The sequence below is a fragment of the Acidobacteriota bacterium genome, from assembly GCA_003225175.1.
Lineage (GTDB): Bacteria > Acidobacteriota > Terriglobia > Terriglobales > Acidobacteriaceae > Gp1-AA112.
In genome coordinates this window covers 1-87,789 of record QIBA01000056.1, presented here as the reverse complement: position 1 = coordinate 87,789, position 87,789 = coordinate 1, and the positions used below count along the sequence as shown (strand labels likewise).

Here is an 87,789-nt window from a genome sequence, read left to right as displayed (position 1 = left end):
TGGTGGATGTACTATCTTGGAACTGCGTCCGACAAGCGCGACTACATGGGATTGGCATTCTCCGGGGATCTGCTTCATTGGAGCGATGCGACAGCGCAGCCGGTGCTGCCTCGCCGAGCCGGTGCATTCGATTCGAGAGTTATGGAACCTGGTCCGCCGCCGATCGTCACCGATGCTGGAATCCTACTTATCTACAACGCTGCTGACGATAAGCTGGTGTACACCACGGCGTGGGCTCTGTTCGACAAGACTGATCCGAGCAAGCTGATCGCGCGAGCAGAAACGCCGTTCCTGCGCCCGCAAACCGACTGGCAGCGCGTAGGTCAGGTTCCTAATGTGGTATTCACGGAAGGCATGGTGAAAGACAAAAGCAAAGACGAGTGGTGGATCTACTATGGCGGCGCCGACAAGTACATTGGAGCCTCGCGAATTCGAATCTCGATCACACATTAGTCCTGACGCAAGACCACGTCGATTCGGGTGCTCCCCCGCCCGGATTCGAGTTTGTGCTATTTGCGCGCAACGTCCAACATGGATTCAAGATTGTGGAAGCATTCCTGAATCACTTCCTCTACGGACTTTCCATTGGTATCGATCGACGCATCGGCTCTTCTGTACAGCTCGTCGCGCTCCGCGAGAATGCGTTCTAAATCCGACATTGCTTCGGCACTCTGCGCCATGGGCCGTATGTCGCCTTGCGCAATCACACGGGACATGTGGTCCTGCGGCGTAGCCCGAAGCCAGATCGTGTAGCAGCTCGTGAGCAGCAGGTCATATGTAGAGGGTTCCGACACCAGACTGCCGCCGGTTGCGACGATAAATCTCTGCTGCGTGCTCAGCAGGTTGTCCAGGCAGCGTCGTTCGAATCGTCGAAATCCGCTCTGTCCGTAGAGGTCGAAGATCATGCTTAGGGAGATGCCGCTGGTCTGTTCAATCAGCCCATCGAGCTCGAAGAAAGGCAGCTCCAATTTCCTGCTAAGGAGCTTGCCGATAGTAGATTTTCCGGCGCCGCGAAGACCAATGAGCGCGATGCGATGACGGCGATCATTCTCACTCCTCTTTTTGCCGAATCGCTGGAATAGAAGCTCTTGTGCCTCGCGCAACTCAAGCGGCTCCAGTCGCTGCAGAAGACTCAGAGCGCGTTCCATTTCGACAGAATGTTCGTGTGCGCCGGGCAGCATAGCCTCAAGCGACAGATTGAGCGCCTGCGAAATCTGCCGTAGGATCAGCACCGAAGCGTTCCCGGTTCCGCTCTCGAGTTGCGCGAGAAATCGCTCCGAGACGCTGGAGTCGGTGGCCAGCATCTTTCGCGTCATCCCGCGGCGCGCACGGGCTGCGCGAACATTCTCGCCCAATAAACGCAAGTATTCGGAGTCGCTCTGCTCTGGCGGTTTAGTCTCCGGTCGACCGGTTGGTTGCACCAGCTCCGTTCCGTAGTGGGACACTCTACTCATTGCAACAGCTCAAAATGGACGTCGGCAATAACGTCGCGTAAGGGAATTCTTTTCGCTTCAGCAAGACTTGAGATCGCGGCTAAAGCATTCCATCCTGATCCACACGACAGTATTTTGACGTCCTCAAACGGATATTGATCCTCGACAACAACAAATTGTGCAGCCTGCAGCTCTTTCAACAGCGCATACATGGATTCAACATCCAGGCCTGTGGATTCGTACAGCTCAGGAAGGTAAGCAACATCGGTCCTCCGATCCTGCCCGCGTCCGTGGTATGCCATCTCTGCGATGTGCACGAGAAGCTTGCGAGCACGTTCTGAAATGGAACGAAGCCGTGCCGCGAAGTTGCGCAGATCGTCCAAATGAATGGAGCACTCTGACGTCGTCGTGGCTGACAGTACGTGGTCAGTATTGAGACTGTTCTGTGTCATCGTTATCAAGATCTGTAGTCCGGAGTACCGAGCGCTCTCGCCCGACGAACTGTGAAAATCTGTTGTGACTCGCGCGTTGTACAGCAACTTGCATCTCGTACGCCGGCGAGGGCTGCTAGCAGCGAGAAGCCAGTAGCGACTCGCTAGTTAAACCTCACATACTCGAAGTCAATTGGTTTGCCGTTGATTCCGCGAGCGGGTGGGGCGATCCAGTTGGCGAACTTGCCCGGTTCGACCACCTGCCCCATAAGCGATTGGATGTATTGATGGTCGCTCTCCGAGGGCATCCAGTTGTCGCGCTGTCGATTCCAGTCAGCTTCGGGGATTACCTGACCGTCTGGACTGATAAATTGTCCAGCGAAGTTCCCAATCTTACGGTGAAAGCCCATGTGCGGCAGCTTGAACCGAAATGGGATTCCCAACTGTTCGGGAATGCGGTTCCACCGATTGAGCCCGCCCTGAATCTCATCTATATAGTCGTCACGCAAACGAGCGTTGAGCGCGGTCAGCGCGGGAACCCGCTTCTCGATGATTTGGCCCTTCTCCATGTCGAGCACCTTGTAGTCATCGGAAGCAAGCCGGTGGTCGTCGCTGCGCTTGCCTTCCTCATAGCGGCCTTTCAAGCCGGTGGTGTAATAGGTAGCGGCGTTTGAAGAAATGTCCGAGCCGAACAGATCGAGCGTCACGCTGTAGTGGAAGTTCACAAACTTCTGCAGCGTGTACAGATCGATTACTCCGAACTGGCGTCCCTCGTTGGGATCACTGAGGCCATGTTGCTTCATTAACTCACAGGTGCGTTGCACCGTGCGAGCGACTCCCGACTCGCCGACAAACATGTGGTGCGCCTCTTCGGTCAGCATGAAGCGGCAGGTGCGCGAGAGCGGATCGAATGCTGACTCCGCGAGCGACGACAGTTGGAACTTACCGTCGCGATCGGTGAAGAAAGCAAACATGAAGAATGCGAGCCAGTGACGGGTCTGCTCGTTAAAGGCCGTGAGAATACGCGGATTATTCGTATCGCCCGAGCGGCGCTCGAGCAAGTACTCGGCTTCTTCGCGCCCATCTTTCCCGAAATAGCGATGGAGAAGGTAGACCATCGCCCATAGATGTCGTCCCTCTTCGACATTCACTTGGAAAAGATTGCGCATGTCGTAGAGCGAAGGTGCAGTTTTTCCGAGCAGGCGCTGTTGCTCTACCGATGCCGGTTCGGTGTCACCTTGCGTAACAATGATGCGGCGCAATGTCGAGCGATATTCGCCGGGAACGTCTTGCCATGCGGCCTCGCCTTGATGATCGCCAAAATGGATCTTGCGATTGTCATCGCGGGGAACCAGAAATATGCCCCAGCGATACTCGGGCATGCGTACGTAGCCGAAGTTAGCCCAACCGTCTTTTTCCACGCTGATGGCGGTGCGCAAATAGACCTGAAGATCCGAAGTGCTGGCCGGGCCAGTGTCGTTCCACCAGCCAAGGAATGCCGGCTGCCAGCGCTCCAGCGCGCGCTGCAACGTGCGGTCGCTGGCGAGGTTGACGTTGTTGGGGATCAGTTGTGCGTAATCGATGTTCATTGCGACATCTCCGACATGGATCCGCCCGGATCCACGTTACACCCGCTCCCAGTTGAACTTTGCTTTGTTCCCACTTCCGTACACCTTCAACGCTCCGGTCTGTCCAACTGCGTTCGGACGGATAAAAATCCAGTTCTGCCATGCCGAGAGGCGACCGAAGATTCGCGTGAGCATCGATTCGGGCTGAGCGAAGCGAAGATTGGCTTCGAGACCGGTGAGTGCATCGGGTGAGAGCGCCACGCGAGATTCGATCGCCAGGCGAAGCTCGGCGGGCCAATCCAGATCGTCGGGAGCGGCGGTTATTAAACCTGCTTCAGCGGCTTCCTCCGCAGAAACCTTCTTGCCGATCAGAGCACGCAGAGCTTCGATCTTCTTCTGGTCACCATAGAACCGCGAGATCAGTCGCGGTACTCCACTGACTGATTCCAACAGGCAGCATCGGGAGACGTCCGCCGCGGCGGACTGCGTCTCTACATCCCGGCATAAGTCGAAATTAATCTCCGACAGCGCGATGAACGTGCCTTCAGGATTATCGGAATTGTTCAGCATGTAGCTGCGATCGGCGGCTAAAGCCAGCTCGAACAACGTTCCGGCAAAGCAGGAGCCCTCTTCAATGACGGCATACATCGATCGGGAAGCGACATCGAGCCGCGCGAGAGTGCGACGCAGCATACTGATCACCTCCCGGACGAACCAGTTACCGCGATGTTTAATCAGTTGACGATCGATCTCGAGCACCGCGTCCGCATTGCCGCTGGTTTTTAAAATCCACAGACCAAGTCCAAGTTCATTAGTGCGCAGGCTCAGAATGGCATCGTCGAGCTCACGGGCCATCTGCAGCGGCCACCAGCTCGCGCCTGCTTGCTTGATTTCAGAAAGGGATTTCGCGGTAACCGATTGCGGAGCACGAACCGCAATCGTCGCGCTGCGTCCCTCAGGATCGAAAGTCACATCGACGTGCTCATAGTGATAGCCGTGGTCGTCGACGCTGCGCTTGAGCGGCGTGAGTTCCACTCCGCTCTCGTTTTGCGGACGGTCGCTGTGCGCGGCCAGTTCCTGGGCGCGCTTCTGGATATGGTCATTCCACTGCGCCGGTTTCACGACCTCATCAACCAGCCGCCAGTCTTTTGCTCGCTGGCCTTGAATGCCTTCCGGCACCGTACAAAAAATGTCTGCAAGATCGCGGCGGACTTTGCGCTTATCGGTTACACGCGTCAGCCCTCCCGTTCCGGGAAGGACGCCCAGCAGCGGAACCTCAGGCAGGCTCACGGCTGAAGAACGATCATCGATCAGAATGATCTCGTCGCAGGCAAGGGCCAGCTCGTAGCCTCCGCCTGCGGTGGTTCCGTTGCATGCCGCCAAGAACTTGATGCTGGAGTTGCGGCTGGCATCTTCAATCCCGTTGCGCGTCTCATTGGTGAATTTGCAGAAGTTCACTTTCGACGCGTGAGATGAACTGCCGAGCATATAAATGTTTGCGCCAGAGCAGAAGACGCGTTGCTTGGCGCTGGTGAGGACCACAGCGCGAACCTCAGGATGTTCGAAGCGGATGCGCTGCAAAGCATCGTGCAACTCGATGTCAACGCCTAGATCGTAGGAGTTCAGTTTAAGCTTGTATCCAGGACGGATGCCCCCTTCCTCTTTCGTGTCCATTATTAAGCTGGCAATCGGTCCGGCGAACTTAAGCTGCCAATGCTGGTAGCGGGAAGCATGCGTCTGAAAATCGACGAATTGTGTCTGCTTGTCTGGATCAACGGCGAGCGCGGTATCCATTGAGAACTCCTAGACTTCTAAAATAGAGATGCATTATAAAGCATGTCAAGCGCAAGAATTGAAAATGCGTGTGCAGTATTATGCAGCGATGCGCTTACCGGGACCGTACCCCTCCGCCCTCCCCGAACGCCGTTTCGTAAGTACATTCGATTAACACGTTATAAGATTTTCGGCCATACTTCTCCGTTCTAAAACGCAAGATCTTGCGGTTCGCCAAACCGGAAGCTTGCGGTTTTGACTCTTCAGTCACCGGCTTCGACTGAAACGGGTCGCGTCTGAGTTGCACAATAGTTCCTGCGTCGCGGGATTTGTTGCGGAGTCGGAGCCCACTGCATCCTTGTGCTTGTCGCCTCCAAAGTCGAACTCTATTTGGTACTCCGAAAACGAGAGCCATTGCAAGATTTGTCGGTTGTTCTCGGTTGCTCTAACGAAATTGGAGTCGTCGTTGAGGAAAACAAAATTTGCCGACCCTCATCTCTCAACTTATGCCCATTCAGGCGGCAGGAACGAAACCAAAGTTGATCGACGAATATATTGGCCTCGTGAACAGCAAGACGGGCTGCCAGTGTGGCGCATATGCGCAGTCCGGTAGGATGGGAAGAACCGGGGCAGCGTCCCCAGTTTGATGAATTTACGATCGTGCTCAAAGGAACAGTGCGCGTGCAGCAACAGGACGGAACCCTCGATGTTCAAGCGGGACAGGCAGTAATCGCGCATCGCAGAGAGTGGATTCAGTATTCAACTCCGAACGCAGCCAGTCTGCCTGCCGGCATTTTCTCCGGACAAGGTACATCGGGACCAATAAAACACTGACCCAAGTTCCCGGCCGCAGTGAACCCATACTTCAGTCTTGACAAGAGGCACCCACTTCGACCAGTATGCTCGCCGCCGATTTGCGGAATACGATACATTGTACCGTAATGCGGTATAGCACGACGCTGGAGTCTTCTGCGGCTTAGCTGCGATCAGACATGAACTAGCGCAGCGAGCGTTGCTGCAATCACCAAGCTGAACCCGCGTCTCTGCTCTTTACAAAACGAGAGGGTGAAATGTCAGCGATCGATTTGAAATCCAGAACGCTGCGTGGCGTTCTTGCGTGTGTGTTGGCAGGTGCTGCGTGGATGGCGGTAGTACGCTCCGTGGCCGCGCAAATGACCATCACCGGCCGCTTCTCCGGAACGGTAGTGGATACTTCCGGTGCGGCCATTCCCGGAGTAACAGTCGCCGTGGTCAATTTGGGAACTGGGCTCACGCGCACCGTTACAACGGATGCCAGAGGCTTTTATGTAGTAACCGACCTCCCGGTTGGAAATTACAGTCTGGCCGCAGAGCAAAAGAGCTTCGGCAGAGAAATAAGGACTGGCTATCACATCGATCCCGATGCACGCGTGACCGTGGACTTCACCCTGAAGCCGGGCGCCGTCACCGAAACCGTTGAAGTGACGGGAACAGGCGAGACCGTGAACACAACTTCGGGTGAGATCTCGCGGGTTGTGGACGCGCAGCAGGTGGAAACCCTGCCGCTCAATGGCCGCAACTACGGGCAATTGGTCACGCTGATGCCGGGTGCCGCGGTCACGGATGAGGACGAGATGGCGGTTACTACTGGTCTTACAGCGAGCCCATTTTCGGTCAACGGCATCCGCAGCGATCAAAACCTGCATACCGTGGACGGCGGCTTCAATCTGGATTCAGGTTCCAATGGCAGTTTGATCAACAACGTTGGCCTCGATTTCGTCCAGGAGGTAAGCGTAAAAACCTCCAATTTTTCCGCCGAGTACGGACGCTCCGCCGGCGCCGCCGTTAACGTAGTGACAAAGAGTGGAAGCAACCGTCTTCACGGCGGTATTTCCGAATATTTTCGCAACGATTATCTGGATGCAGTGAACTACTTCTCCCGGGATCAAGTCAGCGGAGCGGCGATCAAGCCGCCGCTGCGCTTCAACAACCCCACCTGGCAGTTAGGTGGTCCCATTAAGCGCGACAAGCTCTTCTTCTACGTCGGCGAGCAGTGGAAGTACTTGCGCTCCTCGACGGCTCCGGTCAAGGTGACGATGCCTACGACGGCCGAGCTCTCTGGCGACTTCCGCGATTGGAAGTACAACACCTTAAAGCTGACCAAGCCCGCAAGTGCTCCCGCCGGCTGCACAATTACGAATAACGTACTCAGCCCGCAATGCATCACCGCAGATGGAGCAGCAATCGCAAAGCTTTATGGCGCGATGGAACAGCAGGCAGCCTCGTTCACTAACACCGGCACGGGGAGCAACACAATCTATCAGAACGCTCAACCGTTCGACTCCCGAGAGGACTTCGCGCGCGTCGATCTCTCGCTGACGCAGAAGCACAACATTTATCTGCGCTACATTCATGACGAGTTCAGCATCCTGCTGCCCAGCGGGTTTTCCTGCGCTACCGACGTACCAAGCTGCCCTGAAGACCGCAGGCGTCCGGGCACGAGCTACCAAGTAGCGCACACCTGGACGATCACGCCGACGCTGGTGAACGAAGCCAAGATCAATGCTTCCTGGAATGGGCAACGCCTGAATCCGGTAGGTGACTCGTGGAAGCGCAGCACCTACGGTTTCGTATTTCCGCAGTTGTTCCCCAACGGTGGGGGACGCTTTCGCAACAGCATTCCCGACATCATGATGTCCACCTTTCAGACTCTCAAGGGCCAGTCACACGCGTTGCTCTCTCCGACAACCGACATAGCGCCGGGGGACAACCTCACTTGGAGCCACGGGGCACACACGCTGAAGACCGGAGTGCTGGTCATTCGGAATCGCAAAGATCAGAACGCGCGTTCGCTGTATGCAGGGGCGATCACCTTTACCGGGACCGGCTCCAATTCATCCGGCAATTCGCTCGCCGATGCTTTGATGGGTAACTTCAATAAATATGAAGAAGCCTCCGACGATCCCGTCGGGCACTTCCGTTTTACGCAATATCACGCTTACGTGACTGACAACTGGAAGGTGCTGCGCAATCTCAGCCTGGAGGTGGGAGTCCGTTATCAGTACTTCGTCCCATGGTACACGCAGGCAAATAACCTGACGAACTTCGATCCTGCGCTCTACGATCCATCAAAGGCGGTGACACTCAAGCTTGACGGCACCATCGATACGACGAAGGGCGGCAATCCCTTCAATGGCCTCATCCGAGCCGGCAGCGGTGGCGCACCCAGTGCAATTCCGGATGGCGCAACGCGCGGGCTCTATCAAGGTCAGAGCACGTGGGCGCCGCGTTTTGGTTTTGCTCTCCAACCCTTCAACGACAACAAGACTTCAGTTCGCGGCGGTATCGGCCTTTTCTATGACACACCCGAAGGCAACATGATCTTCGATGAGGTCGGCAATCCGCCATTCTCAAGCAGTGCGGTCTTCAATACAGCAAGTCTTTCCAATCCCGCCGGTGGAGCGGCGCCAAAGGCAGGCGGATTGAGCATTTCGGCCATCGATCCAAATCTGAAGCAGGCCTACAGCATGACTTATAGCCTGAGTGTGCAGCGTGAATTGCCGTCTGATGTTTTTCTTGAAGTCGCATATGTTGGCAATCAGGCGCGACACTTGATGCGCAAACCCGACATCAACATGCCAAGCATCGCAACCATGCTAGCCAATCAGACGCTGCCATCAACACAAAAGGCTACGGCTCTGGATGCGCTCAGGGCATATAAGGGCTACTCCACCATCAACATGTTCCTGAGCGATGCCATCTCCAACTACAACGCTTTGCAGATCTATGCGACGAAGCGTAAAGGAGACCTCACGCTGACTGGCAGTTACACCTGGTCGAAAAATCTCACCGACAGCGGGGGCGGCAATGAAGACGTTCGCAACAGCGGTGCCAGCGACAATATCGAAGATGCCACCATGCGCTTTTTGAACTATGGTCCGGCTCTCTTCGATCACCGCCACATTTTCGTTACTACGTTCAATTATCGCTTGCCGTCCTTCCGCAGTGAGAGCGGTTTTCTAGGAGAGACGCTGGGAGGCTGGGAACTTGGCGGTTTGACCCAGCTACAGACTGGCGGGCCCTTCACCGTGACCGGCAATAGCACATTTGCTGGTTTGACCCTGCCCTCGTCCTCGCGGCGCCGTGCTGATTACCTTGGTGGGCCAGTTCAGATCGACGGGCCCAACGCGACGCAATGGTTTAATAGCGCTGCATTTGCTCCGGCTCCTGACGGCCGCTTGGGCAACAGCGGCGCTGGTCTGGTGCGCGGACCGGGTCTGTACAAATGGGATTTCTCTCTGCGCAAGGAATTTGGACTCGGCAGAGAGGATCTGAAGCTGCAATTTCGCGCAGACGTCGTAAACGCTTTCAATCACACGAATTTCCGGTTTAGTTCGCAAACCTCGGAGCTAGTGAATAACACCAACATCTCCAGTGGTGACTACGGACATCCGACTACGGCGGGACCACCGCGGCAGATCCAGCTTGGGATGCGGCTGACGTTCTAGGCATTGCTGTCCTGTCTCGTGCCCGGTCCCCCTATACGGACCGGGCTTTCGTTTTGGCACTCAGTCCTGGTCTCGTCCATAACGCCAAACAGGTCGTATACTTCGTGCCACCCTTTGCACAGATTGATGTGAGACGAATCTCTTCGGCTCACGTCAATTGCTAAGGAGGATCAGGAGGTACACGTGTCTCCTATCGCCCTCAACGTGAATGGCAAGACGCAAGACGTCGATGCCGATCCTCAGACTCCTCTTCTCTGGGTTCTTCGCGATAACCTGAATCTTACGGGCACTAAGTTTGGATGTGGCCGCGGGCTTTGTGCGGCGTGCACCGTCCACCTGAACGGACGCGCGACGCGCTCGTGCATTACTCCGCTCTCGACGGTGCAAGGCAAACGTGTTACGACGATCGAAGGCTTGTCTCCGGATCGTAACCATCTTTCCGCAGTACAGCAGGCCTGGATCGCCGAGCAGGTCCCGCAATGCGGCTACTGCCAGTCGGGATTCATCATGGCGGCTGCCGAACTGCTCGCGCGCAAGCCACAGCCCACTGACGACGATATCAACGAGGCGCTCTCGGGCAATCTGTGCCGATGTGGAACCTACGTTCGCATCCGCCGAGCGGTTCATCGTGCTGCCGAAATCACAAGGGCCGAACTGACGCGTGCTGCGAAAGGAGAACTCGCATGAGCGCCAACGTTGTAACTCGTCGCGACTTCATCCGCGGTGGCGCTGCGCTGGTCATTGGATTTTCGCTGCCCTTGGATGTAGCGTGCCAGAAAGAGGCCAAGCCTATGGCGAATCCGCTAAACGCATGGTTGAAGATCGCTCCAGACAACAGCGTCACGCTCATGCTTGCCAAGTGCGAGATTGGTCAGGGGATCATGACCACACTGCCCATGATCCTCGCGGACGAAGCCGACGTGGACTGGAATCTCGTGCGGGTTATCCATGCCGACACAAATCCGGACACTTATGACATGAGTACGGGCGGGAGCGGCAGCACGATAGGTCAATTTACTCCCATGCGCCAGGCGGGAGCGGCTGCCCGACAGATGCTCATCTCCGCAGCCGCGCAACACTGGAACGTCTCGCGCGAAAGCTGCCGTACAGCGAAAGGCATTGTGTATTCCGGATCGCAGAAGGCAACTTACGGCCAGCTGGCTGAGGCTGCATCCAAGCTGCCGATTCCCGATTTGAAATCAGTTCCGCTGAAGGATCCGAAAGAGTTCATTTACATCGGCAAGCCCGTGCCTCGGGTTGAGATTCCATCCAAGTGCGATGGTTCTGCTCAATTTGGACTCGATGTCCACGTGGCTGGGATGGTGAGGGCGGTCATTGCTCGTTGTCCCTATTACGGAGGCAAGCTCAAGAACTTCGATGCCGCCAAAGCAAAGGCCGTTCCAGGCGTCATCGATGTGATTTCGATTCCTGAAGTCTCGAATGCCCATACGCGGGCGGGAGTCGCTGTTGTGGCAGAGAATACCTGGGCAGCGATAAGAGGACGAGATGCATTGGTCGTGAACTGGGACGGCGCTAAACCCGAAGACACAAGCGATGCGCTGCGCCAGCGCATGGTCGCGTTGGCGAATAATCCAGGAAAAGTGCTGCGCAATGAAGGAAACGCTACGGATGTGATCGCGAAGTCCGCGAAGAAGGTCGAGGCAGACTACGAGATGCCGTTTCTCGCGCATGCAACGATGGAGCCGATGAATTGTACGGTGCACGTGCGCTCCGATGGAGCCGAGGTCTGGGCGCCAACACAGTCTCCGGAGTGGATTGCAGGCGCCGTGGCCCAGGCGACGGGGCTTTCATCCAAGTCGATCGTCGGGCACACAGTGTTGAGCGGCGGTGGGTTCGGTCGGCGTTATCAGCTCGATTTTGCTGTTGAAGCGGCGCTAGTTTCGAAGGCGATCGGCAAAGCTGTGCAGGTGGTCTGGACGCGCGAGGACGATATGCGCTTCGACTTCTATCGTCCGGCGAACTATCACAAGATGGCTGGAGCGCTCGATGAAAACAATCGCCTCATCGCCTGGCACCACCGGATTGTCTCTACATCTATCCGCGATTTCTGGGGCGGCAAATCAGAGGGGCAGGAGATCGAAGGCGCGATCGATCTGCCCTATGCGATTCCCAATATCCAGCTGGAGTACGCTGCCGCGGCAACCAGCGTTCCACGCGCCTGGTGGCGCTCCGTAGCGAACTCCTTCAATGGATTCGTAGTGCAGAGCTTCGTCGACGAACTCGCGCATGCCGCCAAACAAGATCCGGTGCAGTTCCGACTGGCGCTGCTCCCGGATCGGGAAGTGAATCCCAACAGCAAGGAACCGGAGTTCGATCCGCATCGCATGCGCGCCGTGATTCAGGAGGCAGCTACACGTGGCGACTGGGGCAAGCCGGCGCCCAAAGGCGGCGCTCGCGGATTTGCGGCGCACTATTCATTCGATACCTACGTCGCGCAACTTGCGGAAGTGTCAGTGAATAACGGAAATCTCCAGGTACATCGCGTTACTTGTGTGGTGGACTGCGGACGTGCCGTGAATCCTGATGGAGTGAAAGCTCAAATGGAAGGGGGGATTGTCTTCGGTCTTGCTGCCGCTCTGTATGGAGAGATCACTGTGAAGGACGGGGCGGTAGAGCAGGGAAATTTTGACGATTACCCTATCGCGCGCATATTCGAATCGCCTGAAACCGAGGTATTCGTTCTAACCAACGACAATCGACCCACGGGCTGTGGAGAACCAGGAGTGCCTCCGATCGCTCCGGCGGTGACCAACGCCATCTTCGCGGCGACAGGACAGCGCGTTAGAAAGCTGCCGATTCGCTTGACCTAGGCAGCGACCAAGGCAAACGTTTGTAGATGTGCGCGAATAAAATCACTTGATGTTTGCCTCGGTCACGCAGCTTCGGGTCCGATCACTCTGGTTTCTCCGGTTGTTCTTTTGGAGGAATTATCTTGCCCAACGCCAAGTAGTACGGGCGCCGGGATTTCTTGGCGGACGATTGTTAGTGGATGCTCGCCGCACGTTCTGGCTCTCAGTGCTTGGGAGAGTGAAAAGGCGATGAAAACCTTCCGCAGATCTGGCGCGCACGCTTCTGTCATGCCTCGGCTTCCGAAGTGGTGTGATGAAGCTTCTTATGCACATTGGAATCCGGAGAGCTCCGAAGTTCCGAGTTGGCAGGACGCTTATGACCACCTGGTCCGGGAAGGACGTCTCTCTCGGGTCGAGTGTCCATCCCCGGACCACCAGGCGCAATGGTTCCGGCCTCCTCGTCGGTTAAACCCGCTGATCGGACACAACCTTGTGCCGGTCCGTCGTTCTTGACCCGCTGACAGTCACATCAGCTCCCGACTCGGAACGGAGATCCAAACGTCGCGCACAGTCGAGCAGCATTTCGCTTTCCCATTTCGGCCGAAGCGGATTTTTTGGATGCGCCCGGTCAGACGGAATCCTGCCCATCAAGTGCAGAAAGACTGCTGCAGAATGCTTGTAGGCGGGAACCGGGTCGCGAAAGGCGATGTTGCCCAGATGCTGCAGAGCGTCCGAGAGGGCGTAATATGCTGGTGCCCCAGCCTCCCAAAGGCGGTCGCGTTCGGCGAACTTCTCCGGAGCGAATGTTGCAAGTCCAAGCAGGTAGTCTGAGCCGTATTCGATTATGTTGATGCCCAGATCGTTGCCGGTGTAGATCGCGAAGTCCGGACGTCTCTCGTCGCGCAACGCCAAACGGCTGAATTCCCGAATGCGATCGAGGGAGGAGTGCTTCATCCCTTTCATTTCGGGAATATCCAGCAATCCCTTTACCGTCTCATCGTCGAAGATCTCCCCGTTTGGCGCGAATATGTTACCGAGTTCAAACGCCAAAACACTCTCGTATCCTTTGCACAAAGCCGCATAAACCGCGATCTTTTCGCGCGCCGATTTGCCCTGCAGCCGGGCCGTCTGAAATAGAATCGGAGTGCCGCCGAAGTTGATGATCCGATCCATCGCGCGCCGATAAAGCGCGACTATATCGCCAGCTTCTCCTTCTATATATGCCCCGGCTACAAAAGTGTCTTTGCCCAGAGCCTCTCGCGTCCATCGCAGGACATCCTGCTTTTCTGAAGCACTGAGATAGTTCACGTAGCCGGTGTCCATATTCACAGCATTCATCAGGCCCGCGCGCTGCGTTGACACAAGATGTTGCTGAAAGGCTTCGACCGCAATCATGCCTTCCGATGAATATGGAAGCAACGCGGCCGCGATGCCGGTGACCTTGCGCCGCAGCTTCTGCCGGTCGCGGATGGAATCAATTGTCATTTCCTGCTTCCTGGATGGAGGTTAAAGCTTCCGATGCGACATCGAGATTTGGTCGAGTTGCGGGATTGGATTTCGTCTTGGCGTTTCTCAAGAGTTCTCCCAATTCGGAATCTTTATAGTAGGGATCCAGTGGATAGCAACCTGAAGGTAAGCCATTCCGCGGAGCCGTGGTGCAATCGCTGAAAGTGCGGCAAATTCGCTTGCGCTGCATGGGTTGACCTTGTAACGCGTCCCACAGAATCTCGGGGTACGAGAGTACGACTCTGCCGAGACCAATGAAATCGATCCAATCCTCACGAACTGCTGCCTGAGCCACTGCCGGAAGAAAATCCTGTAGATAACTGTAGCCGGAGCCCACAAATATGATTTCGGGGAAATGCGCTTTCAGATCCCGTGCAATGGTCAATTGTCGAGCGACGCCGGCCAGCGGATCTTCAGGCGGCAAGTACCCGTCGGAAGGCGGATACAATGCAGGCCTCTGAACATGTGGGTTGTAATAAGGACTTCCCGCCGTGAGATTCACAAGCCGAATGTCCAGTTCCTTGAGTAACGAGAGAAACTCGATGGGCTCGCGCAAGTCTGGTTCAATCGGCAGCTGCTGGTTTACTCCAAAGCCGAATCTGTAGGGAAGCAGTTGGCCGTAGTCTTCGGGAATGCCGGGTCCCGGCTTTCCCGACGACGATAGCTCTGGATCCGGCTTGAAGGGCACAACGTCAAAAGCTGAGAGTCGCACTCCGACCTGCAAGCCCGGCGCCGACGCGCGAATGCCTTCTACCACCTCGTGCAAGAATCTCGTGCGATTCCCGAAGCTGCCGCCGTACTTTCCCTCCCGGGTGTGGGCGCTCAGAAACTCGTGTCCGAGGTATCCATGGCAGTGCTTCACATCGACAAAGTCGAAGCCGAGCTCCCATGCAATACTCGCGGCGCGATGGAACTCGCCAATGATTTGCTCAATGTCGAAATCGCTGAGGATGGGATAATCGTTGGGCAGTCCCGTCCGCCGATCCAAAATAGGATGCCGATAGAGGATTCGCGGCTCAGCACGCTCCTTCAGGTTAGGACGACTGAAACGTCCGGAATGCGTGAGCTGCAGGCCGACCAGCAATCCATCGTCGGAGCCGGTGGTCTGCCGATGTTCGGCAAGTAGCGCGGAGCGCAGGCGTTCCAGTCCCTTGCGCGAGTGTTCAGCGGCCACAAGTTGATTCGGACTAGCACGGCCGGCGTGCGAAACCGCGACCGCCTCTCCGCCCCAGACCAGTTTTGCGCCGCTGCGCCCAAACCTTTGCCAGCGGCGTAGTGTCTGCTCCGTGGGATTGCCATCGGCGGCACCGTCCCACCCTTCCATGGGCTGGACTGCGATGCGATTCGCGATGCGGATTCCTCCACTTTCAAGAGGCCTGGCCAGCGGTGAATCGGAACCGCTGAGCACTTCACGATCGCATGGGATCTCTACACCTAAAGACCTCAAGTGGGTTTCAAAGCGTTCCACCGTGTGCATGCTCCCGATTCGTGCGATCGCATTCGTGTTCATGCTTTGGCTTTCTTCGGCAACATCATCGCAATGCCGGCGCCCAGCAGCGCTATGGCCACCAGCAGACTAAATCCTGCGGTGTAGCTGCCAGAGATATCGCGCAAATCTCCCACAACCCATGGAGAAACAGCTTCAGCAACTCCGTCTGCTGTGAGTATCACTCCCAGCAGCGTGCCCAAAATCTGCAAGCCGAAAATCTCCGCGGTCATCAGGGGAATGATCATGTAATCTCCGCCGAGCCCAATGCCAAATAGTATGGCGAATGCATACATCGGTACCGTAGCAGGAGCAAGAAATAGAAATGGAATTGCACTTGCCACTAGCGTGTAAATCAAAAGCATTACGTACTTAACCGAAAAATGATCGGCTAACCATCCCATTAAGAGCCGTCCAACCATGCTGAACGTGAGCACAAGAGAAAGGATGCGAGTCGCGGCCTCCTGAGAATAGTGCTGATCGAGGCTCAAGAACAATTTGAGATTTTGCTGCGTTCCGCTGACCGCGGCGATCGAGCACATGCTGGCTGCGATAAGCAGATACAGCGCTGTTCTCTTAAATGCCGCCCGAACTCCGGAATGCGAAGTTGTGGTCGGTGAAATCGAGCGCTGCGCGGGCACATCTCGCACTGAGAGGGCCAGGGGAAATGCGAGAACCACGATCAAAACGCCCAGCAGCTTCAACGCGGCTTGCCATCCGAATCGCTGCACCAGCAGATGCGAGATCCACGGTGACACGGCACCACCCAGTCCAATTCCCAGATAGGCGATTCCCATCGCCTTGCCCCTGGATCTCTCGAAGCAGCGGGAGAGCAGTACCTGGTTCGGCAGCGGCCCGGCGCAGACGTATCCCAGGGCATTGAACACGTAAAAAACGTAGAACATTCCTAAACTGGAAATGCCACCCAGTCCCACCAGCGCCGATCCGGCGAGCAGAATCCCTACCATCATCAGCTGACGCGGGCCGAAACGATCGACCATCCATCCCGCAAAGAATCCGAATGCAGGGCCCACGATCAGTTTACTGATGGCATTTCCCGAGGTGACCTGTGCGCGCGTCCATCCAAACTGCCGCACCATAAAGTCATAAAAGAACGGCAGTCCCCAGAGCGATAGTCCAACGATGCAGAAGAGCGCAATGAAGGCCGTCACGAGCACCTGGAGAGCGCCCCGATAGGCGCTCACGTCTCGGTCGATCGTAGTGGAGATAGAGTTCACCGCAGTCCGAAAGCCGTTACACGACAAACGACTTCATAGAAACCAGCTATTTGTATTGTCCGCCATAGATGCAGGTTCTCTTCGGGAAATCATTGCGTAAAACCGCAATCGCAAGAGATATCCGGTCAGTCTCCATTAAGGCACTTCCGCTTATCTCCTCTATGCGGAATCATGGCTTAATCTGATGGGAGGAAAGCAATGAACATGGCAGATTACGGAAGCCGGAGGCAGATGAGCGTTGGAGGTTTGTCACGTGTGCTGGTGACGGCTTTGATTCTCGTGCTCCTCTTCTTTATGGGAGCATGCGCGATTACGAAGGTAGACACCGGAAATGTCGGTGTGCTGACCAAGTTTGGCCGAGTCACAGGCGATGTTTTGCCGGAAGGCATTCACCTGGTCGATCCACTTAAATCTTCCAACCAACTGTCAGTCAGGACTCAGGAACAAAAGGAGACCGCATCGGTTCCGTCCAGCGAAGGATTGATAATGACATTAGAGGCCTCGCTGCTCTTTCATCTCGACAAAGACAAGGCGGCCGATGTTTACCAGCATCTAGGAGCTGACTATCAAATCAAGATTGTGGAGCCCACGATGCGCTCCGCGATTCGCGAGGCAACTTCATCCCACGGAGCAAACGCGCTCTACACTGGGGAAAGAGAACTAGTCGCAAAAGAAATCGAATCGAACCTGGCGTCGCAACTCTCCGCCAGAGGAATTGTTGTTGAGAAGATCCTGCTGCGAGACATCCAGCTTCCTGAATCGCTGAAGCGTTCTATCGAATTGAAGCAGGCATCCGAACAAGAGTCTCTCGCCATGCAATTCAAACTGCAAAAAGAGAAACAGGAAGCTGACCGCAAGCGCATCGAGGCACAGGGCATTAAAGACTTCCAGACAATCGTGGCGCAAGGAATCACGCCAGGACTGCTTGAGTGGAAGGGGATCGAAGCCACTGAGAAGTTCGCAGCCTCGCCGAATGCAAAAGTGGTGATCGTCGGCAATCAAAAGAACGGGTTGCCGTTGGTGCTAGGCGGAAGCTAGCGGTGATTCCGTTGGAAGTCTCAGATTTAGGTTCGTATGGGGGGGCACGGCTCCGCTTCGCCCAAGCCGTGCCGTACGAATCCATGCCAGGCGAAATAATGCTGGCTGTCAACGCGCTCCAAGTAAAAGGTCGATCGTAAGCTGATCGAGGCGCTCATACTGGAGTCCTTTTTTGGAAAGCGTTGCGCGATCGAAAGACTTGCTCAACAAAGACTTCGCATTCTGGCTCGAGTATTTTCCTACATGACCTGATGGAGTACCGTTTACCTCAGCCAGAATCTCGCGAATTTCCTTATCGGCATTCCAGCGACTGGCCTTCTCTCTAAGAATGAGGTAGGTGCGCATGCATCCGCGCGCGAAGTCCTTCACGCCCGAGATATCTTCAGTACGATACGCATGAGCGTCAAAGTGTCGAGGACCCTCGTAGCCTACGTCTTCGAGAAACTTCACGAGCCAGAACATAGCTTTGGGTGTCGCTGATCCAAAGCGCAGATCCTGATCATAGCGCCCGGGATATTGATCGTTCAGATCGATGTGAAAGAGCTTTCCCGCTTCCCACGCTTGGGCGACGGCGTGGACGAAATTAAGACCAGCCATGTGCTCGTGTGCCACTTCGGGATTTACCCCGACCATCTCAGGATGATCGAGCGAGGTAATTAGTCCCAGGTATGCCCCTGTAGTCGGCATATAGATGTCGCCTCGCGGCTCGTTCGGCTTGGCTTCGAGCGCAAACTTGTATGCATACTTCTTATCGATGTTGTACTCGCAAAGATAGTTGATGGACTCGCGCAGGTTCTTAACCGCGTGGTCAGGACGGCGGCATGCATCTGTTTCCGTGCCTTCACGTCCGCCCCAGAGCACAAAGATCTTCGCTCCGAGTTCCGCGCCGAGGTCCATGGCGCGCATAGTTTTTTGCACAGCATAAGCGCGGACCTCGGGATCATTAGCTGTGAACGCGCCGTCACGAAATACAGGGTCGTAAAAAAGGCTCACGGTGGCCATCGGCACGACGACGCCATGGCGCTCGCACGCTTTTTTAAACTCGCGCACAATGCGGTCGTGCTCCGACGGACTGGCATCGATTGGAACGAGGTCATTGTCGTGAAGATTCACGCCCCATGCTCCTACTTCAGCCAGCAGAGCAACAATGTCGTTCGGCGGGATCGTCGGGCGCACAGCCTCGCCAAAAGGATCGCGTCCGCGATTCCCAATCGTCCACAATCCGAAAGAGAATTTGTGCTCGGGCTTGGGTTGATAATCATTACTGGGCATGAAGTCTCCTTGCGAATCGCTAGGCTGTTTGACTCGAATATGAATCGCGGATGTGTCGCAGTGCTGGATAAATTCGGCGATACGTTGCGTATTGCCGCTGCATAATCTGGGCTGCCTCCCGATTTGGGCCAACTACGCTCTTAACCCGGACAGCACTGCGGCAGGCTTCATCCACTGTATTCCATACTTTGGCGCCGGCGCCCGCCAGAAGCGCGGCGCCGTATGCGGCTCCCTCTTCCGCCTCCACAATTTCCACATTGTGAGAATAGACGTCAGCCTGGATCTGCCGCCACAGGGGCGAACGTGCTCCTCCGCCTCCGAGACGAATGTTTGTAACTGGTACTTGCAGCTCTTCGAAGATCGAGAACGAGTCGCGCAGACTGAAAGCCACTCCCTCCATGATGGCTCGCACGACGTGAGCACGGCGATGATTCGCAGAGAGGCCCACCAGCGCCGCGCGAGCCTCGGGATCAAGATGAGGTGTGCGCTCGCCCATCAAGTAAGGAGCCCAGAGAACGCCGTCTGATCCTGGACCTACAGAGGAGGCTTCCTCAGCGAGGACATCGTATGGATCGCGATTGCCAGATGACGTCGGCACGAAGTGATCCCGGAACCAGCGCAGAGACAGGCCAGCGGCCTGAGTTACGCCCATCACGTGCCAGCGACCTGGAACAGCATGGCAGAAGGTGTGCAGACGGCCATGTGGATCCATTTTGGGACTCGATGTAGATGCGAATACAACTCCTGACGTCCCGATGGTTGCGTGTACCGCCCCGGGGGCGACAACGCCCAGTCCCACTGCTCCCGCCGCCTGGTCCCCAGCGCCAGCCACAACCGGAGTGCCAGCGGCAAGACCAGTCGCCTCAGCTCCATGCTTCGAAACCGTGCCACAAACCTCCGGCGATTCGACGAGCTTTGGCAGCGCTGCCATGTTGATCCCGGTTGCGCTCGCTACCTCGGCAGACCAACGGCGATTGGCTACGTCCAGCAATAGCGTGCCTGAAGCGTCGGCCATATCCATGGCGTACTCGCCTGTGAGCCGAAGGCGGACGTAGTCTTTGGGAAGCTGCAACATCCGGAACCTCTCGAAGATGTGGGGCTCACGTTTGCGCACCCAAAGAAGCTTAGTCAGAGTGAAGTTGGTCAGCGCCGGATTGCAAGTCAACTGAATGAGCCGTTCAGCGCCGATGCGCTGCGTAATTTCGGCGGCTTCTTCCGTACTTCGTTGATCACACCAGATCAATGAAGGACGCAAAGGATGGCCGTCGGCATCAAGCAGCACAGCTCCGTGCATCTGGCCGGAGAAACCAACCGCCGAGATCTTTGAAGCTGTGATTCTAGATTGAGAAATGACTTGTCGGACCGCCTGACAGCAGGCGCGCCACCAATCTTCTGGCTCCTGCTCAGCCCATCCTGTTTGAGGTGATGCAAAAGGACGATGGTCCGCCGTGGCTGAAGCCATGACTCGCCCAGTTTCCTCGATCAGTAGAGCGCGAGTCCCGCCAGTTCCCACGTCGATGCCAAGAAGGTTCAAAGACACTGTGTCCTCGCGCGCGCCTTCTTCGTCCGAGCATGGCCCAGGGTTACCGCAATGACAAGAATGGCGCTCTTTCCGGTCTCCTGAATGCAATTCTTCATGTTCCTGGCGAACTTCCAATTCCCGAGCCTCGCCATAAAGCAGCGCGCCAATACTCGCCGCGAAAAACGGTCTCGAAGAGTGAGGCCCGGCAATTATTACCAGAACGCCTAACAAAAGAGAAGTGCAATTCGTGTACGTTAACGGTATAACTATCCCGCTTCGGAGTTGTAGAGAGTGTCGTCGGGAGAGAGACCGGAATGAATCGTCGGAGAGACTTTTGGATAGTAATTGTCTGCGTGCTTTTCTTGTCTGCTCTCGGTGCCCAGCAAACAATGCCGTCCTACAAAAATTCGGCCTTGCCGATCGAGACGCGCGTCACTGACCTGCTAAGCCGCATGACTCTGGAAGAGAAAGTTGCGCAACTCGAATCGACCTGGCAAAACCATTCGCAGGATCTTCTTCCTGAAGAATTCTTCGTTGATGAGAAAGGCGAGTTTAACGAGGCCAAAGCCCGGCAGCTGCTAAGAAATGGTTTAGGACAAGTTACTCGACCGAGCGAGAATCGCGGGCCGCGTGAAATGGCGGACTTCACGAATCGGCTGCAGCGGATCGCCGTTGAGAGCACGCGATTAGGAATTCCGCTGATGTTTCATGAAGAGTGCCTGCACGGCCTTGTGGCGGCCGACGCGACTTCGTATCCCCAGGCGATTGGGCTCGCTGCCAGCTGGGATGACGCACTCGTGCGCCGCATCTTTGATGCCACTGCTCGGGAGGCGCGGTCTCGAGGTGCCCATGAGTGCCTGATGCCCGTTGTGGATCTGGCGCGGGATCCACGTTGGGGACGCACTGAGGAGACCTACGGCGAAGACCCATATCTTGCCGGCCGAATGGGAGTCGCTGCGGTCAAGGGTTTGCAGGGCGACGGTCCGACGGTAGATGCCAATCATGTCTTTGCCACACTGAAGCATTTCGCGGTGCACAGTCAGCCTGAGGCCGGAGCGAATGTGGCTCCCGCGAATTATTCCGAGCGCACGGTGCGCGAATATTTTCTCCCTCCATTTGAAGCCGGAATTGCCAAGGGCAATGCACGCGCGATCATGCCGTCTTACAACGAGCTTGACGGCATTCCCAATCACAGCAACACCTGGCTGCTGCGCAACGTCTTGCGGGGCGAGTTTGGTTTTAAGAATCTGGTGGTCTCTGATTATTTCGCCATTGAGCAGTTGATAACCGTCCATCATGTCGCCGCAAACTGCGAGCAGGCTGCGAAACTGGCGATCACTGCAGGAGTCGACATTGAACTCCCGTTTTTGCGTTGCTACAAGACATTGCCATCCCTCGTGCGCAGCGGCCAGATTCCTGAGTCACTCATCAACGAATCGGTGGCACGAGTCCTGCGAGCAAAATTCGAATTGGGCTTGTTCGAAAAACCGTACGCAGACTCGCAGATGGCGGTGCTGTCCGCTTCGCCTGCACAGGCTCGGGAACTCGCTCTGCAGGCGGCGCGCGAGGCCATCACTCTGCTCAAGAACGATAACCAGCTTCTTCCGCTTGATCTGGCAAAGTTCAAACGCATCGCTGTGATCGGCCCAAACGCGGGTGAGCCTCACCTTGGTGGTTACAGCGGAACGCCGCGTCACGATGTCAGCATCCTCGAAGGAATCAAGAACAGAGTAGGCGGCAGAGCCGAGGTACTGTATGCGGAAGGGTGCCGAATCACGGAGAGCAAACCGGTTTGGGAAGAAGACAAAGTAGTGCCGGCCGTTCCTAAGCTGGATGAAAAACGTATCAGCGACGCCGTCGAAGTGCTGTCAGAAGCCGATATCGGAATTGTGGTTGTCGGAGAGAACGAACAAACCTCGCGGGAGGGATGGTCGAATAACCATCTGGGCGATCGCGACAACCTGGATCTCTTCGGACGACAAGACGAGCTGGTCTCCCGCCTCCTCGCTCTAGGCGTATTGCCATGGCCGAGATTCTATTCGGCGATTACAATCCTGCCGGCAGGCTCCCCATTACGGTCCCGCGCTCCGTTGGTCAACTGCCTGACTACTATTATCAGAAGCCATCGGCGCGCCGTCCTTATTTATTTACGGACAACTCTCCACTCTTTCCGTTCGGCTATGGACTCAGCTACACAAAGTTCAATTACAGCAATGTGCGAGTCGAGCCCAGCTCGATTTCTGTAAACGGAACGGCGAAGGTATCGGTTGACGTGACAAATGCAGGCAGCCGTGCCGGCGATGAGGTCGTGCAGTTGTATATCCGCGATGAAGTTAGCTCGGTTACACGTCCGATCAAAGAGCTAAAAGGATTCGAGCGCGTCTCAATCAAGGCAGGCGAGACTCGCACGGTGACGTTCCAGATTGGGCCGGAAGAGCTGCCTTTCTACAATCGTGAGATGAAGCGCATAGTTGAGCCAGGGACCTTCAAGATCATGGTTGGTCCCAACTCCGCTGACCTGACCTCGGTCCCCCTGGAAGTGAAGTAGCAGATGAGGAAGGCGAGAAAGCAGAGCGGCATTCCGCTGATTGCCAAATTGGCGGAGGTCTCGATTGGCACCGTGGACCGTGCGCTGCACGGCCGCCCCGGCATAAGTCCGCAAACCCTTAAACGGATTCTGAAAATTGCCCGGCAAATCGGGTACAAGGCCAACCCTGCTGCACGGGCACTTTCCACCGGCAGACACGTTCGCATCGGCATATGTGTTCCCAGAGAGATCGCGTATTTCTACGACGAACTATGGGATGGAATTCGCGACGAGGCCGATCGTTATGCTGGCCGTGGGGTCGAGTTCCTTCCGCTTGCGGTTCCGGAATTAGGACGTGGCGAACAGTCTGCATTCAACAAGCTGCTCAGGTCGGCAGTAAACGGCATCGTCGTTACACCGGGAAATCCTGAGGCGATGACGTCCCTAATCGATATCGCAGAGCAGCGCGGGACGCGCGTCGTTTGTGTCTCCACCGATGCTCCCGTGAGTCGCCGCTCGTCAGTGGTTTGCATTGAGCCACGGCTGAACGGCTTGATCGCCGGCGAGCTTATGGCAAATTTCGTCGGAGCGGGGGCCAAGGTGGCGATCGTGACAGGAATGCTGAAGACGGTGGATCACAGTCAGAAGACTGAAGGGTTCATCGCAAGCTTTCGCGAGCGTTCTTCCGGCGGCGAGATCGTCGCAGTGATTGAGGCGCACGAACATCCGGACGAGAGTTTTCGCAAGACTATGCACCTGGTCGAAAGCGAACGTGATCTCGCCGGGATTTATGTGAACACCGTAAATTGTTTGCCGGTTTGTCGCGCACTCAGCGCCGCGAAGTGTGGGGACCGGGTACGGCTCATTGCTACCGATCTCTTCCGCAAGATGATTCCTTACTTCGAGCGAGGCGCAATCGCAGCATCCATTCATCAGCAGCCATACGTCCAAGGACAACTTGCTATTCGCAGCCTGGTGGAACATCTTCTGCACGGTGCAGAGCTAGCGCGTTCGCAATATTTGAATCCTTCCATTATCCTGCGTTCCAACCTTCATCTCTTCCGAGAGGCGAACGGCGTCCGGTCAGGTTGACTTCCAGCTCTCCTGAATGGTATTTACATTGACCCGAATTAGTTCGGGGGCAAAAACAATTATCTAAAGCGATTTAGATAAGTCTTTCGACGACCCATCAAGCTTGCCGTTCCCTTTTGTCCAAACAGCCATAGCCGAGCCACGCTGCGCTTGCGGTGAATTCCGCCGTGCTGTGACCGCCGAACCATAAGCTGATGAACGCCGTTCTTTCATACAGCATTAGCGACAATTGCGATACACAACTAGCGCCTGTCGTGAGCGTCAGCAGCAATCAGTTCAGTAACGGAACTGGCGATGGCAACACCGCGACAGATTGCGTAATTCAGGATGCACATAATGTCTTGCTACGCTCCGAGAGAACCGGCAACTCGAGCAATGATCGTGCATATATTCTCACTGTGACCGTGACAGATTCGGCGGGCTCGAAGACTAGCTCGTCGGTAAATGTCACGGTTCCGCATGATGCGGGGCAGTGAACGGCGGGAAGGAGCGAACACTAATGTCACGAAGGATAAAGGAAGAATAAAGGCGGAGGGCACGAAGGCAACTGTGTAGCCTCTTGCTTCAGTTTTGGTTTACTTTGTGACAGCGAAGGATTTGAGTGAAGCACCTGCTATTTGTAACATTTGTCATTCTCGCTCTGCCGGCTCTGTTGCCTGCCGAGAGTGGCGAAGATGCGTGGCTTCGATACTCGCGCCTGGAACAACGAGTTGCGCAGCAGTACCAGACAATCCCAAGTGCCGTAGTAGCTCTAGGGAATTCTCCAGCGCTTCTGAATGCGCAGCAAGAAGTGATTCGAGGGGCCAGCGGAATGCTCGATCGACCCTTTCGCGCTGCAGCAGAGCTCTCATCCGAACCTGCGATCATTTTGGGAACGACGGCCGCGCTTCACTCGGCAGCATCCGATGTCCAGCCCCCGCAGATCCAAGGCGATGGTTTCTGGCTGACAAAGCGGCAAGTACGCGGCGTGGATTCCATCCTGGTTGTAGGTTTAACGGAGCGAGGCGTTTTGTATGGAGCCTTCGCGCTTCTTCGTCGGATCGCGCTCGGCGAAAGCATCGAATATCTGGATGAGGTTCAGCAGCCGTATGCGCCGCTGCGCTGGATCGATCAATGGGACAATCTCGATGGACGCATCGAGCGCGGCTACGCCGGTCCATCAGTCTTCTTTGAGAACGGAAGCGTGCGCGGCGATCTCACCCGGGCCGCGGAATATGCGCGTTTGCTGGCTTCGGTCGGCATCAATGGATGCACCGTCAACAACGTCAACGCCGATCCGCGAGTGCTCACTCCCGAATTCCTTCCTCAGCTCGCGCGCATTGCGGACGTCTTTCGTCCGTGGGGTGTGACGCTCTCACTGTCGGTGGACTTCAGCAGTCCGAAGGTGATCGGAGGTCTGGATACTTTTGATCCGGTCGATTCTCGAGTACAGGCTTGGTGGAGCGGCAAAGTTGATGAGATCTATCGTCTGATTCCAGACTTTGGCGGATTCGTCGTGAAGGCCGATTCCGAGGGACGCCTCGGACCCGCGACTTACGGTCGCACACCGGCCGATGCGGCGAACGTGATTGCGCGAGCTCTCAAGCCTCACCACGGGATCGTCTTCTACCGTGCATTCGTCTATAACCACCATCTCGATTGGACGAATCTGAAGAACGATCGCGCGAAGGCGGCCTACGACAACTTCCATCCGCTCGACGGCAAGTTTGACGACAACGTAATTATTCAGATCAAACACGGTCCCATCGATTTTCAGGTGAGAGAGCCTGTCTCTCCGCTGTTCAGCGGACTCGAAAAGACGAACGAGGCCATCGAGCTTCAGATCACGCAGGAGTATCTAGGGCAGCAGCGGCATCTCTGTTTCCTGCCGCCGATGTGGAAGCAGGTCCTCGACTTCGATCTGCATGCGAATCATAAGAGTTCGTTCACGAAGGAAATTGTCGCCGGAAAAACCTACCGCCATCCAATGGGTGGCTTCGTCGGCGTTGCCAATGTGGGAATGGAACCGAACTGGCTCGGTCATCCTCTGGCCATGGCAAACCTCTACGGCTTCGCCCGGCTCGCCTGGAATCCTGATCTGGGCGTTCGGCGAATCGTGGAGGAGTGGACACGGCTCACATTCGGCAGCGATCCGCTCGTAGTGAACACGATCGTGAATATGCAGCTTGCATCGTGGAATGTCTATGAGAGCTACACGGGGCCACTCGGCATCGGAACGCTGACGAACATCGTGGGAACTCACTACGGGCCCGGCGTCGAGTCTTCCGAGCGAAACGGTTGGGGACAGTGGCATCGCGCAGATCACGATGGAGTAGGCATGGACAGGACTGTAGCGACAGGTACAGGCTACACGGCGCAGTACAGCCCTGAAGTGGGAAAGATATATGAATCACTGAAGAGCACGCCCGATGAGCTGCTGCTGTTCTTTCATCACGTGGCCTACACGCATCGATTGTCCTCTGGCAAGACGGTCATCCAGCACATCTACGACTCTCATTACGACGGGGCAGAGCGGGCGCATCAGTTCGTGCGCGACTGGGAGCGGCTCAAGGGGCGGGTTGACGGCGAACGCTACCAGGCTGTTCTGGATCGCCTTGAATACCAAAGCGGGCATGCCATTGTTTGGCGAGATGCGGTTACGAATTGGTTCCTGCGCCTCTCAGGCATTCCCGATGTCGCCGGAAGAGTCGGGCACTATCGCGAGCGTGTCGAAGCCGACGCGATGCAATTGAATGCATACACTCCGCTCGATATCTCTCCGCCCGAGACGGCGTCGAAAGGAAAAGCCGTCGAGTGCACAAGTAATACGAAATCATGTGCCGCGGAATTCACGTTCAATGGTAGTGCTGGATCGTATGACATAGATGTGCAGTACTTCGATATGCCCAGCGGTGAGGCGAAGTACAGACTACTCGCTGACGGCAACGTGCTTAGCGAGTGGACTGCGAATGATCGCTTCCCAGCCCGACAGCTCGATGGGGATGCATCAACTCGCCGGCAACTCCGCCTCGTTCTGCACACAGGCGAAAAAATTCGCATCGAGGGCTTACCTGACGGTGGCGATCCGGCGGCGCTCGATTATGTCGAGATTCACCCGTCCGCTGCAAAACTAGCGAGCCTGCCCGAGCCGGTGCACCTCACCTCAGATCAAGATCATCAGCGATTGCTGGATTTGTTGCACATAACTTCGCTGCGTCCTGGGCCCAGCGGGAATCCTGCAGCGCCAAATGCAGCGAATACCGACGAGTCGAAGGTTCCGCCATATCGGCTGCCCAATCCGCTCACGCTCAAAAATGGGAAGAAGGTTACAACAGCAGATGCGTGGTGGAAGAGGCGGCGCCCGGAAATCGTCGAAGGCTTTGACCGCGAGATCTACGGACGCCTTCCGCACAGTATTCCTAAACTGAACTGGGAGCTCGCCAACATCTCCCAGGAGATGAATGGCGACGTGCCGGTAATCACAAAGAAACTCAATGGGCACGTGGACAACTCGGCTTATCCGTTCATCGGAGTCGATATTCAGCTAACGCTGAGCACTCCGGCGAATGCGACAGGCCCCGTGCCGGTGATCATGGAGTTTGGATTCACTCCGGAATTCCTCGCTGCGATGGCGCGACGTTTTCCCGCGGCCAATCCTGCTAATGGCTCTACATGGCGGCAGCAGGTTTTGGCAAAAGGATGGGGATACGCCGTCGTGATTCCTACGACGATTCAGGCTGATAGCGGTGAAGGCCTCACCCAGGGCATCATCGGTCTGGTGAATAAGGGGCAGCCACGCGGCCTCGACGATTGGGGCGCACTGCGCGCCTGGGCCTGGGGCGCCAGCCGCGCGCTCGACTACTTCCAGACCGACAATTCTGTCGACGCCAGGCGAGTAGGCATTGAAGGCCTATCCCGGTATGGGAAGGCTGCGCTCGTGACTATGGCATATGACCGTCGTTTCGCGATCGGGTTCATTGGCTCTTCGGGCGAGGGTGGCGCGAAGATCATGCGCAGAAGGTTCGGCGAGCAGGTCGAGAACATAGCTTCTGCGAGCGAGTATCACTGGATGGCGGGCAACTTCCTGAAGTATGCCGGACCTCTCACGCCCAACGATCTTCCGGTCGATGCCCACGAACTGATCGCGCTCTGCGCTCCGCGCCCAGTATTTATCAGCACCGGTGCGCCGACAGTTGAAGGCGGCTGGGTAGATGCGAAGGGGATGTTCCTCGGCGCAGTGGACGCCGGCCCGGTTTACCGGTTGCTAGGCAAAAAGGATCTCGGAGCAACAGAATTCCCTCCGCTCGAGACGGCTGTCATCGATGGTGACATCGCGTTTCGTTCCCATAGCGGCGGACACACCACCGGCCCTAACTGGCCAACATTCCTCAGCTTCGCCGAGCGTTATTTCAAACTGAACAACGAGGCTGGAATCGCCTCTGCCATCGCGCGATAGCCCGCAGGCGAGGGATGAAGGTGATCGCCGGAGTCGAATGCCGGCAGCAAGCGCTCCGGGTGCGCTGGATCGCGCGTTACCTTGTCCAGATCAACCACCGCGTCAAAGTGCCCCCGAGTGCGGATCCAGCGATTCACCGCTTGGCGGTCTTGCTCGGTCCTCGGGCCAGGATGGTAATAACCACCTCCAACGAACGGCAGAAGCGTTGCTCCGATGACCTTAATGCCATGCGTATGCGCGCGCGCAATCAACTGCTCGTATGCGGCAATCATGCGGCGGACGAGTATCTCGTGTTCCGTATCGGGAGCGTCAGCGTCGCGCGTAAGCACACCGATGTCGTTGATTCCTTCGAGAATGATCAGGTAGCGCACGCCGGCCTGCGCGAGAACGTCATGGTCGAACCGCGCCAGCGCATTCGGTCCTAAGCCATCGTTCAGCAGGCGGTTTCCTCCAATGCCATGGTTCAGCACCGCCAGCTTCTTCTTGTTAGACGCTTCAACGAGCTTGGCCAGCACATCGGGCCAGCGATCGTTGCCGTTCGTGGTCGCGCCGTGCCCATCGGTGATGGAATCGCCTAGAGTCACGATCGACCCGACTTGGGGTGGAGCGGCAACATCGATTCCCGCAATGAAATACCAGTGCTCAATCTTCTTCGCATCCGGAATCTCAGATGCGGAAACTTGATCTCCGTGCCCCAGATAAGACGTCGTACGTGAACCGGGATGCCCAGTCTGCTCCGCAGGGAGCGCGTCGGAGTGCAATGTAATTGCCCAATCGGATAGATCGGGGGCAGAAATGGCGATGGGATCAGAGAGATAATCGGCGCCGGCAGGAATCGTTATGTCGGCTCTTCCTGAAAAGCTGAGTGCCTTATCGCTTCCCGCAACAATCTTGTCGGATCCGGCCGATACGGCCTTCGCGATGTGAATACCACTGAAGTACAGAGGCGCAGTCCCAAAACGGTTTGATAGACGCACCCGCAGTTCGCGGCCGCCAACGGACAAGTGAACGATCTGGCGAAGCGTGACGTCGGTGAGATCGTCGGCAGCGAGGGAGTTCTTAGGCTCAGCTAGCTGCTGCGATGCAGCCCAGGAACCGACCCAATGCGTTTGAGCGAGAGCTTGGGAAAATCCGAAACTCAGGTAGAGGAGTATGACGGCGATGCGCGAGGCCATAAGCTTGATAGATTACACTCCGGTCCTGTTTTGGGCCTGGCGTGGTTGGTGACAGCAAAAAGCAGATCACTCCTCCTCCAAGGTCGGGGTCGGGATGACGGTAGAACAAGGAGGATGCCTGAACGACAGGGCCTTGATAAAGATTCCAAATAGAAGCGTGAGGCGCGGGATGTGGAATCCCGCCCCGCTCTTCCAACACACTATTGCGGGTAGTTAACGATTGTCGTCGGGCTCCAGCTTCCGCCAGCGCCGTTGTTGCCGGCGTCGCAGTGGAACCTGACATTGAGAGGATCCGTGGTGTCGGTGGTTCGGAAGCCAGGCCCTCCAAACGTGAACGCCGGGCCTTCACCCAATGCACTAAAGAAGGCGTTCTTCGCAACTCCACCGGGGCAAACGGCGGCCGTCGCCGAGCCCTGCCAGACCGATGGGCTCTTCTGGTTGGGTGATGGGAACCAGGAATCGTCGTTCGCCGGTATCGAGTAGAACTGATCAGGAAGGTGAATATTGAGCGTGTAGGAAGTGCCATCGGCACAGTAGACGTCGGTATTCATGCTTGCGCCCGCCAGAGAAACCGTCGTCGCTGGATGGCCGTCGGGCATGTACAAGTCATAGCCTCCCAAAACAGTCGCACCAGAATCGACAGTCATCGGACGAGTCATGCCCAAAACGACCGTACCGTCTCCCGGGTTCCAATCGTTCGGGAATTTCGGATCATTGGTTCCCCACCATGTGGTCCAGCGGGCGTAGTCGAGCTTCGTATAGTCGTAGGTGAGCGGCGGATTTGTCGGGAATACCTCTACATCTGTATTGGCCGCCGCATCGCCCACCATGAATTTGTCGACAAAGGCCGCGACTGCCGGGGCCTCGGCGGGGAGTGTTGCACAGTGGTTATGTGCGCCGTCGATATAGAAGCCAAAGCGGTCTCCGATACCGAATGCGTTATAGACCCGTTGCGTCGCGCGTGCTGAGACATAGTTGGATCGATTGGATAGCCAATAGAAATCCGTGTTGCCGGTTTCCAATAGCGCACGAGGCGCCACCAGGGCCATCAATTCGTGATGATCTGTCGGCATCTTGTAACGATTGACGCCAGAGAACTGCCTCATCGGGCTGGCGAACCAATTGTAGTCCGTACGGGCGATGTCTTCGGAGGCATGATCCGCCTCTATCTCATCCGTGACACGCCAGGCTGGAGCGCCACCGCCACCGTTTTCCTGAGCGATCGTCAGCGCAACCCGCTCATCGAGTGCACCGGCAAAGAGTGCCATTTTGCCGGCATAGGAGCATCCGGTGACGGCCAGGTGCTTGATGTCGACAGGTAGCCGATTGGTGGACGACTGAGAAGCAAGGATGATGCCGTCGATGAGACGGCTCACTCCCCACGACCAGGCGGCGTATTGACCCGAGTTGCTGCCGCCGGCGCAAGATGATCCAGCGCAAAGTTCAGGGTAGAGCGTGTAGAAGCCGTCGGTGGCGCTCGGACGGCCGTATGTGGTTACGTTGTTGTGGACGAAATCGATGCTAGCGATTGGGCGCGTGGAGAAGACGCTGGCTGGCAGGCTGCCTCTGTTAAACCCAGAGTTGCTGGCAAAGAACGTCATGGCGATCAACGCTGGGAACGGGCCATTGCCCATTCCGGTTGGAATGTAAACGCCCGACCTCAAAGTCATCGACTTGCCGTTCCTGGTAACAGTCACGGTCAGAGTACCTTTAGCCGGCGCCGTCGCCGGCGTGTACGTCGCGCTAATAGTGCAGTCGGAGCAGTCAGGCTTAGGGCCGATTTCGTATTTCTCGATGGAAGCCTTGATCTCTTGACGCCGACGCTCCCAGTTTGCCAAAGAAGTGTCGCGGGTTCCGTCGACAAACCGAAACGGGTCTGGCAAAGGCCGAATGATTGGAAGTTGAGCGAAGTTCGGGAAGCTAGGCGCCGCAAAGTTCGCGCCGGTATTCTCGACGTCGTAGACCAACGGAGTAGTTGCGCTATTAGACGTATCCTCCTGCGCGAATGCTCCTACTGCGGTAGCCGACACCAACAGAACCAAGATCAGCGAAATAGATAGTTTTGCAAGACTGAAATTGTTGTGAAATTTAGGCATCGTGGTCATCTTTTCTACGCTTGGTGATATGGACGACATGGTCCTTTTTCCTCCTGGGGGTTGTGCGCGACTTTGTGCACCCAGATTCGAATAGCGAAATCCGTACAGGTTGAACAGTTAGTTCGGTTCAACAACAAAAGGCCGCGAGTATATACATCGGGACAAAAGGGCCTGTCAAGAAGGAGGCCGGATGAAGACCCCCTTCAGCGCTGCAGATCACCTCCCAGTGCGCTTCTCAGAAATCCAATAAAGCCGTATATTTTAAGGACTTTCTGAGTAGCCCGTCAGGGCTTACCAAAAAGTTTGCGATTACTTGAAGCGCGCAGCTCAGCGATTTTTGCGAAATGAAAATTCTAAGATTCTCTTCACCCCAGTCTTGACAATGTCTGGGCTGACTGCATAAAGTTCGGGGCGCGAATTTAATTCACAGGGCGCATCTGGGATACAGTTCGTCCATGCGGCGACTCGACTTTACCAATACGCAAGTAGCATCCAGCGAAACGGCGCGCGACATTAACCGCAGCGTTGTGCTGAACCTCATCCGTCACAGGCAGCCGATCTCGCGAGCCGACCTGGCTCGAGTCTCGGGGCTGCAGCGCAGCACGGTGTCGCTGATCACCGAACAACTGATCGAAGAGAAGTGGGTGATCAATGGACCTACCGGACGCTTGCCAAGAGGCCGCCGGCCCACGTTTCTGCGATTAAACGAAAGGCGGGCGATTCTCGTTGCCGATATCCGGCCGGCGCAGACAACCGTCGCGCTCGGCGATATCAATGGGCACTTTCTGTCTCAAGTAGCCTTTACCACCCCGGCCGATGCGGCTGCGGGAGCGAAGCAGATTGCGGCGCGAGTTCAGGAGTTGATCCAGGCTCATCCCAAATTGGTATTTGAAGGGATCGGAATCAGCCTGCCAGGACGATACGACGAATCCACCAAGCGAGTGATCTTTGCTCCCAATTTGAAATGGAAAGAATTCGATTTGAAGAGCTCCGTAGAAAAGATCACGGGACTCTCTGTGGAGCTGGAGAACGCTGCTAACGCGTGCGTTCTCGCGGAAGTCTGGTTTGGGCATGCCGAAAAGATTCGCGACATGGTTGTAATCACGATCTCCGAGGGAATCGGCACGGGCATTTTCCTGAATGGACAACTCATGCGCGGAGCCCACGGCATGACTGGTGAATTCGGCCACGTAGCTCTTGATCCCACGGGACCGGCATGCACCTGCGGTGGGCGGGGATGCTGGGAAGTTTACGGCTCCAACCGCGCCGCGCTGCGTTACTACCACGCCTCCGGGAGAGGTTCAGAAGAGCTCAGCTTTGCAGATCTTCTCGCTTTATCAAGCGCCGGAGACGCGCTGGCTATTACCGCTCTCGAGCAGATGGCGCGAGGAATCGGACGCGGTGTGCGCATGCTGGTCGCTGGCCTCGCTCCCGAGGAGATCGTGGTGGTTGGAGAATGCACGGCACAGTGGGCGCGTTTCGCTCCCATTGTGGAAGCGGAAGTCAAAAACGGAATGCTGTTTGGAAAGCCTCCGCGCATTCGCCCGGCGGAAGGAAACATGGCGCGTCTGCGCGGAACCGTCGCACTCGTGCTGCAAAAACATTTTGGCGCCTCGGCGCGCTTGGAAATCGGCCAACCCGCTCTGCTGGCCAGAAAGAAAGCAGTGGAGTAGAGGAGTTGGGCCGAGCCCATATAGTGTCGCGGATTCTGCTGTATCCAGTACGAAGAGGAGATCTCCATGACGAGACGAAGTGTGGTGCATGAGACGCTTGGGCCCTCAACAACTTACAAGTCAGCCGTTGTAGCCTGTTTCATTCTGCTACTCGTATGCCTGATGGTCTCCTCCACTGCATGGGGGCAAGTGCTCTACGGCACACTGACGGGCAACGTGACCGATCCTTCCGGCGCAGTAGTGCCGAACGCCAAGGTCGAGGCCGTAAACACGCAGACTGGTCTCGCCCGAACTACGACCACCGATGCCAACGGCGTATATCGCTTCTCTGATTTGCAGCAAGGCAACTACAAGGTGTCGATTACATCAACCGGTTTTGCGACAGTTGCTCTGCAGAACGTCGGCGTCACGGTAAACAACATCAAGCGCGCTGATGCTCAGCTCAACCTTGCCCAAACTGAAACTACGGTAGAGGTGAATGCCGCGCAAGAAATATTGCAGACCGATAAGGCCGATGTGCATACCGACCTCACGGCTCAGCAGATCAATAACCTTCCGATTTCAGGTTCTCAGGGACGTAATTTCCAGACGCTGCTGCGCATTATTCCCGGTGCAGCATTACCCGCCGAGACGAACTCGCTCGCCGGGAACCCGCAGCGTGCGATCTTCGCCAACGTAAATGGGCAGTCACAGACGGCGAACAACACGCGCATTGACGGTGCCCAGGACATCTATCCCTGGCTTCCATCGAATGTGGCCTATGTCCCGCCAGCGGACGCGATCGAGACTGTGAACGTGGTGACCAACTCGTTCGACGCCGAGCAGGGTCAGGCTGGCGGCGCCGCCATGAACGTGCAGATCAAGTCGGGCACGAACTCATTTCACGGCACCGCCCACTGGTTCCATTTTGACCAGAATTTTGCGGCGCGCGACTATTTCCAGACGAACACCATCAGGTTCCCGAAGAAGAACAGGAACAACCAGAACCAGTTTGGCGGCCAATTCGGCGGACCCATTAAGAAAGATAAGCTGTTCTTCTTCGTCGATTACGAGCGCACCACGCAGCGGCAGTTGGCTGGGCCGGATACGCGAACACTCCCCACGGCTGCGATGGCGACGGGTGATTTCCGCAATCTGCCCGGGAACCCGATTATTTATGACCCGGCCACCGGCGATGCGACCGGCGCGGGAAAACAGCAGATCTCCTGCAATGGCGTTCCGAACATGATCTGTCCGAATCGCATCGACCCTGCTTCGTCGGCGATGATCAAGCTATTGCAACCACAAATCGCGAAGGAATTCGCGACATCGACGCTCACGAACAACTTCGTCGGCAGCAGCACGGCGCTCTTTAATCGCGACAGCGCCGACGGAAAAATCAATTATGTTGTGAGCGATAAGACAAATGTCTTTGGCCGCTACAGCTTCTCGAAGACCCTCGTTTTTGATCCTCCTCTTCTGGGAGAAGCGGTCGGGGACGCCACAAACGGTGGACAGCTCGGCGATGCGCCGGGCTTGGTTCAAAGCGTAGGGTTGGGCGCGACACACACGTTTAGTCCGAACATGCTGCTGGACTGGAACTTCGGTTTCACCCGTCTGCGGCTTGGTTCCACCTTCGACCTCACTTCGGCAAAGGGACTGAATGACCTGAGGATTCCCGGCACGAACGATGCGGGAACCCTGGGTAATCCAAGCCTTTATTTCGGTCTTCCGGGGTTCATCTTTCCCGTCGGACTGAATCTCGGCAATGCGCAGCCTGCCAACCCGTTCGTCTTCCGCGATGGCAGCTATGTTACCGGCGCCAACCTGAGTTGGACGCGTGGCAGACACGGATTCCGCGGCGGCATTGAGTGGAACCACTCCCAGATGAATCACTTCCAGCCGCAAGTCGGCACCTTCAACACGCCTCGTGGAGCTTTTGACTTCAACGGCATGTCCACCTCCCTAACCGGAACTACCGCTACCTGGTTTAATCAGTGGGCCGATTTCATGTTAGGTCTGTCGGACCGTAGCGGAAAGGCGATTGCACTACAGAATCCGAACGCGCTGCGATGGTCTCAATGGGCCTGGTACCTCCGCGACCAGTGGCAGGTGACGCCTAAGCTGACAGCGACACTCGGAGTCCGCTGGGAGGCCTACCCCTTCGGATACAGCGATAATGGCAAGGGACTGCGTTATCTCGATCTGAAGACTGGGAACGTGCTGATCGGCGGCTACGGCAATATTCCGCGGGATGACGGTGTTGATGTTGGTAGTGGGCAGTTCCTGCCGCGTGTCGGCTTCGCCTATCGGCTAACCTCTTCAACCGTGGTCCGTACTGGTTACGGCATGAATGCCGATTCCAACAACTGGCGCGACTTCCGCAACGCGTATCCCGCAAACGTGTTCGTGGACAACATCACTGGAAATTCCAACGCTATTGCGGTAACAAGCCTTACTGGTTTGAATGCCACAGTCGCGAGCGGCGCCAAGACACTTCCAACGGGCGTCGTGCTGACGCCCCTTCCCGATCTCAGCAGCGGTGTCATCCCGTTACCTCTCAACATCGGTACGACTACAATCCCCCAGCCCTTCCGTCGCGGATACATCCACAACTTCAACTTCACCCTGCAGCAAGAGTGGAAGGGGTTCGTGCTCGACACTGGCTACGTTGGGGCGCGTGGCATCCGTCCTCTGGTGCAACTGAACATGAACGCTTCGCCCGCTGGCACCGGCAACGCAGGTGGACTGTTGAGCCAGGCGCTGGGCAAGACTATCACCGGAGGCATCACGGGGCTGGTTCCTTTCAAGAACAGCTTCTACGACTCGATGCAGACCAAACTCACACGGCGATTCCACGATGGGTCGATGGCCGGACTGTCCTGGACATGGTCGAAGGCAATCGACTACGCCGACAATGATGATTTGGGCAGCGTAGCTTTCGCGTTCCCTGCCTACTGGGAGAAGGGGCGTGCGGTAGCCGGGTATGACCGTACCCACAACATCTCCATCTACGGCGTCATGCAATTGCCGTTTGGGAAGGGAGAACGGTGGGCGCAGACGGGCATCGGCAACGCTATCCTCGGCGGTTGGCAGATCAGCCCGCTAATCAACTACCTCACCGGTCTGCCGTTCACCGTCAACTGCCCGGGCGCCTTGAATGCTGTCGGATCCACACAAACATGCGACCTGGTCGGCAAGTTCACTGTTCTGAATGGCAAGCCCAACCGCGACGGCATTTGCGCCTTGAGCGACTTGAGTTGCAGGTACTTCGACCCGAGCGCGTTCGCGGCGCCGCTTATCACTAGCAACGCTAACGCTCACCTCGGAAACACCAACCGTAACGAGTTCCGTGGCCCGGGGTATTTCGGTATGAACCTGAGCCTGGCTCGTCAGATCAAGTTGACCGAGCGCTTCGCCGTGCAACTCCGAGCGGATGCGATCAACTTCACGAACACGCCTCACTTCGCCAACCCGACGGCCAACAATTGTCCGGCTAACGCGACCCTGGGGGCCGTGTGTAACACTGGCTCGCCAACATCGACGTTCGGTGCAATTACCGGCGGTCTGCAGCCGGGCGGTTTCTTCGGTCCAGATCACGGTGCTCGACAAATCTGGCTGGCGGCTAGAGTGATTTTCTAACAGGGGCTCGATTGGAGCTTGCGTTTCGAAAACCAGCGAAACGCAAGCCACGAAAAGAGCTTTTGCAATTCACGAGAGCTAACCCAAGAAACCTGAGAGTAACGGCTTCTAGGCTTAGCTAGTTTGTCCGCACATCGAACTACATTGAGCCCCCACGCGGGTTTTCGCCTAGTGTCACGAGAATGAGGATGTGAAGTTAGACATTTCTATTTAGAGGACCGGTGATTCTGGTATCGAAGACAGACACCCGGCCGGGGGCGGGCGGCAGGTCCCTGAGTTCCAGGAACGGCTTCTTCGGTTTAGGGGTCTTGCACGCACCCCTTACCGAGGAGTTGCCAGGTGAGCCCTCGCTTGGCAACTCCTCAATTTTTTTGTCAGAATAGAAACCAAGCTGCCGGGACCGGGAGAAGAGTGCGCAAGGCGAGCAACGGATTTGCGATCTTAAAATTCGCTGTTTATACGCTGTTATTCACTGTTCTGACGTGTGCTCGAAGAAGTTGAGGTCGCTGCAATCGATTGCCATAATGGGAGTTGCGAGAAATTATCCGTTGCTCTACTGTCCCGATGCGAAAAAATTCACTGTTTAATTCGCTGTTCGTCTTGGTGCAGCTCGAAGCTGCAGAGAGTAGCACGGTGTTTTCCAGAGGCAATGTGTCGGCCATTTAGTCGGGCAAAGTTGCTTCACTCGTGATTGTGAACTGCGCTCTCGCTCCAGGGGGCAGGGGCCTGCCCGGCACCGTTATGGGTTGTCCTCCACCGATCCACACGTTGACCTTTCCGGGAATAATACGGCGTTTCCCATCTTGATCCACAACGCTCAAATCGCGCTCCCGCAGCCTAAACGAAACCCTGTTTTGCTCGCCTGGCGCTAAATGTACACGCTGAAAGCCTTGCAATGCACGCAGAGGCGCTCCGGCAATCCCGTTATGGGTTATGTATAGTTGCGCGATCTCATCACCTTCTCTCCGGCCGGTGTTGGCGATATCGACGGAGATCGTCACCGACTCATTGGCAGCGATGCTCTGCTTGTCGACCTCCGGGTTGCGATATGCGAACGTTGTGTAGCTCAGGCCGTATCCGAAGGGATACAGAGCGTCGCCGCGAAAGTAGCGGTAGGTTCGGTTGGCCATTGAGTAGTCCTCGAATGGCGGAAGTTGAAGAACCGATTTGTAGAACGTTATCGGCAACCGGCCGCTGGGACTGAAGTCTCCGGCAATCGCCTCCGCGACCGCCGTTCCACCTTCCCCTCCCGGATACCAGGATTGAAGAATCGCGGGAATATAGTGATCAGCCCAATTTACGGCCACCGCGCTTCCACTCGTGAGCACCAGAATGATCGGCTTGCCGATCGCGTGAATTCGTTCAAGAAGCTTTTGTTGCGGCGCAGGTAGATCGAGGCTGGTGCGATCTCCCCCGGCGAATCCTTCGGTGTGAACGTTCATCTCTTCGCCTTCAATGCGTGGCGAGAGACCGAGCACCATGATGACGAGATCGGCCTGCTGCGCGGCATCGACAGCATCCTTCCCGTCTTGCCCCGGCATGCTCCAGACAAAGCGCGCCTCAGCGCTGCGAATCGTTTGGAAATACTCGATCTTAACCTTATACGCGTGGCCCTTCTCGAGGTGCATCGGCTTCGTCAATGTGTCGGCAGGATGATGAATCGTCCATTCTTCCGCGATCAACTGATCATCCACCCAAAGACGGAATCCGTCCTGGCCAGCGAATCCGATCAGGTAGTCGCCAGTTTGCGGTGCAACGAGAACGCCGGTCCAGCGTACGGAATAGTTCTTCGGCAACTGCGGCGAAATTCCCTGATCTCCCCAGGCGAAGTTCACCGTGCTATCAGTGCGAGTCATGACCGGCGCGTCTTTCAACTCGACGTTTGCGAAGTACTCTCCCTTAAGCCCATGCTCTCTTCGGGAATTGTCAGTGAAAAGAGCGTCGGAAGGAATGGCATGCATCACAGGTCCAGTAAGACCTGTTCCCTCTGCGTAAATCACCTTCGATTGTGAAAAGCGGCGGCGAATGCCTTCGAGGATCGTCACCGGCCTGGACGGCGTTCCATTGTAGTTGCCGACCAGGGCATCAAGATTATCTGCGTCCGGACCAATCACTGCGATCGTTGAGTACCGCTTCCCGAGTGGCAGAAAGTGGTTCTGATTCTTCAGGAGGACGAGCGATTCACGCGCGGCTTGCACCGCGAGCTGGCGATGAGCTTCGCTGTCGTTATCCTCAAAAGCAATGTTGGAATAGGGCACCAGCGAGGGAGGATCGAACATGCCTAGACGAAAACGCGCTGAGAACAATCGACGCAGAGCACGATCCAGATCGGCCTGAGTCATCAGGCCCTGCTGAACCGCTTGGAGTATCGCGTCGCGCTCAGTCTTTACGCGCGAGCGGGGATTGCCGCAGATAAGATCGGTGCCTGTCTTGAGCGCCACACTCACGCCTTCTTCCATGGATTTGCTGAAGTGATGCCCGTTGAAGATGTCCGTTACCGCGCCGCAGTCGGAGACTACGTATCCTTGAAAACCCCAATCGTGCCGCAGGTGCTCTTCGAGCAGATCGGTGTTCGCGCAGGCCGGCTGGCCGTTGAGTGAGTTGTACGCGCACATCACCGACTGCGCTTTGGCTTCGACCACGGTTGCGCGGAATGCGGGAAGATAGGTGTCTTCCATATCATGACGCGAGGCCTTAACATCGACACTGTGCCGAGTTGGCTCCGGTCCGCTGTGGACAGCAAAGTGCTTGGAAGTGGCAACTGTTTTCAGGTATTTGGGATCGTCGCCCTGCAAACCAGTGACAAATGCAATTCCCATTCGGGAAGTCAGGAACGGATCTTCACCGTAAGTTTCCTGGCCGCGCCCCCAGCGTGGATCGCGAAAGATGTTAATGTTTGGAGACCAGATGCTCAGACCGCGATACCAGTCAGTGCTGCCGTCGGGATGCTGATCGTGATAGTACTTCGCCCGAAATTCCGTGCTAATAACATTTCCGATGCGATGCATTAAGGACTCGTCGAAGGTAGCCGCCATGCCGATCGCCTGCGGAAAGACGGTGGCATTACCAGCTCGCGCTACGCCGTGCAATCCTTCGTTCCACCAGTTGTACTCAGGAATTCCCAATCGGGGAACGGCATCTGCGGTGTGGCCGAGCTGCGAGACCTTCTCTTCGAGCGTCATTCGAGAGATCAGGTCATCAACGCGCTGTGCGATCGGCAGGTCAGGATTCTTGTAAGGGAAATCCGAGTTAGATTGTTGCGCGAAAAGTGCGGAGCATTGTACGAGCGAGAGTAGAAAAACCAATAGCTGACTGTTCACCATCGATAAAGATCGTCGGTTTCTCACGATTGGACGAGTTCCTCCAAAGGCCGTTCAGTAAAACACTTGACAGAGCAGAAGATCAAGACCTAGTTTGCGCTGCAAACTAAAGGAACGAAGGAGTCAGCTCGAAATGTTTGTCTTACCTGTGGCCGCTGTAGTCTGCCTGCTCGGAAGTTCTACAGATACGAGAACTCTGCGCAACGCTGCCCACGCCAAGATACATCTTGGAAGCGCCGTCAGACCGGGCTTCATCATCGAGGACAGCCGCTATGCTACGACGCTGGCGCGTGAGTTCGATCAGCTTGAGCCCGAGAATGAAATGAAATGGTCCTTACTGCGCCCGGCGCGAGATCAATTTGATTTTGGGCCCGCCGACGAACTTGTTCGTTTTGCGCAACAGAACAAGATGGCAGTTCGCGGCCACACTCTATTATGGCATCAGGCGGTCCCGAAATGGCTCGGCAGTGGAAACTGGACGTGGAATGAACTTTCGCAGCTCATGGCTGATCACATACAAACGGTGGTTAAGCACTTTGCCGGGTCGGTATATGCATGGGACGTAGTCAATGAAGCTTTTCATCCAGATGGTAGCCTCCGGTCGACGATCTGGTATGACTCACCCGGAATCGGAGCCGAAGGTCCGTACGGCTACATCGAACGCGCATTCGTGCTCGCTCACGCGGCTGATCCCAAGGCCAAGCTGTTCTACAACGACTACGCATTCGAAGGCGGTGGTCCAAAATTCGAAGCGATTCTGGCCATGGCTCGCGACTTCAAGAAACGCGGCGTGCCGATTGATGGCATCGGATTCCAATGTCATTTCGCTCTGGATTCGACCGCTTTAGCAAGACTCGAAAGGACTATGCGTGCCTTTACGGATCTTGGACTTGAGGTCCAAATTACCGAACTCGACATACGCCTCCCCTTGGACAGCGCTGGACAGGCCAATCCGCATGATCTGGAGCGGCAGGCGCAACAATACGGCAACGTCGTTCGGGCTTGTCTGGCAGTGCGCGGCTGCACGGCAATTCAGGTATGGGGGTTTAGCGATGCCCACTCCTGGATTACCCGCTCCTTCCCGGGATATGGAGCGGGTACTCTCTTCGACCAGCAGTATCGTCCCAAGCCGGCCTATGGCGTGGTTTTGGATCTACTCTCACGACATGGTTCTGGAATGCGGTAAAAGATGTTCGAACCTTCCCATAGCCTGCGCGTCAAATCGCTCGAATATGCGACAAAAGGGCCCACAATTATGCGTCGATGCTTGCCTGATTGGCTTCTGCATGTCAGGCTAATGCTGCGAATCGTGATACTCTCGGAACCAAGACTCAAGGCCAATGGCGGGAAGAAATCATAGTTCTACCTCCCGTAATGGGAACGGCGATCGAGTAACGCTCAAGCATCTCGCCAAACATCTGGATCTCTCGCCCACCACCATCTCCGTCGTGATCAGCGACTCTCCTCTGGCTGCCACCATTGCAGAAAAGACGAAGCAACGAATTTGGGAGGCGGTGCGGCAGTTCAATTACCGACCCAACGTCTTTGCCCGGTACTTGCATGGAAAACGCACTTACTGTGTCGCCGTGCTGGTCCCGGATATCGGCGACGAATTTTCGTCATCGCTGATTAGCGGCATTGAGAAACGTCTCGCACAACAGGGATACTTCTACTTCGTTGTCAGCCACCGCGGCGCACCGGAGCTGATTGAGAAATCGCCCGACACGCTGTTGGATCGCGGTGTCGAGGGCATGATCTTTATCAACACTCCACTCGGGCGGCGGCTACCTGTACCCGTGGTTGCGGTTTCTGACATCACGGAAGCTCCCGACGTGAGCAGTATCGTCATCGACAACGCTCGCGCCGCCCGTCTAGCTCTAAAGCATCTTCGCTCGTTGGGACATCGTACGATCGCATTCTTCCGTGGTCCTGAGGGCAACGGCGATACGGACGATCGCTGGGAGAGCGTGCAGAAAGCTGCCGCGGACCTCAAGATCCCGATCGCGCCGAGATTGACCCGCAGTCTTGGCAAGTATCCCGAGTGCAATAACACCACGATGGCCGATTTGGGATACCATGCAGCCAAAGAGCTGTTGAAGGCTTCACGCGATTTCACAGCGCTCGTTGCTTTCAATGATGGTTCAGCCATCGGAGCGATCCGGGCATTTCGCGATGCCGGCCTGAAGGTTCCCAAAGACGTGTCGGTGATCGGCTTCGATGATATCGACCAAGCCGCCTTCAACGTTCCCCGATTAACGACCATTCGCCAGCCGCTGATCCGGATGGGTGAGCTGGCGGCCAGCACGCTAATCAAGCGGATCGAAAATTCTGAAGAAAAGTCCCGTGAAATCCTGGTGGAACCTATGCTCGTCGTGCGTGAATCGACGCGCGCTTTGGCAGCCGGCGCAAAAAAGACGCCAATCAGTAACTCGCAAGGTCACAACGCCGTCGGCGAGTAGAATCCACACGTCGTCGCATCGCCGAGCCAGCTGCGATAAAAGAGAGATGGCTTCGCAAAAAACATTTGACAACAATACCCAGCCCATGCCAGAGTTTCCAGCCGAGAAAATCTAAATCGATTTAGATTTTGATCTGTAAGGTTTTAGTCGATATGTCGTAAGCACAAAATCTCCATTCCGGAGGCTGGCAATGAAGCTTTCGTCCACGCATGCCGAGAGACTTATTCAGGCCGCGACGTCCCGCCGCAGGCACCTTCTCCTCGCCCTCAGTGTGTTTCTGGGAATACTTGCAACTCAGGCCCTCGCGCAGGAAGCCACACTGGTTGGCACGGTCAGCGACAGCTCAGGCGCTGTCATCCCAAATGCCACGATCACAATCACGAATATGGCGACCGGGCAGGTTCGTAATCTTGCCACCAATGACGCCGGGCAGTATGTGGCAACCGCGCTTCCGATCGGCACGTATGATGTCAAGGTCCAGGCGGCCGGCTTCGGTCTGGCCGATACGACCGGCGTCGTTCTGAACGTAGGAGACCGCCGGCGCGTCGATTTCGGTCTGAAGGTTGGCACAACTCAGACCTCGATCACAGTCGAAGCGGCTTCCATTGCGGTCAAGACCGACAGCGGCGAAGTCAGTAGCGTGATCACTGGTGAGCAGATCACGCAGCTCGAGACCAACGGCCGCAGCCTCTACTCAATTGTCAATCTCACTCCGGGGGCGAGTAGCCTGCAGGGAGACTTTCAGGTTCCGACTCCGATGGGCGGCGACCAGAACGTTGCTTTCAACGGTCAACGTGTGGCCCATAATCTGTACATGATCGACGGCGCAGAAGCTGCAGATAGAGGTGGTTCCGGCGCGATTGTGATGCCTTCGATCGATGCCATTGCCGAGTTCCGGCAGTTGACGTCCAACTACAGCGCGGAATATGGGCTGTCATCTTCGGCAACCGTGACTTCAGCGCTCAAGTCCGGTACCAGGACCTTGCATGCCTCGGGCTGGTGGTTCGGGCGCAACGATGCATTCAACGCTCGAAACTTTTTCACTCCCAGATTTAACGCGAATGGTTCAGAAAACAAGATGCCGAAGCTGCGGTTTAACACTTACGGCTTCAACGTCGGTGGGCCAGTGAAGTTCAAGAGCGGCTCCGATCCCAAGACTTTCTTCTTCTACAACATGGAATGGCGCGATCTGATCCAGGGTGGAGCCCTGAGGACGAATGTCCCATTCCCCAGCACGTATGCCGGAAACATGAACGAAGCTCTCAACTTCGGCGGCGTTCTAAATACCGGCCAAACGAACCTGCACGTACCGAACTTCTCCACGCTTTCTTCCGCGCAGCAGGCGAAATTTACCGCTGCGCGTCTTAGTTCGGGCCAACCCTTTCCCAACAACACCATCGCCGCATCTCTGCTCGATGTCAATGCGCAGGCGTTGCTAAAAGCTGGAATATTCCCAGCTCCCACTTCGGGGCGGACATTCATTGGCGGCGCGGATTCGCCCACGAACGTGAAAGAGGAACTGGTCAGGATTGACCATACCTTCAACGAAAAGTTTTCCGTCTTCGGGCATTTCATTGCAGAACAGATTCTGCAGACCGATATTCCTACACGCTGGAGCGGTGGCGCGAACCTGCCTACTGTCTACGACACATTCGGCAATCCCTCGTACAGCGCGGTCGTTCATGCAACGAATATCATTAGCCCGACCTTACTCAACGAAGTAGCGTTCAACTATGGCGGCAATCGCATCAACATTCTTCCTGCCGGCAAGTACAAGTTGACCGATACGGGCTTCTCGCAGCATAAGCTGTTTGGCAGTACGACCGACGTCACTCCAATCATCAACCTGAACGCGGGTGGAAAGACAGGATCGCGTTACGACGCGAACTGGTGGCCATGGAGCAATGTTGCCGACAGCTATCAAATTCGCGATGACCTGTCCTGGACGAGGGGAACTCATCAGTGGAAGTTCGGCGGCGGATGGTTGAACTTCCGCAAGCTGCAACCATTGCAGACAACCACCCAGGGCAACTTCGGATTTAACGGGAATTTCACCGGCTACGATTTTGCCGATTTCCTGCTTGGCCTCTCCAGCGGCTACAGCGAAGCTGCCCTCAAAGACGACCGAAACTGGAACAGTGTTTCCTGGTTTGGATATGTTCAGGATAACTGGCGAGCCACCAGGCGTCTGACCCTCAACCTCGGCCTGCGTTGGGATGGAATTCCGCACACGGCGGAAATCAACGGCCAGATGTCGAACTTCTACCCGGATCTCTACAATCTCGCCAATGCGCCTCTGTTCGCGAACGCAAACGGCACACAGATTTGTTCTGGAGCTGGTATTCCGAATTCTTCATGCACAGCTGCGAGCCCTGCTCTGGCAACCGGTCCCAATCCCGCACTCAACGGGCTCTTGCAGTACGCAAATGGTCTTGGGGTGCCGGGCAAGACTCCGGGCGTAACCAATGGCCTAGTGGACAATCATTGGAACAACTGGGGACCGCGGCTGGGCTTTGCCTATGATTTGACTGGACATGGAACAACGGTGCTTCGTGGAGGGCTCGGCATCATGTTCGAACGAATCCAGGGCAATGACATGTACCAGGCTGGAGGCAATAATCTATTCGGTGGATCGGCTTCGCTAAGCAATGTCTCGCTTTCCGATCCGCATATCGGGGTAGATCAAACCAATGCCAATATCAGTACAGCGACGCTTCCGGTAACAGTCAACAATCTTCAGGAGCTCGACGCCAAGCACTACAAGAATCCAACCAGTTATCAATACAGTCTTGGCGTTCAACACCAGCTTGGACGGCAAACTGTACTGTCCACGTCCTATGTAGGAAACCAGAACCGGTACTTGAGCTTCCGCCAGGAACTCAACTTGCCAAATGCAAGCTTACTGCCTAGCTTTATCACTAATTCAACGGCAGCCTCGCAGTACAACCGGGTTGTTCCTTTTTTGGGCTACAAGAGCATCAACCTAAACCAAAACGGCGCGAACTCGAACTACAACTCACTTCAGGTAGAGCTGCGATCCAAGATACGTGACCTCTCGCTGCAGGGGGCGTACACGTGGTCTCGCGCTCTGGATCCTACCACCGGAACCGGCGGCGATGGTTTTGATCTCAACAACACATCGAATCCGTATCTCGGCTGGAAAAACGATTGGGGTCCATCGATCTTCGATCGTACGCATGTTGCCTTCGTCAACTTCATCTACAACGTTCCGTTCTTCCGCTCCAGTTCCAACGCGCTGCTGAAGAACACCGTCGGCGGATGGGAGTTGTCAGGAATCGTGACCATGGAATCGGGAGCGCCGCTTAACCTTGGAGTCAGCGGCAACAATGTCTGCCAGACGGTTCAGAACTGCGCTGTCCGGCCGAATCAGATTGGGTCAATCAGCTACCCGAAAACAGCCGCAACGCTGTCGAGTGGAAACAACACGATTCAGTGGTTCGATCCGTCAGCCTTTGCCATTAACCTCATACCGGGCAGCACAACCGCCATCTTCGGCAACATGCGAAAAAACGCGTTGCGCGGTCCCGGACGTGACAACTGGAATATGGCTCTCTTCAAGAACATCGCCTTCACTGAGCGTCTACATACCGAACTCCGTTTCGAGGCCTACAACATTTGGAACCACACCCAATTCCGTGGAGACGTAAACGGTGGAGGCGTCAACAGCGCAATCGGCGGTACTGATGTGGGCAAGATCACAAGCGCCTATGACGCCCGAACTCTTCAACTGGGAGCCAAGGTGATCTTCTAGCCTCTCTGTATAGAACCCTCGCACGCCCCGCCTGTTCGGCCACAGGCGGGGTTTTTCTTTGTGTTCATTCGGCAGAGACGCAGCACGCTGCATCGCTGTTTGTGGCGCAAAGGCTGGTTTGACTATCCAGCCCAAGAGTCGCGGAGCGACGGTATGAGAAAGCCCAGCACGAACTGCTGGGTCGAAAAGGAAAGATCGGAGTGCCGGAGGCACGGCATTGGTTTCGTCCCCAAACAGTGCCGCTTCCCAGGGCTCCCTATTTGCCAACGGCGTACCCAGGACGGTGTCCTCGGTTTCACATTGCCCGTCTCCAGCGCAGAGACATGGTATTGGTCCTGAGTCTGGCGGGCAGAGCTGTCCAAATTCGCGAACTAAAAAACGGAGATTGAGACAAGCCTGCGGCATGCTGTGTCTCTATCATTGTGAGAGACTCACCTATTCATCCGAGCATGAGATTCTTGGTATCCATATCATTCGTGCTTTTCTCGGCCCTGCTTGCGCATGCACAAGCCACTCCTTCCGAGGCCCTGATGTTGGAGCAGCAAGGAAGACTTCCCGAAGCCACCAAGGCGTGGCGCGCAGTAACGGAGCAGAATCCGCGTGACGCTGCAGCATTCGCCAGCCTAGGCGTGGTTTTATCGAAACAGAGCAAATACGAAGAGGCAGTTGGGGCCTATCGCAAAGCGCTCGCGCTCAATCCGAAGCTGGCCGGCATTCAACTCAATCTTGGATTGGCTCTTTTCAAGCTGGGCCGGTTCCAGGAAGCAATCGCGCCGTTTCGCTCGGCGCTGGCGGCCGATCCGAAAAATATGCAGGCAAGAACGCTGCTCGGAATGAGCTACTACGGAGCCAAGCAGTTTACGGCGGCTGTGAAGACTCTGGGAGTTGCTGCGAAGGCAGATCCGTCGAACATCGAGTTGCAGCAGACATTGGCGCAGAGCTGCTTGCAGACGAAGAATTATCCGTGCGCGATTGATACGTTCCATCACATTCTGCGGATAAACCCAGACTCAGCCGCCATTCACATGCTATTGGGCGAGGCCTTTGACGGCTCGGATCGCACAGTCGATGCAATTTCCGAGTTTCAGGCAGCAGCAACTGTCGGCCCGCGGGAGCCGAATGTCCATTTCGGACTTGGCTATCTTTATTTAAAAGCGAACCGGCTTGATGAAGCCAAGCAGGAATTCAACAACGAGCTGATCAATGACCCAACTCACGCCCAGGCAGTCGCTTACCTGGGCGATGTCGAGATGAGACATCAGAACGCCGAAGGCGCGATACTGCTCCTGAAAAAAGCGCTCCAGCTCAAGCCCGATCTCCGGCTCGCCTACATGGACCTGGCAGCGATCTACTCCCGGCAGAAGAACTACCCTGACGCAATCGCCGCACTTCAACGAGCCATGGAACTCGATCCATCCGAGCCCGACGCCCATTATCGACTAGCGCGTATCTACCAGGCACAAGGCAAGACGGCAGAGTCGAAGGCGGAGTTCGCCAAGGTAGAGCAGCACTATAAGAAAGAAGATGAGGACCTGGCGGCAAAGATGCCTTCCCTGCCACAGGCACGATGATAAAGAACGAAACGCGACGCTTTAAACCAGATGCCACCTAGTCAGAAATCGAAACAATTCATCGGCAAGCAAAAGAGGTAGGTGACTGTTCATGAATACGTGGCTATCGATACGAATAACGATCGCTGTGTTCTTTGTGATTTGGAGTAGGGTTGATGTTCTCTCCCGCTCCGGAGGGGCGCCTAATGATGGGCGCATTCTTAGCGGCACTCCGGTCTAGCAGTCCTCTGGTGGGCCGGGCTGATTCTTCGCCAGAGATAGTTATTCGGGCGCATCGTTGCCGGGACAAATTGGCCAGTTCTGGCTTTGTTCTTGTCCCACGGATATAGACTAGCGGCGCGCTTCATTCTCCTGGAAACACTGCGGTAAACTCAGCGCAAAATCCATAGGCTACAAGCGAGGTGCCCATAGTGGTGGACGACAACAATCACAATACCGAGATTTCCCGTCGCAGTTTTCTGGAACTTGGATCGGCTGCAGTGACTGGCGTGGCGGGGATTCTCGCAGCTACGGATGTTGCGTCAGGACAATCTGCTGCTCCAGCAGTAAAGACGGGCAGAACGAATCGAATTTCGGATCCCGGTCCAACCAACAAGTCGCTCGATGCGGCAAACGCGGATGTGAATGTTCCGCCAGTGACCGACGCTGGTGGCGTGCCGACCTTCAAATATCCATTCTCTCTTTCGAATCGCCGGGTATTTGAGGGAGGCTGGTCGCGCGAGGTCACAGTGCGAGAACTGCCAGTATCGAAGTCAATGGCGGGAGTCAACATGCGACTCACGGCTGGCGGCATCCGCGAGCTCCATTGGCACACCGCGGCTGAATGGGCCCTCATGCTGTACGGCAGCGCCAGAATCACGGCCGTTGATCACGATGGTCGAAGCTTTGTTCGCGACACGGGCGAAGCAGACCTCTGGTATTTTCCGCCGGGCATTCCTCACTCAATCCAGGGACTCGGACCTGATGGCGCAGAATTTCTGCTGGTGTTCGATGATGGCGACTTCTCGGAATATGGCACCGTGCTGCTGTCCGACATCGTGACCCACACGCCAAAGGAGGTCCTCGCAAAAAACTTCGGAATGTCGAAAGAATCAGTTGGCCAGATGTTCAACGGCGAGCTCTTTATCTTTCAGGCCGCAGTGCCAGATTCGCTGCAAGAGGATCAAAGGATCGCTGCGGGAAGACTCGGCGCCTCTCCTCATGACTTCTCGTTTCGAACGCGTCAGCAAACTCCAACTAAAAAGACCAGAGGCGGAGAAGTTCTCATCGTCGATTCCAGCACGTTCAAAGCATCAACGACGATTGCTGCCGCCATCGTGACCATCCATCCCGGCGGCATGCGGGAGCTCCATTGGCATCCGAACGCCGACGAATGGCAGTATTTCATCAGCGGCAGGGGCAGAATGACAGTACTTGCCACCGGACATCGCGCCCGCACAATGGATTTCGAAGGCGGCGATGTCGGCTATGTGCAAAACACGCTGCCCCACTACATTGAGAACACCGGCAATACCGATCTGCGTTTTCTTGAAATGTTTAAGGCAAGTAGGTATCAGGATCTATCGCTCTCCGAATGGCTGGCGCACACGCCTCCCGAGCTGGTAATGGCTCACCTGAACATTGATAAGACCGCTTATGAAGCGATTCCGAAGGAAAAGGCTGTAATTTTGCCGGAATAGAGATGGCTGTCGGGCACTCGGCTTTCGGCGTTCGGCCAGTTAAGAGTTCCGTTCAGGAAAGCTAAAGTTGGCCAGTTAAGGCTTCCATTTAGTTCACGAAAAAGTAAAGTGGCCGAGCGCTAATCGCCGAAAGCGGACAGCCATCTTTACGAGCCGAGCGGATTATAAAGAAAATGGAGGCGCGGGTCGGAATCGAACCGACGCATAAAGGTTTTGCAGACCTCTCCCTTACCACTTGGGTACCGCGCCCCGTGTCGCTGAATCGGCTTCAGACACCGAAAACCCTCGCCAACAGCGAGGGTCGACACTAGAACTTGACGAAATTGGAGCGGGAGACGGGATTTGAACCCGCGACTTCGACCTTGGCAAGGTCGCACTCTACCGCTGAGTTACTCCCGCTCGGAACTAGCTAAATTATAGCAAAGAAGATGGAAGCACTCATGGCGCAGAGCCGGTGATCGCGATGTATAGGCGGGGCCGTCGGCAATTCGCTTTCGGCGTTCTGCCGGGAGGCCGTTTTGGTCCGCTACACACAACCCTTACGGGCCGAACGCTGACAGCCGATAGCCGACAGCGTGTTTCGCTCGATCGCCCGATTGTCCTATGCCTCCACCTGCAGTGCCCCGATCAGCTCCTTCACATCTCTCACGCGATGTTCGAAGCACCAGCGATAGAGTTGATCGATGATGTGTTCTGTCGCGCACGGATCGAAGTAGCTTGCCGTCCCAACCTGAACTGCGGCAGCGCCTGCGAGCAGGAATTCAACGACGTCACTCCCGGTTGCGATCCCGCCCATGCCGATCACTGGGATGTTCACCGCTTTGGAGGCTTCATACACCATACGGAGCGCGATTGGCTTGATTGCGGGACCAGATAGGCCGGCGGTAAAGTTCGAGATTCGGGGCTTGCGCGTTTCGGGATCGATCGCGAGCGCGGTGAAAGTATTGATAAGCGAGAGCGCGTCGGCTCCGGCTTCTTCGGCTACTCGGGCCATGAGAGGAATGCTGGTCACATTGGGCGAAAGCTTTACGATCAGCGGACGCCGCGCCAGCCGTTTGCAGCTTGAAACTACTTCCTCCAACGCATGCGTATCGCTGCCGAAACTGATGCCGCCTTGCTTTGTGTTCGGGCAAGAGACGTTAAGTTCGTAAGCTGCAATGCTCTCGCTTTCGTTGAGAACGCGAATTACTGCTTCGTAGTCCTCCCGCGTATAGCCGAAGACGTTCGCGATCACTACGATGTTCTTCTTGCGTGCCAGAATGGGAAGTTTATCGCGAAGGAAAGCTACTGCTCCAATGTTCTGCAGGCCAATTGCGTTGAGCATGCCAGCGGCGGTTTCAAACATCCGGGGAGGCGGATTGCCGGCCATTGGGTCGCGTGATAGTCCTTTGACGACGAATCCACCGAGCTTGTCGAGCGCGACGATGTCTTCGAATTCAACGCCGTATCCGAACGTTCCGCTGGCCGCGATAATTGGATTTTTAAAGGTGATACCACAGAAAGTGATGCTCAGGTCGGGGCCGCTACGCGGCAGTGCGAGGGAGCTCATCCTACAGACGATTTAACCACGGAGGCACGAAGTCACGGAGAAAATCTGGTTCTGATTACGTGGTTCCGGCCGCCCTCCTCCGGTACACGGCTAAAGACATCTAGATGGTCGAGTGGAATAGGCAGCTCCCCCGGCAATCGTATCTGCGGAAGGCACGCTTGTGCTCCAATGCTTTCCTGGATATTTCAGCAGTGTACCGGCCGAGAGCGGCCCGGAACCATATCATCGCGACGTGCTCAGGGCCTCCGTGAGCACTCTACCAATCGAGTGCGTCGGCCGCTCGATGCCGAGCAGCGTGCTAAACGTCGAAACCATGTCCACTGGTTCCGCATGGGAACGATATGTTCCCGGCTTGAAGGGAGTGCCGTAGAACGCGAGTGGGACATGAGTGTCGTAGCTGTAAGGCGTAGAGTGGTCAGTCCCGGTGGCGTTGCCTACGACGAAGGGCGGCAGCTCGCCTAATACATACCACCCGCCGTATTCTGCGCGACTGTGCAGGTACTGCTTCCCATAAGAGGTCTGAGGGACCGCGCCCTCCGTGAGCTGCGTCCGTGTATAAACGGCCGGCAAGGAGCCGAGCTGCTTGAAAACCTCGCCCACTGTTTGCTCGGCTTGCGCTTCATTGATCTTTAGAGCGTCGAAATCGTCTTTGCAAAGATAAGCAATCGGCCAGCTTATTGATGCTACGAAGTCCGGCGTGTTCTCGCGATGCCAGAGCTTGGCGTCTTCAGGTCGCAAACAGCGTGGTCCGCCTGTGGCTTGAGGAAACCGCTCTGCCAGTTTCAAATTAATTTCCTGAGCCATGCCGGCTGAGTTCAGCCGTGCTGCCGGAACATGCATTGTCTGTGCGCTTTCCACAAGCGGCGCGATGCCATGATCAGCGGAGAGAGCGATCCAAACGTTTTCGAGGCCTACCTGCTGCTTGAGAAACGCGAAGAACTCAGCCAGTTCGCGATCAAGCGCCAGAGCCATCGCTTCCATTTTGGGACTGTCAGGTCCTACGCGATGTCCAAGGATATCGTTTGCCGACAAACTGACGCTCAAGAAATCCGTCGTCGATCCACTGCCCAGCTTTTCCTGCCGGATAAGTTCTTTGGCGAAGTCGAACTCATAATCGTTGGCAAACGGAGTCTTGCCCACCAGATCGTAAAATCCGAGTCGTTGTCCGGCAGCGTTCATGGCGGGCGCAGTGCTGTCGAGAACCGAACCATCTGCTCCCTTCCACTCTTTATCTAAATATTTTTTGGTTGGGCCGCTCGCTTCGAATGCCACAATCCACGGTGGCAGAGACTTCATGTAGTAGCTCGAACTCACCCAAGCGCCATCTTCGTGATCAATCCAATAGGCGGCGCTGCCGGAGTAGCCGGCAGGAAGAACAGCGGCGCGGTCTTTGAGCGAAATTCCGAAGACACGCGACTTCCCAGCAGTGGCGAGTCGCAGCTCGTCGCCGATTGTGTCGGCAAGCAAATTATGCGGCGAGACTCCGGTCTCGTTTGATCCACCGGGCTTAAGCGTCTGGTAACGACTGTCTTCGACCGAGGTTACGACTTTGCGCAGCGCCGGATCCCACCACTCGTTCCCGCCAATGCCATGTCCATCCGAGTACGCTCCGGTAAACAAGGTTGCATGTCCAGGAGCGGTGTGGGTATTTGCGTAGTCATAGTGGCAGTCAGTGAAATTGGCGCCGTGATCCATCAGCAGGCGGAAGCCGCCTTCGCCAAAGCGATTGTAGTAGCGTTCGAGATAGTCGCCGCGGAATTGATCGATGATGATTATTACGATCAGTTTGGGACGATTCTGATAGGCGGAGCCAAAGGCGGGAGCGATTAGGAAGAAGCTGAGAGCCAGGAAAAGACGAGATCGAGATTTCATTGCGAGCGAATTGTAAATTAAGAATCGGGTGATCGGGCACCCGATGGCCCGATCACCCGAGTCCCCAGTCCTCCTGACCAAACTTGATACATTAGTGCTCCTATGCTCGATCTCAATTATGTCCGCGAGCACTTGCCCGAAGTGGAGGAGAAGCTCCGCCAGCGCGGTTTGAATCCCGAAGAACTGCTAGGAGGATTTCGCGATCTCGATGCGCGACGGCGCCAGGCGATTACGGCTGCGGAAACTCTCAAAGCCGAGCGCAATAAGAAGTCGGAAGAAGTTGGACGTCGCAAGCGTGCAGGCGAGGATGCCACCGCGTTAATGGAAGAGACCAAGTCTTTGCGCGAACAAGGCGAGCGCCAGGAGAGAGTGGCAGCGCAACTGGAAGAAGAGCTGCGCGGGGTGATGGCGCAGATCCCCAACCTGCCCCACTCCAGCGTTCCGATTGGGCGGAGCGAACATGACAATGTCGAGGTACAGCGGTGGGGGACTCCGCCGCAGTTCAGCTTTCAGCCGAAACCACACTGGGAATTGGGGGAGCAACTCGGAGTGCTCGATCTTGAGCGTGCTACCAAACTCTCAGGCGCGCGCTTCGCCGTCTACTGGAATTTAGGTGCGAAACTCGAGCGAGCCCTCGCGAACTTCATGCTTGATCTTCATACGGAACAGCATGGCTACACCGAGGTGCTGCCTCCCTACGCGGTAAATTCGGCCTCCATGTACGGCACCGGAAATTTGCCGAAGTTTGCCGGCGACCTGTTCAAGCTTCAGGAACATGACTTGTGGCTGATTCCGACTGCTGAAGTTCCCCTGACGAATCTCTATCGCGACGAGACTTTGGAAGAAGATGGTCTTCCCATTTCGGTAACCGCTTACACGCCCTGTTTCCGCAGCGAAGCTGGATCCTATGGCAAAGATGTTCGCGGCATCATCCGCCAGCACCAGTTCCAGAAGGTCGAGCTAGTAAAGTTTACGCACCCCGACCGTTCGTACGACGATCACGAGAAGTTGACTCGCGATGCTGAGGTCGTGCTGCAGCGGCTCGGATTACATTACCGTGTCGTGACGCTTTGCACCGGCGATATGGGATTCGGTTCGGCTAAGACCTACGACATCGAAGTCTGGCTGCCAGGCCAAAATTTGTTCCGCGAGATCTCTTCCTGCTCGAACTTCGAGGCATTCCAGGCCCGTCGGGCAAACATTCGCTTTCGGCCGGCCGGTAAAAAGAAAAGCGAATTCGTCCACACCATTAACGGCAGTGGGCTGGCGGTAGGCCGCACCTGGCTAGCGATTCTTGAGAATTTCCAGCAAGCAGACGGCAGCGTTGTGATTCCAGAAGCGCTGCGGCCCTATATGGGAACAGAAAGAATCGTCGCGTGTAGGAAATGAAATGCGCGAATGGCATCCACAGCCGAAGCCGCCGCGCCACAAATGCTTGCTTGGAAAGTCTATTGATTCACGGAGCGCCGCAGAACAGGTTCTGAAGCTGTCTCCCTTTGCGCCCGTTGCTTCATCAGCGTCTTTAGCTTGTCGGGAAGATTGATCAGATCGCTGCCTTTTATGAAAAGTGCATCTGCTCCGGAAGGTTTCCATTCAGCAGGTGAGATTGGATGCGCGGTGAGGATTGCGATCGCAGGCCGGGATTGAAGCTTGCGAGCCGCTCGAATCACATCGAAGCCTGCCGTCGGAGTCTCCATTCGGATGTCGGTAAGAACGACTTCGAAGCTGTCTTGAGCAAGGAGCGTAGTCGCTAGTTTGGCGGAAGTAGCAGTTTCAACATGGAACGCGGCGAGTTCCAGAACGGTTCTGAGAAGCCCCAAAATTGAAGATTCGTCGTCGACTACAAGGGCACGAAACATCAGTGTATGAGCAGACTCCCGTTCTTCGCTCCCGCCTCTTCGGCGTAGCTCGCGCGTCCCGAAATGGCATCGGCCGTCGCTTCTTTGAGGGCGACGTTAATGCGCTCTACGGCTTCATTAGCGAGCTGAGAGGCGTCTTTGTCCCCGGACTTCTGCACTGCGAGGCACAGCGGAAATACCGCATTTCTTACGTGGTGGTTCAATTCTGAAACGATAGCGGCGCGCGACATGGCGCTGGCGAAATGGACTTCTTCCTGCCGTAGCTGGATCGCCAGGCAAACGATCATCGTGCTCAGCGCCGCTACCAGGTCTGCAAGAAAGATGTGCGTTATCAGCTCACGTTCATGAGGAACGATCGCCCAGTGGATGGCTCCTACAGCTGCACCTACTAACACTCCGCAGCAGATCGAGACGAGGATCTTGCCGCCATTCTTGCGTTTCACAATTCGATTCTGCTTTCCCGGCCAGAGGAAAATCAGAAAAACTTTCAATCGCTAGACGAAGAGACCGGGCTCCAAGACAAGGCTGGGCCGGGAACTAAGGGTCCCAGTTTAGCACGCGAAACTGGGCCAATGACATGGAAAATCCAGAGTAGAAGGAGCGAAGCAGATATCTGCAGCACTGCTCATTCCTCGGCCCGCGCTGCTGGATTTAAAGGTTTGGCCGAGTGGCTTTGAGCGATTAGCTCGAGCACGAGAGTCTGAGAGTTCTGCCGGATTGCCAGCCTCAGCTACCCGGTTCTACACTAATCCATAGAGGAAACATCTCCTGACTCCCGGTCAGACCATCAAGAGCTACATTCTGTGGACACACCCGCGCGGCGGATTTCACTACGACGTGATGGTCACTGTCATCCTCGCCTTCATCTTTCTTACCCCGCACAGTATCTTCAAGGACAGCCCCAACTATCTGCGCCTGCATCCCAACGAGATTGTTGTTCGCTCCACCGGCCCTGATGCTTTTGTCTATGAGTTAAACGCGTCGGGCGTCGCTGCCAGCGAATCCGATGCGCAAAAGGCGCTTCAGGAAACCCTGACGCCGATTGCCGGAAACATTGAGATCACGCGCTACGAGGCCTTGCGCGACAATTCGGGAAAGGTCACCGGTTATCGGGTCTGGGCACGCCGCCTGTAAACTCCGAATCGAACAGAGCTTCTTCGGGTTAGACCTTTAAGAGGAGAGTCATGCGCATCGTGCGTCATCCCGTTCATACTCATCTTTGCTGCACAGCACTGGCGCACCTACGCGAAATCCTGCTTGCGGGCACTCTGATGCTTGCGATTCTTTCGTGTCTCCCTGCTTTCGCACAAACGAGGAGCGCCGGAGCGGCTGACCATAATTCTCGACTTGAAACTGTGCTAAAGCAGATGGATACGGCGTCGGGACAGTTCCGTAATGCAGAGGCGGACTTTGTTTGGGATCAATACCAGAAAGTCGTGAACGAGACCGATACCCAGAAAGGGAAAGTCTATTATCGGCGCACCGGCAAAGGCGACACACAAATGATGGCCAACATTCAGTCGCCGGAACAGAAGTATGTACTTTACGCCGACGGCAAGGTTCGGCTCTATCAGCCAAGGATCCAGCAGATAAACGAATACGACGCGGGCAAGAATCGCGACCAGTTTCAAAGCTTCCTAGTACTCGGCTTTGGAGGAGGCGGACACGACCTGCTCAAGCAATTCGACGTGAAGTTCGGCGGTGACGAAGATGTGGATGGCGTGAAAACCGCCAAGCTGGAGCTGGCCCCGAAAGCGCCGAACGTCAAAAATATGTTCAGCCAGATCGTCATCTGGATTGACGCGCCGCGCGGCATCTCATTGAAACAGCAGTTCTTGGAGCCTTCTGGCGACTATCGCATTGCGCACTACACCAATATCAAGCTGAACGGCAAAGTTCCTGACGATGCTTTCAAGTTGCATACTTCTGGAAGCGTCAAGACAGTTAAAGGAAAGTAAACAGTCACACAAATCTCAATTGGAGGTTGGTCCTCCGGACTGCAGTATTCACTGCGCGTTGTTTTAATGAGCGTTACCTGACAGTTACTTCACAAAAAGTCTCTTTCATCCGAGTAGATGCCCACCTATACTGGGCAACGGAAGATGGAGTTTTTGACTCCTAACACTCTCATCATCCACTCCCGCATATTTGAGGAATCGAGCTTGGCCAGACTATTTACCCTCCCCGTAGTCCCCGACCCGAAGCGGCGCCGCACTCCGCGCATCAGTGATAGACGCTACATTCAGGGCCAGAAATTGCTCGTCGAAGCCATGAAATATCTGGTGCAGACCGGTGCCGACGCCAATCGGGATGCCATCGGCCTGCTCTCCGAGCATTTCCGAACGCAATTCCGCATGTCGGATCGGCCAGTCGCGGATTAAGACTGCTGGAACGACCTAACCAACGTTAATCAGTCTTTCTTGCCAAGCCGACCCCCGCCAACATCAGCAAAGCCGGAAAGCACTCCAGCGTGTACCGCGGTTCAGGATTAGGAAGTGTCGCCAGCAGCGCTGAGCGGCACACGATCAAGATCCATAACATTCCGCAGCCCGGCAGTTTGCGCCGCACTGACATCAACGCGGCGACGATGTAGAAGACGTCCAGCAACGCGAGTGCCACCGATATCGCTGATTCCTGCGGAACATCCTCCCAGTTCCACCAATCAAGCTGCAGATTCAGCATCTCTGTCCGCGGACGCAGCCACATATCCGCCAATCTTGCCAGCGGCAGCGCTACGTAATATCGCAAGGGACGCTCACGAATACGCGTATCTGCAAGCTCGGCAAAAGCTCGATCCATTTCGGGACTCAGTGTCAAAGCCTCATTGTATTGAGCGAAAAGCTGCTCCGTACGCTGCTTTTGCGCTGGATTATCGTAGGTTCGAGCAGGGATATTGCTGATATCAACCGCTTCTCCCGGACCTTCCGCCGACACATTCCAGTACACATTCATGACGGATATGAAGTCGACGATCCAGGTTTTCGTCCAGCGATTGAATCCTTTGGGCACGTATTCGCCCGGCATTTCCGCGTAAAAGGGCGCTAATGGCTCGATTTGCTGTAATGTGCGCCAATTTCGCAGCGTCCAAGGCAACAATGGAAGCAAAGAAACGACTCCCAGCAGCACGCCAACCCACACAAATTCCATTTCCCGCGCCGAAATTGCCGTCCAAAGAAGGTACAAAGCGATTGCTAGGAGCAGTAGCCCGCCATCTGGACGCAGATAAATACTCACTGCAATTCCCAATCCGGAAAGGATCCAGTCGGCAACCGCGAACGAATGCGCGACGTCCCAGGACGGCGCAGCGCGCATTTTCTGCACTGCACGCAGCGCAAAAAACAGCGCAAACGCCGCAGAAAAGATCGCTAAGGTCTCTACTAGAGGCGTAGCGGCGTAATTTGCGGTAAATGGACACAGCGCCGCCAGCGCAAAAGCGACTTTTCCCGCGCGCTCAGACCACAATCTGCGCGCTCCTGCCGCAATCAAAAAGCACGTAAAGAGGTCGATTCCGACCTGCACCCGCACTACTGCGCCGTAGTGTTCAACTCCAAATAAGCGGAAAATCGCCGCCAAAAACGCTGGATATCCCGGCATTCGGATATCCACCGGCACCACTTGCCCGCTGTCCGTGACGCCATAAACGCCATGTAGAAGCCAGTTTTTGGCCAAATCGCCATACACTAATGAGTCGCCCTGGAAGAGAAAATGCCAGTGAAGGAAGTATCCGCGCAGCGCTAAACCCAGCAGAATAAGGACTAAAAAGTACCGTTTGTTGCGCGAAAACAAGCTGCTAAGCTCCTAAGCCTCTAAGCTGCTAAGCTTTAAACAGCGAAATTGACATCTTCCAGGCGCACTTTTCGTGACATAAACAACGCTTAGAAGCTGAAAAGCTTAGCAGCTCGGGCGCTAATTCCGCATGGCCAAGCCGGTTTTTTACGACCCACAACTCAAGCGATGGCGTAATCTGCGCCTGCTTTTGCGCCTTTCCGGGCTCGTAATAACGCTTGTCGCCGCCGTTTTTATGTACACAGCGCTGCGTTCTGAAGCCTTACCGCAGACGATTTGGCCGGAAATCAAGCGCGCTTATAAGCCTGTGCGCGACACTAAAAAGCATGCTGGAGCCGCTCACGGATCGCATCGCAAGACCAAAAAGCCGCCTTCCCAGGTTCCATTAAACGAAGATGAAGGCTTACGCGCAGCCTTTTACGTCACCTGGGACAAAGGTAGTTACTCTTCACTGAAGGAATATCTTCGTCAAATCGACCTTTTATACCCCGAATGGCTGCACGTTTTGACGCCCGACGGACGCATGCAAGGCTCCGACGCGCTCACAAACGAGATGTTCGACGTCGTTAGCGGCACTTCAATTCACCAGGTTGACGACCAGGTGATGCCGCTAATTCGCCAAACCAAGGCGGACGTCGAGGTCTTTCCGCTGGTCAATAACTTTGATCCCGTTTCGGGAAAATGGCTTCACAACGTCGGAGACTTCTTCGATAACGCCGATGGACGCGCAAATTTCCGCCATCAACTGCTCACTTTTCTCTCTTCCGACGCCAAGTTCAAGGGCGTTTCCGTCGACTTTGAGGACTTTCCCCGCACCGCTCAGCCCGGCTTCAACGCGCTAATTGGCGAGATGGCCGCCGACCTCCACTCCCGCGGACTGAAGATGTACATCAACGTCCCCGCCGATGACGACGACTTCAACTACAAGTACCTCGCCGACAACTCCGATGGCCTCATCCTTATGAATTACGACGAGCACCAGTCGGAGAGCAAAGCCGGACCGGTCGCCAGTCACAGCTTCTTTGTCGGCAACATTCAGAAGGCGCTGAAAGTTATTCCCAAAGACAAACTCATCGTTGCCATCGGAAATTACGGATACGAGTGGGGCAACAAGCCGGTCGAGTGTCCTGAAGGCACTCACTCCAACGTCTGCAACCTCTCCGTGCAGGATGCGTGGATTCGTTCCGCCGAATCCGAAACGCCTATCGATCTCGATTCCGATTCACTGAATCCCCACTTCGCGTATGACGAAGATGACGGCACCACGCATCAGATCTGGTTTCTCGACGCTGTCACCGCGTTGAATCAAATGCGCGCCGCGCGCAATCTCGGCATCCGGACATTTGCGCTGTGGCGCCTCGGCTCCGAAGATCGTTCACTTTGGGAGATCTGGGACAAGCCTCGCGCCTCCGATCCCGCAACCAAACTCGCCGAAGTTCCCCCTGGTCCGGATGTTTCCATCGAAGGACAGGGCGAGATCCTGCGCATCATGCAGCGTCCCTCGCCGGGCAAGCGCGTGGTGACGGTCGATCCCGATACGGAACTCGTCACCGACGAGCACTTCACCAGGCTGCCGAATCCCTATCAACTCGAAGCTTACGGTTATAAAGAGAAGAAGATCGCGATCACCTTTGACGATGGTCCCGACGCAACCTACACCCCGCAGATACTCGACATACTCAGGCGCAAGCACGCGCCCGCCACATTCTTCCTCATCGGCATTCCCTCCGAGAACGATCCCGGATTGGTAAAGCGCATCAACGACGAGGGCCACGAGATCGGCAACCACACGCTCACGCATCCCAACATCAGCGAAATCTCCACGTGGCGTTTCGAAAAGGAAATCAACGTTACCGAGCGCTTATTCGCTGCGAAGCTCGGCGTAAAGCCGATCTTCTTCCGCCCGCCCTACTCGATCGACCAGGAGCCCGACACCGCCGACGAAGTCAAGCCGCTCGAGCTCACCCAGGACATGGGATACATCACCGTGGGCGACAAGATCGACCCCAGCGACTGGTCGCTAAGCCCGCGTTACAGCGCAGCCGAGATCGCCGAAAACGTCTTCAAAGATCTCGACAAGGGCAACATCATTCTTCTTCACGACGGCGGCGGAGACCGCTCGCAGACCGTGAGAGCCCTCCCGCTGATCATCGACGGCATCCGCGCCCGCGGCTACGAGATCGTTCCCGTTTCGAAACTCATCGACCAGACCCGCGCCCAGGTGATGCCGCCGCTCACCACGCCGCGCGAAGTGTGGGCAGCGCGCGTCGATAACCTGGCCTTCTGGATGTTCAGCATCGTCCTCATCGGCGTGCAGATGATCTTCTTCCTCGGCGACATCCTCATGACCGGACGCCTCCTTATTATTGGCGCGCTCGCCACCATCGACCGCATTCGGGGCTCGTCGTCGCAAAACCTCGATCCCGCCTTCAGGCCGGCGGTCGCAGTGTTGATCCCCGCGTATAACGAAGAAAAAGTCATCGAGCGCACGATTCGCTCGGTGCTGGCGTCGAGCTATCGCAACCTGCGCGTGATCGTCATTGACGACGGCTCGAAGGATCGGACGCTCGAGATCGCCACCAGCAAGTTCCAAAATGAAATTAGCGCCGGGAAAGTAGTAGTTCTCACCAAGCCCAATTCCGGCAAAGCTGAAGCCCTGAACTACGGCCTCGAGCAGGTGACCGAAGATTTCTACATCGGCATCGACGCCGATACGGTAATCGCCCGCGAAGCCATCGCCCGCCTGATTCCGCATTTTGCCGATCGCAGCATCGGCGCCGTAGCCGGCAATGCCAAAGTGGGAAATCGCGTGAATATCTGGACGCGCTGGCAGGCTCTCGAGTACATCACCAGCCAGAACTTCGAGCGCCGCGCGCTCGACCTGCTCGGCGCCGTCACGGTCGTCCCCGGCGCACTGGGCGCATGGCGCACCGAGATCGTGAAGAAAGCCGGCGGCTATCACGCCATCACCGTAGCCGAAGACGCCGATCTCACAATGAATATCCTGCGCAGCGGCTACCGCGTCATCTACGAAGACCGCGCGCTAGCCTACACCGAAGCCCCGGTAAGCGCCCGCGGCCTGATGCGCCAACGCTTCCGCTGGTCGTTCGGCATTCTCCAGGCCGTCTGGAAAAACCGTGGAGCTTTGCTCCGCCGCGGCGCGCTAGGCTGGTTCGCGCTCCCCAACATCGTCATCTTCCAGATCATGCTTCCACTGGTCTCGCCGCTGATCGATGTAATGTTCATCGTAAGCGCAGTCTGGTATCTGATCGATCGCCACTTCCATCCCTACGCCGCCAATCCCGCAACCTTCCAGAAGCTGGTGATCTATTTCGTCAGCTTCCTGATCATCGATTTCCTCGCGTCATCACTAGCCTTCGCCCTGGAACGCCGCGATCCACGCCAGCACGAAGATTATTGGCTCCTCGCCGACATCTGGATCCAGCGCTTCACCTACCGCCAGGTGTTCTCAGTGGTGCTGTTCAAGACCATCAAGCGCGCGATCGATGGCCGCGCGTTTTCCTGGGAAAAGCTGGAGCGGACGGCGGCCCTGTCTCATGGAGGCGATTGAGTACTTCAAAACCAGGAGCGAACACGAAGCTCACGAAGGAAACAGATGAGGTCACGAAGCTTTCTTTGTGGCCTTTTCTTTTGACTTCGTGACGTTCGTGTTCGCCTCGTTCAGCGGGGGTTGACCTACATCAGCGCCACGCCGGCAGCCCGCGCGGAACGTCGAAGGGGCTCGTCGAGAGTGGCCAGGGGAAGGTCTTGGCGAAGTGCGAGTTCCAAGTATGCAGCGTTGTATGCCGTAAGCTGGTGCTGCCGTGCGACAGAGAGAACTTCGCTGAAGGCATGCCCCAGCGGCATCGCGTCGAGTGAGATCGGAAGTCCCGACACGCGACGAAGAAATGCCGTAGCCTGCGCCACCGTAAGCCGCTTCTTGCGTTCGGCGCTCAATATGGCATTCGACACCTCAAGCGGCCAAAGCGCCGGGACCATCACCGTCGTTCCGTTTGCCAGCAGGTCAAGAATTCCGTCGGTAAAGGAGGTAGCCTCGTCTGCAAAACACCAAGCGACGGCGACCGACGCGTCAAGCACCAGCCTCTTGGTGTGCCTAATGTCGTCGCCCCTCCCTGACTAAATCCCGGATCTGTATTTTTCCCAGCGTCACGCCTTTTCTGAGCGCGCGGATGTCACGCACGATGTCGCGCGGATCTTGCGCCTCCTCAGAACCGGCAGGAACAAGCTTCGCCACCGGAACGCCGCGGAGAGTGATCTGAATCGTCTCCCCTTTTGCAACTTTCTTGAGAAGAGCATTCAGCTTTGTTTTTGCCTCAAAGGCGCCTACGGTAGTCATTGTGCTTTCTTTTCCATAGACCAGTTTATCAACTAGTTGATGGCGAAATCAATGTCGGCATCTGCGTTAGAACGCCGCGATCCGCGACAGCACGAAGATTATTGGCTCCTGGCGGATATGTGGATCCAGCGCTTCACGTACCGCCAGGTGCTCTCAGCGGTGCTATTCAAGACCATCAAGCGCGCGATCGATGGCCGCGCGTTTTCCTGAGAAAAGCTGGAGCGGACGGCGGCGCTGTCTCATGGGGGAGATTGAGTACTTCAAAACCAGGAGCGAACACGAAGGTCACGAAGGAAACAGATGAGGTCACGAAGCTTTCTTTGTGACCTTTTCTTTTGACTTCGTGACCTTCGCGTTCGCCTTTCTTCCGTTCAATTTGGTCTTGCAAAAATCTCGCACTCATGGCATCTTGAATTATCTTCTTACGAAAGGACGCCCGAATTGGCGGATTTCACAATTAAAACGCTAAGCGGGCAACCGTTACCAGAACGTTGGCGCGGTTGCTATAGGGCGTCGCTTCGGTCGTACTAGCCGATTCCTCGGCGCTCCCGCAAAACAAAATACATAGCTGGGTGGCGTAAGCCGCGGTTCCTTCGACTGTTAATCGACATACCGCTGCTGCTCATTCCCCCAGCGTAGCTCACACGGTCAGTGGTGATTGGGCACGGATACTTCTCAGGTGAAACAGCCTTCGGGCTGTGAGGTTCAAATCCTCATGGGCGCAAGCCCTGCCGTGGCCGCTTGTTCCCTGACCAGAATGTGCATTAGGGAGGGGCACCGGCTTCAGCCGTGCCGTAATGGGAACGGCTGGATTAATCGGCTTTTAGCCGCTGAGGTTAGCCCTCCGGTTGGTTCAGAGTTGGTGAGCAACCGCAGCGACTAAAGCCGGAAGTCTTGTTTGCTGATTGCCGGCACGGCTAAGCCGATGCTCCTCCCTACGTCAAATCCGGGCAGATTCCGGTTAGAAAACGAACGTTATGTTGGACTTCTTGAATCACATTTTGAGCGGCCAAAACCAGTTTGCCTCCGGCGGATTGCTGCTGATGATCGTCGGCGGTCTCGGCGTGTACTTGCGCGCCTTACCGTTGCGGTTTTGGTCGTGGTTCGTCGACCAGACAGTGATGATGATCACGGTGAAAGACGATGACCTGGCATTCGTGTGGGTAAAGGAATGGTTCCTGGAGCAGAAATTCCTGAAGCGAATTCGCCGCGTCGATCTCGATACGACTCTGCGCGGCGAGGAACTGGCGCTGATTCCCGCTCCGGGGAGGCATTGGTTTTGGCATGCGGGCCGGCCGTTCTGCGTGTGGTTTCTTCGAAGCGAGGAAGCGCAAGGCCGGGGCATGCGACGTATTGAGTCGCTTACGTTTCGAACCATCGGCAGGGACCAGAAGTTCCTGAAGCTGTTCGTCGAGGAGGTCGTGGCTTGCCACAAGAAGAAGCTGAAGACGGCTTCGCTGCTTTATGTGTACGACGATGGCTGGACCTACGTTCAGGCTTACACTCCGCGTTCGCTGGATTCGGTGATCCTGAAGCCGGGCGAGAAAGAGCATCTGATTTGGGATCTCGAGAAATTTAGAGCGTCCCGACAGCGATACCGCCGGCTCGGAGTGCCATACCACCGTGGATATCTGTTGTACGGTCCTCCCGGAACGGGAAAGACATCGTTGCTCTCGGGCTTGGCGGCAAAGTTTGGCATGTCGATCTATGCCGTCAACTTGATCGAGTTCAACGATCGCACCCTCAAGAACGCAATGAACGACGTGCCCGAGAACTCAATGATTCTGTTCGAGGACATCGATTGCATGAAGGCAGGAAATCGCAGACCGGAGGCAGAGGAATGGAGCAGAAAGCAGGAGGCGGCGACCGGCAATCAGAAGACCGATTCCACGGAACGCTTCAGTGTCACCCTTTCGGGGCTGCTCAATGTACTCGACGGTTTTCACGCTCCCGAAAATGTGGTGTTCGTGATGACCACCAACAAAGTAGAGGAGCTCGACCCGGCGCTGCTGCGTCCCGGGCGCATCGATTACAAGCTGTTCATGGGAGAGGCTGCGGAGTCACAGAAGATCGAGCTCTATCGCAGGTTTTTCCCGGATGCGATGGAGATCGAAGGACGAGAGTTCGCGGAAGCACACTTCGCAGCGACGATGGCAGAGTTTCAAGGTCTGCTCCTGGCTTTGGAGCAAGGAGAAGAACGGTTCGATCAGATCGAAACGCAGCACGAAATTGTGGCCTAGAGTTTCCTCCCGGTTCAGCGAGGATACGTCGCGTGGATATCCATCGCACGCGGTGTGACGATCAAACCAGCGCATAGCGCGGAATTCTCGTAGCCCAGCGGCGTAAGCCCTGGGTAAGCAATTGTTTCAAAAAGTGAGCGCCGTAGGCGCGGCACAGGGGTAGGTCGTTAGAGATAGTGGAATTTGTTTTTGGATGCGCGCTGGCGTCGTCGCACGATCCAACGCTCTGGATCGGGAGACGCGCACGAGAGTTTCGCCGGTGGTGTAGATGAGGGTTACATCGTAATCCGACGATGCGGGTTCGACTCCCGTCGCGGCTTTCGCCGCGTCGTCTAACTGGACAGGATATCGGATCAAAAATACCGTCATCGCCTTGTTCCCCGGCGACTAAATGCTGCAAGCGATTGTGCCGCGCCTACAGCGCTCAATTCGTTTTTTCGCACACCCAGGGCTTATGCCGCTGGGCTACGAGAATTCCGCGCTGCGCGCTCGCATCGTCGTGTACTCCGCCGCTCTGGATGTAGATGAAGGACCCGCTGGTGCGGCACTGCGGTGCTTGAATCGATGCGGACAATGAAAGGAGAACCACAATGGCACGACTCAACGTGTTTAAACTCAACTTTGGACGTCGCACGCATGAAGGTGCTCCGGCGCGGCAGGTTTCTACGGAGCTGCAGTTGCGGCGCTCGGTGCTGGCTTGCCTGCTTTGGGAAAGCCAGTTCTACGAGGACGGAGTCGAGATCGCCGGCCGCATCGCCGAACTCGTGCCGAAGGTTGCGGTTGAGAAGGTCGCGGGGTTGGCGGTAGAGGCGCGCGAGCAGATGAAGCTGCGCCATGTGCCATTGCTGCTTGTCCGCGAGATGGCTCGCCACAAGACGCATCGCGCTCTGGTTTCGGAGACGCTCGCTCGCGTCATCCAGCGCGCCGACGAACTCGCCGAGTTCGTTGCCATTTACTGGAAGGACGGCAAGGCGCCGCTCTCCGGCCAGGTGAAGAAGGGACTGGCGGCGGCCTTCCCGAAGTTTGATGAGTACCAGCTCGCCAAGTACGATCGCGGCGGGCCGATCAAGTTGCGGGACGTGCTCTTCCTCTCGCACGCGAAGCCTCGCGACGAGGCGCAGGCGGAAGTCTGGAAGAAGCTGATCGCGGGAAGCCTGACTACACCCGACACGTGGGAGGTCGCACTCTCGTCTGGCGCCGACAAGCGCGAAGCGTGGGAGCGTCTGCTGCGTGAGCGAAAGCTCGGTGGACTCGCGTTGCTGCGCAACCTGCGGAACGTTCGCGAGGTTGGAGTCGACGAGGCGCTAGTGGTATCGGCGATTCGCTCGATGAACACGGCGCGAGTGCTTCCGTTCCGCTTCCTGGCTGCGGCGCGTTATGCGCCAAAGTGGGAAGAGGCGCTCGAGCAGGCGATGCTCAAGTGCGTGGCCGAAACCGAGAAGTTGCCGGGCAAGACGATTATCCTGGTGGATGTCTCCGGCTCGATGACCGCTCCACTGTCGCGGCGCTCCGAGATGCAGCGCACCGACGCTGCCTACGGTCTTGCAGTGCTGTTGCGCGAGATCGCAGAGAAGGTCGGCGTGTACAGCTTCTCGGACGGGCTGGAAGAGGTACCGGCGCGTCGTGGATTCGCTTTGCGCGACGCCATCGACAAGTCTCAGGCACACAGCAGCACGCGACTGGGCAAGGCAGTAGAACTCCTCAATCACCTTGAGGACTACGACCGCCTGATCGTGATCACCGACGAGCAGGCGCACGACACCGTTCCCGCGCCGCGCGGCAAGGGCTACGTAATCAACGTGGCCAGCTACAAGAACGGCGTGGGCTACGGCAAGTGGACGCACATCGATGGCTGGTCAGAGTCGGTCATCGAGTACATCCGAGCGATGGAGCAAACGAAGTGGGTGAACTAGGCTGGCAGGGCGAGTGTCCAAACCCGCCCTGCGGCCCCGAACCTCATTTGAGCCAGTTGGCATCGAGCGCCGGAGGCGCGCAACTGTGGATCAGCCCAATCGCGGAATGCATTTTTGCCGGCACGGCTAAAGCCGGTGCCCCTCCCTACACCGTAGAAACAAAAGCCGGGCCAACAGTGGCACGACTAAGGCAACACCCGAACCCTATTTCTGGGCTATCTTCAATGCGAAATGCTCCTTCGCTCTAAGACACTCCTTTTCGGAATTGCAGCGGGTGCGCTGGCGTTGATTCTGATTGGGCCTCCCATCTTCCATCTGGCGCGAACCACCTACAGAGACAGAGCAGCTATCGAGAAGCTGCCGCATGGATATGCAGATGACGTCAGCCGGATGAACAAGACTCGCGTCGCTGAGAACTGGGACGTGCCTTCCAATGTTGACGAAGCTGAACGAAAGCTGCGCGAGTTGCTGCATAGAGCGCAGGAGTCCGGTCTGCACGTGTCCATCGCGGGTGCTCGTCACAGTATGGGCGGCCAGACCATCTATCCGGGTGGGATCAACATCAACATGCGCCCGCTGAATGGCATGGGGTTAGACGAAGCCAGGAATCTGCTGCACGTGCAGGCTGGGGCAACGTGGGCAGAGATTATTCCGTATCTGGATAAGCACGGGCGATCGATCCAGGTGATGCAGTCTGACAACGCGTTCACGGTGGGAGGATCGCTCAGCGTGAATTGCCATGGCTGGCAGTATGGGCGTCCGCCGGTCGCTTCGACAGTGGAATCGTTCCGCCTGATGAAGGCAGATGGAAAGGTTGTGCGCTGCAGCCGGTCTGAAAATAAGGAACTGTTCTCGCTTGCGCTGGGTGGCTATGGTCTTTTCGGCGTCATCCTTGACGCTGACCTGCACGTCGTTGCTAACGAACGGCTCAGGCTTGAGCAAGCCCTGGTGCCGCTTGGCCGAGCTATGCAGGCTTTCGACCGCAAGATTCGCGAAAAGCCGGGAGTCAGGATGGTTTATGCCAGGCTGAACACTACTCCTGCAAATATCTTCGACGAAGTGCTGATCAACATGTTCTATCCCGATTCGGGACCCATTCCGCAGCTCGTGCAGGCTGATTCACGCTGGATGGCGCGAGCGGTCTTTCGCGGCTCTGCCGGCAATGATTACGGCAAAGGGATGCGCTGGGAAGCGGAAACCAAAGTCCTGCCTTACCTGCAGGGAACAGTGTTTTCGCGCAATCAACTGATGAACGACAGCCCAGAATGGTACCTCGACCGCTCAGCGGAGACGACCGATATCCTACATGAATACTTTGTGCCTCGCGAAGGAGCAGGGTCCTTCCTGCTCCAGGCCAAGAAGATCATCCGTGGCCACAATGCCGATCTGCTGAACGTGACTGTGAGGGACGTGGAGGAGGATCCAGATACGTTCTTGCGATATGCAGACAAACACATGATTGCGTTTGTCATGTTCTTCAGTCAGCCTCGCACTGAGCAGGGCGACCGAAAAATGCAAGACATCACCACAGAGCTTGTGGATGCGGCGCTGAAAGTTGGTGGACGCTATTACCTGCCTTACCGCCTCCACGCAACCGTGGAGCAGTTCCACCGCGCCTATCCGCAGTCGGAAGAATTCTTCCGGCTAAAGCGGCAATATGATCCTCAGGAGATTTTTCAAAATCAGTTCTACATCAAGTACGCGGACCATGCGGCACGATCAGGTGATCTTTCAACGATGAGATGAGGAGCTGATTCGGGAGCGCGTGTAAACCATCAAGCCAGCGCGAAGCGCGGAATTCTCTAGCCCAGGGGTAGGAACCCTGGGTTAGCGAAAACAAGAAGCTTGAGCGCCGGAGGCGCGGTACTCGCTTACCGGCGCATGAAATGTAAATTTGTTGGCGATTCGCAAGTGCCCGGGCCACCATGGGCGGACCAAGCGTGCTATGCGCAAAAGCCTACCAGCAGCATGAGATCAAATTCGCTCTGGTGAAACTTGATCCTCGATTGGACGATTTGCGATCGGACCCACGCTTCCGGGACTTGGAGCGACATATACGTTATTCGATGTAACCGTACCCGAGCTCAGCGGCTAAAGCCGATGCCTCTGCCTACTGCTCAAGCAAAAGCTTTGAACACGGAGGTCACGGAGGACGCGGAGGAAAACGTCAAAGGCTGGAGCATGGATTCATTGGACGGGCCTGAAAAGATGAACGGCGAAATCATCTCCTGGGATTGAAAGTAGGCTTCGGCGATCGCGCAATCACACGGAATGGATGATTCACCAAACGATCATCCGTCCAATCCGCAAATAATCATCCAATCCGCGTCTGAGCTTTTGGTTTTTCCCTCCGAGTCCTCCGTGACCTCCGTGTTCAAAGCCTTTGCCTTTTAGCCACGAAAAGGAGCTTCGCGCAGAATCGCTGGTTCATTGGCCTCGTGCTGGCGGCTGGCCGACCGTACTGGCTGATGCCGGGACGATTGCGTGGATTCTGAGTTTGCGTGGGTTAAAGCAAAAGCTTTTGAACACGGAGGTCACGGAGGAAGGGGGAGGAAAATGTCTAAGGCTGGAGCATGGATTCATTGAACGCGATGGCGGGATGAATGGAAGCGTCATGTCTTGCGACTGAGTCGACTTCGCCGATCGCGCAATCACACGGAATGGATGATTCACCAAACAATCATCCATCCAATCCGAGTGTGAGCTTTTGGTTCTTCCCTCCGAATCCTCCGTGACCTCCGTGTTCAAAGCCTTTGCCTTTTAGCCACGAAAAGGAGCTTCGCGCAGGATCGCTGGTTCATTGGCCTGGTCCGGGTGGCTGGCCGACCGCCGAGTGCCGACCACCGCTTCTTGTGATACACCTTTAACAGTGGCTAACTGCTCCAGTTGCGGACGTAAGCTAGCTGGGTTCTCTTTTGGGAAGAGGCTTTGCACCTGGTGTGTGCAGCACGAGGCTGCGCAGCGCGGCGAATTGCCTGAGGACGCGCCGCAGCCTGTCATCACTCGTCCATGGCAGCGCGCTGGCGTAAGCTCCGTGAATCTGAGCCGTGCGCTGGTTGGAATCAACATCGCTGTTTACATCCTCATGGGGTTGGTTGGAGGCGGACTGCTCTCCGATCCTTCTCCGCAGCAGCTGGTTGGTTCCGGCGCCAACTTCGGACCGCTGACTTTCAATGGGGAATGGTGGCGGCTGATTACCTACGCTTTTCTCCACGGCAGCCTGCTTCACATCGCCTTCAACATGTGGTGCCTGTGGGACCTTGGCGCTCTTTGCGAATCCCTATATGGGACACTTACCTTTGGCGCGATCTACTTCATCAGCGCAGTCGCGGGAGGACTCGCCAGCACTGGACTGCATCCGGGGCGGCTGAGTGTGGGAGCTTCGGGCGCAATCTTCGGACTCGCCGGAGCTTTGATCGCCAGCTTTTATCTTGGCGAATTCACGCTGCCAAAACCGGTAATTCAGGCCCAACTCCGCAGCCTGATTTTCTTTGTGGGCTTTAATATCATCCTCGGCATGGGCGCGGGCACGACTGACAATTTCTGCCATCTCGGAGGTCTCCTGGCCGGGATGTTCTGCGGAGCGCTGATTGCGCGCTTCGCGCCGTCAGAGAACAACGTGCGGGCTCGCCTGGTAATCATTGGAGTTGCGGCACTAACTCTCGCCGCGATCACGTATTCACTGGAGCGCTCGCGCAGTTACATCCTGCGGGGATGTATCCCTTCGGCAAATTCACAATCCATCGCATGCGTCAGAACGAAGGATCAACCACCGCCATTGACGTTTTCCTAGCGCCCATTTCCAATACTTGCCAGGAGAGAAACCCATGCAACCTGCTGCGATAGACATGTCCGCGCTGAAGTCGCGAATGCGCGATACCTGGATGGCGGGCGACTTTGGCGTGATCGCGCGCTATGCCGAGAAGGAGATGGAGGCGTTTGTCTCGCGGCTGAAATTGCGGCCAGGCACACGTGTGCTGGACGTGGCGTGCGGCACCGGCAACACGCTGATTCCCGCGGCGCGAGCCGGAGCTGAAGTCACAGGCGTGGATATTGCCACCAACCTCGTGGAGCAGGCACGCGCGCGTGCGGCGAAGGAAGCACTGAAGGTCGAGGTCCGCGAAGGCGACGCCGAGCAACTGGAGTTTCCCGATTCGGCATTCGACGTAGCGATGTCAACTTTCGGAGCCATGTTCGCGCCGCGTCCCGAGCTGGTTGCGCGAGAGTTGCTGCGCGTCACCAAGTCCGGCGGCATGATCGCCATGGCCAACTGGACGCCGATGGGCTTCGTCGGCAAGATGTTCCGCATCAGCGCAAAACATGTCCCGCCGCCTGCAGACATTCCGCCGCCCGCGTTGTGGGGAGACGAAGAGGTAGTGCGCCAGCGCCTCGGCGGGGGCGCCAAACAGATTGACTGCACGCGCCGCACCTGCGATTTCGACTTTCCGTTTCCTCCCGCTGAAGTCCTGGCGCTCTTCCGCAAGTATTTTGGACCCACGCAGGTCGCGTTTTCGAAGCTGGACGAGAACGGCCAGGCGGCTCTCAGCGCTGATCTGGAGAAGCTGTGGAATGAACACAATCAGGCCACGGGCAATACAACCAGGATCAGAGCCGAATATCTCGAGGTGCACGCGACTCGGGACTAGCTGCTTGCAAAAGCAAATCCAGGCTAGTCGGCTCCGTTCGCTTGCCTGGTGGAGACGCAGCATGCTGCGTCTCTAGCTCCTCTTTAGGATTTCCTCGACCCGCTTGAGGTCCTCTTCTGTATCCACTCCCACTGTGTCATAGGGAGTCTCCGCCACATGAATCTCAATGCCGTGATCGAGAAAGCGTAACTGTTCCAGTCGTTCGGCGCGCTCGAGTTCCGATTCGGGCCATGAGCAGAATTTCTCCAGCGCCTCGCGGCGATATCCATAGAAGCCGAGATGCTTGAAGCGCTTCACTGAACCCGTGTTGTCGCGGTCGAAGGGAACAGTGGCGCGCGTGAAGTAGAGTGCGCGTCCGGCGAGATCGGTTACGACTTTCACCGCGTTGGGATTATGGGCATCGGCGGTGCTGCAAGGGGTTTTCACCGTCGAGACCATCGCTCGCGCCTCCTGCATCGGCGCCAGCAGCGCGGAAATGTGCTCGGGACGCGCCAGAGGTTCATCGCCTTGCAGGTTTACGTAAACGTCTGCGGGGATTCGCTGCGCGACCTCCCACACGCGATCGGTCCCGCTGCGATGCGAAGACGAAGTCATCTCAGCGCGCCATCCGTGCTGTTTGCAGACCGAGAGCACCTCGTCGGAATCGGTGGCAACGATGACATCCGAAAGCTGCGGACATCGCCGTGCAGCTTCGATGACGTGTGCCAGCATGGGACGTCCAGCGATCTCGCGCAGAACTTTGCGCGAAAGCCGAGTCGAGGCGAGGCGTGCGGGGATGATGGCGAGAGCGCGCATGGGCAGCCTCTAAGCTACTAAGCTTCTTGGCTGCTAAGCAAAGGCAAAAGCTTTGAACACGGAGGACACGGAGAGCACAGAGGTAAAGGCTAAAGCAAAAGCCAGAACACGGATTGAATGGTTGGCTGCTAAGCAACGGCAAAAGCAAAAGCAAAGGCAATGAACACGGAGGACACGGAGAACACAGAGGTGAAAGCTAAAACTAAAATCGAGAGCCAGAACACGGATTGAACGTATCGAACGGATCTGACGGATACAACTGAATCGTAATCTGCGATCGGGCGACTTTCAATCAGCCAAATCGTGAAATTAACAAATTCGCATCTATCGCTCCAATCCATTCGATCCATCCATCCATCTTCTGGCTTTTGGTTTTGGAGTTTACCTCTGCGCCCTCCGTGTCCTCCGTGTTCAAAGCTTTTGCCGTCCCTGGTTTGACGCTTCATTCCACGAAAATTAAAATCGAAGCAGCGGCCGATCAGCCCGGCTGCGGTCCTGAAGCCACCTCTTCAGGCTCCTTCCCGACCGAAATCCCAGGTCATTTGTTCTGTGGCGGTGTAGCTCAGGTGGTTAGAGCGACGGTCTCATAATCCGTAGGTCGCTGGTTCGAGTCCAGCCGCCGCCACCAATCAGGTAGTTGGCACAACCCATTGCGGAGTGCCGACTATGCACCACAAGCTGCAGAATTTTCCACCCAAGAGCGACGTACAGAATTCCGTCGTTCGCAACCACAACTCAACTTCACAGGCAGAAATCGCCAGCAATGACGCGGGTTTCGCGTCGGCTGGAAGCTCGGATTTGGGACCACATCAGGTCTCGACGGTTGAGACTCAAGCTACAGAAAAATCGGAGCTGCAAACGACCGTGTCAGGCTCGAGTTCTTCGAGGCGGGCACAGACTACCGGCCGAGGGCGGCCGGAACCACCTAGGCAAAAGCAACAGCAAGCACCGACGCAGCCGCGGGCGGCTGTGCCACAGGTTCTTCAACAGACACGCTGCGAAGTGGCGCGATCTGATGGATATGATCCGTCGGGCGAGAACGCAATAGCTTGCGGAGCGGTCGCGCAGGTTCTTTGCGAATACTGTGGACCCATGTGCTCCTCGTGCGCGGAGGAGACATTCTGTTTTTACGGCGAGCATAAGCTCAGTTCACTGGAGGAGCAAGCTCCGGCGCCGACGAGATCGCCACGCACGCGGCGAGTGAGCGAAGTGGTGTACGTCGAGATCAAATGTCCCAATTGCCAGCGCGTTCGTCTGGCATTGCCGAAGAAGCACCGGCCGAAGGCGAGGCGGAAGTGTCCGGTGTGCAAGAGAGAGGCTCCGGCTGAGTATCTTGCTCACGGATTCACGCGGAGAAGGTTGCCGTATCACGAGGTGTTCACCGAGGAGAAGGAGTTACCTGAAGGGGTGGAGTTCAAGAGGAGAGTCCCGTGGGATCGTCGTCCTGCGTGGTGGATGGATGAGGATTGAAGACGGGTAAGTCTCATTGAGCGGCTAACGGTCAGTGAGAGCCCAGGATGAAATCCTGGCCCAGAGGCAGGTTCGCGTCAGGCCCGGAGGGCCGAAATGTGAAAGCCCAGTGGCTTCAGCCCTGGGCGGCGTTCCAGAACACGTGAGCCCCGGAGGGGCGACATTCACCAGAGAATTTGCACGCCTATAGTCCAGGTGCTGTCCCTCCGGGACTCGGGTTCCAAAAAATCAACTGCCCCAGGGCTGAAGCCACTGGGCTTTCTGATTTCGGCCCTCCAGGCCTGGGGAGCGGTTGTAGCAAACCCAGCATCTCATGCGGGCTATCGTATGCCGCGCCTTCGGCGCTTCCTCTTCGGCGTACGGAGCATCTTGGGGACGGTTGAAAATCGAGGAGAGTCATCGCGGCTGCATTCCCGTTTTTGCATCGCGAAAAATATTTTTCATTTTTCTCTTGACGAAAACGAGATTTCCGCTTAGCAGGAGAAATGTAGTCGATTAAAGGGCCTCGTAAGAAGAGGCCAACACATCACGAGAACTCGGCGGACCCTACAGGTCCGCTGACCACCGGCAGGAGCGGCGCTGCCAAAGATTTTCCGGAAGAACTCTCTTCCATCGGCCTGCACCTTAAAGCGGATTGCTTTTCTGTCATTCCGAAGCTGCAGGCGAGGAATCCCTATTTGACCCATGCGGAATGGGAACTATAGGGATTCCTCGCTTCGCTTCGGAATGACAAAAGAAAACGAAGAACTCCCATGCCCAACCATCGAGTACCAGTCTTTCGTCTCTTCCAGCCCACCTGGAGCGAACCCGCGTATTACGTCGTGCGCGACGTTGCCATTCGCATGGTTCGCGACCGTGGGGCAACCTGCATCAATCGCGGCAAGGCGATTCGACTTACTTTTCATCGCCCAGAGAATTTGCGAGATGAGAGCGCGCGGATTGGGCCGGCGACCATTCACGCGTACGCATGCGGATCGAAGCGCGCGATTGCGGCCGTCGACGGATGGGGAAGAATCGGGTGATCGGGCGATCGGGTGAAGTAACGGCCCGAGGCTCCGCAGTCGAGTGAATGACAAGACAGCAGAAGACTCTCCGCAAGCCCACTCCGGCGGCGTTGGATGCGATTAACCAATCGTGTTCGGCGTTGCCGGAGTGCCCGCCTGTTGCAGTGCGCTGCGCCTAGCGTCGAGGTGAGCTGCGGGTGCCTCGGCGGATGATCAGGAATATCAGAATGATGGCGATGATGATTGCGAGACCGCGCAGAGAGATGATCATGGATACGGATTATGCACGCGGCGTCTCGCTCTGAATACCAAACTATCGCGGCGTTCACCGGCTCTTTGCCGTCTGAGACCTTGTACCGGCCGAGGGCGGCCCGAAACCACGTAATCAAACCCACTAATTTGGAATCACATTATGAGCGAAACCAGCGAACAAGCAAAACCGCAGAGAAGGCGCCCGCCGAAGGCAGACGCAAAAGTCTTTATGCGATCGTGTCGAAGAACGTTGAAAGAGATTCCCGGAGGCTCTCAAATCCCCTGGGTCGACATGCTTAACCTCAAGCTGTACGAGATCGCCACTCATCCAGAGTCTTCGCAGAGCCTGCGGCTGCAGGCCATCAAGACCGCAATCGCTTTGTGCGCTGATCAGCCGATTGACTTGGGCAAGTCGAAGCACGAGGAAGCTGAGCCAAAGGCTGCGCGTAGTTCACTTCGTCCTACGCCCGAAGAAGAGGCTTTAAGCGAGGCAGAGGTGGACGCGCAAATTGCCGAACTGCAGGGCCGCCTTGGATCCGTGTCCATCGGCGACGCCTAGGCTGACGCCGGCTCAGAAGCGGAAACTTGCGCGACTTCTTGTTCGCAAGTTTCGATACACAACTGAGCCTAGCTTAAAGGCGTTCGTCCAAACCTCCTGGTCCATCTTGGAACCCGCCACCACGCTCCAGTGGAACTGGCATCTCGATCTCCTGTGCGATTGGCTCACTGCAGTCAAGGAAGGCAAGTGCCGGCGGTTGATTATCAATGTCCCTCCGCGGAGCATGAAGTCGCTGCTCTGTACGGTGTTCTATCCCGTCTGGCGATGGTGCACGCAACCAGAGCGGCGGTTCATGTTTGTGAGTTATTCGGATGAGCTCAGCACGGACCACTCCGTCTTTCGGCGCAACGTACTGAACTCGCGCACATACCGTGCTGCCTGGGAAAATCGGGTGAAGTTCTCGAAAGATCAGAACCAGAAGACCCAGTACGAAAACACCCGGCGCGGCGTGATGTTTGCGACTTCGATCACGGGATCGGCGACCGGCAAGGGATGCGATGAGCTGATTGTGGATGATCCTATGAACGCCAAGAAAGCTTTCAGCGACCAGGAGCGCGAGGCTACCAACCGGAATTTCGACGCGACCTTCCGGTCGCGCCTCAACGATCCCGCAACGGGAACGATCATCCTGATCATGCAGCGATTGCACGACATGGATCTGACCGGCCACGTGCTTGCGCAGGAGCCGGGGACGTGGGTGCACATCAAGCTCCCAGCCGAGGCCGAACTCGATGAAAGCTGGGCGTTTCCTATGAAGGAAAAGACGCATCTACGCAAAGCCGGCGAGCTGTTGTGGCCGCAGCGCTTCTCGCACGACGTACTCGCCCAGATGAAGATGGGGATGGGCTCGTGGTCTTTTTCGGGACAGTATCAGCAGAATCCGGCGCCGCGGGAAGGCGCGATCATCCAGCGCGACTGGCTTCGCTTTTACAAAGATTTGCCGGCGGAGAAGGGTACCTGGATCCAGAGTTGGGATTGCAGTTTCAAGGAGACGCGCGAGGCAGATTACGTTGTCGGCCAGGTCTGGATGAAATCGGATGCTTACTCCTACCTCGTCGATCAGATCCGGGAACGCATGGATTTTGTGCGCACCCGGCAGGCGATCCGCAGGATGACGGAGAAATATCCGCAGGCAACCGCGAAGCTGGTGGAAGATCGCGCGAATGGGCCTGCGATTATCGCATCGCTCAAATCGGAGATCAGCGGCATCATTCCGGTTGAGCCCAGCGATTCCAAAATAGGACGGCTCAATTCGGTCTCGCCGTTGTTCGAGGCGGGCAATGTGCTTTTGCCGGAGCGGGCGTCATGGGTGGGAGATTTTGTCGAGGAGCTCACGCGCTTTCCCGGCGCCGCGCACGATGACCAGGTAGATGCCTGTTCACAGGCGCTGGAGTACCTCAATCGAAAGCTGGGAGCAGTGTATGAGTACTACCGCGAGTTAGCGCAAAAACGGGAATCAGGTTAAACATTTTCGGAGTCACGGAGAAAACCACGAAGGAGACGAACGGCACGAAGGAAGTTAGGACGAAAGGTTCATGATGTTGCGTGCCCATTGGTTAATATTTCGGTTTTTCTCCGATGCGCGACGCGCAGAGCACCAGGCCCGGAGGGCCGAAATGAGAAAGCCCAGCGGCTTCAGCCCTGGGTCGGTGTTTCAAAAACAATGTTAGCCCCAGAGGGGCGGCATTCGTTCACGCAATTGGGCGTGGGCAGGTGCCGTCCCTCCGGGACTTGCGATCTGATTTACACGCCAACCCAGCATTTCAATGCCGAAAACCGGGCATTTCATGCTGGGCTTTCACATTTGGCGCCTCCGGCGCGGGAGGGGCGATCATCATTCCAAGATGGGATTGGGGCAATGGCGGGGGCATATGCCGTCCCTCCGGGACTTGGGATCTGATTTATTGCGGCAACCCAGCATTTCAATGCCGAAAACCGGGCATTTCATGCTGGGCTTTCACGTTTGGCGCCTCCGGCGCGGCTGGCCCGGGAGGCCGCTGGGCTTTCTTTATTTCGGCCCTGCGGGCTTGGGCATGGTCGCGGATTCCAGCCCTCTCAGAAATCTCAGGAGCATTCATGAATCGAATCATCTGCATCGGCCTGGTGGCAACGGCTGTCGCGCTTTTTGCTATCGCGCAATCCACGAACATTCCGCCTGACATCGACAAGAGCGGTCGAACGATCACGCCGCGTCCGCAGCCTCATTTGATCTACTCGCCGGCGGACCTGGCGCATAACGCGGTTACGCTTCCTGCTTCGGGAACAACCAGCGCGAGCGCGGTTGTGAACATGAGCGCGGTTACGAAGTCGACGCTGTTCGTGAACTGCACGCAGATCGCGAACGTGCAGGTGAATACGTACAAGGAAGACGGCGTGACAATTGACGGAACTTACATGTTGGTGACGAACCTTCCGGTTGGAGCGCAGCAGATCTATATCGCTTCGGAACTCGCGCCGAACACCACTGGAGGGACGTTGAGTGTCTCAGTCCGTCTGCCGCAGCGGGCTTTTAGTTTTCAGGAAGTAAACACCACGGCTTCGGCGGGGAGTTGTACGGACCGGTTTGTGGTGGGATATTGAGCCCGATTGCACGGGGAATAAAAGCGATTTGAACACGGAGGACACGGAGGACACAGAGGGATGTGGAAGGGTCGTTTCGACAATGCGAACGACGATGCGAAGAATGATCGAGATTGCCCGTCTTCGAGACAGCAACCCTCCGCGACCTCAGTGTCCTCCGTGTTCAAAGCTTTAGCCTTCCCCAGCAACCAATAGCGAGATGAAAAAAATGACGGAACGAATTCGTGGCGGCAATGCAAAGCCTCTCGATCCGGGATTGCTCGAGCGCATTGGACAAAGGATGAGAGCGAGTTTTGACGCCTGGTTCGGGCCGCTGAGCCCTCTGCCGCAGGTTGCGCCTGCGGAGACGCCGCCTCGGCGCTTTGATTATCCCTCCGGTGTGAACCTGATGGCCCTGCCGCGTGGGTATGAAGCGGTCAGCTTTCAGCAGATGCGCGACCTGGCCGATTCGTTTGATCTGGTGCGGATCGCGATTGAGACGCGGAAGGACCAGGTGAGCAAGATACCCTGGTCGTTTCGGGAAACGACGCAGCATGGTTCGCCGGGCGGGAGCGCCCGGCGCTCCCTTTCGAAAATTGACGAGCTTACGGAATTCTTTCGTTGTCCTGATGGTGAGCATGAGTTCTCGGATTGGTTGCGGATGATCATCGAGGACTTGCTGGTGATCGATGCAGTCACGTTGGCTGCGACTGTCGATGAGCGTGGGAGTGTCTGGTCTGCCGGGAAGAAGGTTCGGCGGCTTGAGGTAATCGATGGAGCGACGATCAAGCGTGTGATCGACGAAATGGGACGCACGCCTGCTCCCCCGGAGATTGCCTATCAGCAGATTCTCAAAGGCGTTCCGGCGATCGACTTTACTGCCGTCGAGCTGGTGTATCGTCCGCGCAACCTGCGGGCTCACAAGTTTTATGGTTACTCGCCGGTGGAGCAGATCATTGTCACCATCAATCTGGCGCTGCGACGGCAGATGTCTACGCTGGCCTACTTCACCGAAGGCAACGTGCCGGAGGCGATCTGCCAGTCACCACAGACGTGGAACACCGACAACATTAAGGAATTCCAGACTTGGTTTGATGGTGAGCTCGCCGGCAACATAGCCAAGCGGCGCAGGGTGATCTTCATTCCCAATTCGGGCGACAAGGACGCGATCCAGTTCACCAAAGAGCCTCCGCTCGCGGGCGATCTCGATGAATGGCTGGCGCGCGTCGTCTGCTGGGCCTTCTCCATCTCGCCGCAGGCGCTGATCAAGCAGATGAATCGCGCTACTGCTGAGACAGCGAAAGAGCAGTCCGATGAAGACGGCATCACGCCGCTGCTGAACTGGCTGGCCTCGCTGATCAATGGACTCGTTCGTAAGTACTTCGGCTATGACCACGTCGAATTCGCCTGGGGCGAGCGCAAGGACGAGAACAAGCTCGAGCAGGCACAGATCAACCAGATCTACGTCCAGTCGGGGATTCTGACGGTGGATGAGGTGAGAGAGTCGTTGGGAAGGCAGGCTATCGGCGTTCGGCAGTCGGCTGTCGGCTAAACACAACTGCAACTGCCAAACAGGACAGGGATCGCGCGGATGTTACGGATCACACCGATTGAGGAAGAGATTTGCTTGCGCTGCTTTCTGGTTAGTCCGTGCGATCCGTGTCCCGTTGTGAACTGTGCGGATGCGTAAGAAAACCCATGAGGAAAATCCAACTCTTTGCTGCGCTCACGAAAGTTGACGAAGCCAGGCGCGAAGTTTGGGGACTGGCTACGGCTGAGGTTGTTGACAAGGAAGGCGAGATCTTCGATTACGCTTCGTCGAAGCCTTACTTCGAAGAATGGTCACGCGGGATCTCGGATGCCACTTTGGGACGCAGCCTGGGGAACGTGCGGGAGATGCATCAGTCGAGTGCCGTGGGCAAGCTGGTCGATCTGCAATTTGACGACCAGCGGAAGACCATCGCGGTGGGCGCGAAGATCGTCGATGATCCGGCGTGGCAGAAATGCCTGGAAGGCGTCTATACCGGCTTTTCCATCGGTGGACGCTATGTGAGCCTCTGGCCTGACGGCGAGTTCTTGCGCTTTACTGCGCAGCCGGTGGAGATCAGCGTAGTCGACAATCCCGCGGTGCCGAATGCGCACTTCACGGCGATCAAGGCGGATGGGAGTTTGGAAGTAAAGAGCTTCGAGGCTGCGCAGCTCCGAAGCTTCGAAGCTAAATCAGAAGAGGAGCAAGGAATGAAACCAGAGCAAGAAGAAAAACTCGACAAGGCGATTACGCAATCGAATCATTCGCTCGAGAAGGTTGTCGATATCGATCGCAAATTGGAATCGCTGGAAGCCGGATTGAAGGAGCTGGCAGACGCATTCCGCAAATTTAGCGAAGGCTTTGCCAAGAGCCTTACAGCGCCAGAGAAGCGTATCGCGCGCACCAGCGTCACAGTTTCAAAAGAGGACGATGGCAAAAACCCGCCCGGAGGCGGCCGGATCCACATTGCGCGTGAAGGCCGGCAGGCCGACGCTGATCCTGGCTTCATCGAAGCCATGAAGACAGCGCACGCGAATCCGGTGGTCGGGGCGTAGAAGCGGCTTTCGGCAATCGGCTGTCGGCTTTCGGCCAGTAAACATTCTGGTGTTCGCGGAAGTGCCGGAATGTTTGTTGGCCGAACGCTGAATGCCGAATGCCGAGCGCCAACTGGTAAACATTCTGGTGTTCGCGGAAGTGCCGGAATGTTTGTTGGCTGAACGCTGAATGCCGAATGCCGAGCGCCAACTGTCAACTGTCATCAGCAACACGCGGTCAACCTGCCCGCAGTCTCTTTCCACACATTTCAGCAAAGGACTAAAACCCATGTTCAACGGAGAAGTCACGCAGCGCACGCTCGAGCTCCTGAAGGGGATCGACCTTGCCAAAGCGACCTTCCAGACCTCTACCGGTCTGGTGAACTACGACCTGACGGGGCCGGCGAAGAAGCTGTATCCGGTCTTGTCGCCGCTGCGCAATGCGCTGCCGCGCGTGATGGGCAACGGCGACACCGCGACGCGCTGGAAGGCGATCACGGCGGTCAACACAAACAATCTGTCTCCGGGAGTTTCGGAGGGCAAGCGCGGCGGACGCATCAGCATTACTGAGCAGGACTACACGTCGGCGTATGCCGGACTTGGCCTCGAAGGCGACGTCACCTTCGAAGCCCTCTACGCGGCGCAGGGATTCGACGATGCGCGTGCGCGGACGGTCGAGTCGGTACTGCGCGCGGTGATGATCGCCGAAGAGCGCGTGATCCTTAACGGCAATGCCTCGCTCGCGCTGGGCACACCGGCGGCTCCGGTAGCCACTCTCGCATCGGGCGGATCGATCACCGTCCAGGCTGGAAACCTGGTGTACGTTGTGGCGCTTACGCCGGAAGGATTCCTGAACGCGAACATCGCCAACGGAGTTCCCAGATCGGTATCGCGTACCAACATCGATGGAACCACAGACTCATATGGGGGTGGATCATCGAACGTCTCCGCGGCCTCGAATGCCATCACAACCACTTCGGGGAATCAGACTATTAGTGCCACAGTGGCGGCGGTTCCGGGGGCTGCAGGATACGCCTGGTATCTTGGCACTTCGGCGGCGAACGCTGCTCTGGCACAGATCACATCGGCGAACAAAGTTACGCTCGTGGCCAATGGCGCAGGCACGCAGACTGCCAGCCAGATCACCGCCGACAATAGCCGAAACACGCTGCTATTCGATGGATTCCTCACGCAGATCGTAAACAACTTCAACCAGAGCGGCACGGCTTATTACAAGTCGCTCGATGGCGCGTTTCTCACTTCTGATGGCGCAAGCGGGATTGTCGAGATCGACGTGGCGCTCAAGTCGCAGTGGGATGCGAATCGTCTGTCACCTTCAAAGCTCTGGGTGAGCTCGCAGGAGGCCGCGAACATTAATAAGAAAGTTCTGGCGGCGACCGGCGTGCCGCTGTTCCGCATCAATCTCGACGTAGACGGCAAGCCGGCGGTGATTGGCGGGTCCATGGTCGCGGGCTACTTCAACAAGTTCGCTCCCGGCGGAGGTCAGGTGATCCCGATGGAGATCCATCCTTATCTGACCGCCGGCACGCTGTTGATGCAGACGGAGTACCTGCCGTATCCGCTCTCGAACGTGGACAACGTGGCGCAAATCAAATGCCGTCGCGACTATCACCAGGTGGATTGGCCGATCACCAGCCGGACTTATCAGTTCGGCGTATATCTGGATGAAGTCTTGCAGGTGTTTGCTCCGTTTGCCTTCTGCGTGTTGGCGAATATTGGGAACGGATAGGGAACAGGGGACAGGTTACAGGGGATAGGGAACAGAAAAGACTTTGAGCTAGGGTATTTCTGTCCCCTGTTCCCTGTCGCCTGTAACCTAGTTCATTTCCCGAACCTGCATCGTCTGATCGATTGCCAGATTGGGATAACGGATTGGCGATCCTTCCGGTGCAGGTGGATGGCTTCCCGTGGCGCTGAAGTCCGTGCCATAGCAGGAGACCGAATAGGAATATCCTTCGCGCTCGGTGCGGGACATTCTTAGCGTGTCCGAAGAGATGAGCTCGTCGAGACCGGCGCAGCGTCCATTTTGGGAAATAAATGTGCGTTCCGACTGCGCGATCTGAAGCAGGTCCATGCGCACGCCGGTCAGGCTGATGGCCTGGGTTGGAGCTGTGCCGGGATCACTGGTGGGCATCTGCTTGAAATAGAAGTGGTAGATGCCGAGCATGACGCCGGTAACCAGGACAAGACTTGCCAGTCCGCGCATGACTGCATTGTTCCCAAAACGAGCACTTAGCCGCAAGGGCCGGCGCTGCTTGCGGCGTTACTGAAGGACTAAGACGAACAGTTGTTTCTTGTCGTTCCGAAACGACATGAGGAATCCCTCCCGATGTCCATGGCTTGCAGGGCTCGGCGCATTCTTCGCTTAATCCCACGAGTGGCTGAGGAAGGCTCTCGCCTTACAACCTTGTGTCTATAAGGATTCCTCGCTTCGTTTCGGTATGACGAAAAGAAGCAGGTTCCAGAAATCTTATGCCCTCATCTCCTGACGATCTCTGTATCCTCGCCGACCTGAAAGCGTGGCTGAACATTCAGAGCAGCGCTGAAGATACGCTGCTGCAGAACCTGATCACGCGCGGCTCGCTGCAGATGCTGCGCTGGATGAATCGCGATCACATCATCGCGACTCCTTATACTGAGAACCGGGATGGGAACGATGCGGTGTTCATGCTGCCGCGGAATTTTCCACTCGTCTCGGTGAGCAACGTAATGGTGGATAACATCTCAATTCCAGCGGCGACGAGCCAGGTCAGCTCAGGATTCGTATTCGATGCCAGGAGAATCATGCTCCGCGGCGGATCGAGCGCGTTCTACTCGCTCGGTCCGTACAGCGGCACGTATCAGTATCGGTTCACACGCGGATTCCAGAATGTGCAGTTTGTGTACCAGGCGGGATACGCGAGTGTGCCGGCTGATCTGCAACAAGCGGCGATTGAAGGCTTCGCATATGTGTATCGCCGGCGTACGCACATCGGAGAAGACGCGAGTTCGGCGAGTGGCCAGGTAACGATTAGTTTTTCAAAAGAAATGCTGCCGGCAAGTGTACTGATGACTTTGGAGCAGTACACGCGGCGGGCGCTGGCGTAGAGAGGCTGTCGGCGTTCGGCTGTCGGCGTTCGGCCAGTCAACCCTCTTGAATATTCAGGCATTTGCGCTGCGTGACTTCTCTCCTCCCTCATCAACCGTGCGAATGAGAGAGGCAAGCATACGTTTCACGCGCACAGCCTCATCGCTTAGCTCCTTGTGATCTTTTGCATCAAGGTATTGCAAGTCGTGTGAAAGAAGCAGGTGGTATTCAAGTTCACTGGCAGATCCCATGGCTATTTGCAGGAAGCGGTGAAACTCTGCATCGCCTCGCCGACCGCATCCTTCCGCAATGTTGGCTGGAATTGACGATGCGGCACTCCGAATTTGACCGCTCAAGCCGAACCGCTCGTCCGAAGGAAAAGTCCTGGTCGCGCGATAGGCAGACAACGTGAGTTGATGCGCCTTTTGCCAGACCTCAAGATTTCTAAAATCCTTCATATATCGCTCCCGTGATCTGAGTTGGCAATAGTACACGACGACTCAATGTCGCCGGCTGGCCGAACGCCGACAGCCGAGTGCCGATAGCCTGTCCATGAACACTCCTCGCGAGCAAGTCTATTCCGCGCTCTTTAACACATTGCAATCTGCCCTCGGCTCTCGCTTTGCAACCATCTCGCGCCGCTGGCAGATGCCGGAGCAGGTTTCTCCGGAGTCGCGTCCGGCGCTGTTCCAGGTGCAGACTGGAGAACGTGCGAAGACGAACGCGAACGGCGAGCCGATCATCTGGATTGCGGCTGTCGATCTCGTGATTTACACACAGGGATCGGGCGACGAGCAGACAGTTCCATCTCAGGAATTAAATGTGCTGCTTGATGCGGTCGAGGCCGCGCTCGCTCCACCCCTGAATGGCGATGGCAGGCAAACTCTTGGCGGCAAAGTCTCGCATTGCCGACTCCAGGGCAGTGCGCGTATCACGGAAAACGTAAACGGCGCGGCGGCGATGGCTGTGGTGCCGGTGGAAATTCTGACTACAGCTTAGGCCGTCGGCATTCGGCTGTCAGCGTTCGGCCAGCAGCGGTTTTCGTTAGGCAGCAAAAAAAGCTTCCTGGCGGAATGCCCAAAGCCGATCGCCGACAGCCATAAGGAGATCTCATGTTTCATTTCGGATCCGGCACATTGTGGGGCTATCCAGTCGCCGGAAATCTTGCTGCCAATCCCACGCCAATGAAGTTCGGCACATTGCAGGACATCAACCTGGAAATCTCGGGTGCGCTCAAAGAGCTGTATGGCCAAAATCAGTTTGCCGAAGCCGTCGCGCGAGGCAAGTGCAAGATCGCCGGCAAGGCGAAATTTGCGCAGATCATCGGCAAGCACGTCAACGATCTGTTCTTCGGTCAGACGATGAATAGCGGCCAGAAGCTGACGGCGCTCGACGAGGCGCAATCGGTGCCCGCGGGTTCGCCATACACGATCACCGTTACCAATTCGGGACAGTTTGTCGACGACTGGGGCGTCCGCTACTCCGCGACCGGCCTTCCGCTGACGAGAGTAACCAGCGCGCCAGTTCAAGGACAGTACTCCGTCAGCAGCGGCATTTACACCTTCGCCGCCGCCGACGCGAGCGCCGCGGTCCTGATCTCGTATCGCTATTCGAGCGCGGCAGGAGTGCAGCTCAACATCCGCCAGCAGCTCATGGGCTTCGCACCCGCGTTTCAGATTCTGCTCAACGAGCAGTATGCGGGCAAGCAGGCCAACCTCCTCCTTTATTCATGTGTTGCCGAGAAGCTGAGCTGGGCGACGAAGAACGAAGACTTCCTAGTGCCGGAGTTTGACTTCGAGGCGTTCTCGAACGCCGGCGGTCAGGTGATGGATCTCTATCTTGCCGAATAAGCGCGACGATCTAGCGCAAAAGGAGCGCCATGCAAAAGCATTCCATTGTTGTGAACGGCAGGCAGTTTGAGTTATCTGCGCTGACTTTGGGGGATTTGCGCCGGCTCGAGCCAGCGCTGCTCGGAGTCGAGCAGAAGAGCACAAACGGATTTGGCTCGATGCTTGCGCTGCTTCCGGTGATTCACGCGTCAATCAGCAAATTGCATCCGGAGATCGCGCTTGAGGAGTTGGAAGAGATGCTCGATCTGAGTACGTTTTCCGAAGTGCTCGACCGTGTGCTCAGAGTCTCCGGATTAAAGAGGGACCGCTCCGAAGCTCTGGGGGAAGATCAGCCAGCCGCCGAATGAGCCGAATCGCCGACTGGCCGCGTCTTTTCGGCCAAATCATTACCGGAACGGGATGGACAAAACGCGAGATAGACGCGCTGACCTTGTTCGAAGCGAATGAATTGCTCGAATACTGGAGCGAGCATCCTCCGACGCATGTGTTGCTGGCGGCGATGATGAAAGCGCGTCCGTTGCGGAAGAAAACGGCAGGCGATCTGTTGAGCGCGGTGGAAGGCGCGGGTGGGCATGTATGCACGTCTCCGCCTGAAGCAATTAGAAAATTCTTAACACGCGTTCCCGGCATGCCAGGAAGCGAATGCGCCGGAGGCGCACAAGGTGAAAGCCCAGCATGACATGCTGGGCCGATGTCCGTTCCATACAAGTCCTGGAGGGACGGTACACCGAGGTGCCGTTCCTCCAGGACTGAGATCTTAGATTACCCACCCAACATGAAATGCAGGGCATCGTTGCAATAAATCCGAGTCCCGGAGGGACGACATCACTAAAATGCCGTCCCTCCGGGACTCGGATTTTAAAATCACGTACCCAGCATTTCATGCTGGGCTTTCACATTGCGCGCCTCCGGCGCAACAAAAAGCGAATACCAAGGTCACGAAGGCGAAAAATAAGGTCACAAGAAGCCTTGTGACCTCTTTCTACTTCGTGACCTTCGTGTTCGCCTCTCCGGTTTTGGTATGAAATTCAGTATCGACCTTTCAGGGTTCAATCATGTGACCGATGCCTCCGCGCAAGCCGCGGAGCAGATGCGCGATCAGTTTCGTTCATCGCTGCAAGATATTAACAAGCTCACAGCGGCGACGGTTCGCGACCAGACGCAGCAATGGAACGGCGTTTTTTCGGGAATGAATCGCGGATTTGCTCAGACGATCACTTCCATGAGCAACAGCTCGCGTACTCTGCAGCAGAATGTCGCGCGCGTGCTCGACCAGATCCTGGCCGACTTCCTGCGCATGCTGGAGCGCATGGTAGCGCAATGGGTGGCGCAGCATACGTTCATGCGGATCTTCGGCATTGGATCGCATAAGGCAACCACCGCCGCGAATATCGGAAGCTCGGCTGCCGAAGGTGGCGCGGCTGCATACGCTTCGGCCGCAGCG

At 56.4% G+C, this 87,789-nt stretch carries 67 protein-coding genes, 3 tRNA genes and 2 pseudogenes; 46 read left to right on the top strand and 26 right to left on the bottom strand.

Annotated features, from left to right (window positions below):
• Window positions 1-453, top strand: a 453-nt coding sequence (locus DMG62_16265; protein PYY21953.1) for a glycosidase, incomplete at its 5' end; no start/stop codon positions are given.
• A gap of 56 nt (window positions 454-509) precedes the next feature.
• Here the strand turns inward: DMG62_16265 and DMG62_16260 are convergent.
• The 4 genes from DMG62_16260 to DMG62_16245 are packed head-to-tail and all read right to left on the bottom strand — an operon-like array spanning window position 510 to window position 5,226.
• Window positions 510-1,454: a transcriptional regulator gene (locus tag DMG62_16260; GenBank protein ID PYY21945.1), complete on the bottom strand. Its 945-nt coding sequence runs from the start codon at window positions 1,452-1,454 to the stop codon at window positions 510-512.
• Window positions 1,451-1,972, bottom strand: a complete 522-nt coding sequence (locus DMG62_16255; GenBank protein ID PYY21944.1) for a hypothetical protein — start codon at window positions 1,970-1,972, stop codon at window positions 1,451-1,453. The genes DMG62_16260 and DMG62_16255 overlap by 4 nt, the downstream gene beginning before the upstream one ends.
• Window positions 1,973-2,028: 56 nt before the next feature.
• Window positions 2,029-3,453, bottom strand: coding sequence for a benzoyl-CoA 2,3-epoxidase subunit BoxB (gene boxB, locus DMG62_16250; protein PYY21943.1), 1,425 nt, complete (start codon window positions 3,451-3,453; stop codon window positions 2,029-2,031).
• Between the two features lie 36 nt (window positions 3,454-3,489).
• A complete protein-coding gene (locus tag DMG62_16245; protein ID PYY21942.1) occupies window positions 3,490-5,226 on the bottom strand; it encodes a benzoyl-CoA-dihydrodiol lyase in 1,737 nt (578 codons plus the stop codon).
• Between the two features lie 461 nt (window positions 5,227-5,687).
• Here DMG62_16245 and DMG62_16240 point away from each other — a divergent pair.
• From DMG62_16240 to DMG62_16220, 5 genes and pseudogenes are all read left to right on the top strand, one after another.
• Window positions 5,688-6,031, top strand: a pseudogene (locus DMG62_16240) (cupin).
• Window positions 6,032-6,275: 244 nt separating this feature from the next.
• On the top strand, window positions 6,276-9,692 hold the full coding sequence (locus DMG62_16235) for a TonB-dependent receptor (protein PYY21941.1): 3,417 nt from the start codon (window positions 6,276-6,278) through the stop codon (window positions 9,690-9,692).
• A gap of 192 nt (window positions 9,693-9,884) precedes the next feature.
• On the top strand, window positions 9,885-10,379 hold the full coding sequence (locus DMG62_16230; protein ID PYY21952.1) for a (2Fe-2S)-binding protein: 495 nt from the start codon (window positions 9,885-9,887) through the stop codon (window positions 10,377-10,379).
• Window positions 10,283-12,523: a hypothetical protein gene (locus DMG62_16225; GenBank protein ID PYY21940.1), complete on the top strand. Its 2,241-nt coding sequence runs from the start codon at window positions 10,283-10,285 to the stop codon at window positions 12,521-12,523. Before DMG62_16230 ends, DMG62_16225 begins: the two co-directional genes overlap by 97 nt.
• Before the next feature lie 228 nt (window positions 12,524-12,751).
• Window positions 12,752-13,015 carry a hypothetical protein gene (locus DMG62_16220; GenBank protein ID PYY21939.1) on the top strand — a complete coding sequence of 88 codons (264 nt, stop codon included), beginning with the start codon at window positions 12,752-12,754 and terminating at the stop codon, window positions 13,013-13,015.
• On the opposite strand, the gene DMG62_16215 is transcribed toward DMG62_16220, so the two are convergent.
• From DMG62_16215 to DMG62_16205, 3 genes are read right to left on the bottom strand one after another with little or no spacing between them, the layout of a single operon-like run.
• Window positions 12,968-13,987, bottom strand: a complete 1,020-nt coding sequence (locus DMG62_16215) for a dihydrodipicolinate synthase family protein (protein ID PYY21938.1) — start codon at window positions 13,985-13,987, stop codon at window positions 12,968-12,970. The two genes, DMG62_16220 and DMG62_16215, sit on opposite strands and share 48 nt — an antisense overlap.
• Window positions 13,977-15,518, bottom strand: a complete 1,542-nt coding sequence (locus tag DMG62_16210; GenBank protein ID PYY21937.1) for an NADH:flavin oxidoreductase — start codon at window positions 15,516-15,518, stop codon at window positions 13,977-13,979. Before DMG62_16210 ends, DMG62_16215 begins: the two co-directional genes overlap by 11 nt.
• Window positions 15,515-16,759 (bottom strand): MFS transporter, encoded by a 1,245-nt coding sequence (locus DMG62_16205; GenBank protein ID PYY21936.1) that lies wholly within the window; start codon window positions 16,757-16,759, stop codon window positions 15,515-15,517. Before DMG62_16205 ends, DMG62_16210 begins: the two co-directional genes overlap by 4 nt.
• Window positions 16,760-16,930: 171 nt before the next feature.
• Here DMG62_16205 and DMG62_16200 point away from each other — a divergent pair, with 171 nt between their 5' ends.
• Window positions 16,931-17,770: a membrane protease subunit, stomatin/prohibitin gene (locus DMG62_16200; protein PYY21935.1), complete on the top strand. Its 840-nt coding sequence runs from the start codon at window positions 16,931-16,933 to the stop codon at window positions 17,768-17,770.
• Between the two features lie 108 nt (window positions 17,771-17,878).
• Here the strand turns inward: DMG62_16200 and DMG62_16195 are convergent, their stop codons facing one another.
• A complete protein-coding gene (locus DMG62_16195; protein ID PYY21934.1) occupies window positions 17,879-19,042 on the bottom strand; it encodes a xylose isomerase in 1,164 nt (387 codons plus the stop codon).
• A 19-nt stretch (window positions 19,043-19,061) separates the two neighbouring features.
• A complete protein-coding gene (gene xylB / locus DMG62_16190) occupies window positions 19,062-20,576 on the bottom strand; it encodes a xylulokinase (protein ID PYY21933.1) in 1,515 nt (504 codons plus the stop codon).
• Window positions 20,577-20,878: 302 nt separating this feature from the next.
• On the opposite strand from xylB, the pseudogene DMG62_16185 reads away from it, so the two are divergent.
• The 4 genes and pseudogenes from DMG62_16185 to DMG62_16170 all read left to right on the top strand — a co-directional run bounded on the left by DMG62_16185 (window position 20,879) and on the right by DMG62_16170 (window position 28,618).
• A pseudogene (locus tag DMG62_16185) lies at window positions 20,879-23,112 on the top strand (beta-glucosidase).
• A 3-nt stretch (window positions 23,113-23,115) separates the two neighbouring features.
• Window positions 23,116-24,183, top strand: a complete 1,068-nt coding sequence (locus DMG62_16180; protein ID PYY21932.1) for a sugar ABC transporter substrate-binding protein — start codon at window positions 23,116-23,118, stop codon at window positions 24,181-24,183.
• Between the two features lie 194 nt (window positions 24,184-24,377).
• Window positions 24,378-24,659 (top strand): hypothetical protein, encoded by a 282-nt coding sequence (locus DMG62_16175; GenBank protein ID PYY21931.1) that lies wholly within the window; start codon window positions 24,378-24,380, stop codon window positions 24,657-24,659.
• Window positions 24,660-24,823: 164 nt separating this feature from the next.
• On the top strand, window positions 24,824-28,618 hold the full coding sequence (locus DMG62_16170; GenBank protein ID PYY21951.1) for a hypothetical protein: 3,795 nt from the start codon (window positions 24,824-24,826) through the stop codon (window positions 28,616-28,618).
• Here the strand turns inward: DMG62_16170 and DMG62_16165 are convergent.
• Window positions 28,567-29,793 carry a GDSL family lipase gene (locus DMG62_16165; protein ID PYY21930.1) on the bottom strand — a complete coding sequence of 409 codons (1,227 nt, stop codon included), beginning with the start codon at window positions 29,791-29,793 and terminating at the stop codon, window positions 28,567-28,569. The two genes, DMG62_16170 and DMG62_16165, sit on opposite strands and share 52 nt — an antisense overlap.
• Before the next feature lie 200 nt (window positions 29,794-29,993).
• Window positions 29,994-31,889: a hypothetical protein gene (locus DMG62_16160; protein ID PYY21950.1), complete on the bottom strand. Its 1,896-nt coding sequence runs from the start codon at window positions 31,887-31,889 to the stop codon at window positions 29,994-29,996.
• A gap of 455 nt (window positions 31,890-32,344) precedes the next feature.
• Between DMG62_16160 and DMG62_16155 the strand changes: the two genes are divergently transcribed.
• On the top strand, window positions 32,345-33,562 hold the full coding sequence (locus DMG62_16155; protein PYY21929.1) for a sugar kinase: 1,218 nt from the start codon (window positions 32,345-32,347) through the stop codon (window positions 33,560-33,562).
• A gap of 162 nt (window positions 33,563-33,724) precedes the next feature.
• Window positions 33,725-37,183 carry a hypothetical protein gene (locus DMG62_16150; protein PYY21949.1) on the top strand — a complete coding sequence of 1,153 codons (3,459 nt, stop codon included), beginning with the start codon at window positions 33,725-33,727 and terminating at the stop codon, window positions 37,181-37,183.
• Between the two features lie 662 nt (window positions 37,184-37,845).
• Here DMG62_16150 and DMG62_16145 read toward each other — a convergent pair.
• Window positions 37,846-40,365, bottom strand: coding sequence for a glucan 1,4-alpha-glucosidase (locus tag DMG62_16145; GenBank protein ID PYY21948.1), 2,520 nt, complete (start codon window positions 40,363-40,365; stop codon window positions 37,846-37,848).
• A 271-nt stretch (window positions 40,366-40,636) separates the two neighbouring features.
• Here DMG62_16145 and DMG62_16140 point away from each other — a divergent pair, with 271 nt between their 5' ends.
• From DMG62_16140 to DMG62_16120, 5 genes are all read left to right on the top strand, one after another.
• Window positions 40,637-41,689 (top strand): endo-1,4-beta-xylanase, encoded by a 1,053-nt coding sequence (locus tag DMG62_16140; GenBank protein ID PYY21928.1) that lies wholly within the window; start codon window positions 40,637-40,639, stop codon window positions 41,687-41,689.
• Between the two features lie 154 nt (window positions 41,690-41,843).
• Complete coding sequence (locus DMG62_16135; GenBank protein PYY21927.1) at window positions 41,844-42,962, top strand: LacI family transcriptional regulator; 1,119 nt, start codon at window positions 41,844-41,846, stop codon at window positions 42,960-42,962.
• Window positions 42,963-43,152: 190 nt separating this feature from the next.
• On the top strand, window positions 43,153-46,734 hold the full coding sequence (locus DMG62_16130) for a hypothetical protein (GenBank protein PYY21926.1): 3,582 nt from the start codon (window positions 43,153-43,155) through the stop codon (window positions 46,732-46,734).
• Window positions 46,735-47,183: 449 nt separating this feature from the next.
• Complete coding sequence (locus DMG62_16125) at window positions 47,184-48,305, top strand: hypothetical protein (GenBank protein ID PYY21925.1); 1,122 nt, start codon at window positions 47,184-47,186, stop codon at window positions 48,303-48,305.
• Between the two features lie 413 nt (window positions 48,306-48,718).
• Window positions 48,719-49,984 carry a cupin gene (locus tag DMG62_16120; protein PYY21947.1) on the top strand — a complete coding sequence of 422 codons (1,266 nt, stop codon included), beginning with the start codon at window positions 48,719-48,721 and terminating at the stop codon, window positions 49,982-49,984.
• Window positions 49,985-50,158: 174 nt separating this feature from the next.
• On the opposite strand, the gene DMG62_16115 is transcribed toward DMG62_16120, so the two are convergent.
• The 4 genes from DMG62_16115 to DMG62_16100 form a co-directional block, all read right to left on the bottom strand.
• Window positions 50,159-50,233 (bottom strand) — tRNA-Cys (locus tag DMG62_16115).
• Between the two features lie 75 nt (window positions 50,234-50,308).
• A tRNA-Gly gene (locus tag DMG62_16110) sits at window positions 50,309-50,383 on the bottom strand.
• Window positions 50,384-50,585: 202 nt separating this feature from the next.
• Window positions 50,586-51,533 (bottom strand): dihydroorotate dehydrogenase, encoded by a 948-nt coding sequence (locus DMG62_16105; GenBank protein PYY21924.1) that lies wholly within the window; start codon window positions 51,531-51,533, stop codon window positions 50,586-50,588.
• A 222-nt stretch (window positions 51,534-51,755) separates the two neighbouring features.
• Window positions 51,756-53,405, bottom strand: coding sequence for a phosphodiesterase (locus DMG62_16100; protein ID PYY21923.1), 1,650 nt, complete (start codon window positions 53,403-53,405; stop codon window positions 51,756-51,758).
• Between the two features lie 102 nt (window positions 53,406-53,507).
• On the opposite strand from DMG62_16100, the gene DMG62_16095 reads away from it, so the two are divergent.
• Window positions 53,508-54,794 (top strand): serine--tRNA ligase, encoded by a 1,287-nt coding sequence (locus DMG62_16095; protein ID PYY21922.1) that lies wholly within the window; start codon window positions 53,508-53,510, stop codon window positions 54,792-54,794.
• Window positions 54,795-54,853: 59 nt separating this feature from the next.
• Here the strand turns inward: DMG62_16095 and DMG62_16090 are convergent, their stop codons facing one another.
• Window positions 54,854-55,264: a response regulator gene (locus DMG62_16090; GenBank protein ID PYY21921.1), complete on the bottom strand. Its 411-nt coding sequence runs from the start codon at window positions 55,262-55,264 to the stop codon at window positions 54,854-54,856.
• Window positions 55,264-55,755, bottom strand: coding sequence for a hypothetical protein (locus DMG62_16085; GenBank protein PYY21920.1), 492 nt, complete (start codon window positions 55,753-55,755; stop codon window positions 55,264-55,266). The genes DMG62_16090 and DMG62_16085 overlap by 1 nt, the downstream gene beginning before the upstream one ends.
• A 349-nt stretch (window positions 55,756-56,104) precedes the next feature.
• Between DMG62_16085 and DMG62_16080 the strand changes: the two genes are divergently transcribed.
• The 3 genes from DMG62_16080 to DMG62_16070 all read left to right on the top strand — a co-directional run bounded on the left by DMG62_16080 (window position 56,105) and on the right by DMG62_16070 (window position 57,645).
• Window positions 56,105-56,398: a hypothetical protein gene (locus DMG62_16080; protein ID PYY21919.1), complete on the top strand. Its 294-nt coding sequence runs from the start codon at window positions 56,105-56,107 to the stop codon at window positions 56,396-56,398.
• A 233-nt stretch (window positions 56,399-56,631) separates the two neighbouring features.
• Window positions 56,632-57,222 carry an outer membrane lipoprotein-sorting protein gene (locus DMG62_16075; protein PYY21946.1) on the top strand — a complete coding sequence of 197 codons (591 nt, stop codon included), beginning with the start codon at window positions 56,632-56,634 and terminating at the stop codon, window positions 57,220-57,222.
• A 144-nt stretch (window positions 57,223-57,366) separates the two neighbouring features.
• Entirely contained in the window at window positions 57,367-57,645 is a 279-nt protein-coding gene (locus tag DMG62_16070; protein ID PYY21918.1) for a hypothetical protein, read from the top strand.
• A 25-nt stretch (window positions 57,646-57,670) separates the two neighbouring features.
• On the opposite strand, the gene DMG62_16065 is transcribed toward DMG62_16070, so the two are convergent.
• The gene (locus DMG62_16065; protein ID PYY21917.1) at window positions 57,671-59,050 is read right to left on the bottom strand and encodes a hypothetical protein; all 1,380 of its coding nucleotides are present in this window, start codon (window positions 59,048-59,050) and stop codon (window positions 57,671-57,673) included.
• Window positions 59,051-59,180: 130 nt separating this feature from the next.
• Here DMG62_16065 and DMG62_16060 point away from each other — a divergent pair, with 130 nt between their 5' ends.
• Window positions 59,181-62,621 carry a polysaccharide deacetylase gene (locus DMG62_16060; GenBank protein PYY21916.1) on the top strand — a complete coding sequence of 1,147 codons (3,441 nt, stop codon included), beginning with the start codon at window positions 59,181-59,183 and terminating at the stop codon, window positions 62,619-62,621.
• A gap of 125 nt (window positions 62,622-62,746) precedes the next feature.
• Here the strand turns inward: DMG62_16060 and DMG62_16055 are convergent, their stop codons facing one another.
• Together DMG62_16055 and DMG62_16050 are read right to left on the bottom strand one after the other, a co-directional pair.
• Window positions 62,747-63,169 carry a VapC toxin family PIN domain ribonuclease gene (locus tag DMG62_16055; protein PYY21915.1) on the bottom strand — a complete coding sequence of 141 codons (423 nt, stop codon included), beginning with the start codon at window positions 63,167-63,169 and terminating at the stop codon, window positions 62,747-62,749.
• Window positions 63,165-63,407, bottom strand: coding sequence for a type II toxin-antitoxin system prevent-host-death family antitoxin (locus DMG62_16050; GenBank protein ID PYY21914.1), 243 nt, complete (start codon window positions 63,405-63,407; stop codon window positions 63,165-63,167). Before DMG62_16050 ends, DMG62_16055 begins: the two co-directional genes overlap by 5 nt.
• A 977-nt stretch (window positions 63,408-64,384) precedes the next feature.
• Between DMG62_16050 and DMG62_16045 the strand changes: the two genes are divergently transcribed.
• Entirely contained in the window at window positions 64,385-65,647 is a 1,263-nt protein-coding gene (locus DMG62_16045; protein PYY21913.1) for an AAA family ATPase, read from the top strand.
• Between the two features lie 126 nt (window positions 65,648-65,773).
• On the opposite strand, the gene DMG62_16040 is transcribed toward DMG62_16045, so the two are convergent.
• Window positions 65,774-66,016: a hypothetical protein gene (locus DMG62_16040; protein PYY21912.1), complete on the bottom strand. Its 243-nt coding sequence runs from the start codon at window positions 66,014-66,016 to the stop codon at window positions 65,774-65,776.
• A 22-nt stretch (window positions 66,017-66,038) separates the two neighbouring features.
• Here DMG62_16040 and DMG62_16035 point away from each other — a divergent pair, with 22 nt between their 5' ends.
• From DMG62_16035 to DMG62_16010, 6 genes are all read left to right on the top strand, one after another.
• Window positions 66,039-66,224: a hypothetical protein gene (locus DMG62_16035; protein PYY21911.1), complete on the top strand. Its 186-nt coding sequence runs from the start codon at window positions 66,039-66,041 to the stop codon at window positions 66,222-66,224.
• Window positions 66,225-66,237: 13 nt separating this feature from the next.
• Window positions 66,238-67,560 carry a TROVE domain-containing protein gene (locus DMG62_16030; GenBank protein PYY21910.1) on the top strand — a complete coding sequence of 441 codons (1,323 nt, stop codon included), beginning with the start codon at window positions 66,238-66,240 and terminating at the stop codon, window positions 67,558-67,560.
• 231 nt (window positions 67,561-67,791) lie between these two features.
• Complete coding sequence (locus DMG62_16025) at window positions 67,792-69,306, top strand: FAD-binding oxidoreductase (protein ID PYY21909.1); 1,515 nt, start codon at window positions 67,792-67,794, stop codon at window positions 69,304-69,306.
• A gap of 637 nt (window positions 69,307-69,943) precedes the next feature.
• On the top strand, window positions 69,944-70,189 hold the full coding sequence (locus DMG62_16020; GenBank protein ID PYY21908.1) for a hypothetical protein: 246 nt from the start codon (window positions 69,944-69,946) through the stop codon (window positions 70,187-70,189).
• Between the two features lie 312 nt (window positions 70,190-70,501).
• Entirely contained in the window at window positions 70,502-71,353 is an 852-nt protein-coding gene (locus DMG62_16015) for a rhomboid family intramembrane serine protease (GenBank protein ID PYY21907.1), read from the top strand.
• Window positions 71,354-71,387: 34 nt separating this feature from the next.
• Window positions 71,388-72,206 carry an SAM-dependent methyltransferase gene (locus DMG62_16010; protein PYY21906.1) on the top strand — a complete coding sequence of 273 codons (819 nt, stop codon included), beginning with the start codon at window positions 71,388-71,390 and terminating at the stop codon, window positions 72,204-72,206.
• A 72-nt stretch (window positions 72,207-72,278) separates the two neighbouring features.
• Here the strand turns inward: DMG62_16010 and kdsB are convergent, their stop codons facing one another.
• Complete coding sequence (gene kdsB / locus DMG62_16005; protein ID PYY21905.1) at window positions 72,279-73,001, bottom strand: 3-deoxy-manno-octulosonate cytidylyltransferase; 723 nt, start codon at window positions 72,999-73,001, stop codon at window positions 72,279-72,281.
• Window positions 73,002-73,129: 128 nt separating this feature from the next.
• The gene (locus tag DMG62_16000; GenBank protein ID PYY21904.1) at window positions 73,130-73,351 is read right to left on the bottom strand and encodes a hypothetical protein; all 222 of its coding nucleotides are present in this window, start codon (window positions 73,349-73,351) and stop codon (window positions 73,130-73,132) included.
• 201 nt (window positions 73,352-73,552) lie between these two features.
• Between DMG62_16000 and DMG62_15995 the strand changes: the two genes are divergently transcribed.
• The 9 genes from DMG62_15995 (at window position 73,553) to DMG62_15955 (ending at window position 83,157) form a co-directional block, all read left to right on the top strand.
• A tRNA-Met gene (locus tag DMG62_15995) sits at window positions 73,553-73,629 on the top strand.
• 38 nt (window positions 73,630-73,667) lie between these two features.
• Complete coding sequence (locus DMG62_15990; GenBank protein PYY21903.1) at window positions 73,668-74,471, top strand: hypothetical protein; 804 nt, start codon at window positions 73,668-73,670, stop codon at window positions 74,469-74,471.
• A gap of 752 nt (window positions 74,472-75,223) precedes the next feature.
• Entirely contained in the window at window positions 75,224-75,493 is a 270-nt protein-coding gene (locus DMG62_15985) for a hypothetical protein (GenBank protein PYY21902.1), read from the top strand.
• 394 nt (window positions 75,494-75,887) lie between these two features.
• Entirely contained in the window at window positions 75,888-76,286 is a 399-nt protein-coding gene (locus DMG62_15980; GenBank protein ID PYY21901.1) for a hypothetical protein, read from the top strand.
• Complete coding sequence (locus DMG62_15975; protein ID PYY21900.1) at window positions 76,258-77,751, top strand: hypothetical protein; 1,494 nt, start codon at window positions 76,258-76,260, stop codon at window positions 77,749-77,751. Before DMG62_15980 ends, DMG62_15975 begins: the two co-directional genes overlap by 29 nt.
• Before the next feature lie 611 nt (window positions 77,752-78,362).
• Window positions 78,363-78,866 carry a hypothetical protein gene (locus DMG62_15970; GenBank protein PYY21899.1) on the top strand — a complete coding sequence of 168 codons (504 nt, stop codon included), beginning with the start codon at window positions 78,363-78,365 and terminating at the stop codon, window positions 78,864-78,866.
• A gap of 199 nt (window positions 78,867-79,065) precedes the next feature.
• Window positions 79,066-80,397: a hypothetical protein gene (locus DMG62_15965; GenBank protein PYY21898.1), complete on the top strand. Its 1,332-nt coding sequence runs from the start codon at window positions 79,066-79,068 to the stop codon at window positions 80,395-80,397.
• A 146-nt stretch (window positions 80,398-80,543) separates the two neighbouring features.
• On the top strand, window positions 80,544-81,428 hold the full coding sequence (locus DMG62_15960; GenBank protein ID PYY21897.1) for a hypothetical protein: 885 nt from the start codon (window positions 80,544-80,546) through the stop codon (window positions 81,426-81,428).
• Between the two features lie 169 nt (window positions 81,429-81,597).
• The gene (locus DMG62_15955; protein PYY21896.1) at window positions 81,598-83,157 is read left to right on the top strand and encodes a hypothetical protein; all 1,560 of its coding nucleotides are present in this window, start codon (window positions 81,598-81,600) and stop codon (window positions 83,155-83,157) included.
• Window positions 83,158-83,244: 87 nt separating this feature from the next.
• On the opposite strand, the gene DMG62_15950 is transcribed toward DMG62_15955, so the two are convergent.
• On the bottom strand, window positions 83,245-83,634 hold the full coding sequence (locus DMG62_15950; GenBank protein PYY21895.1) for a hypothetical protein: 390 nt from the start codon (window positions 83,632-83,634) through the stop codon (window positions 83,245-83,247).
• Window positions 83,635-83,900: 266 nt separating this feature from the next.
• Here DMG62_15950 and DMG62_15945 point away from each other — a divergent pair, with 266 nt between their 5' ends.
• Complete coding sequence (locus DMG62_15945; protein PYY21894.1) at window positions 83,901-84,515, top strand: hypothetical protein; 615 nt, start codon at window positions 83,901-83,903, stop codon at window positions 84,513-84,515.
• 54 nt (window positions 84,516-84,569) lie between these two features.
• Here DMG62_15945 and DMG62_15940 read toward each other — a convergent pair whose 3' ends face one another.
• Window positions 84,570-84,953: a diversity-generating retroelement protein bAvd family protein gene (locus DMG62_15940; protein ID PYY21893.1), complete on the bottom strand. Its 384-nt coding sequence runs from the start codon at window positions 84,951-84,953 to the stop codon at window positions 84,570-84,572.
• Between the two features lie 94 nt (window positions 84,954-85,047).
• Here DMG62_15940 and DMG62_15935 point away from each other — a divergent pair, with 94 nt between their 5' ends.
• The 6 genes from DMG62_15935 to DMG62_15910 form a co-directional block, all read left to right on the top strand.
• A complete protein-coding gene (locus DMG62_15935) occupies window positions 85,048-85,494 on the top strand; it encodes a hypothetical protein (protein ID PYY21892.1) in 447 nt (148 codons plus the stop codon).
• A 113-nt stretch (window positions 85,495-85,607) separates the two neighbouring features.
• Window positions 85,608-86,345 carry a hypothetical protein gene (locus DMG62_15930; GenBank protein PYY21891.1) on the top strand — a complete coding sequence of 246 codons (738 nt, stop codon included), beginning with the start codon at window positions 85,608-85,610 and terminating at the stop codon, window positions 86,343-86,345.
• Between the two features lie 29 nt (window positions 86,346-86,374).
• Window positions 86,375-86,692 (top strand): hypothetical protein, encoded by a 318-nt coding sequence (locus tag DMG62_15925; protein PYY21890.1) that lies wholly within the window; start codon window positions 86,375-86,377, stop codon window positions 86,690-86,692.
• Window positions 86,689-87,024: a hypothetical protein gene (locus tag DMG62_15920; GenBank protein PYY21889.1), complete on the top strand. Its 336-nt coding sequence runs from the start codon at window positions 86,689-86,691 to the stop codon at window positions 87,022-87,024. Before DMG62_15925 ends, DMG62_15920 begins: the two co-directional genes overlap by 4 nt.
• A gap of 154 nt (window positions 87,025-87,178) precedes the next feature.
• Window positions 87,179-87,370, top strand: coding sequence for a hypothetical protein (locus DMG62_15915; GenBank protein PYY21888.1), 192 nt, complete (start codon window positions 87,179-87,181; stop codon window positions 87,368-87,370).
• Window positions 87,367-87,789, top strand: a 423-nt coding sequence (locus tag DMG62_15910; protein ID PYY21887.1) for a hypothetical protein, incomplete at its 3' end; no start/stop codon positions are given. The genes DMG62_15915 and DMG62_15910, both read left to right, overlap by 4 nt.

Excerpts from the sequence above, each read along its gene's own strand:
- DMG62_16140 (PYY21928.1), top strand. The coding sequence starts at position 40,637 with ATGTTTGTCTTACCTGTGGCCGCTGTAGTCTGCCTGCTCGGAAGTTCT.
- DMG62_16225 (PYY21940.1), top strand. The coding sequence starts at position 10,283 with ATGTGGAACCTACGTTCGCATCCGCCGAGCGGTTCATCGTGCTGCCGA.
- DMG62_16180 (PYY21932.1), top strand. The coding sequence starts at position 23,116 with ATGAGGAAGGCGAGAAAGCAGAGCGGCATTCCGCTGATTGCCAAATTG.
- DMG62_15990 (PYY21903.1), top strand. The coding sequence starts at position 73,668 with ATGCACCACAAGCTGCAGAATTTTCCACCCAAGAGCGACGTACAGAAT.
- DMG62_16070 (PYY21918.1), top strand. The coding sequence starts at position 57,367 with ATGGAGTTTTTGACTCCTAACACTCTCATCATCCACTCCCGCATATTT.
- DMG62_16165 (PYY21930.1), bottom strand. The coding sequence starts at position 29,793 with ATGGCCTCGCGCATCGCCGTCATACTCCTCTACCTGAGTTTCGGATTT.
- DMG62_16235 (PYY21941.1), top strand. The coding sequence starts at position 6,276 with ATGTCAGCGATCGATTTGAAATCCAGAACGCTGCGTGGCGTTCTTGCG.
- DMG62_15970 (PYY21899.1), top strand. The coding sequence starts at position 78,363 with ATGAATCGAATCATCTGCATCGGCCTGGTGGCAACGGCTGTCGCGCTT.
- DMG62_16035 (PYY21911.1), top strand. The coding sequence starts at position 66,039 with ATGCTGCAAGCGATTGTGCCGCGCCTACAGCGCTCAATTCGTTTTTTC.
- DMG62_16100 (PYY21923.1), bottom strand. The coding sequence starts at position 53,405 with ATGAAATCTCGATCTCGTCTTTTCCTGGCTCTCAGCTTCTTCCTAATC.
- DMG62_16145 (PYY21948.1), bottom strand. The coding sequence starts at position 40,365 with ATGACGCTCGAAGAGAAGGTCTCGCAGCTCGGCCACACCGCAGATGCC.
- DMG62_16050 (PYY21914.1), bottom strand. The coding sequence starts at position 63,407 with ATGACTACCGTAGGCGCCTTTGAGGCAAAAACAAAGCTGAATGCTCTT.
- DMG62_16125 (PYY21925.1), top strand. The coding sequence starts at position 47,184 with ATGAGATTCTTGGTATCCATATCATTCGTGCTTTTCTCGGCCCTGCTT.
- DMG62_16130 (PYY21926.1), top strand. The coding sequence starts at position 43,153 with ATGAAGCTTTCGTCCACGCATGCCGAGAGACTTATTCAGGCCGCGACG.
- DMG62_16150 (PYY21949.1), top strand. The coding sequence starts at position 33,725 with ATGGTCTCCTCCACTGCATGGGGGCAAGTGCTCTACGGCACACTGACG.
- DMG62_16260 (PYY21945.1), bottom strand. The coding sequence starts at position 1,454 with ATGAGTAGAGTGTCCCACTACGGAACGGAGCTGGTGCAACCAACCGGT.
- DMG62_16175 (PYY21931.1), top strand. The coding sequence starts at position 24,378 with ATGAACGCCGTTCTTTCATACAGCATTAGCGACAATTGCGATACACAA.
- DMG62_15940 (PYY21893.1), bottom strand. The coding sequence starts at position 84,953 with ATGAAGGATTTTAGAAATCTTGAGGTCTGGCAAAAGGCGCATCAACTC.
- DMG62_15985 (PYY21902.1), top strand. The coding sequence starts at position 75,224 with ATGCCCAACCATCGAGTACCAGTCTTTCGTCTCTTCCAGCCCACCTGG.
- DMG62_16105 (PYY21924.1), bottom strand. The coding sequence starts at position 51,533 with ATGAGCTCCCTCGCACTGCCGCGTAGCGGCCCCGACCTGAGCATCACT.
- DMG62_16245 (PYY21942.1), bottom strand. The coding sequence starts at position 5,226 with ATGGATACCGCGCTCGCCGTTGATCCAGACAAGCAGACACAATTCGTC.
- DMG62_15925 (PYY21890.1), top strand. The coding sequence starts at position 86,375 with ATGCAAAAGCATTCCATTGTTGTGAACGGCAGGCAGTTTGAGTTATCT.
- DMG62_16210 (PYY21937.1), bottom strand. The coding sequence starts at position 15,518 with ATGAACACGAATGCGATCGCACGAATCGGGAGCATGCACACGGTGGAA.
- DMG62_16215 (PYY21938.1), bottom strand. The coding sequence starts at position 13,987 with ATGACAATTGATTCCATCCGCGACCGGCAGAAGCTGCGGCGCAAGGTC.
- DMG62_16155 (PYY21929.1), top strand. The coding sequence starts at position 32,345 with ATGCGGCGACTCGACTTTACCAATACGCAAGTAGCATCCAGCGAAACG.
- kdsB (PYY21905.1), bottom strand. The coding sequence starts at position 73,001 with ATGCGCGCTCTCGCCATCATCCCCGCACGCCTCGCCTCGACTCGGCTT.
- boxB (PYY21943.1), bottom strand. The coding sequence starts at position 3,453 with ATGAACATCGATTACGCACAACTGATCCCCAACAACGTCAACCTCGCC.
- DMG62_15945 (PYY21894.1), top strand. The coding sequence starts at position 83,901 with ATGCCCTCATCTCCTGACGATCTCTGTATCCTCGCCGACCTGAAAGCG.
- DMG62_16220 (PYY21939.1), top strand. The coding sequence starts at position 12,752 with ATGAAAACCTTCCGCAGATCTGGCGCGCACGCTTCTGTCATGCCTCGG.
- DMG62_16040 (PYY21912.1), bottom strand. The coding sequence starts at position 66,016 with ATGACGGTATTTTTGATCCGATATCCTGTCCAGTTAGACGACGCGGCG.
- DMG62_15915 (PYY21888.1), top strand. The coding sequence starts at position 87,179 with ATGCCGTCCCTCCGGGACTCGGATTTTAAAATCACGTACCCAGCATTT.
- DMG62_15965 (PYY21898.1), top strand. The coding sequence starts at position 79,066 with ATGAAAAAAATGACGGAACGAATTCGTGGCGGCAATGCAAAGCCTCTC.
- DMG62_16025 (PYY21909.1), top strand. The coding sequence starts at position 67,792 with ATGCTCCTTCGCTCTAAGACACTCCTTTTCGGAATTGCAGCGGGTGCG.
- DMG62_15950 (PYY21895.1), bottom strand. The coding sequence starts at position 83,634 with ATGCGCGGACTGGCAAGTCTTGTCCTGGTTACCGGCGTCATGCTCGGC.
- DMG62_15930 (PYY21891.1), top strand. The coding sequence starts at position 85,608 with ATGTTTCATTTCGGATCCGGCACATTGTGGGGCTATCCAGTCGCCGGA.
- DMG62_16195 (PYY21934.1), bottom strand. The coding sequence starts at position 19,042 with ATGCCCAGTAATGATTATCAACCCAAGCCCGAGCACAAATTCTCTTTC.
- DMG62_16010 (PYY21906.1), top strand. The coding sequence starts at position 71,388 with ATGCAACCTGCTGCGATAGACATGTCCGCGCTGAAGTCGCGAATGCGC.
- DMG62_15980 (PYY21901.1), top strand. The coding sequence starts at position 75,888 with ATGAGCGAAACCAGCGAACAAGCAAAACCGCAGAGAAGGCGCCCGCCG.
- DMG62_16160 (PYY21950.1), bottom strand. The coding sequence starts at position 31,889 with ATGCCTAAATTTCACAACAATTTCAGTCTTGCAAAACTATCTATTTCG.
- DMG62_16075 (PYY21946.1), top strand. The coding sequence starts at position 56,632 with ATGGATACGGCGTCGGGACAGTTCCGTAATGCAGAGGCGGACTTTGTT.
- DMG62_16095 (PYY21922.1), top strand. The coding sequence starts at position 53,508 with ATGCTCGATCTCAATTATGTCCGCGAGCACTTGCCCGAAGTGGAGGAG.
- DMG62_16090 (PYY21921.1), bottom strand. The coding sequence starts at position 55,264 with ATGTTTCGTGCCCTTGTAGTCGACGACGAATCTTCAATTTTGGGGCTT.
- DMG62_16080 (PYY21919.1), top strand. The coding sequence starts at position 56,105 with ATGGTCACTGTCATCCTCGCCTTCATCTTTCTTACCCCGCACAGTATC.
- DMG62_16045 (PYY21913.1), top strand. The coding sequence starts at position 64,385 with ATGTTGGACTTCTTGAATCACATTTTGAGCGGCCAAAACCAGTTTGCC.
- DMG62_15935 (PYY21892.1), top strand. The coding sequence starts at position 85,048 with ATGAACACTCCTCGCGAGCAAGTCTATTCCGCGCTCTTTAACACATTG.
- DMG62_15920 (PYY21889.1), top strand. The coding sequence starts at position 86,689 with ATGAGCCGAATCGCCGACTGGCCGCGTCTTTTCGGCCAAATCATTACC.
- DMG62_16135 (PYY21927.1), top strand. The coding sequence starts at position 41,844 with ATGGCGGGAAGAAATCATAGTTCTACCTCCCGTAATGGGAACGGCGAT.
- DMG62_15955 (PYY21896.1), top strand. The coding sequence starts at position 81,598 with ATGCCGAATGCCGAGCGCCAACTGTCAACTGTCATCAGCAACACGCGG.
- DMG62_16060 (PYY21916.1), top strand. The coding sequence starts at position 59,181 with ATGGCCAAGCCGGTTTTTTACGACCCACAACTCAAGCGATGGCGTAAT.
- DMG62_16000 (PYY21904.1), bottom strand. The coding sequence starts at position 73,351 with ATGGATCGAATGGATTGGAGCGATAGATGCGAATTTGTTAATTTCACG.
- DMG62_16030 (PYY21910.1), top strand. The coding sequence starts at position 66,238 with ATGGCACGACTCAACGTGTTTAAACTCAACTTTGGACGTCGCACGCAT.
- DMG62_15960 (PYY21897.1), top strand. The coding sequence starts at position 80,544 with ATGAGGAAAATCCAACTCTTTGCTGCGCTCACGAAAGTTGACGAAGCC.
- DMG62_16200 (PYY21935.1), top strand. The coding sequence starts at position 16,931 with ATGAACATGGCAGATTACGGAAGCCGGAGGCAGATGAGCGTTGGAGGT.